The organism is Hydrogenophaga pseudoflava (assembly GCF_031020795.1).
In the GTDB taxonomy this organism is placed as follows: Bacteria; Pseudomonadota; Gammaproteobacteria; order Burkholderiales; family Burkholderiaceae_C; genus Hydrogenophaga; species Hydrogenophaga pseudoflava_A.
This window is the reverse complement of sequence record NZ_JAVHJP010000002.1, coordinates 221,183-332,338: the sequence shown is the minus strand read 5'-3', so window position 1 is coordinate 332,338 and position 111,156 is coordinate 221,183. Positions and strand designations below refer to the sequence as shown.

At 66.9% G+C, this 111,156-nt stretch carries 106 protein-coding genes, 1 other RNA gene, 2 pseudogenes and 1 riboswitch (2 of these 110 only partly in view); of the genes and pseudogenes, 43 read left to right on the top strand and 66 right to left on the bottom strand.

Annotated features, from left to right (window positions below; all coding sequences use genetic code 11):
- The 7 genes and pseudogenes from hemH to RCO38_RS07265 form a co-directional block, all read left to right on the top strand.
- Positions 1-694, top strand: the 3' portion of a protein-coding gene (gene hemH / locus RCO38_RS07295; protein WP_308327645.1) for a ferrochelatase. The gene continues 398 nt to the left of window position 1, outside the view; only the last 694 of its 1,092 coding nucleotides appear in the window; its start codon lies beyond the left edge, outside the window; it ends in the stop codon at positions 692-694.
- A 120-nt stretch (positions 695-814) separates the two neighbouring features.
- Positions 815-1,795, top strand: a complete 981-nt coding sequence (locus tag RCO38_RS07290; protein WP_308327644.1) for a LysR family transcriptional regulator — start codon at positions 815-817, stop codon at positions 1,793-1,795.
- Between the two features lie 74 nt (positions 1,796-1,869).
- A pseudogene (locus RCO38_RS24270) lies at positions 1,870-2,340 on the top strand (FAD-binding oxidoreductase); the annotation flags it as partial.
- 145 nt (positions 2,341-2,485) lie between these two features.
- A complete protein-coding gene (locus RCO38_RS07280) occupies positions 2,486-3,277 on the top strand; it encodes an FAD-binding oxidoreductase (protein WP_308327642.1) in 792 nt (263 codons plus the stop codon).
- A 50-nt stretch (positions 3,278-3,327) separates the two neighbouring features.
- Positions 3,328-4,314: a Bug family tripartite tricarboxylate transporter substrate binding protein gene (locus tag RCO38_RS07275; RefSeq protein ID WP_308327641.1), complete on the top strand. Its 987-nt coding sequence runs from the start codon at positions 3,328-3,330 to the stop codon at positions 4,312-4,314.
- Between the two features lie 45 nt (positions 4,315-4,359).
- Complete coding sequence (locus RCO38_RS07270) at positions 4,360-5,796, top strand: sulfatase-like hydrolase/transferase (RefSeq protein ID WP_308327640.1); 1,437 nt, start codon at positions 4,360-4,362, stop codon at positions 5,794-5,796.
- A 13-nt stretch (positions 5,797-5,809) separates the two neighbouring features.
- Positions 5,810-6,787, top strand: coding sequence for a formylglycine-generating enzyme family protein (locus RCO38_RS07265; RefSeq protein ID WP_374694523.1), 978 nt, complete (start codon positions 5,810-5,812; stop codon positions 6,785-6,787).
- Here the strand turns inward: RCO38_RS07265 and RCO38_RS24320 are convergent.
- The 11 genes and pseudogenes from RCO38_RS24320 to RCO38_RS07210 all read right to left on the bottom strand — a co-directional run.
- Positions 6,784-8,043, bottom strand: a pseudogene (locus RCO38_RS24320) (catalase); the annotation flags it as partial. The gene RCO38_RS07265 and the pseudogene RCO38_RS24320 sit on opposite strands and share 4 nt — an antisense overlap.
- 273 nt (positions 8,044-8,316) lie before the next feature.
- Positions 8,317-9,189, bottom strand: a complete 873-nt coding sequence (locus RCO38_RS07255) for an alpha/beta fold hydrolase (RefSeq protein WP_308327639.1) — start codon at positions 9,187-9,189, stop codon at positions 8,317-8,319.
- Positions 9,186-10,286, bottom strand: a complete 1,101-nt coding sequence (locus tag RCO38_RS07250; RefSeq protein WP_308327637.1) for a branched-chain amino acid ABC transporter permease — start codon at positions 10,284-10,286, stop codon at positions 9,186-9,188. Before RCO38_RS07250 ends, RCO38_RS07255 begins: the two co-directional genes overlap by 4 nt.
- Positions 10,287-10,296: 10 nt before the next feature.
- Entirely contained in the window at positions 10,297-11,283 is a 987-nt protein-coding gene (locus RCO38_RS07245) for a branched-chain amino acid ABC transporter permease (RefSeq protein WP_308327636.1), read from the bottom strand.
- Positions 11,280-12,017 carry an ABC transporter ATP-binding protein gene (locus RCO38_RS07240; protein ID WP_308327635.1) on the bottom strand — a complete coding sequence of 246 codons (738 nt, stop codon included), beginning with the start codon at positions 12,015-12,017 and terminating at the stop codon, positions 11,280-11,282. The genes RCO38_RS07245 and RCO38_RS07240 overlap by 4 nt, the downstream gene beginning before the upstream one ends.
- A complete protein-coding gene (locus RCO38_RS07235) occupies positions 12,014-12,775 on the bottom strand; it encodes an ABC transporter ATP-binding protein (protein WP_308327634.1) in 762 nt (253 codons plus the stop codon). Before RCO38_RS07235 ends, RCO38_RS07240 begins: the two co-directional genes overlap by 4 nt.
- Positions 12,776-12,827: 52 nt before the next feature.
- Positions 12,828-14,015, bottom strand: a complete 1,188-nt coding sequence (locus RCO38_RS07230; RefSeq protein WP_308327633.1) for a substrate-binding domain-containing protein — start codon at positions 14,013-14,015, stop codon at positions 12,828-12,830.
- 163 nt (positions 14,016-14,178) lie between these two features.
- On the bottom strand, positions 14,179-15,654 hold the full coding sequence (locus RCO38_RS07225; RefSeq protein ID WP_308327632.1) for a sigma-54 interaction domain-containing protein: 1,476 nt from the start codon (positions 15,652-15,654) through the stop codon (positions 14,179-14,181).
- Between the two features lie 110 nt (positions 15,655-15,764).
- Positions 15,765-17,255: a tripartite tricarboxylate transporter permease gene (locus RCO38_RS07220; RefSeq protein ID WP_308328065.1), complete on the bottom strand. Its 1,491-nt coding sequence runs from the start codon at positions 17,253-17,255 to the stop codon at positions 15,765-15,767.
- A gap of 18 nt (positions 17,256-17,273) precedes the next feature.
- The gene (locus RCO38_RS07215) at positions 17,274-17,810 is read right to left on the bottom strand and encodes a tripartite tricarboxylate transporter TctB family protein (protein WP_374694520.1); all 537 of its coding nucleotides are present in this window, start codon (positions 17,808-17,810) and stop codon (positions 17,274-17,276) included.
- Between the two features lie 78 nt (positions 17,811-17,888).
- Positions 17,889-18,854, bottom strand: coding sequence for a Bug family tripartite tricarboxylate transporter substrate binding protein (locus RCO38_RS07210; RefSeq protein WP_308327631.1), 966 nt, complete (start codon positions 18,852-18,854; stop codon positions 17,889-17,891).
- A 177-nt stretch (positions 18,855-19,031) separates the two neighbouring features.
- Between RCO38_RS07210 and RCO38_RS07205 the strand changes: the two genes are divergently transcribed.
- Genes RCO38_RS07205 through RCO38_RS07190 form a run of 4 tightly spaced genes read left to right on the top strand, consistent with a single transcriptional unit; the run spans position 19,032 to position 23,705 of the window.
- Entirely contained in the window at positions 19,032-21,098 is a 2,067-nt protein-coding gene (locus RCO38_RS07205; protein WP_308327630.1) for a DUF1631 family protein, read from the top strand.
- Between the two features lie 19 nt (positions 21,099-21,117).
- On the top strand, positions 21,118-21,807 hold the full coding sequence (locus tag RCO38_RS07200; protein ID WP_308327629.1) for a response regulator transcription factor: 690 nt from the start codon (positions 21,118-21,120) through the stop codon (positions 21,805-21,807).
- Positions 21,808-21,817: 10 nt separating this feature from the next.
- Entirely contained in the window at positions 21,818-23,257 is a 1,440-nt protein-coding gene (locus tag RCO38_RS07195) for a sensor histidine kinase (protein ID WP_308327628.1), read from the top strand.
- A complete protein-coding gene (locus RCO38_RS07190) occupies positions 23,247-23,705 on the top strand; it encodes an RNA-binding S4 domain-containing protein (protein WP_308327627.1) in 459 nt (152 codons plus the stop codon). The genes RCO38_RS07195 and RCO38_RS07190 overlap by 11 nt, the downstream gene beginning before the upstream one ends.
- 82 nt (positions 23,706-23,787) lie before the next feature.
- Here RCO38_RS07190 and RCO38_RS07185 read toward each other — a convergent pair whose 3' ends face one another.
- Together RCO38_RS07185 and RCO38_RS07180 are read right to left on the bottom strand one after the other, a co-directional pair.
- Complete coding sequence (locus RCO38_RS07185; RefSeq protein WP_308327626.1) at positions 23,788-24,111, bottom strand: DUF6172 family protein; 324 nt, start codon at positions 24,109-24,111, stop codon at positions 23,788-23,790.
- A 54-nt stretch (positions 24,112-24,165) separates the two neighbouring features.
- Positions 24,166-24,474: a hypothetical protein gene (locus tag RCO38_RS07180; protein WP_308327625.1), complete on the bottom strand. Its 309-nt coding sequence runs from the start codon at positions 24,472-24,474 to the stop codon at positions 24,166-24,168.
- A gap of 56 nt (positions 24,475-24,530) precedes the next feature.
- Between RCO38_RS07180 and RCO38_RS07175 the strand changes: the two genes are divergently transcribed.
- Positions 24,531-25,133, top strand: a complete 603-nt coding sequence (locus tag RCO38_RS07175; protein WP_308327624.1) for a 3'-5' exonuclease — start codon at positions 24,531-24,533, stop codon at positions 25,131-25,133.
- Here the strand turns inward: RCO38_RS07175 and RCO38_RS07170 are convergent.
- Together RCO38_RS07170 and RCO38_RS07165 are read right to left on the bottom strand one after the other, a co-directional pair.
- Positions 25,114-25,350: a DUF3820 family protein gene (locus RCO38_RS07170; protein WP_308327623.1), complete on the bottom strand. Its 237-nt coding sequence runs from the start codon at positions 25,348-25,350 to the stop codon at positions 25,114-25,116. The two genes, RCO38_RS07175 and RCO38_RS07170, sit on opposite strands and share 20 nt — an antisense overlap.
- Positions 25,347-26,171: an alpha/beta fold hydrolase gene (locus RCO38_RS07165; protein ID WP_308327622.1), complete on the bottom strand. Its 825-nt coding sequence runs from the start codon at positions 26,169-26,171 to the stop codon at positions 25,347-25,349. The genes RCO38_RS07170 and RCO38_RS07165 overlap by 4 nt, the downstream gene beginning before the upstream one ends.
- Positions 26,172-26,263: 92 nt before the next feature.
- Here RCO38_RS07165 and RCO38_RS07160 point away from each other — a divergent pair, with 92 nt between their 5' ends.
- Entirely contained in the window at positions 26,264-26,869 is a 606-nt protein-coding gene (locus RCO38_RS07160) for a lysophospholipid acyltransferase family protein (RefSeq protein WP_308327621.1), read from the top strand.
- Positions 26,870-26,932: 63 nt separating this feature from the next.
- Positions 26,933-27,307, top strand: a complete 375-nt coding sequence (locus tag RCO38_RS07155) for a hypothetical protein (protein WP_308327620.1) — start codon at positions 26,933-26,935, stop codon at positions 27,305-27,307.
- 29 nt (positions 27,308-27,336) lie between these two features.
- On the opposite strand, the gene RCO38_RS07150 is transcribed toward RCO38_RS07155, so the two are convergent.
- On the bottom strand, positions 27,337-28,527 hold the full coding sequence (locus RCO38_RS07150) for an aminotransferase-like domain-containing protein (RefSeq protein ID WP_308328063.1): 1,191 nt from the start codon (positions 28,525-28,527) through the stop codon (positions 27,337-27,339).
- A gap of 162 nt (positions 28,528-28,689) precedes the next feature.
- Between RCO38_RS07150 and RCO38_RS07145 the strand changes: the two genes are divergently transcribed.
- Positions 28,690-29,496 (top strand): HDOD domain-containing protein, encoded by an 807-nt coding sequence (locus tag RCO38_RS07145; RefSeq protein WP_308327619.1) that lies wholly within the window; start codon positions 28,690-28,692, stop codon positions 29,494-29,496.
- 22 nt (positions 29,497-29,518) lie between these two features.
- Positions 29,519-30,154, top strand: coding sequence for an endonuclease III (gene nth, locus RCO38_RS07140; protein ID WP_308327618.1), 636 nt, complete (start codon positions 29,519-29,521; stop codon positions 30,152-30,154).
- A gap of 25 nt (positions 30,155-30,179) precedes the next feature.
- Here nth and RCO38_RS07135 read toward each other — a convergent pair whose 3' ends face one another.
- Genes RCO38_RS07135 through RCO38_RS07060 form a run of 16 tightly spaced genes read right to left on the bottom strand, consistent with a single transcriptional unit; the run spans position 30,180 to position 46,275 of the window.
- The gene (locus tag RCO38_RS07135) at positions 30,180-31,442 is read right to left on the bottom strand and encodes a DUF445 domain-containing protein (RefSeq protein WP_308327617.1); all 1,263 of its coding nucleotides are present in this window, start codon (positions 31,440-31,442) and stop codon (positions 30,180-30,182) included.
- Positions 31,443-31,478: 36 nt separating this feature from the next.
- Positions 31,479-32,039 carry a histidine phosphatase family protein gene (locus RCO38_RS07130; protein ID WP_308327616.1) on the bottom strand — a complete coding sequence of 187 codons (561 nt, stop codon included), beginning with the start codon at positions 32,037-32,039 and terminating at the stop codon, positions 31,479-31,481.
- Entirely contained in the window at positions 32,036-32,851 is an 816-nt protein-coding gene (locus RCO38_RS07125) for an adenosylcobinamide-GDP ribazoletransferase (protein WP_308327615.1), read from the bottom strand. Before RCO38_RS07125 ends, RCO38_RS07130 begins: the two co-directional genes overlap by 4 nt.
- A 4-nt stretch (positions 32,852-32,855) precedes the next feature.
- Positions 32,856-33,914, bottom strand: a complete 1,059-nt coding sequence (gene cobT / locus RCO38_RS07120; protein ID WP_308327614.1) for a nicotinate-nucleotide--dimethylbenzimidazole phosphoribosyltransferase — start codon at positions 33,912-33,914, stop codon at positions 32,856-32,858.
- 3 nt (positions 33,915-33,917) lie between these two features.
- Entirely contained in the window at positions 33,918-35,384 is a 1,467-nt protein-coding gene (locus tag RCO38_RS07115) for a cobyric acid synthase (RefSeq protein WP_308327613.1), read from the bottom strand.
- Positions 35,381-36,373 (bottom strand): aminotransferase class I/II-fold pyridoxal phosphate-dependent enzyme, encoded by a 993-nt coding sequence (locus RCO38_RS07110; protein ID WP_308327612.1) that lies wholly within the window; start codon positions 36,371-36,373, stop codon positions 35,381-35,383. The genes RCO38_RS07115 and RCO38_RS07110 overlap by 4 nt, the downstream gene beginning before the upstream one ends.
- Positions 36,370-37,344 (bottom strand): adenosylcobinamide-phosphate synthase CbiB, encoded by a 975-nt coding sequence (cbiB, locus tag RCO38_RS07105; RefSeq protein ID WP_308327611.1) that lies wholly within the window; start codon positions 37,342-37,344, stop codon positions 36,370-36,372. The genes RCO38_RS07110 and cbiB overlap by 4 nt, the downstream gene beginning before the upstream one ends.
- 7 nt (positions 37,345-37,351) lie before the next feature.
- Positions 37,352-38,359: a biotin synthase BioB gene (gene bioB, locus RCO38_RS07100; RefSeq protein WP_308327610.1), complete on the bottom strand. Its 1,008-nt coding sequence runs from the start codon at positions 38,357-38,359 to the stop codon at positions 37,352-37,354.
- Positions 38,360-38,373: 14 nt separating this feature from the next.
- On the bottom strand, positions 38,374-38,943 hold the full coding sequence (cobO, locus tag RCO38_RS07095; RefSeq protein WP_308327609.1) for a cob(I)yrinic acid a,c-diamide adenosyltransferase: 570 nt from the start codon (positions 38,941-38,943) through the stop codon (positions 38,374-38,376).
- Complete coding sequence (locus RCO38_RS07090; RefSeq protein WP_308327608.1) at positions 38,933-39,727, bottom strand: ABC transporter ATP-binding protein; 795 nt, start codon at positions 39,725-39,727, stop codon at positions 38,933-38,935. The genes cobO and RCO38_RS07090 overlap by 11 nt, the downstream gene beginning before the upstream one ends.
- Complete coding sequence (locus tag RCO38_RS07085) at positions 39,724-40,803, bottom strand: FecCD family ABC transporter permease (RefSeq protein ID WP_308327607.1); 1,080 nt, start codon at positions 40,801-40,803, stop codon at positions 39,724-39,726. The genes RCO38_RS07090 and RCO38_RS07085 overlap by 4 nt, the downstream gene beginning before the upstream one ends.
- Positions 40,800-41,696, bottom strand: a complete 897-nt coding sequence (locus RCO38_RS07080) for an ABC transporter substrate-binding protein (RefSeq protein ID WP_308328062.1) — start codon at positions 41,694-41,696, stop codon at positions 40,800-40,802. The genes RCO38_RS07085 and RCO38_RS07080 overlap by 4 nt, the downstream gene beginning before the upstream one ends.
- Positions 41,697-41,701: 5 nt before the next feature.
- Positions 41,702-42,277: a bifunctional adenosylcobinamide kinase/adenosylcobinamide-phosphate guanylyltransferase gene (locus tag RCO38_RS07075; RefSeq protein WP_308327606.1), complete on the bottom strand. Its 576-nt coding sequence runs from the start codon at positions 42,275-42,277 to the stop codon at positions 41,702-41,704.
- Complete coding sequence (locus RCO38_RS07070) at positions 42,270-43,091, bottom strand: ABC transporter substrate-binding protein (protein WP_308327605.1); 822 nt, start codon at positions 43,089-43,091, stop codon at positions 42,270-42,272. The genes RCO38_RS07075 and RCO38_RS07070 overlap by 8 nt, the downstream gene beginning before the upstream one ends.
- A complete protein-coding gene (locus RCO38_RS07065; protein ID WP_308327604.1) occupies positions 43,088-44,440 on the bottom strand; it encodes a cobyrinate a,c-diamide synthase in 1,353 nt (450 codons plus the stop codon). The genes RCO38_RS07070 and RCO38_RS07065 overlap by 4 nt, the downstream gene beginning before the upstream one ends.
- Before the next feature lie 8 nt (positions 44,441-44,448).
- Positions 44,449-46,275, bottom strand: a complete 1,827-nt coding sequence (locus RCO38_RS07060; RefSeq protein WP_308327603.1) for a TonB-dependent receptor domain-containing protein — start codon at positions 46,273-46,275, stop codon at positions 44,449-44,451.
- Positions 46,276-46,355: 80 nt separating this feature from the next.
- Positions 46,356-46,608, bottom strand: a riboswitch (cobalamin riboswitch).
- 50 nt (positions 46,609-46,658) lie between these two features.
- On the opposite strand from RCO38_RS07060, the gene RCO38_RS07055 reads away from it, so the two are divergent.
- From RCO38_RS07055 to RCO38_RS07045, 4 genes are all read left to right on the top strand, one after another.
- Entirely contained in the window at positions 46,659-46,889 is a 231-nt protein-coding gene (locus RCO38_RS07055) for a DUF904 domain-containing protein (RefSeq protein ID WP_308327602.1), read from the top strand.
- Positions 46,886-47,263, top strand: coding sequence for a cell division protein ZapA (locus RCO38_RS07050; RefSeq protein ID WP_308327601.1), 378 nt, complete (start codon positions 46,886-46,888; stop codon positions 47,261-47,263). Before RCO38_RS07055 ends, RCO38_RS07050 begins: the two co-directional genes overlap by 4 nt.
- A 69-nt stretch (positions 47,264-47,332) precedes the next feature.
- A non-coding RNA gene (gene ssrS, locus RCO38_RS24315) (6S RNA) lies at positions 47,333-47,513 on the top strand.
- Between the two features lie 69 nt (positions 47,514-47,582).
- Positions 47,583-48,398, top strand: a complete 816-nt coding sequence (locus tag RCO38_RS07045) for a sulfite exporter TauE/SafE family protein (RefSeq protein ID WP_308327600.1) — start codon at positions 47,583-47,585, stop codon at positions 48,396-48,398.
- 6 nt (positions 48,399-48,404) lie between these two features.
- Here the strand turns inward: RCO38_RS07045 and rraA are convergent, their stop codons facing one another.
- On the bottom strand, positions 48,405-48,917 hold the full coding sequence (gene rraA, locus RCO38_RS07040; protein WP_308327599.1) for a ribonuclease E activity regulator RraA: 513 nt from the start codon (positions 48,915-48,917) through the stop codon (positions 48,405-48,407).
- 254 nt (positions 48,918-49,171) lie between these two features.
- On the opposite strand from rraA, the gene RCO38_RS07035 reads away from it, so the two are divergent.
- The 4 genes from RCO38_RS07035 to RCO38_RS07020 all read left to right on the top strand — a co-directional run bounded on the left by RCO38_RS07035 (position 49,172) and on the right by RCO38_RS07020 (position 54,683).
- Positions 49,172-49,627 (top strand): SWIB/MDM2 domain-containing protein, encoded by a 456-nt coding sequence (locus RCO38_RS07035; RefSeq protein ID WP_066260275.1) that lies wholly within the window; start codon positions 49,172-49,174, stop codon positions 49,625-49,627.
- A gap of 217 nt (positions 49,628-49,844) precedes the next feature.
- The gene (locus tag RCO38_RS07030; RefSeq protein ID WP_308327598.1) at positions 49,845-51,596 is read left to right on the top strand and encodes an adenylate/guanylate cyclase domain-containing protein; all 1,752 of its coding nucleotides are present in this window, start codon (positions 49,845-49,847) and stop codon (positions 51,594-51,596) included.
- A 22-nt stretch (positions 51,597-51,618) separates the two neighbouring features.
- A complete protein-coding gene (locus RCO38_RS07025; RefSeq protein WP_308327597.1) occupies positions 51,619-52,698 on the top strand; it encodes a phosphatase PAP2 family protein in 1,080 nt (359 codons plus the stop codon).
- Positions 52,695-54,683 carry a hypothetical protein gene (locus tag RCO38_RS07020; RefSeq protein ID WP_308327596.1) on the top strand — a complete coding sequence of 663 codons (1,989 nt, stop codon included), beginning with the start codon at positions 52,695-52,697 and terminating at the stop codon, positions 54,681-54,683. Before RCO38_RS07025 ends, RCO38_RS07020 begins: the two co-directional genes overlap by 4 nt.
- 9 nt (positions 54,684-54,692) lie before the next feature.
- Here the strand turns inward: RCO38_RS07020 and RCO38_RS07015 are convergent, their stop codons facing one another.
- The 4 genes from RCO38_RS07015 to RCO38_RS07000 form a co-directional block, all read right to left on the bottom strand.
- Positions 54,693-55,337: a Crp/Fnr family transcriptional regulator gene (locus tag RCO38_RS07015; RefSeq protein ID WP_308327595.1), complete on the bottom strand. Its 645-nt coding sequence runs from the start codon at positions 55,335-55,337 to the stop codon at positions 54,693-54,695.
- Between the two features lie 6 nt (positions 55,338-55,343).
- Complete coding sequence (locus tag RCO38_RS07010) at positions 55,344-56,057, bottom strand: helix-turn-helix transcriptional regulator (protein WP_308327594.1); 714 nt, start codon at positions 56,055-56,057, stop codon at positions 55,344-55,346.
- 131 nt (positions 56,058-56,188) lie between these two features.
- On the bottom strand, positions 56,189-57,883 hold the full coding sequence (locus RCO38_RS07005; protein ID WP_308327593.1) for a thiamine pyrophosphate-binding protein: 1,695 nt from the start codon (positions 57,881-57,883) through the stop codon (positions 56,189-56,191).
- Between the two features lie 19 nt (positions 57,884-57,902).
- The gene (locus tag RCO38_RS07000) at positions 57,903-59,126 is read right to left on the bottom strand and encodes an MFS transporter (RefSeq protein WP_308327592.1); all 1,224 of its coding nucleotides are present in this window, start codon (positions 59,124-59,126) and stop codon (positions 57,903-57,905) included.
- An 87-nt stretch (positions 59,127-59,213) separates the two neighbouring features.
- On the opposite strand from RCO38_RS07000, the gene RCO38_RS06995 reads away from it, so the two are divergent.
- Positions 59,214-60,062 (top strand): AraC family transcriptional regulator, encoded by an 849-nt coding sequence (locus tag RCO38_RS06995; RefSeq protein WP_308327591.1) that lies wholly within the window; start codon positions 59,214-59,216, stop codon positions 60,060-60,062.
- Here the strand turns inward: RCO38_RS06995 and arsC are convergent, their stop codons facing one another.
- Positions 60,063-60,419 carry an arsenate reductase (glutaredoxin) gene (gene arsC / locus RCO38_RS06990; RefSeq protein WP_308327590.1) on the bottom strand — a complete coding sequence of 119 codons (357 nt, stop codon included), beginning with the start codon at positions 60,417-60,419 and terminating at the stop codon, positions 60,063-60,065.
- Positions 60,420-60,554: 135 nt separating this feature from the next.
- Between arsC and RCO38_RS06985 the strand changes: the two genes are divergently transcribed.
- On the top strand, positions 60,555-60,791 hold the full coding sequence (locus RCO38_RS06985) for a hypothetical protein (protein ID WP_308327589.1): 237 nt from the start codon (positions 60,555-60,557) through the stop codon (positions 60,789-60,791).
- A gap of 10 nt (positions 60,792-60,801) precedes the next feature.
- Here RCO38_RS06985 and RCO38_RS06980 read toward each other — a convergent pair whose 3' ends face one another.
- The 11 genes from RCO38_RS06980 to RCO38_RS06930 form a co-directional block, all read right to left on the bottom strand.
- The gene (locus RCO38_RS06980; protein ID WP_308327588.1) at positions 60,802-62,220 is read right to left on the bottom strand and encodes an aldehyde dehydrogenase family protein; all 1,419 of its coding nucleotides are present in this window, start codon (positions 62,218-62,220) and stop codon (positions 60,802-60,804) included.
- A 107-nt stretch (positions 62,221-62,327) separates the two neighbouring features.
- Complete coding sequence (locus RCO38_RS06975; RefSeq protein ID WP_308327587.1) at positions 62,328-63,260, bottom strand: hypothetical protein; 933 nt, start codon at positions 63,258-63,260, stop codon at positions 62,328-62,330.
- Between the two features lie 262 nt (positions 63,261-63,522).
- Positions 63,523-66,132: an ATP-dependent chaperone ClpB gene (gene clpB, locus RCO38_RS06970; protein WP_308327586.1), complete on the bottom strand. Its 2,610-nt coding sequence runs from the start codon at positions 66,130-66,132 to the stop codon at positions 63,523-63,525.
- Positions 66,133-66,273: 141 nt separating this feature from the next.
- The gene (locus tag RCO38_RS06965) at positions 66,274-67,050 is read right to left on the bottom strand and encodes a GNAT family N-acetyltransferase (RefSeq protein ID WP_308327585.1); all 777 of its coding nucleotides are present in this window, start codon (positions 67,048-67,050) and stop codon (positions 66,274-66,276) included.
- Positions 67,043-67,516 (bottom strand): molybdopterin synthase catalytic subunit MoaE, encoded by a 474-nt coding sequence (gene moaE / locus RCO38_RS06960; protein WP_308327584.1) that lies wholly within the window; start codon positions 67,514-67,516, stop codon positions 67,043-67,045. The genes RCO38_RS06965 and moaE overlap by 8 nt, the downstream gene beginning before the upstream one ends.
- Positions 67,517-67,518: 2 nt before the next feature.
- Positions 67,519-67,770, bottom strand: a complete 252-nt coding sequence (moaD, locus tag RCO38_RS06955) for a molybdopterin converting factor subunit 1 (RefSeq protein ID WP_308327583.1) — start codon at positions 67,768-67,770, stop codon at positions 67,519-67,521.
- Positions 67,767-69,056, bottom strand: coding sequence for a molybdopterin molybdotransferase MoeA (locus RCO38_RS06950; RefSeq protein ID WP_308327582.1), 1,290 nt, complete (start codon positions 69,054-69,056; stop codon positions 67,767-67,769). The genes moaD and RCO38_RS06950 overlap by 4 nt, the downstream gene beginning before the upstream one ends.
- Before the next feature lie 45 nt (positions 69,057-69,101).
- Positions 69,102-69,635, bottom strand: a complete 534-nt coding sequence (mobB, locus tag RCO38_RS06945) for a molybdopterin-guanine dinucleotide biosynthesis protein B (protein ID WP_308327581.1) — start codon at positions 69,633-69,635, stop codon at positions 69,102-69,104.
- 21 nt (positions 69,636-69,656) lie between these two features.
- Positions 69,657-71,087 carry a threonine synthase gene (thrC, locus tag RCO38_RS06940; RefSeq protein ID WP_308327580.1) on the bottom strand — a complete coding sequence of 477 codons (1,431 nt, stop codon included), beginning with the start codon at positions 71,085-71,087 and terminating at the stop codon, positions 69,657-69,659.
- 1 nt (position 71,088) lies between these two features.
- Positions 71,089-72,411, bottom strand: coding sequence for a homoserine dehydrogenase (locus RCO38_RS06935; protein WP_308327579.1), 1,323 nt, complete (start codon positions 72,409-72,411; stop codon positions 71,089-71,091).
- A gap of 101 nt (positions 72,412-72,512) precedes the next feature.
- Positions 72,513-73,745 carry a pyridoxal phosphate-dependent aminotransferase gene (locus tag RCO38_RS06930; protein WP_308327578.1) on the bottom strand — a complete coding sequence of 411 codons (1,233 nt, stop codon included), beginning with the start codon at positions 73,743-73,745 and terminating at the stop codon, positions 72,513-72,515.
- 139 nt (positions 73,746-73,884) lie between these two features.
- Here RCO38_RS06930 and RCO38_RS06925 point away from each other — a divergent pair, with 139 nt between their 5' ends.
- The 3 genes from RCO38_RS06925 (at position 73,885) to RCO38_RS06915 (ending at position 76,777) form a co-directional block, all read left to right on the top strand.
- Positions 73,885-74,271 carry an Mth938-like domain-containing protein gene (locus tag RCO38_RS06925; RefSeq protein WP_308327577.1) on the top strand — a complete coding sequence of 129 codons (387 nt, stop codon included), beginning with the start codon at positions 73,885-73,887 and terminating at the stop codon, positions 74,269-74,271.
- 124 nt (positions 74,272-74,395) lie between these two features.
- Positions 74,396-74,872 (top strand): peroxiredoxin, encoded by a 477-nt coding sequence (locus tag RCO38_RS06920; RefSeq protein ID WP_066154557.1) that lies wholly within the window; start codon positions 74,396-74,398, stop codon positions 74,870-74,872.
- A 159-nt stretch (positions 74,873-75,031) separates the two neighbouring features.
- The gene (locus RCO38_RS06915; RefSeq protein WP_308327576.1) at positions 75,032-76,777 is read left to right on the top strand and encodes a PhoH family protein; all 1,746 of its coding nucleotides are present in this window, start codon (positions 75,032-75,034) and stop codon (positions 76,775-76,777) included.
- A gap of 12 nt (positions 76,778-76,789) precedes the next feature.
- Here RCO38_RS06915 and RCO38_RS06910 read toward each other — a convergent pair whose 3' ends face one another.
- From RCO38_RS06910 to RCO38_RS06865, 10 genes are all read right to left on the bottom strand, one after another.
- Positions 76,790-77,494, bottom strand: a complete 705-nt coding sequence (locus RCO38_RS06910; protein WP_308327575.1) for a hypothetical protein — start codon at positions 77,492-77,494, stop codon at positions 76,790-76,792.
- A 118-nt stretch (positions 77,495-77,612) separates the two neighbouring features.
- Positions 77,613-79,010, bottom strand: a complete 1,398-nt coding sequence (gene dnaB, locus RCO38_RS06905) for a replicative DNA helicase (protein ID WP_308328061.1) — start codon at positions 79,008-79,010, stop codon at positions 77,613-77,615.
- Between the two features lie 221 nt (positions 79,011-79,231).
- Positions 79,232-79,684, bottom strand: coding sequence for a 50S ribosomal protein L9 (gene rplI, locus RCO38_RS06900; RefSeq protein WP_066154565.1), 453 nt, complete (start codon positions 79,682-79,684; stop codon positions 79,232-79,234).
- 13 nt (positions 79,685-79,697) lie between these two features.
- Positions 79,698-79,979 (bottom strand): 30S ribosomal protein S18, encoded by a 282-nt coding sequence (gene rpsR / locus RCO38_RS06895; protein WP_066154570.1) that lies wholly within the window; start codon positions 79,977-79,979, stop codon positions 79,698-79,700.
- Between the two features lie 12 nt (positions 79,980-79,991).
- Positions 79,992-80,297, bottom strand: a complete 306-nt coding sequence (priB, locus tag RCO38_RS06890; RefSeq protein WP_308327574.1) for a primosomal replication protein N — start codon at positions 80,295-80,297, stop codon at positions 79,992-79,994.
- 10 nt (positions 80,298-80,307) lie between these two features.
- Entirely contained in the window at positions 80,308-80,697 is a 390-nt protein-coding gene (rpsF, locus tag RCO38_RS06885; RefSeq protein ID WP_066154575.1) for a 30S ribosomal protein S6, read from the bottom strand.
- A gap of 184 nt (positions 80,698-80,881) precedes the next feature.
- Positions 80,882-82,993 (bottom strand): sodium:solute symporter family protein, encoded by a 2,112-nt coding sequence (locus RCO38_RS06880; protein WP_308327573.1) that lies wholly within the window; start codon positions 82,991-82,993, stop codon positions 80,882-80,884.
- A gap of 4 nt (positions 82,994-82,997) precedes the next feature.
- Positions 82,998-83,258 (bottom strand): DUF4212 domain-containing protein, encoded by a 261-nt coding sequence (locus tag RCO38_RS06875; protein WP_308327572.1) that lies wholly within the window; start codon positions 83,256-83,258, stop codon positions 82,998-83,000.
- Positions 83,259-83,410: 152 nt separating this feature from the next.
- Positions 83,411-83,986: a tetratricopeptide repeat protein gene (locus tag RCO38_RS06870; RefSeq protein WP_308327571.1), complete on the bottom strand. Its 576-nt coding sequence runs from the start codon at positions 83,984-83,986 to the stop codon at positions 83,411-83,413.
- Positions 83,983-84,279 (bottom strand): hypothetical protein, encoded by a 297-nt coding sequence (locus tag RCO38_RS06865; protein ID WP_308327570.1) that lies wholly within the window; start codon positions 84,277-84,279, stop codon positions 83,983-83,985. The genes RCO38_RS06870 and RCO38_RS06865 overlap by 4 nt, the downstream gene beginning before the upstream one ends.
- Positions 84,280-84,427: 148 nt before the next feature.
- Between RCO38_RS06865 and RCO38_RS06860 the strand changes: the two genes are divergently transcribed.
- Entirely contained in the window at positions 84,428-86,311 is a 1,884-nt protein-coding gene (locus tag RCO38_RS06860) for a putative nucleotidyltransferase substrate binding domain-containing protein (RefSeq protein ID WP_308327569.1), read from the top strand.
- A gap of 26 nt (positions 86,312-86,337) precedes the next feature.
- On the opposite strand, the gene RCO38_RS06855 is transcribed toward RCO38_RS06860, so the two are convergent.
- From RCO38_RS06855 to ppsA, 5 genes are all read right to left on the bottom strand, one after another.
- A complete protein-coding gene (locus tag RCO38_RS06855) occupies positions 86,338-88,533 on the bottom strand; it encodes a 3'-5' exonuclease (RefSeq protein WP_308327568.1) in 2,196 nt (731 codons plus the stop codon).
- Complete coding sequence (locus RCO38_RS06850) at positions 88,530-88,904, bottom strand: response regulator transcription factor (protein WP_308327567.1); 375 nt, start codon at positions 88,902-88,904, stop codon at positions 88,530-88,532. The genes RCO38_RS06855 and RCO38_RS06850 overlap by 4 nt, the downstream gene beginning before the upstream one ends.
- Complete coding sequence (locus tag RCO38_RS06845; RefSeq protein ID WP_308327566.1) at positions 88,901-91,663, bottom strand: ATP-binding protein; 2,763 nt, start codon at positions 91,661-91,663, stop codon at positions 88,901-88,903. The genes RCO38_RS06850 and RCO38_RS06845 overlap by 4 nt, the downstream gene beginning before the upstream one ends.
- 3 nt (positions 91,664-91,666) lie before the next feature.
- A complete protein-coding gene (locus tag RCO38_RS06840) occupies positions 91,667-91,888 on the bottom strand; it encodes a hypothetical protein (RefSeq protein WP_308327565.1) in 222 nt (73 codons plus the stop codon).
- A gap of 143 nt (positions 91,889-92,031) precedes the next feature.
- Positions 92,032-94,431, bottom strand: coding sequence for a phosphoenolpyruvate synthase (gene ppsA, locus RCO38_RS06835; RefSeq protein ID WP_308327564.1), 2,400 nt, complete (start codon positions 94,429-94,431; stop codon positions 92,032-92,034).
- Between the two features lie 215 nt (positions 94,432-94,646).
- Here ppsA and ppsR point away from each other — a divergent pair, with 215 nt between their 5' ends.
- The 8 genes from ppsR to RCO38_RS06795 all read left to right on the top strand — a co-directional run bounded on the left by ppsR (position 94,647) and on the right by RCO38_RS06795 (position 102,681).
- The gene (gene ppsR / locus RCO38_RS06830; RefSeq protein WP_308327563.1) at positions 94,647-95,468 is read left to right on the top strand and encodes a posphoenolpyruvate synthetase regulatory kinase/phosphorylase PpsR; all 822 of its coding nucleotides are present in this window, start codon (positions 94,647-94,649) and stop codon (positions 95,466-95,468) included.
- 169 nt (positions 95,469-95,637) lie between these two features.
- The gene (locus tag RCO38_RS06825; RefSeq protein WP_308327562.1) at positions 95,638-97,398 is read left to right on the top strand and encodes an MFS transporter; all 1,761 of its coding nucleotides are present in this window, start codon (positions 95,638-95,640) and stop codon (positions 97,396-97,398) included.
- 105 nt (positions 97,399-97,503) lie between these two features.
- Complete coding sequence (locus RCO38_RS06820; protein WP_308327561.1) at positions 97,504-97,701, top strand: hypothetical protein; 198 nt, start codon at positions 97,504-97,506, stop codon at positions 97,699-97,701.
- Between the two features lie 37 nt (positions 97,702-97,738).
- Positions 97,739-98,215, top strand: coding sequence for a hypothetical protein (locus tag RCO38_RS06815; RefSeq protein ID WP_308327560.1), 477 nt, complete (start codon positions 97,739-97,741; stop codon positions 98,213-98,215).
- A 21-nt stretch (positions 98,216-98,236) separates the two neighbouring features.
- The gene (locus RCO38_RS06810; RefSeq protein ID WP_308327559.1) at positions 98,237-98,989 is read left to right on the top strand and encodes a metallophosphoesterase family protein; all 753 of its coding nucleotides are present in this window, start codon (positions 98,237-98,239) and stop codon (positions 98,987-98,989) included.
- Positions 98,990-98,998: 9 nt separating this feature from the next.
- Positions 98,999-100,444, top strand: coding sequence for a serine/threonine protein kinase (locus RCO38_RS06805; RefSeq protein ID WP_308327558.1), 1,446 nt, complete (start codon positions 98,999-99,001; stop codon positions 100,442-100,444).
- Between the two features lie 117 nt (positions 100,445-100,561).
- Entirely contained in the window at positions 100,562-100,870 is a 309-nt protein-coding gene (locus tag RCO38_RS06800; RefSeq protein WP_308327557.1) for a DUF485 domain-containing protein, read from the top strand.
- A complete protein-coding gene (locus RCO38_RS06795) occupies positions 100,867-102,681 on the top strand; it encodes a cation acetate symporter (protein WP_308327556.1) in 1,815 nt (604 codons plus the stop codon). Before RCO38_RS06800 ends, RCO38_RS06795 begins: the two co-directional genes overlap by 4 nt.
- A 79-nt stretch (positions 102,682-102,760) precedes the next feature.
- Here RCO38_RS06795 and ahpF read toward each other — a convergent pair whose 3' ends face one another.
- Together ahpF and ahpC are read right to left on the bottom strand one after the other, a co-directional pair.
- Entirely contained in the window at positions 102,761-104,350 is a 1,590-nt protein-coding gene (ahpF, locus tag RCO38_RS06790) for an alkyl hydroperoxide reductase subunit F (RefSeq protein ID WP_308327555.1), read from the bottom strand.
- 98 nt (positions 104,351-104,448) lie between these two features.
- Positions 104,449-105,024 carry an alkyl hydroperoxide reductase subunit C gene (gene ahpC / locus RCO38_RS06785; RefSeq protein ID WP_308327554.1) on the bottom strand — a complete coding sequence of 192 codons (576 nt, stop codon included), beginning with the start codon at positions 105,022-105,024 and terminating at the stop codon, positions 104,449-104,451.
- A gap of 320 nt (positions 105,025-105,344) precedes the next feature.
- Between ahpC and RCO38_RS06780 the strand changes: the two genes are divergently transcribed.
- The 5 genes from RCO38_RS06780 to RCO38_RS06760 all read left to right on the top strand — a co-directional run.
- Complete coding sequence (locus RCO38_RS06780; protein ID WP_308327553.1) at positions 105,345-107,681, top strand: TonB-dependent receptor; 2,337 nt, start codon at positions 105,345-105,347, stop codon at positions 107,679-107,681.
- A gap of 77 nt (positions 107,682-107,758) precedes the next feature.
- A complete protein-coding gene (locus RCO38_RS06775) occupies positions 107,759-108,448 on the top strand; it encodes a Fe2+-dependent dioxygenase (RefSeq protein ID WP_308327552.1) in 690 nt (229 codons plus the stop codon).
- The gene (locus RCO38_RS06770) at positions 108,445-109,521 is read left to right on the top strand and encodes an alpha-hydroxy acid oxidase (protein ID WP_308327551.1); all 1,077 of its coding nucleotides are present in this window, start codon (positions 108,445-108,447) and stop codon (positions 109,519-109,521) included. Before RCO38_RS06775 ends, RCO38_RS06770 begins: the two co-directional genes overlap by 4 nt.
- Positions 109,522-109,812: 291 nt before the next feature.
- A complete protein-coding gene (locus RCO38_RS06765) occupies positions 109,813-110,466 on the top strand; it encodes an energy transducer TonB (protein WP_308327550.1) in 654 nt (217 codons plus the stop codon).
- 35 nt (positions 110,467-110,501) lie between these two features.
- On the top strand, positions 110,502-111,156 hold the 5' portion of the coding sequence (locus tag RCO38_RS06760) for a MotA/TolQ/ExbB proton channel family protein (RefSeq protein ID WP_308327549.1). Its footprint extends 80 nt past the window's final position; the window shows 655 of its 735 coding nt (coding positions 1-655); the start codon lies at positions 110,502-110,504; the stop codon falls past the right edge of the window.

Sequence of the window (111,156 nt, the reverse complement as noted above, 5' to 3'; positions counted from 1 at the left end):
TGTGACCCGCGTGCTGGTGCTCTCGGCCTACCCGCAATACAGCGGCACCACCACCGCCAGCGTGATCGACGCCGTCTCCACCTGGAGCCAGAAGATCCGCCACATCCCCGAACTGCGCTTCGTCAACCGCTACCACGACGACCTCGGCTACATCGACGCGCTGCACCGCAAGGTCCGCGCGCACTGGATGCACCACGGCCAGGGCGACCACCTGGTGATGAGCTTCCACGGCGTGCCCGAACGCACCCTGCACCTGGGCGACCCCTACCACTGCGAATGCCTGAAGACCGCGCGCATGCTGGCCGAGAAGCTGGGCCTCGCCAAGGACGACTACACCGTCACCTTTCAGTCGCGCTTCGGCAAGGCCAAGTGGCTGGAGCCCTACACCGAGCCGACCCTTGTCGCCCTGGCGCAGAAGGGCCTTAAGAGCGTCGACGTGGTCTGCCCCGGCTTCACCAGCGACTGCCTGGAAACGCTGGAAGAAATCCGCATGGAAGCGCAGGAAGCCTTCAAACACGCGGGAGGCCAGCGCTTCGAATACATCGAGTGTCTGAACGACAGCCCGGACTGGATTCGCGCGCTGGCCGATCTGGCTGAGCGGCATCTGCAGGGCTGGCCGACGAAGCAAGCGGACGATCCGATGCAGTTGGCGGCGAGCCGGGAGCGGGCGTTGGCCAGGGGGGCGAAGGATTGACGAAACGTCAAACACTTCGTCTCTATAGGGTGCAACGCAGCAGGGCCGAGAACGTTGGGAGGCGCTGCCATACTGTCTCTCACTTACGGAAAACTGCCGAATCAGAACACCCGATGCCCCATGGCTGCCATTCCCGCATCACTTAGAAACCGGCTCAAACTGCGGCAATTGGCATTGCTGGCGGAACTGCAAGCGGCCGGCAGCCTGCACAAGGCGGCCGATCAGCTCGGAATGAGCCAGCCAGCAGCAACCCGGCTGATCCAGGAGCTGGAATCGCTGATGGATGCGGCTTTGTTTGAGCGCACGAGTCGGGGCATGGTGCCGACCGACATGGGCCGCCTTCTGATGCGCCACGCGTCCATGGTGCTGGTCGGTCTGGACCACGTCTACCAGGAAGCCTTGAACTTGCGCAGCGGCAACGCAGGCGTGCTGAGTGTGGGCATGTTTCCGGGCGCACCATCCCAACTCCTGACCGACGCCATCGTGCGCCTCAAGGCGGACAGCCCGCTCATGGAGGTCCGGCTGTTCGAAGGCACGAACGAGGTATTGCTGTCGGACCTTCGCGAAGGGCGACTTGACCTGGTGCTGGGCCGCGCGCCATCCATGGAAACCAAAGGGGCTTTTGCCTTTGAGCGTCTCTACACCGAGCGCTTTTCGGTCGTCTGCGGTGCCCACCATCGGGTGTCGGAGTCCATGATCAAGGACCTGGCCTCGCTTGTGGACCTGCCCTGGGTTCTCCCGTTCCCCAGCGCAACACTGCGGCGCAACCTGGAAGCGTTGTTCCTCAGCGAATGCGGGCGCTTGCCACACGACATCGTCGAAGCCGTGGCCCCGACGCTGGTCGTGCCGTTGATCACGGGCAGCCTTCGCCTCGCCGCGATGCCGCAATGGGTGGCGCGCGACCATGGGGTGGGTGCCCGATTGCGAGTCCTCATCAGCCAGCTCCCGCATGTCACAGGCCCGATCGGCGTGATCACACGCTCGGGCGAAGCGGTGTCGAGTCAGGCACGGAGGCTGGTGGAGGAGCTTCGTCAGGTCCGGGACACATTCACCGCCACGCAGGGCGATGCTGATACCGGATCGCCCGTATCGAAACTTTGATTACGCACATGCTCTGCGCTTGACTAAAGTCAATTGGGCGGAAGGACATTTCCTTCACCGACCGTGCAGGAACCATGACGGACATCGAAACGCAGATCGAGCAGTTGCTGGGCGAACACTCGCTGGTCACGGAGCCCGCCGCCAGGGAGCGGTATGAAACGGACTGGCTTCGGGCGAGTGCTGGTCGCGCACAGGCCATCGTACGGCCCAGAGACACGGCCGAGGTCGCGCAGTGCGTCGCCTGGTGTGCGGCCAACGGCGTTGGCGTTGTCCCTCAGGGCGGGCATACCGGTCTGGCCGGTGGCGCCACGCCCAGCCCGGGTGCCTCCCAGATCGTGCTGAGCCTGGAACGGCTCGTCAGGGTGCGCGAGGTCGACACCGTGTCCAACACGATCACGGTCGAGGCGGGTGCGATCCTCCAACAGGTGCAAGCCACCGCACAGGCCCACGACCGTCTGTTCCCGCTGAGCCTGGGTGCCGAAGGGTCCTGCCAGATTGGCGGCTGCATTTCGACCAATGCCGGTGGCACGGCGGTGCTTCGCTACGGCAACATGCGCGATCTGGTCCTGGGTGTTGAAGCCGTGCTTCCCGATGGCCGTGTATGGAGCGGGCTCAAATCGCTGCGCAAGGACAACGCGGGGTTCGACCTGAAGCAGCTGTTCATCGGCACGGAAGGCACACTGGGGTGTCGTGACTGCGGCCACGCTGCGGTTGTTTCCCAGACCGCAGCAACGGCTGGTAGCCCTTCTGAGCACGGCAGACGCCCGGTCGATGCTCCAGCTCTTCGTGAGGGTGCGCGACCGTTTCGACACCGAGCTGACCGCGTTCGAATTCATGTCTGCCGAGGCGGTGACGATGGCCTGTCAGCACCTCCAGAAGACACATCCGCTGCCCGATGCGACCGGGTGCTGCGTTCTGCTCGAACTGGCGTCCCTTCAACCCGGCGAGACCCTGAACGACGCCCTGCTGGACTGCCTGGAAAAAGCCTCCGAAGACGGACTGGTGGACGAAGCGGCCATGGCCACCAGCCAGCGTCAGGCCGATCTTTTCTGGTCGGTGCGGGAAAGTGTCCCCGTGGCCATGCTGCAAAACTTTCCTCGGTGCTCACCCCATGACATTTCGGTGCCGATTTCAAAGATTCCGGACTTCATCGACCAAATGCAGACCATGACGGCCTCCCGCTGGCCACAACTTGAATCCCTGGTGTTCGGTCATGTCGGCGACGGCAACCTGCACTGGAATTTTCTTGCGCAAGAGGCCCTGGCTCCATCGCAATTCGCAGAGCTCGCCAGTGAGGCCACTTTGTGTCTCTATGAACACACCGTCGCCTACGGTGGCTCCATCAGCGCGGAGCACGGCATCGGCCTGCACAAGAAAGCGCTTCTTGAGCGGTTTGCGCCCGAAGGACAGCTCCGGCTCATGCGCGCGCTCAAAGGAGCTCTTGACGGTTCAGGGGTGATGAATCCCGGAAAGATCTTCTAGTCAGTGTCCGAACCATGTCCCCGCCCATTGCCCCCCTGAAAGGACCCCCCATGTTTTCCTCTCGGCCCGTTTCTCGACGTGTTGTTGGCTCACTGCTCGGTTGCGCGGCACTGGTGCCCCTGCTTGCCCACGCCCAGACATCCGACAAGTTCCCGTCCAGTGCGGTGACCATCGTCGTGCCGTTCCCGGCCGGTGGTTCGACCGATTTCGTGGCACGCGCCGTGGCGCGGTCTCTGGCGGACAGCTGGAAGGTTCCGGTGGTGGTGGAAAACAAAGTAGGAGCCGGAGGCAACATCGGCACCGACTTTGTGGCGCGTGCACCGGCCAATGGTTTGACGATTCTGCTGGGGGCTGTGTCATCCGTGACCAATCCGGCGCTGTACAAGACACCGCCTCACATCCCTCGACAGCTGGTGCCGGTCGGAGTTGGCGTGAACGCCCAGTTGGTGACGATTGCGCGCAACGACCTGAATGCGAAGGACCTGCCCTCGCTGGTGGCATTGTCCAACACCCAGTCGGGCGGACTGAACGCTGCGTCGGCCGGCGCAGGCACCTTGTCCCATCTGGGTCTGGAGTTGCTGGAAGCCAGCCACAAGGCAAGGATCAATCACGTACCCTACAAAGGCTCAGCACCGGCACTCACCGATGTGGCTGGCGGTCAGGTGGACATCATGATCGACACGATCACTTCAGCGGCGCCCATGATCGCTTCGGGCAAGGTCAAGCCGATCGCAGTGCACTCCCTGCAGAGAAGCCCTTCGCTGCCCGGCGTGCCGAGTTACGAAGAACAGGGCTTTCAGGGCATGACTTTCGGTGCCTGGAACATGTTCATGGTGCCGGCGGATACCCCCGCAGACCGCGTGGCGGTGATCCACGATGCAATGTCGAAGGCGGTCCAGGAGCCTTCGTTGGTGAAGTCCTTTTCGGACCGCGGTCTTGAGGTGATCCAGCTGTCTCCGGCGGCCGGCCTGGAGTTCATCCGCCGCGATGCCCAGCGCTGGGAAAAGATCATCAAAGACAAGAACATTTCCCTGTGACGGCGCCCGCGCCGCCCTTGCCTCGCCCTTCTCAATATCCAGACCATGTCCTCTTCTCATTCCCCTCAGGGCACTGAAAACCCGAAGAAAAAGCGCCCCAACGTTCTGGTGATACTTGCCGACGACATGGGCTACGGCGACCTGTCTGCCTACGGCAGCCAGCTTGTGGAGACGGTACACATCGACAGCATCGGTAGAGACGGGGTACGTTTCACCGACGGCTACTCCAGCGCACCGCTGTGCAGCCCGTCCCGCGCAGGGCTGGTGACGGGGCGTTACCAGCAGCGTTTCGGGTTTGAGCAGCAGGTGTCATCCGGCGCCTGGCCGGAACGACGCGAGGTGCGTGAAGACGATGGCAGCCTCGCCCCCCTGCAGGGTGAGGCTGAGTTTCTGCGCCGAGGCATCCCCTTGTCGGAGAAAAACGTCGGCGAGCTTTTCCATTCGGCCGGCTACCGCACGGCCGTGATCGGCAAATGGCACCTGGGGCACGGGCCCGACTTCCTGCCGCACCGGCGAGGCTTTGATCATTCCGTGGTGTTCTACGGCAACACCAGCCTTCAGTCCACCAAGCCCGACGACCCGGACATGGTCAGCCTCAAGGTGGATTTCCACGACGAGACCGCCGACACAGCCTGGACGCGTGAGGGGCTCAACGAAATCCGGCACAACGGCGAGATCGTGAAAGTCGATCAGTACCTGATGTTCTACTTCAGGGATCAGGTGGTTGACTTCATCGGGCGCCAAAAAGACAGCGAACAACCCTTTTTCCTGTACTTCGCAATGAACTCGCCGGTGCCGCCCCTGCAGGTACCCAAAAGCTACTTTGAGGCGCTCCGCTCCAGCATCCCCAACATCGCTCAGCGCGGGTACAACGCCCTGCTGAAGGCGCAGGACGACGCGGTGGGCGCTGTGCTGAACGCGTTGAAGACCTGCGGTCTGGAGGAGGACACCCTCGTGGTGTTCGTGAGCGACAACGGAACAGCGCTGAGCCGGCCAGGCAGCAACGCGCCGTTCTCAGGGGGCAAGTACTCCACCATGGAAGGCGGCATCCGCATGCCCTACATGATGAAGTGGCCGGGACAGATCCCCGCGGGGATGCTGTTCTCAAAACCCGTGAGCACCCTCGACATCCTGCCCACGGCAGCGGCGGCCTGCGGAGTATCGACAGCCGCAGCAAAGCCTCTGGACGGCGTCAATCTGCTGCCCTATCTGAGGGGGGAAAGCGCGGGCGAGCCCCATGAGGCGCTTTACTGGAAGCTGGCCGCCTACTCGGCGGTTCGGGTGGGCAAATGGAAGCTCTATCTCGAGCCCAGAAACGGGGTGGCACGGCTCTTTGATCTGGAGGCCGACCCCGCCGAACGCCACGACCTGTCGGCGGCCGAACCGCAGATATTCGCCGAATTGAATGCACGCTATACAGCCTGGGAGAGCTCTCTGCCCCCCAGGGCCTGGACCAACATATCACCCACCTTCAAGAAATAGGCGACCGACAAGCATGCCCCAGACAGTAGACGCTTCGTCAAGCCCCGGCAACACGACCCAATTGGACGCGGCAACACCTCGCATGCGGCTTGTGCCAGGAGGCGTCTTCACCATGGGCAGCGACAACTTCTATCCTGAAGAACGACCGTCCCGTCGAGTGAGCGTCGATGCCTTCCTCATGGACGAAACCCCGGTGACCAATGCCGCGTTTGCCGCCTTCGTCGCGGCCACAGGTCATGTGACGGTGGCCGAGAAGCCCCTGCCACTGGAAGACTACCCCGGGCATCCGTCAGCGCTGGCAATCGCCGGATCGGCAGTGTTCGATACCGAAGAGGGCCACGGGAGTTTTTCCCAGACACCTTGGTGGCAGTTTCGTGCAGGGGCGTGCTGGCGCCATCCCCAGGGACCGGGAAGCGACCTCAGCGGTCTTGAACTCCACCCTGTGGTCCACGTCGCGTACACCGACGCCGCCGCGTACGCAGAATGGGTCGGCAAGTCACTGCCCACTGAGGCCGAATGGGAGTTTGCGGCTCGCAGCGGACTGGTGGGGAGCGACTATGCCTGGGGGGACGAGCTCGCGCCAGGCGGAGCCATGCTGGCCAACTACTGGCAGGGGGAGTTTCCCCACCACAACTCCTGCGTCGACGGCTGGTTTCGGACCTCTCCGGTCGGCAGCTTTCCCGCCAACGCCTATGGTCTCGTGGACCTGATTGGCAACGTGTGGGAGTGGACCGAGGATTGGTGGTCGATGCCTGTCGTGGCGCAGACGGGATCTCCGCACTGTTGTTCCAAACACAACCCCAGGGGTGGACGGGAGTTCGAGAGCCTGGATCCCATGCATGCGTCCCGCGTTCCACGCAAGGTGATCAAGGGAGGCTCCTACCTTTGCGCTGAAAATCATTGCCGCCGGTACAGGCCCGCGGCCCGACACGCACAGGCCATCGACTCGCCGACCGGCCATCTGGGTTTCCGCTGCGTGGTGCGTCTTTAGTTGAGAAGTGCATCAAAGACTGACTTGGCGCCCAGGGGTTCACGGTCCCACGCGCGCTGGCTCGCGGCGCGCACGTAGGCCTTGGGGTCGTCGGCACCGACCACGAATTTGTCGGGTTCGATGCCCGCGGCCTGGGCCACCAGCTGGCCACCCGGCGACAGCGCAATGGCCTTGAGGTGGTCAAAGGCGTGGCGCACGAAATCCACCGCGGCGGCCTCTTTGGCGAGCACCGCGCCGGCCTCTTCGGAGAGCAGCAGCACCACGGCGTCGAACAGCACCGAGGGCAGACCGGCCAGCTGCCCGTGGGCCGGCTGGTGGCGGCGGTTGGACAGGCGCGCGCCTCCGACGCCCACACAGCGGCCCTTGAGCGTGTCCAGCCATTTGCCGGTGGTCTACAGCGCGGGGGATGGCGGCAGGTCCTGCGCCTTCGCTGCCGCGGGTAGCGCATCGGGCAGGGGCGAGAAGTTCAGGCCGGCGGCGACCCGTTTGGCGAGATCTTCGTCGATGTGGCGCAGGTGACCGACGATGCGCTCGCGGATCAGCGGCACCTTCACCTTCGACAGCTCGAACACGACGGCGGCGATCAGGTGGGCCTGCTGCAGCGGGGTCTGGCTGCGGAAATCAGACGGGGCTGCGAGTAGTGGTCGCTAAAAGAGGCTGCCCGCTGGCGCCCCCGCGCCAGCACTTCACCCGGATGGGCGCTGGCCGACTCGAAGCCGGCGGCGGACGCACGCGGGGCGCAGCGGGGTCGGGCGTATTAGGTTCGTAGGCCACCTGGCCCTTGTGCTGGCGGGTCTGCGCGAAGCCGTCCCGCTGAAAGTTGGCCATCGGACAGCGCGGGCGGTTGATCGGCAACTGCTGGAAGTTGGGCCCGCCCAGCCGGTGCAGCTGTGTGTCGAGGTAAGAGAACAGACGCCCCTGCAGCAGGGGGTCGTTGCAGAAGTCCATGCCCGGCACGATGCGCATCGGGCTGAAGGCCGCCATCTCGTTTTCTTCGAAGAAGTTGTCCGGGTTGCGGTCCAGTGTCATGTGGCCGATGACCTGCAGCAGAAGGTGTCGTGGGCGCTGGCGGCCGTGGGCACGCCGCTGTCGGGCTCGGGTTTGACGGCGCGGACCAGGTCAGGGAACTTCATCGCGTCCTGGATAAAGAACACCGGCATGTTGTTGCCCACCAGATCCCAGTTGCCTTCCTCGGTGTAGAGTTGGTGGTCAGCACCGCGCCGCCCTTGGCCCCTCGCTGCTGCACCTCGCCGCCCTGCCCCCTGCTGCTCAAGGCCAGACTGTCCTCGCAGGAAGTCGCGTTCGTGGGCTTTTTTTTGGTCACCAAGATTCCTTCCTGGTTGGTGGTTTGAGGAAGGAAAAAAATAACGTTTAGTGATTCATTCGGTCCAGTCAATAAGCTTTTTGCAACCCCTAAGAATCCGTTCTGTGACTGACGGTGCGAGGTTCTGTGCTATCAATCGGATAACGTTCCTATCAATAACCAAACACCCCGACATGAGGTCGGGGTGCCGCTGGCGCGGGCGGTGTCAGACCGCGCTTTTGAGGAACTGGCTGACGATGTTCATCTGCTCCGGCACATTCAACGCCGGCGCGTGCCCACACCCGGCAATCGTCACCACCAGCGCCCGCGGTCCGCGGTCGCGCATCTGTTCTGCGGTGTCGGCCAGCAGCAGGTCGGACTCCGCGCCGCGCAGGCACAGCACCGGGATGTCGATGCGGTCGTATTCGGCCCAGCGGTCGTAGTCGCCCGGGTGTTCGGTGAACTGCATCACCATGGCCGGGTCGTAGTGCGGCGTGACGCGGCCATCGGGCAGGCGGCGCACCGAGCTTTCGGTCAGCAGCGTCCACTGCGCGTCGCTGAGCCAGCCGTAGGGCTTGTAGACGGTGCGGAAGTACTGCTCCAGCTCGCTCACCGTGGCAAAGCTGGCCGGGTTGCCGGCGTAGCTGCGGATGCGTTCGATGGCGGCGTCGGCGAGCTTGGGGCCGTTGTCGTTGAGCACCAGGCGCAGGATGCGGCCGCGCAGCAGGCCGTCGGCGGCCACCATGCCGATGGCGCCGCCCATGGAGGTGCCGACCCAGTGGAACTGGTCCAACGCGAGTTGGTCGACCAGCGAGCGCGCGAGCTTGGCGTAGAAGGCCAGGCAGTACTCGGCCTTGGGCTCGGGGCTCCATTGCGAGAGGCCGCGGCCGATGGTGTCGGGGCAGATCACGCGGTAGCCGAGCGCGCTCAGGTGCGCGGCCAGCGGGTCCATGTCGCGGCCGGTGCGGGCCAGGCCGTGCCAGGCGATGACGGTGCCGTGGTCGGTGGTGCCGGGCGTGCGCGCCCAGTCCATGAAGTGGATTTCGCGGCCCTCGCAGTTGAGGTAGCGCGACTGGGGCACAACAGCGTGGTCGTTCATTTCATGCCTTTCAGCCGTGCGAGCACGGCGCGTTCGCGCAGCTTGCCGACGATGCCGGTGGGGAAGTAATAGACCGAGAGCACGAACAACAGGCCCAGCCAGAGCAGCCAGCGGTCGGGCGTGAGCAGCGCGGGCAGCAGCGGGATGCCGGCCGTGGCCTCGCCAGCGACGCGCAGCAGGTCCTGCAGGTAGCTCTGCGCCAGCACGAAGAGCACGCTGCCGATGAGTGCGCCGTAGAGCGTGCCCATGCCGCCGATGACGACGATGAGCAGGATGTCCAGCATGATCTCGAAGGACAGCGAGGTGTCCGGCCCGTTGTAGCGCAGCCAGAGCGCGAGCAGGCAGCCGGCCAGCGTGGCGAACAGGGCCGAGAGCACGTTGGACAGCGTGCGGTAGACGACGGTGCGGTAGCCCAGCGCCTCGGCGCGGAAGTCGTTCTCGCGGATGGCCTGCAGCACGCGGCCGAAGGGCGAGTTCACGATGCGCAGCAGGGTGAGGAAGATGGCGCAGACGCTGGCGAAGATCAGGTAGTAGGTGAGCAGCTTGCCGTTGAGGTTGACCTCGCCCGAGGGCAGCGCCAGCGGTTCTTCGCTCAGCTCGAAGCCGGGCGAGAGCAGCTCGGGCACGCTGAAGGTCAGGCCGTCTTCGCCGCCGGTGAAGTCCGAGAGCTGCGAGGCCAGCGTGAGGAAGGCCGAGGCCACGGCCAGCGTGATCATGGCGAAGAAGATTGCCCTCACCCGTAGCGAGAACAGGCCGATCAGCAGCGACAGCAGCGTGGACACCCCCAGCGCGCACATCACACCCAGCACGATGGTGCCGAACGAGGCCTCTTCCACCGAGCTGAGCGCAATCGCCACGCCATAGGCACCGATGCCGAAGAACATGGTGTGCGCAAAGCTGACGATGCCGGTGTAGCCCAGCAGCAGGTCGAAGCTGGCCACCAGCGCGACGAAGATCAGGATCTTGGCCGCCACGTTGAGCGCCTTCACGCCCGGAAACAGGAAGGGCGCGAAGGCCAGGCCGAGGAAGAGAACGACCAGCAGAGCCGCCAGCCAGGGGCTGCGCGGCAGGTCTTTGGATAGGAGTCGTGCAAGCATGGGCGGCTCCTCAACGACTGGTGACGGGGTACACACCCTGCGGACGCCAGAGCAGGATGGCGACCATGAGCGCGATGTTGGAGAACAGCGCCACCTTGGGCACCAGGAAGCCGGTGTAGTTGGCCATCAGGCCCACCAGCAGCGCGCCGATGAGCGCGCCCAGCGTGGAGCCGAGACCGCCGATGATGATGACGATGAAGATCAGCACGTTGACCTGCGCGCCCATCTGCGGCACCACGTTCTGCTGATACAAGCCCCACATGACGCCGCCCAGCCCGGCCAGCGCGCTGCCGGCGACGAACACCCCGACGAACAGGCGCTTGATGCGGTAGCCCAGCGACTCGACCATCTCGCGGTCCTGCACGCCGGCGCGGATCAGCAGGCCGACCTTGGTGCGGTTGAGCGTCCAGACCATGGCGGCGAACACCGCAGCGCCCACCAGCACCGCGACGATGCGGTACTTCTCCACGGCGGCGTCGCCGATCAGCAGCGAGCCGCGCAGGCCCTCGGGCAGCGGCAGCGGAATCTGCTCCGGCCCCCAGATGACCTTGATCATTTCCTCGCCGATGATCATGCCGCCCATGGTGATCAGGATCTGCTTGAGGTGCATGCCGTAGACCGGGCGGATGATGAAGCGCTCGAACACCAGACCGAGCGCGCCGGCCACCGCCATCGCCACCAGCATGGCCGGCAGCAGCGCGAGCAGGTTGGTCCAGAGGCTGTCGGCGGTGGTGAAGGCGTTCATGCTGCCCAGCACCGTGGTGGCCACGAAGGCGCCGAGCGCGATGAACACGCCGTGGCCGAAGTTCAGCACGTCCATCAGGCCGAACACCAGCGTGAGGCCCGAGGCGATGATGAAGACGATCATGCCCATGGCCAGGCCGGCCACGGTCAGCGTCAGCCAGGTCGAGGGGCTGCCGACGGCCGGCAGCGCGGCCAGCGCCAGCAGCGGCACCAGCGCCATGGGCTTCCAGTCCATGTCTTTGAACAAACTCATTGGTGCGCTCCCAGGCTCAGGCCGAGCAGTTTCGATTGCAGGGATTCGTCGGCGGCCAGTTCGGCCATGGAGCCGCTGTGCACCACGCGGCCGTCGTCCATGACGGCCACGCTGTCGCCCAGCTGCCGGGCGAAGTTGAAGTTCTGCTCGACCAGCAGGATGGTGGTCTGTGCGGCCTTGAGTTCGCGGAAGGCCGCGATCATGTTCTGGATGATCGCGGGCGCCAGGCCCTTGCTGGGCTCGTCGATCAGCAGCAGCTGGCGCGGCTCGACGATGGCGCGCGAGACCGCCAGCATCTGCTTCTGCCCGCCGCTGAGCTTGCCGGCCGGGTGGTTCCAGAACTTCTTCATGGCCGGGAACAGGCCGAAGATCCATTCCAGCCGCGTGGTGTCGATGTCGTCCAGCGTGCGGGCGCCGCGCGCGGCCAGCAGCATGTTCTCGCGCACCGACAGGTCGGAGAAGATGCCCATGCTCTCGGGCACGTAGGCCACGCCGCTGGTGGCGATCTCGGGCGTCTGGCGGGCGGTGATGTCCTGCCCGGCCAGCGTGATGCGGCCCTGGCTGGCGTGCCACAGGCCCATGATGGTCCGCAGCGTGGTGGTCTTGCCGGCGCCGTTGCGGCCCAGCAGCATGGTGAGTTCGCCCTTGGGCACGACCAGGTCGACTCCGTGGAGGATGTGGTACGCCCCGATGTGCGTGTGCACGCCTTCGAGTTTCAGCAATGTCTCGCTCATGCCGTGGCCTCCTCTTCCGGGTTGATGCCGAGGTAGGCCTGCTGCACCACGGGCGAGGCGATCACGGTCGCGGGTTCGCCGTCGGCCACCAGTTCGCCGTTGTGCAGCACGATGATGCGGTCCGAGAGTTCGCGCACCACGTCCATCTTGTGCTCAACCAGCAGGATGGTCTTGGTCTTGTCGGCCTTGAGCTGGCGGATCAGGTTCAGGATCACCGGCACCTCGTCCACGCTCATGCCGGCGGTGGGTTCGTCGAACATGAAGACCTGCGGCTCCAGCGCCATCAGGATGCCGACTTCGAGCTTGCGCTGGTCACCGTGCGGCAGGCTGGCCGCGAGCTGGTCGCCCTTGTCGGCCAGGGCCACGGTCTCCAACACCTCGTCGGCCCGCACCACCAGATCGCGCCGGTCGCTCCAGATCTTCCAGAGATTCAGCCCTGCGCCTGCCCTCGCCTGCACCGCCAGCCGCACGTTCTCGCGCACGGTCAGGTTGGGGAACAGGTTGGTGAGCTGGAAGGCCCGCCCCAGCCCGGCCTGCGCCCGTGCGGGCGCGCCCTGCTGCGAGATGTCCACCCCGTTGAGCTTCACACGCCCGGCCGTGGCCTTGATCTGGCCCGAGATCAGGTTGAAGTAGGTGGTCTTGCCGGCGCCGTTGGGGCCGACGATGGCGGTCAGCGTGCCCGGCGCGAACGCGCAGGACACAGCATTCACCGCCACGTGCCCGCCGAAGCGGACCGTGAGGTCAGTGGTTTCAAGCATGGGGGCTCCTGGCGCCGCGAGCGCGGCGCAGGGGTCAGACGGACAGGCGCTTTCAGCGCTTGTTGCGAATCGGGACCTGCATGTCCGCGGGCTTGATCTCGCGCACCAGCTCAGGCACGCCCCACGGGAAGGCCGGATCCACCTTGATCTTGAAGTGGTACATGCTCTGCATGGCCTGGTGGTCTTCCTTGCGGAAAGTCATGGTGCCCTTGGGCGTCTCGAAGCTCATGCCTTCCATGGTCTTAATCAGCGTGGCGGCCTTGGCGTCGCCGTTGCTCTTCTTGAGCGCCGTCACAACGGCCATGGCCGAGCTGAAACCACCGGCGGTGAAGAAGTCCGGCGGCGCCTTGAACTGGGTGTAGTGCTGGGCCACCATGGCCTCGTTCACCGGGTTCTTCGGGATGCCGAAGTAGTAGTAGGTGGCGCCTTCCATGCCGGGGAAGTTCTTGTACGAGGCCATGGCCGGCAGGATGTTGCCGCCGGTGGCGATCTCGATGCCGTAGCGCTTGAGGTCGAGGTCGGCGATCTTGAACGGGTTGCCCGCGCCGGCCCAGATGATGAAGATGACCTTGCGGCCAGGCGCGTCCTTGAGCTTGTCGATCAGGCGCTGTGCACCGGCGGTGAAGTCGGTGGTGCTGGTCGGCAGGTATTCCTCGTGGACGATCTTGGCGGTCTTGACCGCGTCCTTGAAGGCCTTCACGCCGTCGCGGCCGAAGGCGTAGTCCTGCGCCAGAGTGGCGATGGTGGTGCCGGCCTTGTCCAGCGCCACGGCGTTGGAGATGGCGTCCTGCGAGGAATTGCGGCCGGTGCGGAAGATGTACTTGTTCCACTTGTCGCCGGTGATGGAGTCGGCCACCGCGGGCTCGACCAGCAGGATCTTCTGGTATTCCTCGGCCACCGGCAGCATGGCCAGCGCCACGCCCGAGCTGGTCGGGCCGATCGCCAGGTCGGCCTTGTCGTCGGCGTAGGCCGCGGCCAGCAAGCTCTTGCCCAGGTCGGGCTTGCCCTGGTCGTCCTTCTCGATCACCACGATCTTCTTGCCCGCCACCGTCATGGTGCCGCCCGTGGCGTAGTTCAGGCCCATCATCAGACCGGTCTGGGTCTGCTTGCCATAGGCCTCCAGCGGGCCGGTCTTGCTGTAGACGTGGGCGATGCGGATTTCGCCGCCCGACTGGGCAAAGGCAGCGGCGGCGCCGCAGGCAAGGGCCATCACCGCAACGCGGCGCGTGGTCTGGAACATGTCTTGTCTCCTGGTTGTGGGATCACCGGGCCGGTGAACGCCAGCGCATTCTGCAGGGACCGTGCCAGGAGAAAAATGCCTTTCGAATCAACGCCCTGCAGCCCGTCAGCCACCCGATTGTCTGAAATTCAGACAGTGGTGAGGGCTCTCATATGTCTGAATTTCATACACTTGTCTGGTTTTCAGACAAGTGCAAGCGGTCGTAGAGGCTGGCGCGCGAGATGCCCAGCAGTTTCGCCGCGGCCACCCGGTTGCCGCCGGTGCGCGCCAGAGCGGCGGCGATGGCGCGTTGCTCCAGCTCGGCGATCTGCTCGGGCAGGGGCCGCAGGTCGTCGTTGGCGGACGCTGTCGGCGCGGGAGCGGTCGGCCGCGCGACCGCAGGTTCGATGCGGTCGAGCCCCGCATCCCGCAGCACCTGCTCCACCTGCGCGGCGCCGATCTGCGGCGAGTCGCTGCGCAGCGCCAGTTGCTCCAGCACGTTGCGCAGCTCGCGGATGTTGCCGCGCCAGGGCTGCGCGGCCAGAAGGTCCAGCGCGGGTGGCAACAGCTCCAGATGCACATTGGCGCCACGGGCGGCGATGTCCTCACACAGCGTCTCGACCAGCAACGGAATGTCGCCCTGTCGCTCGCGCAGCGGCGGCACGCGGATGGGCAGCACATTGAGCCGGTAGAACAGGTCTTCGCGGAACTGGCCCGCGCGCACCAGCTGCGCCAGGTCGCGCGAGGTGGCGGCCACCACGCGCACGTCGCAGCGGATCAGCCGGTTGGAACCCAATGGCTCGATCTCGCCGTCCTGCAGCGCGCGCAGCAGCTTGACCTGCACGGCCATGGGCATGTCGCCCAGCTCGTCGAGGAACAGCGTGCCGCCGTCGGCCAGCTTGAACTTGCCCTCGCGCCCCTTCTTGTCGGCGCCGGTGTAGGCGCCTGGCGCGACGCCGAAGAACTCGGCCTCCAGCAGCGCCTCGGGCACGGCCGCCATGTTCACACCGACGAAGGGCCGACCGGCGCGGGGCGACGCAGCGTGGATGGCGTGGGCCAGCAGCTCCTTGCCGGTGCCGGTCTCGCCCAGCAGCAGCACCGGGCTGGCCGACTGCGCCGCACGCCGCGCCTGGCGCTTGACCTCCTGCGCGGCGGCGCTGCTGCCGACGAAGCTGGCAAAGGTGTACTTGGCGCGGCGCTGGCTGGCGAGTTCGCGCCGCGCGTCGTTCAGGTCCTGCTCCAGCCGCGCGAACTTGGCGATGAAGGGCTGCAGCGTGGTCTCGGGGTGGTCGAACAGCACGATGCCCAGCACCCCGATGACCTCGCCTGTGTCGTCGCGCAGCGGGATGCGGCTGACCACGAAGGTGCCGGCCTTGTTGGTCAGCAGGTCGATCAGGATCGGCTTGCCGGTCTCCAGCACCTGGTGCATCTGCGTGTTCTGTACCACGTTGGAGACCGGGTGGCCGACGAAGTCTTCCTCGCGCTCGTAGCCCAGCGCAGGCAGGAAGCGGCGGTACTGGTCGTTGATCCACACCACCCGCCCCTTGCGGTCCACCAGCAGCATGCCCTCGCTGGCGTTGGCGAACAGGTCGAACATCGAGCGCGCGGCCAGCTCCAGGATGCTCTGGGCGTCGCGCGGGAGGCGGGTGTCGGGGGTCATCAAGGAATGGTACCCCCCGCGGGCGAGAGAAGCGATCCGCCGCCGGGCCGCCCCAAGGCGGATCAGCCCCCTCGGGGGGCAGCGACCCGCGCAGCGGCGGAGCGTGGGGGCTATGCCTTGCGGTGCCAGGCCAGCAGGCGCGGCGTCACCAGCACCAGCAGCACGATCACCAGCAGCGCGGCCGACATCGGGCGCTCGAAGAACACGGTGAAGCTGCCCTCGCCGATGGACATGGCGTTGCGGAACTGGGCTTCTGCGAGAGGCCCGAGGATCAGACCCACGATGATGGGCGCGGTGGGGAAGTCGAAGCGGCGCATCGCCACCCCCACCAGCGCCAGGCCGAACATCAGGAACAGGTCGAACGAGCTCTGGCGCATGCCGTACACGCCCACGGTCGCGAAGATCAGGATGCCGGCGTACAGCGGCGCCTTGGGAATCTTCAGCAGCTTGACCCACAGGCCCACCATCGGCAGGTTGAGCACCAGCAGCATCACGTTGCCGATGTAGAGCGAGGCGATCAGCGCCCAGACCAGGTCGGACGAGGTCTGGAACAGCTGCGGGCCGGCATTGATGCCGTAGTTCTGCAGCGCGGACAGCAGGATGGCGGCGGTCACCGAGGTGGGGATGCCCAGCGTCAGCAGCGGCACCAGGGTCGCGGTCACCGCCGAGTTGTTGGCGGCTTCGGGGCCGGCCACGCCTTCGATGGCACCGGTGGTGCCGAACTCCTGCTTGTGCTCGGGGTCAGCCAGCTTGCGCTCGGTCGCGTAGCTCAGGAAGGTGGGGATCTCGGAGCCGCCCGCCGGAATCGTTCCGAACGGGAAGCCGATGAAGGTGCCCCGCAGCCAGGCCGGCCATGAGCGGCGCCACTCGGTCTTGGTCATGTGGGCCTTGTTCATCTTGTTCATGCTCGATGCGCTCTTGCCCTCGTAGAGGGCGTTGTAGAGCGCCTCGGTCACGGCGAACAGGCCGACCGCCACCAGCACCACCTCCAGGCCGTCCATCAGCTCGATGACGCCTGCGGTGTAGCGCACCTGCCCGGTGATCTGGTCCATGCCGACCAGGCCCATGGCCAGACCGACGAACAGCGACGTGAGGCCGCGCAGCGTGCTTTGGCCGAGCACGGCCGACACCGTGGTGAAGGCCAGCAGCATCAAGCAGAAGTATTCCGGCGGCCCCAGCTTGACGGCGAAGTCGGCCAGGATGGGCGCGAACAGCGTGACCAGCACGGTGGCGATGGTGCCGGCGACAAAGGAACCGATGGCCGAGGTCGCCAGCGCGGCGCCCGCGCGGCCGTTCTTGGCCATCTTGAAGCCTTCGAGCGCGGTCACCATGGTGCCGGTCTCGCCCGGTGTGTTGAGCAGAATCGAGGTGGTCGAGCCGCCGTACATGGCGCCGTAGTAGATGCCGGCGAAGAAGATCATCGAGGCGGTCGGTTCGACCTGCCCGGTGATCGGCAGCAGCATGGCCACGGTCACCGCCGGGCCGAGGCCGGGCAGCACGCCGATGGCGGTGCCCAGCGCGCAGCCGGCCAGCGCCCACAGCAGGTTCAGGGGGGTGGCTGCGGTGGCAAAGCCGCCCAGCAGCTGGTTCCAGGTGTCCATCATGGTTGTGCTCCCTGATCAGATCCAGCCGGTGCCGGTCAGCCCCGGCAGGTTGACAGCGAGGAATTTGGTGAACAGCCAGTAGGTCGGCGCGGCGATCACCACACCCGTGACCAGGTCGCGCAGCGCCTGCATGGCGTTGCCGCCGGACTTGCCTTCGCTGATGCGCAGACCACGCACCGCGAGCGTGTAGCACAGCGCGCAGCTGAGGATGAAGCCGAGAGTGGTGATGAGCGCCGCGTTGCCCAGGATGCCGGCCGACACCCAGGCCAGCGCGTGCCAGTCGCCCCGGGCCGCACCCGAGGGCTCTTCCATGTTGCGGTAGCCGCCGGAGCGCACTTCAAGAATCAGCATCACGCCGCACAGGCCCAGCGCCCCCGCCACCAGCCAGGGCAGGAAGTCGGGGCCCACGCCTGCGTATCCGGCGTCGGACGGGATGTGGGCCGCGCCGTAGGCGAGCAAGGCGGCCACCACCACGGCGGCGATGCCCATGGCCAGCTGGCCCGGGCGGTGATCGGGACGCGCTTCCTGCGCGGAAGGGGTGTCGGCTTGCATGGGCTTCTCCACTCAGAAAACAGCGCAGCCGCGACGCGAACGCCGCGGCCGCTGTGACGGACGGACCGGAGGCGGGCCTTACACCATGCCGGCGCGGACCATGGTGGCGCGCAGCGTGGAGAAGTCCTTGTCGACGAAGGCGTCGAATTCCTTGCCGGTCAGCAGGGCCGGGGTCCAGTTGTTCTTGACCAGGGCTTCCTGCCAGGCCTTGCTCTTGGTGGCCTTGACGATCATCTCGGTCAGCGCGGCGCGCTGCTCGGGGGTGATGCCGGCGGCGCCGTAGACGCCGCGCCAGTTGCCGATCTCGACGTCGATGCCCTGCTCCTTGAGCGTGGGGATCTTGTCCAGGCCCTTGACGCGCTGGCCGGCGGTGATGGCGATCGCCTTCATCTTGCCGCTCTCGATGTACTGCTGGAACTCGCTGTAGCCCGAGCCACCGACGGTCACGTTGCCACCCAGGATGGCGGCGACGGCCTCACCGCCCCCACGGAAGGGCACGTAGTTGATCTTGGCGGCGGGCACGCCCACGGCCTGGGCGATCTGCGAAGCGGCGATGTGTTCGGTGGAGCCGCGCGAACCGCCGCCCCACTTGACGCTGCCCGGGTCCTTCTTGAGCGCCTCGACCACATCCTTCATGGTGTTGAAGGGCGAGCTGGCGGGCAGCACGAACACGTTGTATTCGGTGGTCAGGCGGGCGATCGGCGTGACCTGGGTGATCGAGACCGGCGGCTTGCCGGTGATGATGCCGCCCAGCATCACGGCGCCCATCACCATCAGGGCGTTCGGGTCGCCCTTGGCGGCGTTGTAGAACTGGGCCAGGCCGATGGCACCGGCGGCACCGCCCTTGTTCTCGTACGTCACGGAGGACGCGACACCCGAATCGCGCAAGGCCTCGCCCAGGGCACGGCCCGTGCCGTCCCAGCCACCACCGGGGTTGGCGGGAATCATCATCTTGACGTTGGCACCCTGGGCCCAGGCGGCATTGGGCAGGGCACCGGCGGCGGCCAGGGCGGCCAGGGACTTGAGGAAGGTATCGCGACGCATGTTTGTCTCCGTGGGAGGTTGATCGACGGACCTGATGTTCCTGTCGGCCGCTGTCAATCGGCTGTCGCCACCGTCAGGAAAAACCCTAGTGACAGGCGGGACCGGTTGTCGCAGGGAGGACCATAATCGCACCAGCCTCCCAACCACGCTGGGCCTTTGACCACGCGCCCGTCGCTCATGAATGCACACGCCGATTCCATGTTCGATGCCTGCCTCAAGGAGGCGCTGGTGCTGTCGGCCGACTGGGTGCCGCGCTGGCTGGCAGCACTGGGCAACGCCCTGCAGCAGAAGGAGGCCTCGGCCGTCGGTGCCACCGAACAGCGCAGCGCCGGACAGGCCCGCGCCACTCTGGCGGCCTACCAGCAGCGCGTGACCGAGCACTTTCTGACCGCGCTGTCGCAGTCCATGGGCAGTGCAGCCGCCGGGCAGGGCGACCCGGACCCCGTCACCGGCAAGGCCCCGGCCCGCCGCCTGGACACACTCAGCCTGGACGACCTGGAGCTGATGGACCACCAGCAGGTGCAGCACACCGTCGAGTTGGCGCGCATCCAGCAGGTGGTGAAGATGGCGGTGGAAGAAGAGCTGGTGCTGCTCGATGCGCGCCTGAGCAGCGCCCGCGGGCTCACCGTGGTGAGCAGCAAGGCCAACCCGCTGCACCCCGAGGCCATCATCGGCGCGCTAATCCGCGCATTGTCCAAACTGCACATCGAGGACGACGTGCGGGTGCAGTGGCTGCACATCGGCGCCCTGCCCCTCGGCCAGGAGCTGCGGCGGTTCTACCGCCAGCTGGTCGATCTGCTGGATCGCTGGGGCGTGCAGCCCGCGGGGTACAAGGTGGTGCAGACGCCGGTGGGCAAGCCCGCGGACCGCGGCGCCTCCCGCTCCAGCGAAGACGGCCTGCCCATGGCGGCCATGACCTCCAAAAACGAACTGCTCACGCTGGACCACCTGCACCAGCTGCTGGTGGGCAACGTCGCCCGCGGCTCAAACGACGCCACGGACCCGTCGCGGGCGCTGGAAGCCAACGCCATGGTGCGCACGCTGGCGGTGGAAGTGGTGACGCTGATGCTGCGCGGCATCGCCGAAGACGTCCGCCTGCTGGGGCCGGTGCGGGAGTTGCTGTTGCGGCTCAAGCCCGTGCTGCTGGCGCTGGCGCGCAACGACCCGCGTTTTTTCGCCGACCGCAGCAACCCGGCGCGGCGCCTGCTCGATGTGCTGACCGAGCGCGCCCTGGCCTTCAAGAGCGAGCAGGACGCCGGCTTCCAGGCCTATGTGCAGCAGCTGCGCACGATCGAACAGGACCTGCAGGTGCCGGCCAGCCAGCTGTCGCAGCGCATCGGTGAACTGCTGGCACGCCTGGGGCGCACCGACCCGGTGACCCAGGCGCCCGCGCGCGGTCTGGCCATGCAGACCCTGGTGAAGGTGGAGCAGCGCAACCTGCTGGCCGAACGCGTGGCCTCGGAGATCCAGGCCCGCAACGACTTCGCCCGCGCACCCGGTGTGGTGCGTCGCTTTCTCACCGGAGCCTGGGCCCAGGTGGTGGCGCAGGCGCGCATCCGGGCGCAGGCCGGCGACGGCCTCACACCCGGCGACGCGCCAGCGCTGCGCTACATGGACGTGCTGCCGGACCTGCTGTGGTCGAGCCAGCACGAACTGGCCAGCCTCAACCGGCCCCGGCTGGTCAAGATCATCCCCGGCCTGCTGCGCACCCTGCGCGAGGGGCTCGATTCCATCGACTACCCGCGCGCCCAGGCCGACTCGTTTTTTCAGGCCCTGATGGAGTTGCAGGAACCCGCCTACAAGCCCAGACGCGACGAGGACGAAGCGGGCATTGACCTGCCAGACACCTGGGTGCATCCGGTGGAGGCTCGCGACTCGGGGTTCATGGACGACCTGCGGATCGAAAGCCAGCCCGGATTCCAGGACACCGAACCGATGGACCCCGACTGGCTGCGCCAGCGCCAGACCGAGACCACATCGAATTCGCGCCCGCTGGCGGTGGGTACCTGGGTCGACCTGCGCGATGGCGACGAAGACCTGCGCTGCCAGCTCACCTGGGCCAGCCCGCACGGCACCATGTTCCTGTTCAACGCCGCCAACGGGCGCAGCGTCTCGCTGACCCTGCGCGGGCTGGAGCGCCTGCGCGAGATGGGGCGGCTGAAGGTGGTGGCCGACCATGGCCTGGTGGACGACGCCCTCAACGCGGTGACGCGCCAGGCCTTCCTCAATTCCGGGCGCCTCTGAGCCGCCGCCCTGCCCCGCGATGAAACTGCTTCTGGTCGAAGACAACCCCACCATGCAGGCCACCCTGCAGCGCACGCTGGAACGACGCGGCATGCAGGTGCTCACCTGCGGCGACGGAGACAAGGCGCTGGCACTGTGGCGATCCAGCCTGCCCGACGTGGTGCTGCTGGACCTGAGCCTGCCCGGGCGCGACGGCCTGCAGGTGCTGGGCGACGCGCGCGCCGAAGGCCTGAAGACGCCGGTGATCATCCTCACCGCGCGCGGCACCGTGGGCGACCGCATCATCGGGCTGAACACCGGCGCCGACGACTACCTGCCCAAGCCCTTTGATCTGGACGAACTGGAGGCCCGGGTGCGCGCCCTGGTGCGCCGTTCGGCCGAGGCCGCCGACAGCCCCGGTACCCTGCCTGCGCGCAGCGCCGGCTGGTGCGGCATGCAGATCGACCGCGACAGCGGCGCCGTCTACCATGGCGGCGAGCCGATGGAGCTGGCGCCGCGCGAACTGGCGCTGCTGCGCGCGGTGCTGTCACAGCCTGGCCAGGCCATCACCAAGGAACGCCTGTTCGAGCTGGTGTTCCCCGGCGAGGCCCATGTGCAGCCCGAAGCCATCGAGGTGGTGGCCTACCGGCTGCGCAAGAAGATCGGCCACACCGGTGCCCAGCTGGTGACGCTGCGCGGGCTGGGCTACCTGTTGAAGGCGGCGGCTTGAGGAACGTCCCTTGAGCGCTCCGCTCTCGCTGCGCCGCACGCTGCTGCTGGGCATCCTGCTGCCGCTGTTCGGCTTCGTGGTCATCAACACGGTGGTGCTTTACCGGCAGGCGCTGGCGGGCGCCGACACCGCCTACGACCGCACCCTGCTGGCCACAGCCAAGTCGCTGGGCGAGCAGCTGGAGGTGGTGCGCATCGGTGGCCAGCCCAGCGTGCGCTCGTCGCTGCTCTACTCCGCGCTGGAGGCCTTCGAGGCCGACAACCGCAGCCGCCTTTTCTACCGGGTCAGCGGCTTTCGCGACGAGATGGTCTCTGGCTTCGAAGACCTGCCCCCGCCCAAAACCCGCCTGCCCGACCAGAAGATCTACGCGGCCCTGGTGCACTTCTACGACGACGCCTACCGCGGCGCGCCGGTCCGCATGGCGGTGCTGTTGCAGCCAGTGGCGGGCGAGGCCGGTCAGGGCATGGCCACCATCCAGGTGGCCGAGACGCTGGAACTGCGCCAGACCCTCGCGCGGCAGATCCTGATCGACACCCTGTGGCGCCAGGCGGCTCTGGTGGTGGTGATCGTGCTGGTGGTGGTGGTCGTGGTGCAGCGCGCCACGCGCCCGGTGCGCTCCATCAGCCACGCGCTGGCCCATCGCAGCGACAACGACCTGTCCCCCCTGCCCACCAACAGCGCCCCGCGCGAACTGCTGCCCCTGCTGGAGGCGACCAACCAGCACATGCTGCGGCTGGCGCATCTGCTGGACCACCAGAAGCGCTTCGTGCGCGACACCTCGCACCAGCTGCGCACCCCGCTGGCCGTGCTCAAGACCCAGGTGCAGTCGGCCCGGCGCGGCGATGTGCCGCCGCTGCAGGCGCTGGACGAGATCGGGCACACCGTCGACCGCGCCACCGAGCTGGCCAACCAGATGCTGGCCCTGGCCAAGGTCGAGCAGCTGCGCCAGGAGCGCGACGCTCCGGTGGTCGACTGGGGCGAGGTGGTGCGTGCCGTGGCGCTGGACCTGGCCCCGCTGATCGCCGACCGCGGCCTCGACTTTTCGCTGGACGTGGTCCGCGCCCCGGTGCGCTCGCACGAATGGGCGCTGCGCGAACTCGGGCGCAACCTGCTGCACAACGCCATCAAGCACTGCCCGGCCGAATCGCGCCTGGCGGTGAGCATGGTGTGCGACGAGCGCACCGCGGCGCTGTCCATCAGCGACAGCGGCCCGGGCATCTCCGACCACCTTCGAGAGCGCCTGTTCCAGCCCTTCGCCACCGACCACGGCGCCCGCCCCTCGGGTGCCGGCTCCGGCCTGGGGCTGGCCATCTGCCAAGGCATCGTGCAGTCGCTGGGCGGCAGCATCGAGCTGGAGAACCGCATGGTGCGCGGGCGCGTCGGCGGGCTGGACGCCACGGTGCGGTTGCCGCTGGCGCATCAGGAAACGGAGGCACCCCATGGCCAGTGATGCACAGGAAGGCGGCCGGGTCCGGCTGGACAAGTGGCTCTGGGCCGCCCGGTTCTACAAGACCCGCTCGCTCAGCGCCGAAGAGATCGACAAAGGCCGCGTCCGCGTCAACGGCGCGCCCGTGAAGCCGGCGCGCGAGGTGCGCATCGGCGACGTGGTCGAGCTGCGCACCGGCAGCGTGCAGCGAACCCTGGTGGTGAGGGCGCTCAGCGGTGTGCGCGGCCCGGCCACGGCGGCGGCCCTGCTGTACGAAGAAACCGCCGAGTCGGTGGCGCAGCGCCAGGCCGCGGCCGAGCGGCGGCGCCTGGCCCCCGAGCCGGCCGAGAGCATCGTCCAGGGCCGGCCGAGCAAACGCGACCGCCGCGAACTCGACGCCTGGCAGAAACCGCCCGCCGAGTGGAACGACCGCTGGAGCGCATCGATCAACGACGAGGACGACAAGGAATAGAGCCCCCACGCTCCGCCGCTGCGCGGGTCGCTGCCCCCCCGGGGGGCGCATTTCACCTTGGGGCGGCCCGGCGGCGAAACTCTTACTCTGCGTCGCTGGCGGCTTCGGGCTCGGCGCCTGCAGGCCGCGGCTTGCGCACCCCCGGTTTGGCCAGCAGCTCGACGTAACACTGCGTGGCACCGTCTTTGGCCAGCGCGTCCAGCAGGTTCATCAGCTCGCCCGGGTGCACGGTCTGCGCGCTGTCCTTGTCGGCGCCGAAGCGGCAATCGAAGTCCCAGAACTGGGCGCCCTCGGGCAGTTCGCGGCGGCGTTCGCGCTTCTGGTATTTGCGGATGTCGTGCTTGACGGCGTCGAGCACGCGGTCGGGGTGCTTGCCCTCGGGGCGCAGCGGGTAGGTTTTTCTCATGGCGTGTCCTTGGTAGGGTGCGTTCGCCCCGGCAGGACGTCAAACGGACCCGGATTATGCGGGCAGCACAATGTCGTAACCGCCTTCGTCCAGGTGGCGGTGCGGGCCGAACACAGCGGCCAGCGCCGCGGCTTCGGCCATCTGCCAGTGTTCCAGCACGGTGCGCTCCTCGACCGTCAGCGATTCGGGGTCGGGCGTCTCGCCGTGCTGCGCCACGATGCCCAGATAGGCACGGTAGACCGGCGCCACCAGCGTGGGGTCTCCCAACGCCCCCTCCAGCGTTTCACGGAACAGGCGCTCGGCGGCCTGGCGCTGGCCGGACGGGGTGTCGTCGGGCACGTAGAGCTTGAGGGTGTAGGTCATGGCGGGGCGACAGGCACAATGCCCGATTATCCTGCGCCGCCCACGGCACGCCGACCATGAACACCACCCGCCACACGCCCGGCAAGGACGAGATCGCCCTGCTGCCTGAGTTCCCCCGACTGGGCCTGGACCGCATTGCACTTGTCAACACGGCAGCGGCCGCGCGTGAGGCCGTGGCAGCGCTGCGCGACCACCCGCACTGGGGCTTCGACACCGAGAGCAAGCCCACCTTCGTGCAGGGCGAGGTGTCCGACGGGCCGCACATCCTGCAGCTGGCGACGCTGGAGCGGGCCTGGGTGTTCCAGCTGCACGACAGCGCCAGCCGCGACCTTGCGGCGCAGGTGATGGCCGAGGGCGGGCACAGCAAGGCCGGCTTCGGCCTGGGCGACGACACCAAGCGCATCCGCGCCAAGCTGGGTGTCGAGCCGCGGGGCGTGATCGAGCTCAACCACCTGTTCCGCGAGCGCGGCTACCGCAAGGACATGGGTGTCAAGGGCGCAGTGGCGGTGCTGTTCGGGCAGCGCTTCATCAAGTCCAAGAAGGCCGCCACCTCCAACTGGGCCCACCCGCGCCTGACCGAGGGCCAGCTCGTCTACGCGGCCAACGACGCCTGGGCCGCGGCCGTGGTGCACGAGGCGCTCAGGACCCGCGTACCGTAGTTCGCCGGGCGCTGCGCAGCGGCGTGAGCAGCTCGCCCAGGCCGTTGTGGTCGATCTCGTGCATCAGGGCGATCAACCGTCCGAGATCCCCTCTCGGAAAGCCCTCGCGCGCGAACCAGTTGAGGTAATGCCCCGGCAGGTCCGCGATCACCCGGCCCTTGTACTTGCCGTAGGGCATCTCCACCGTCAGCAGGCGCTCCAGCTCCTCGGCCTTCATGCGGCAGCGTGCGCCCGGTCCAGCCAGTCGCGCACCGTGCGGTTGAAGGGCTCGGGCTTCTGCTTCATCAGCCAGTGGCCGGCGTCCAGGCCATGGGCTTCGGAACCCGGTGTGGTGGCGAGCTGCGCCAGCCAGCGCGCAGAATGGAACATGAAGGGCTTGCGTTTGCCGAAGAAGAACAGCGTCGGCAGCTTCGGGCCGAACACCTTGTCGACCCGCGCCACACCGCGCAGGCCGCCCAGCGTGCCGAACCACTGCATCGCGTAGGGGTAGTTCATCTGCCAGGCGATCTGGGCCGCGGGCGTGCGGCAGCCGATGGTGCGTGCCATCCAGCGCGTCATGCGGTTGGCCAGCCCCGGCAGCACCGGCCCGAGCTTCCAGGCCACCGCCAGCCACAGCTGGTAGCCGGCGATCATGAGTTTTTCCTTCATCTTCAGCGACTGGAGGTAGGCGCCAGTGTTGGTGTCGCCGATGTCGGCCGCCACCACACGGGCCACCCGGTCCGGGTGGCGGGCGGCGTACTCGTAGCCGAAGAAGCAGCCCCAGTCGTGCAGCATCAGCGTCACTTTCTGGCCAAGGCTGACCGCGTCGACCACGGCGCCCACCAGGGCGCACATGTCGTTCACCGACACCGGACGGGGCGGCCGGCGCAGGTCGTAACCCGGCAGGGCGAACCGCACGCAGCGGTAGCCGTCCCGCAACGCCGCCACCGACTCGTCCCACAGCGCGGGCGAGTCGGGCCAGCCGTGCAGCATGACGACGGTCGGGCCCTCGCCGTCGACCAGGACCTCGATGTCCTGCACGGTCAGCGTCTGCGTCATGTCGCGGTCTCCTCGGGTGATTCGAGCGGGCGATGGTAGCGTGACCCCCGTCAAATCCGGTCGCGCCGGCGTCACCGACAATAGCGCCCGCCATGCACCGCACCATCTTCACCACCCCGGTGGTCGCTCCCCTGCTGCGAGCCTTGTCCACCGGCTTTCTGCGGCTCGCCGGCTGGACCGTCGAAGGCCAGCTGCCCGCCAGCGCAACAAAAAGTGTCTTCATCGCCGCCCCGCACACCAGCAACTGGGACCTGCCTTACACGCTGATGGTCGCGTTCGCGCTGCGGCTCAACCCCTACTGGATGGGCAAGGCCAGCATCTTCCGTTTCCCCTTCGGCGGGCTGATGCGCTGGCTCGGCGGCATTGCGGTGGACCGGTCGAAGTCCAACAACCTGGTCGCCGCCTCGGCCCAGGCGATCCAGGCCGCCGACGGTCCGCTTCAGCTGATCGTGCCGCCCGAAGGCACTCGCAGCAAGACCCGCTACTGGAAGACCGGCTTCTACTACATCGCCACCACCGCGCAGGTGCCGATCATCCTGGCCTACATGGACTACGCCACCAAACGCAGTGGTCTGGGGCCGGTGTTCGAGCCCACCGGCAACATCGACGCCGACATGGCGCGCATCAAGGCCTTCTATCAGCCGTTCCGGGGAAAGAACGCCACCCAGTTCACTGCGACCGGGCCGGCCGAACTGTAACAAGAGCACAAAACGTTTCGAGACAACACACCCGACATCCCCAAAATTAGGTAATCTGGCGGGGTGAGCCGCCAGCACTCCGTCTTCCAGGGGCCGTTGTCCACCCTTTCAACCCTCTCCAGCACCTTGCGAGAAGGTCTGGGGTCGTTGCTGGGCGTCGAGAAGGTCCGCCACACCGATGCCGACGTGGCGCGCATTCGCCTGGCCATGCTGCGCCTGCATGGCGAAGACGGGCGCCTGAACAACCCGCGGCTGCACCACCGCATCTACCACACCCGGGATGCCGAAGGGCTGTGGTACGCACGGGCCGAACTCTACGCGGACCTGTGCCAGCGTCACAACGAACCTCACGCGATTCGCGCGCTCGAATCTCTGCGCCCCCTGTTCAGGGGCACCCTGCCCGACAGCCTGCTCCGGTCCCGGATGCCCGGGGCCTGAGCCAGTCGGCGCATCCGGCGGCGCGCGGTTCAGAGTGCGGCACCCAGCCGCCCCACGCCTTCCTCGATCTTGTCCAGGCCCACGGTCGCAAACGACAGACGCAGGGTCGAATGATCGGGGTTGCTGGCGTAGAACGGTGCCCCCGGTACAAAAGCCACGCCTTTTTCGATGGCACGTCTGGCCAGCTCACCGCCATCGGCCACCTTGCCACCTGCGCCCGTGAGGCGCGCCCAGACGAACAGGCCGCCCTGCGGCTGCACGAACTCGATGGCCTCTCCCAATTCACGGCGCAGGGCATGGCCCATGGTGGCGGCGCGCTCGGCGTAAACCGCACGCACCTTGGCGAGGGTGGCCGGCATGCGGCCGGCCTTGAGGTACTGGGCCGCGGTGGCCTGGGCGAAGGTGCTGGTGTGGGCGTCGCTGAACTGCTTGCACATGGTGGCCTTGGCCAGCAACTCGGCCGGGCCGACCATCCAGCCCACGCGCAGGCCGGGGCTCAGCACCTTGGACAGCGAGCCGCAGTGCACCAGGCGCTCGCGGCTGCCGGGCACCTGGCCGCTGAGCGCCAGCAGGCTGGGCGGCGGGGCGTCGCCGAAGTACAGGTCGCCGTACGGATCGTCCTCCACCACCAGCACGTTGTGCTGCACGGCAAGTTCAAGCACTTTCCTGCGGCGCTCCAGGCTGAGCATGGCGCCGCTGGGGTTGCCGAAGGTGGGAATGAGGTAGATGAACTTGGGCTTGTGTTCTACGATGAGCTTTTCGAGCCGGTCGGTGTCCACGCCCTGCCCGTCCACCGGTGCCGTCACCAGCTGCGCACCATAGAGGCGGAAGCACTGGATGGTGGCCAGGAAGGTCGGGCCTTCGACGATCACCTTGTCGCCGGGACTCACCAGCGTCTTGCCCACCAGGTCCAGCGCCTGCTGGCTGCCGGTGGTGACGATCAGGTTGTCGGCCGCAACACCCTGGTTGCCCTTGGCGGTCATGAAGGCGGCCAGCTGTTCGCGCAGCGGGTTGTAGCCCTCGGTGGCGCCGTACTGCAGCGCGCCACCGGCTTCTTCGGTCAGTGCGGCGTTGACGGCTTCGCGGATGCCGTCGACGTCGAACATGGCACTGTCGGGAAAGCCCCCGGCAAAGCTGATGATGCCGGGCTTGCCCAGCAGCTTGAAGAGTTCACGGATGGCGGAAGTTTCGACATTGTTCAGTCGGTCGGCGAACGGGATGGCAAAGCTCATGCGGATGTCTCGTCAGAGGAATGGAAAGGTGGCGAGATGGTAGCGCCCGGTCCGGAACTGGGACGAAAAGACACCGGATATCGGACTTTGCCGCACTGTCCTTTCCGGAAAAATAAGCGCCATGAACCCGTCTGCCGACCGGAGCGCCCCATGACGGTGGCCGAATTCTTCAAGGACCTGACCCTGCCGGTCATGCCCGAGGTGGCGCACGACCTGATCCGTTCGCTCAACCAGGAGGACGTGCCGCTGTCGCATCTGTGCGAAGCGATCGCCCGCGACCCCGCGCTGGCCGTGCATCTGCTGCGTCTGGCCAACAGCGCCCACTACGGCGCCCACGAGAAGGTCGGCAGCATCGAGGCCGCCATCGCCCGCGTCGGCACGGCCCAGGTGCGTGCGCTGGCGCTGGCCTCCATGTTCAACGACGCCTTCCCGGTCACGCCAGGGCTGGACCGCCAGACCTTCTGGCGCGAGAACCAGGAGCGTGGCGGCATGGCGCAATGGCTGGCGAGCGGCCTAGGCTCCGACAGCCAGCAGGCCTGGCTCACCGGCTTCATGGTGCGCTTGGGCGAACTGCTGATGGGCATGAAGGCGCCCCACTGCGTGGCTGAGTTCGAACGCCAGCCGAGTCCGCCCGGTGCGCGCTGGGAGCGCGAAGTCTCTCTCATGGGGTTCACCGAAGGCCAGGTCAGTGCCGAGCTGGCCCGTGCCTGGGACTTCCCCGACGAGATGATCCGCGCGCTGGACGCGGCTGCCGACCCGCTGGCGGCCCAGCCGTTCTCGCGCCTGGGTGCGGTGCTGCACGTGGCCGAACTGCTCGCGGCCGTCCCCACCCCCTCGTTCGACACGGTGGACGAGCTGCCCGCAGACGTGCTGGCCGCGCTGGACGTGGACCCCGACTGGATGCGCCAGCACCTGCCGCAGGCGCAGCGCTACGTTGAAGCCTCGCGCCTTCACTGACCCCGGCACTACACTGCGCGGCATGAAACCCGCGCAGATCGAGACCTTCTTCGCCACCCTGCAGGCGGCCAACCCGCAGCCTGTCACCGAGCTGGAGTACACCAGCGTGTTCGAACTGCTTGCCGCCGTGCTGCTCTCTGCGCAGGCCACGGACGTGGGCGTCAACAAGGCCACGCGCAGGCTCTTCCCGGTCGCCCACACGCCGCAGCAGATCCTGGACCTGGGCCTAGAAGGCCTGGAGTCGTACATCAAGACCATCGGCCTGTACCGCAGCAAGGCCCGGCACCTGATGGAGACCTGCCGCATTCTGGTGGAGCGCCACGGCGGCCTGGTGCCGCGCACGCGCGAGGCGCTGGAAGCCTTGCCGGGCGTGGGCCGGAAAACCGCCAACGTGGTGCTCAACGTGGCCTTCGGTGAGCCGACCATGGCGGTGGACACGCACATCTTCCGCGTGGGCAACCGCACCGGCCTGGCGCCGGGCAAGACCCCACTGGCGGTCGAACAGCAACTGCTCAAACGCATCCCCTCGAAGTACCTGGTGGATGCCCACCACTGGCTGATCCTGCACGGCCGCTACGTGTGCCAGGCGCGCAAGCCGCTGTGCCACCAGTGCGCCGTGGCGGCCTGCTGCGATTTCTGGCCCAAGACCACGGGCTGAGGCGCGCCTGTCCCGGTTCCGGCGCTCACAGCAGCGCCTGTGTGAGCGCGTGCAGCAGCAGTCCCACCAGCGCGCCCACCAGGGTGCCGTTGATGCGGATGAACTGCAGGTCGCGCCCGATGTGTTCTTCCAGCACGCGGCTCATGTCCTGCGCGTCCCAGACCTGCACGCGCTGCGCCACGAAGCCGACGATGGCTTCGCGGCTGCCCTCCAGCACCCGCAGCAGCACCTGCTGCGCCTGCGCATTGAGCCAGTCGCGCAAGGCATCGTCGGCCAGCAGTTGCCGGCCTGCGGCCTGCGCCACCCGCGCGCAGCGGCCGCCCAGATCGGACTCGGGTCGGGCCGCTTCTTCGCACAGGCGGTTCACCACCTCGTGCCACCAGGCCTCGATCGGCTGATTCCACTGCGGCTGGTCCAGCCAGGCATCACGCCAGACCGCCGCCCGCCGCTGCCAGTCGGCGTCGGTCTGAAGGCGCTCTATGGCGTCGGCCATCCAGTCGTCGAAGCGGCGGCGCAACTCGTGCTCGGGGTCGGCCGCCACATCGGAGAGCGTGTGCGTGAGCGCAGCCACCAGCTTGCGCGTGGCCAGGCGGGCGGCCATCTGGTCCAGTCCGACGTATTTGAGTTCCTTGAGCTCCCGCGCGATGCGGTCGGTGAGCTGCTCCTGCATCTGCGGCTGCTCCGCCCATCGCGCCATCTGCTGCAGCAGGCCGTCCAGCCACTGCTGGTGATGCCCGCCACGGGTGAGCGCCGCCAGCGCCTGACCGCCCAGTGTGGCGAGATCGACCTGCCTCAACAGGCGCTGCGCCAGGCCGACGATCCATTGCCGGACATCGCCCTGGTCCAGCGCACCGAGCACCGCGGGAATGGCCTGCTGCATCCAGCGTCCCACCCGCTGGGCCGATTCGGCCTGTTCCAGCCACTGCCCCAGCTCTCGCGCCAGATCCCAGCGCGCCAGCATGGGCTGCACGTGCTCGGCGGTGAGGAAGTGCGTGCCGAGAAACCGCGCCAGCTGTGCGCCCAGACGGTCCTTGTTGGACACGATGATCGCCGTGTGCGGAATGGACAGGCCCAGCGGATGGCGAAACAGGGCGACGACCGCAAACCAGTCGGCCAGCGCCCCCACCATCGCCGCTTCGGCCGCGGCCGCGACATAGCCCCATGCGACATGGCGCGGCTCCATCAGCGTGGCGCCCACGTACACCCCGGCCGCCAGCAGCAGCAGACCCAGCGCCAGTGCCTTCATGCGGTCAACCGGGCTGAACGACGCGAAACGAGAACCATCCATAGGCCCGAGTGTGCCCTCTCGCAGCCGACCTGCGCCTCAGACGTCGAGCACCATCCATTCGCCCGGCTGGGGTGCTTCACGCGGCCATTGAGCGGCCGACACGAGGGGTTGGTGCCCATGCTGCGCCACACAGATCACCGACCGGATCACGCCCGCGTGGGTGATCCACAGCGCCTCGCCGCCCTGCCCCACGGCCGCCCGGGTCTCGTCCAGCGCGTCGGCCACCCGTGTCATCAGCTCGTGTACGCACTCGGCGCCGCCGAAGCGGTGCTGCGCGAAGTCGGCCATCCAGTCGTCGAACGCCGTGCGCGGAACGGCGTCCCAGGCCGTCTGCTCCCAGGTGCCAAAGTCCATCTCGCGGATGCGCGGATCGGTCTGTGCCGCGCCGAGGTCGGGGCGGTGCGCCCGCAGGGCCTGGTGCAGTTGCTGGGCGCGGCGCAGGTCCGACACCCGCACCGGCAGGCCGGCCGGCAGCAGCGGCGCGATGGCTTGCGCCGCCTCGGCGGTCAGGACTTCGTCGGCCGGCACGTCGCTGGCGCCGTAGCACAGGCCGGGCGGCAGCACCACACGCGCATGGCGCAGCAGCCAGAGTTTCATGGTGCGGCCAGGGGCAGGGACAGGGCCAGCGCGAACAGGAAGGCAATTTCGCTCACCTGCTGCGTGGCGCCCAGGCCGTCACCGGTGAAGCCCTGCAGCCGCCGGCGCAGCAGGCGCCACATCCACAGCAGTGCCAGCAGCGCGCCCAAGACCGCCTGCGCCCAGCGCACCGAGGGCAGCAGCACCACCGCCGTGGCGATGGCCAACGCCCACCAGACCACACCCACCACCAGTGCACCGCGCCCGATGCTTTCGGCCAGTGGCTTGGACTTGGACTGCGGCGCGTCACCGACGTGGGTCAGCGTGTGGATGATGAACAGCGGCATCAGACGCGAGGTCACATGGCCCGCGAACAACGCCACCGCCGCCACCAGCGCCCCGCCCGCTTGCGCGATCAGCGCCAGCACCGCCACCTTCGAGCACAGTGCCAGCACCAGCGCGATGGCTCCGAAACTGCCGATGCGCGAGTCCTTCATGATCTCCAGCGCGCGCTCCCGGTTCGCGGAACCGCCCAGCCCGTCGGCCAGATCGGCCAGACCGTCCTCATGAAACGCACCGGTCAGCAGCACGCTGAACACGGTGCTCAGCAGCGCCGCCACCCAGGGCGCGGCGGGCTGCGCCGGCAACCACCACCACACCGCGGCGAACACCGCCGCCGTCGGCAGGCCCACCACCCAACCCACGCCGGGGAAGTGCGCCGCGCTGGCGCGCAGCATGGCCGGGGAAAAACCCACCCATTCCGCAAGCCGCCCGGTGACCGGGATGCGGGTGAAGAACTGGACGGCAATGAGAAAGTGACGGACGAAGGCCATGCCCTCAGCGTACTGCGGTTTCGGCGCTGTCCTGCCGCGACACACCGGCCGACTCGAAGCTGGCCATCTCGCGCAGGATGGCGCAGGCGCTCATCAGCAGCGGCCAGGCCAGCGCGGCACCCGAACCTTCGCCCAGGCGCAGGCCCAGATCCAGCAGCGGTTCGGCCTTGAGGTGCGCAAGCATCAGCGCATGGCCGCGCTCGCCCGACTGGTGCGCGAACACGCAACGCTGCAGCACGGCCGGCTGCAGCGCGCTGGCCACCAGCACGGCCGAGCTGGCGATGAAGCCGTCGACCACGATCACGCGCCGCTCGGCCGCGGCCTGCAGCACCGCGCCGACCATGGTGGCGATCTCGAACCCTCCGAAGGCAGCGAGCGCATCCAGCGGGGCTTTCGCGTCCGGATGGCGCGCCAACACCTGGCGCAGGATGGCGATCTTGCGCTGCACCGCCGGCGCGTCCAGCCCGGTGCCGGCACCCGTGCAGTCCACGATGTCCAGCCCGGCCAGGCGGCTCATCAGCAGCGAGGCGGCCGAGGTGTTGCCGATGCCCATCTCGCCGAGCAGCAGCGCGTTGCCCGGCAGGCTCTTCACCAGCGCGGCGCCACTGGCGATGGCCACATCGCACTGGGCGGGGCTCATCGCCGGACCTTCCAGCGCGTCGGCCGTGCCGGGCGCGACCTTGTTGATGACCAGACCGGGTCGCGGCGCGAAGTCGTGCCGCACGCCGCAGTCCACCACCGTGAGGCCGATGCCGTTCTGCCGGGCCAGCACGCTGACGGCCGCACCGCCGGCCAGGAAGTTCTCGACCATCTGCCAGGTCACGTCGCTCGGGTAGGCCGAGACGCCGCGAGCGGCCAGGCCGTGGTCACCCGCGAACACCACCAGCTGCGGGTCCTTCAGCTCGGGCGCCTCGCTGCCCAGGATGAGGCCGATGCGCTGCGCCAGGCGCTCGATCTGCCCCAGCGAGCCCAGGGGCTTGGTCTTGTTGTCCAGCAGGTGCTGCAGACGCGCGGCCAGCGCGGCCTGGGTGATGTCGTCAATGGCGGGAAGGGTGATGGGCATGGTTCAGTCCTTGTGGATGAGGGCGTCGAGCACACCGGGCCCGACATGTTGTTCCAGAAAATCGGCCAGTCCGTCGAACACGGTCTCCAGCGTGGGCACGGTGGCCCCGAACAGCGCACGCAGCACCGCCGGGTCTTCGAACAGGCCGTGCAGGTAGCAACCCAGCACGTTGCCCGCCGCGTTCTGCCAGGCCAGGCCCGGCATCACTTCGCGCGCGATGTCGCCCTTGGCCGCCATGGCCGGGTGTTGCGCCGTCTGGCCGTGGTGGATCTCATAGCCCGTGGCGGTGACGCCCGAGAGCGCCTGCCACGCGCCACCGAGTTCGCCGAAGGTCGCAGCGGTGCGGCACACCGTCTTGTCGGCGTCGAAGGCCGTCACCAGCGGCAACAGCCCCAGGCCCGGAGCGTTGCCGTCGATGCCATGGGTGTCGATCAAGGCCTCGCCCAGCACCTGCAGGCCACCGCAGAGGCCCAGCACCGCCCCACCCTGCGCAGCGTGCGCAGCCACGGCCTGGTCCAGCCCCTGCTGGCGCAGCCAGGCCAGATCGGCTGCGGTGGCCTTGGAGCCGGGCAGCACGATCCAGTCGGCACCGGCGCAGTCCGCCGGTGTGCGTGCCCAGACCAGGCGCACACCCGGCACGTTCCTGAGCGGCTGGAACTCGTCGAGGTTGCTGATGCGCGGCCAGGCGATGACGGCGATGGTCGTCTTCACCGCCCCGGCCGCCCGCGTTCTGTCATCGAAAACACCGTCTTCTTCGGGTAGGCCGTGCTGCCACCACATGGGCAGCGTGGCGACCACGGGCACACCGGTCAGTTCCTGCAGCATCTGTGGCGCGGGTGCCAGCAGGCTCGCATCGCCACGGAACTTGTTGAGCACGAAACCCTTGATCAGTGCCCGCTCGTCCTCGGGCAACAGGGCCCAGGTACCGTAGAGGTGGGCGAAGGCCCCGCCGCGGTCGATGTCGGTCACCAGCAGGCAGCGCGCCTGCGCATGCCTGGCGACGCGCATGTTCACGATGTCGCTGGCATGCAGGTTGATCTCGGCCGGGGAGCCCGCGCCCTCGATCACCACCACATCGTTCTCTTCGCGCAGCGCATCGAGCGCGGCCGTGATGTGCGGCCACACCTTGTCGCTGCGGCCGCGCCAGGGCATGTCGCTGAGTTCGCGACTCACCTCGCCCAGGAGCACCACCTGGCTGCGCGTGTCGGCCTCGGGCTTGAGCAGCAGCGGATTCATGCGCACGTCGGGCTCGGCCTTGGCGGCGAGGGACTGGAAATACTGGGCCGAACCGATCTCGCCTTGCCTGCCCGCTGCCCCGGCCACCACACGCGCGTTGTTGCTCATGTTCTGCGCTTTGAACGGCGCGACCTTGAGTCCCTGACGGGCGTAATGCCGACACAGCGCCGTGGTGAGCCAGCTCTTGCCGGCACCGCTGGTCGTGCCCAGCACCATCACACAGACCGCCGTCATCGCGAAGTCTCCTGTTGCAGCTCGCCAAGCACCACGTCCAGCGCGGCCAGTGCCTCGGGCCGCTGCGCGCTCAGTCGCCACCAGCCTGGCAGACCAAACGAGGTGGCATCGCGCAGCTTGATGCCGCGCGACCGCAAGGCCTCAGCGTCGAGCGGTTGCGGCGGCAGTGCGCACAGGTAGGCCGTGTCGCTCGGCGCACAGTCCCACCCGTGGCGCTCCAGTGCCGCGCGCAAGGCCTGCGCCCAGGCGGCCAGCGTGGTGCGGCTGGCGGTCACCCAGGCCTGCACCTCGTGGTGGGTCCAGGCCATCAGCATCGCCTCGCCGTGCGCGCCGATGGGCCAGGACGCGGACAGCGCCTCGAGTTCGGCCAGGTCGGCACGCGCACCCAGCGGCGCGATGGCATAGGCCGCCCGCACCCCCGTCAGGCCCAGCGCCTTGTTGGGCGACCAGAGCTGCCAGACGCGGTCGAGCTGCGCGGCGTCGAGCGAACCGGCGCCCTGCAGCCGCAGCGGCGCGTAGGCGCGGTCGAGCACCACGGTGCGCGGCGTGTCGTTCAGCAAGGCCCGCACCGCGTCGGGCGACTCGCCCTGCCCCTGCGGGCTGCCGGGGTCGCAGAGCCAGGCCAGCTGGGCCCGCGCGGGCGCATCGGCGCGGGCCAGCCCCCAGGCGGTCGCGGCATGGGCGTAGTCACCGTAGGCGTGGGGCGGCGTCCAGAAACACCGATCCCCCGCACGCCAGCGCCAGGCCGTCAGGCGCTGGATGCATTCGCTCGCACTCGCCGCCAGCAGCACGCGCGAGGGTGCCACACCGTGCAATTCGGCCAGCGCGCTGCGCAGGCGCGTGTACACGGGGTCGGGGTAGCGGGTGGCGTCGGCCTGCAGCACGGCCTGCAACGCCATCGGGCAGGGTCCGCAGGCGTTGGCGTTGCTGGAAAAGTCCCAGCGCGCCACGCCACGGGCGTCCGGCCCACCGTGGATGCGCGCCGTCACGGCTGCCTCCCTAGCGACAGCAGCAGCACGGCGCCCGCGAGCAGCGCCAGCACGGCCACCACCTGACCGCAGCGCCGCAGCGCGAGTGCCGTGTCGGACGCCCGCGGCGCCCTGCCATCGCGGTTGAGTTCGTAGACACCCGCCTTGCCCAGGCGAATGCCCAGGCCCACCGCCAATGCCCCCATGGGCCAGCCGCCGTTGGGCGAGGGCGTGAGGCCGGCGTTGGCCACCACGGCCGACCAGCGGCGGCCCATGGTCGGCAGGGCGATCAGCAGCGCCGTGAGGCGCGCGGGCAGCCAGGACAGCGCGTCGTCCGCGCGCGCGGCCCACTTGCCAGCCCAGGTCCAGTCGCGGCCACCGCGCTCGCCCCGGTAGCCCCACATGGCGTCGGCGGTGTTGGCAAAGCGGTAGAGCGCCGCGCCGGGCAGGCCGGCGACGGCGAACCAGAACAGCGGCGCCACCACCGAGTCGTTGAGGTTTTCGGCCAGCGTGGACACCGCGGCCTCGCGCACCTGTGTTTCGCTCAGCCCCGTCACATCGCGGCTCACCAGCCAGCCCACGCGCTGCCGGCCCGCGGTCAGCGATTCGGCCAGTGCGGCTTCGACCGCCGCCACCTCGTCGCGCAGCATGCGCCAGGACAGCATCGGCTTGAGCAGCAGTCCGAACAGCCCGGCCTGCGCCAGCGGGTGCAGGCCTTGCACCGCCCACACCGCCGCGACCGCCAAGGCCGACACCAGCACGGCACCGACACACCAGCCCAGCGCGCCGCGCCAGAACTCCGCCATCGGCCGCCCCGCCGCACCAGCCGGGCGCGACACGCGCCGCCCCGCGGCGCCGAGATAACGCCCCATCGCCACCACCGGATGCAGCCGCGCGGGCGGCTCGCCGAACGCCAGGTCCAGCCCCAGCCCGAACAGCACCGCGCCCGCCAGCACGGCAGCCTCAGGCACGGTCATGCCGATGAGGGTCATCTGCGGGTCAGGCGTGCGCCCGTGTGGTGTGCATGCCCATCTTCTTCAGCAGCGCCTGATCGGCCTCCACATCCGCATTGCCCGTCACCAGCAGCTTGTCGCCGTAGAAGATGGAATTGGCGCCGGCCAGGAAGCACAGCACCTGGGTCGATTCGGCCATCTGCCGGCGCCCGGCCGACAGCCGCACCTTGGCCTTGGGCATGGTGATGCGCGCCACCGCCACGGTGCGCACGAACTCCAGCGGATCGAGGTCGGGCTCGTCGGCCAGCGGCGTGCCCGGCACCTTGACCAGGTGGTTGATCGGCACCGATTCGGGGTACGGCTCCAGGTTCGCCAGTTGCGCGATCAGGCCCGCGCGGCCGGCGCGCGACTCACCCATGCCGACGATGCCACCGCTGCAGACGTGGATGCCGGCCTCGCGCACATGGCCCAGGGTGTCCAGGCGGTCCTGGTAGTCGCGGGTGGTGATGATGTCGCCGTACAGCTCGGGCGCGGTGTCGAGGTTGTGGTTGTAGTAGTCCAGACCCGCGCCTTTGAGGCGCTGCGCCTGTTCGCCCGTCAGCATGCCCAGGGTGCAGCAGGCTTCCAGGCCCTCGTCCTTGACCACGCGCACCAGTTCCTCGACCTTCTCAAGGTCACGGTCGTTGGGCGCGCGCCAGGCCGCGCCCATGCAGAAGCGCGAGGCTCCGGCCGCCTTGGCGCCCAGCACGGCTTCGCGCACGTCCTCGGCCGTCATCATCTTGGTGGCGGCCACGCCCGATTCGTGGTGCACCGACTGCGGGCAGTAGCCGCAGTCCTCGGGACAGCCACCGGTCTTGATCGACAGCAGCGTCGCCAGCTCCATGTGGGTCGGGTCGTGGTGCTCGCGGTGCACGGTCTGGGCGCGGTGCATCAGTTCGGGCAGCGGCAGGTCCAGCAGGGCCTGCACGTCGGCCACGGACCAGCGTTCGTTCTTCGTTGCAGCGGGCTTGGCCGGGCGGTGCAAGGTCACGGGGGATTCAACAACAGTGTTCATGGTGGGTCTCCGGTTCAGTCTTCGATGCCACGCTGGGCGGGGATGCCCGATTGGAATGCATGTTTGACCAGCGTCATTTCGGTCACGGTGTCGGCCAGCTCGATGATCTCTGGCGGGCAACGGCGGCCGGTCAGGCAGACATGCACATGGCTCGGCCGTTCGCGCAGCGTCTGCAGCACGCCGTCCAGCGGCAGCCAGCCGTAGATCAGCGGGTAGGTGATCTCGTCGAGCACCACGAGGAAGTGCTCGCCGCCCAAGACGGTGGCGCGGGCTTTCTCCCAGCCGTCGCGCGCCAGCTGGGCCGAATGCTCCAGGTCTTGGCTCTTCCAGCTGAAGCCATCGCCCAGCCCCTCGATCGGGATGCCGATCTGCTCGAACATGCGGTGCTCGCCAAAACGCGCCGAGGGCACCTTCATGAACTGGTAGATCTTGACGGCCTTGCCGCGTCCGTGGGCGCGCAGCGCCAGGCCGAAGGCGGCCGTGCTCTTGCCCTTGCCGTCGCCGGTGTGGACGATCACGATGCCGCGGCGCTCGCCCTCGGCCTTGTCGTAGGGTTTTTCGGTCGGCGGGGTTTCAATCTGCATGGTGTGACGTCTTCAAAGGGTTGATCCGCGGCAGAGCCACCCACTGCCCCTGCAGCGCGTGCACCTCGATGCGGTGGTCGAACACGGCCTCCAGCGCCCGGTGGGTGGCGGTGTCGGCGCAGGCGCCCTGGTGCATGACGCGGCCCTGGGCCATCACCACCAGCTCGTCGGCGTGCAGCGCCATGCCGACCTCGTGCAGCACGCTGACCACCGTCCTGCCTTCGCGCACCAGGGCCTGCACCAGATCGAGCCAGTCGGCCTGGTGCGGCGGGTCGAGGTTGGCCAGCGGCTCGTCCATCAGCAGCACCTGGGCTTCGACCGCCAGGGCGCGGGCCAACAGCACGCGCTGGCGCTCGCCGCCCGAGAGCTGGCCCAGCGCGCGGGCGCGCCAGTCCCAGGCCTGGGTGGCGCGCAGCGCGTGCTCCACCGCGGCGCGGTCTTCGGCGCTGGGCGGGCTGAGCCAGGCCTGGTGCGGCAGGCGACCGAGCATGGCCACGTCCCACACCGTCAGGTCGTCGGCGCTGGATTCGTTCTGCCCCAGCCAAGAGAGCTGTTGGGCGCGCTGTCGGTGCGGCCAGTCGGCCAGCGGCCGGCCCAGCAGCGACACCGCACCGGTGTGCGGCAGCAAGCCGGCCAGACAACGCAGCAGCGTGGACTTGCCCGCGCCATTGGGGCCGACGATGCTGGTCCAGCGTCCCCGCGGCAGGTTCAGCGCGATGCGGTGCAGGATGGGTTCGTCACCCAGACGGGCGCTCAACTCGCAGGTTTCGATTGCGGCGCTCACAACCCGCCTCCGCGAGACACCCTCGCATTGCGCTGCATCAGCCACAGCAGGTAGCCGCCGCCCAGCACCGCCGTCAGCACGCCCACCGGAAGCTCCTGCGGCGCGATCAGCCAGCGCGCCAGCGTGTCGGCCGCCATCAGCAGCGCGCCGCCCATGCCACTGGCCAGCAGCATCAGGCGGGCGCTGGTGGTCTTGACCAGCGACCGCACCAGGTGCGGCGCGGCCAGGCCCACAAAGGCGATCAGCCCGGTCTGCGCCACGGCGGTGCCGGTGGCCAGCGCCAGCACACCCACCAGCGCGGCGCGCATGGGACCCAGCGGCAAGCCCAGGCTGCGCGCGGTGGCGTCGCCCAGGCTCAGGCCGTCGAGCACCCGCGCCAGCAGCCAGGCCGCCAGCGTGCACAGCGCCCAGACGGACACCATCAGCACACACGCGGTCCATCCGACAAAGCTGGTCGAGCCGAGCATGAAGGCCTGCATGGCCTGCAGCGACTCGGGCGAGAACAGCAGCACCAGGTGCGTCATGGCGCCCAGCACCACGCCCACCACCACGCCGGCCAAGAGCAGGCGCAGGGTGTGCTGCACGCCGCGCGAGAGCACCAGGGTGATCAGCACCGCCAGCACCGCGCCGCAGAAGGCCGCACCGGTCAGGCCCAGGCGCACCAGCGCGCTGCTGGAGAACACGCTGACCGCCACGCCGCTGTTCATCATGCTGCCGCCCAGCATGCCCGCACCACCGCCCATGGCGGCCAGCGCCAGGGCCACGCCCAGCGACGCGCCCGAGGCGCTGCCGAGCAGGAAGGGGTCGGCCAGCGGGTTGCGGAACAGGCCCTGCGCCACCGCACCGGCGAGCCCCAGCAGCGCACCCGCGCCCCAGGCGCCCAGCGTGCGTGGCAGGCGGATCTCCCACACGATCTGCTGCGCCATGGCTGCGGCGGCCGGATCGGCCTGCGGGTCCAGCAGCGGGCCGACCAGATTCTCGAAACCGGCGCTGCCCACGCAGACGCCGAGCGCGGCCAGCGCCAGCGCCACCAGCAACAGGGCGGCCACCAGCCACGACGCACGGCGGCTGTTCACCTGGCCGGCCCTTTCGATGCCTTGCCGCCGGGCGCCCGCTCGCCGAGGCAGCGCGCCATCAGTCGCGCCCCCTCGGCCATGCGCGGCCCCGGGCGCACCAGGGTGTCGGACTCATCGGTCGTGAACACGCACAGGTGCTGCCCACGCATCGCACGCATGCTCATCCAGCCCGGGCGCTGGGCCATGCCGTCCACGCTGCGCTGGCCGATCATGATCAGGTCCGGGTCGGCGCGAACGATGTATTCGGGATTGAGTTTGGGAAACGGCCCGAGCGACGCCGGCACGATGTTCTTCGCGCCCAGCCGGGTCAGCGTTTCGCCGATGAACGAGCCCTCCCCCGCCGCATACGGCCCGGGGTTGACCTCGAAGTACACCCGCGTGCCGCGCACACCGGCCGGCAGCGACTGCGCGGCGGCCATCACCGCGGCGTCGATCGCGCGCCAGATGCGCTGTGCGTCCGGCACGTCCAGCAACTGGCCGATCTTGAGCATCACCCGTTGCACGTCGGCGTGCGTCTTGGGTTCCAGCGCCACCACCTTCAGGCCCAGCGCGCGCAGGCGCTCCCCCGCACGGGACGAGGTGGCCATCAGCACCACGTCGGGCCGCAGCGCCACGATCTGCTCGATGTTCGGGTCCAGCCCACCTCCCACCTGGGGCAGCTTCGTCAGGCTGGCCGGGTAGGTGGAATAGCGGTCCACCCCCACCAGCCGCGCACACTGGCCGAGCTCGCACACGGTCTCGGAGAGCGACGGCAGCAGGCTCACGATGCGCTGCGGCGCGCGCTCGAAGTTCACCACCACGCCGTTGTCGTCGGTGACCTGCAGGGCCGCCTGGGCAGCACCGCAGACCAGAGCCATCAACGCCCACACCAGCGCGAACCGTCCCTTGCGCATCGGGTTCATGTCCTGTCCTTCAAAGTCAGCGGCAGCCCCGCCGCCATCAGGGTCACGCGGTTGCAGGCCGCGGCCACCTGTTGGTTCAAGCGGCCCAGCGCGTCCACGAAAGCCCGCACCTCGCGCCCCATGGGAATCACGCCCAGGCCGATCTCGTTGCCCACCAGCACCAGCGGCCCGGGCGCATCGGCGATGGCCGCGCACAGTTCGTCGCCCGCTGCGATCACGGCGGTCTCGTCGCGCACCGTTGCCGGGTCGGCCGGCATCATCAGGTTCGTCAGCCACAGGGTCAGGCAGTCGACCACGATTAGGGTGTGCGCTGCGCTGTGCTGCCGCACCGCGCCAGCCAGCGCCAGCGGCTCTTCCACCGTCACCATGCCGGGCACGCGCACGGCGCGGTCGGCCTGGTGGCGGGCGATGCGTTCGTGCATCTCGGCGTCCCAGGCCTGTCCGGTCGCGACCAGCACGGCGCCGTGCGCCGGCGACGCCTCCAGCCATTGCCGTGCGAGCAGCTCGGCGCGGCGCGACTTGCCGCTGCGCTGGCCGCCCAGGACGAACTCGGTACGCACAATCTCAGCCATGGGCCTGCATCCATTCGCGCACGATGCGGTGCATCTGCTCCACGCCGTCGGTCAGGGCCGCCGGGCCGGGCTGCAGGATGTCGGCCGACTTGATCTCGAACAGCTGGCCATTGCGCACGGCGGGCACGTCCTGCCAGCCGGCGCGCGCGGCCACCTTCTCGGCTCGGAACTTCTTGCCGCACCAGGAGCCGATCACGATGTCCGGCGCGCGGCGCACGATCTCTTGTCCATCCGCGATGATGCGGTGCTTGCCCAGCGACTGCAGCGCCAGTTCGGGGAAGATGTCGTCGCCCCCGGCAATGCCCAGCAGCTCCGACACCCAGCGGATGCCGCTGATGTGCGGCTCGTCCCATTCTTCAAAGAACACCTTGGGCCGGCGTTTGCCCGCGGCGACCAGAGCGGCCACCTCGGCCCGAATCGCGTCCAGCCGCTGGCGCATGGCCGCGATGCGCGCCAGCCCCTCACCGGCGCATCCCACCATGGCGGCGACCTGGAACAGCATGGAGAAGACCTCCTCCACGCTGCGCTGGTTGAACACCGTGACCTGCACGCCCCCGCGGATCAGCGCGGCGGCGATGTCGGCCTGCAGGTCGGAGAAGCCGAACACGCAGTCGGGTTGCAGGTCCAGGATCTTATCGATCTTGGCGTTGAGGAACGCACTGACCTTGGGTTTCTCGTCGCGCGCCCGACGCGGCCGCACGGTGTAGCCGCTGATGCCGACGATGCGCGCCTCCTGCCCCAGCAGATAGAGCCACTCGGTGGTCTCTTCGGTCAGGCAGACGATGCGCTGCGGCCCGGGCAGAACGGTGCTCATGCGGCCTCCGGCAGAAAGAGTTGCGCGGTCGCTTCCGGGCTGGAAGCGAACCAAGCGTGGAAGTAGCTGGCACGCACCGGGCCCTGGCCGTAGACCGCCTCGGGCCGGCCGAACCGGCTGCCCGGCACTGTCCGGGCCACGGGAGCCAGCGGCGAGGTGGTGAGCGAGTAATGAAAGGTGTGCCCTCGCAGCTCTCCCTGCGCCGTGTCCCAGCGCTGCGGGCCGAGGGCCACCAGGCGCGGCTGCATCGCCACCTCGCCGGGCAGCAGGCCCCACATCGGCACCCGCGCACCATCGGCCAGCGTGAGGCCGTCGAACAGCGGCATCATGCCGCCGCACTCGGCCCAGACGGGCTTGCCCGCCGCGATGTGCGCCGAAAGGCTGGCGCGGCAGCGTGTGCCGTTCACGAGTGCGTCGGCGTGCAGCTCGGGGTAGCCGCCCGGCAACCAGACCGCGTCGCATTCGGGCACCGGCTCGTCGGCCACCGGCGAGAAAAACACCAGCCGCGCGCCCAGCGCGCGCAGCGTGTCCAGGTTGGCCGGGTAGGTGAAACAGAACGCCGCGTCGCGCGCCACCGCCACGGTGCGCCCACTCAGCAGTGACGCCACCGGACGCTCGGCCTGCGCCTCGAACGGCACAGCCCAGCGCTGCCAGCCCGCGGCATCCAGCCGCCCCAGCGGCGTGGCCGCCATGGCATCGGCCAGCGCGTCCAGCCGCGCCAGGGCATCGGGCAGTTCGGAAGCCACCGTCAGGCCCAGGTGGCGCTCGGGCAGCGCAAAACCGGCGTCGCGCCGCAGGCCGCCCAGCCAGCCCGCATCGATGCCGGCCGGCTCGCTGCCGAGATCGTCTCCGCGCACCGAGGCCTGGAGCATCTTTTCATGGCCTTCGCTGGCCACGCGGTTGGCCAGCACGCCGGCCCAGGGCAGGCCCGGCCGGTAGTGGCGCAGCCCGTGCACCAGCGCACCGAAGGTACCGGCCATGGAGCCGGCGTCGATCACCGCCAGAACGGGAATCCCGAGCTTCACCGCCAGGTCGGCCGCGCTCGGCTCGCCATCGAACAGCCCCATCACACCTTCGATGAGGATCAGGTCGCTGTTCGCCGCGGCCTCGTGCAGCCGGGCACGGAGGTCGGTCTCGCCGTTGAGCCAGAGGTCCAGGTTGTGCACTGGGTGACCGCTGGCGAGCTGGTGCCAGTGCGGGTCCAGAAAATCGGGGCCGCACTTGAACACCCGCACACGCCGGCCAGCCCGTGCATGCAGCCGCGCCAGCGCGGCCGTGACCGTGGTCTTGCCCTGGCCAGAGGCCGGGGCCGCGATCAGCAGGGCGGGACAGGTGGCGGTGCGGCCCATGTCGAACCTCAGCGGGGCGACCAGCTCAGGCCCAGGTAGAAGCCGCGGCCAGCCGTGGCGTAGCCCAGCACCGACTCGTAATCCTTGTCGGTGGCGTTGTCCACGCGCGCAAGCAGCCGCCAGTCGCGGGCGATGTCGGTGCTGGCCGTGAGATGCAACAGGGTGTGGGCGGGCAGCGGTTTCGTGTTGGCTTCGTCGTCGTAGCGCTTGCCCAGGTGCTGCACTTCGGCGCCCAGGCGCCAGGCGCCCACGGGCGTGTCCGCGGTCAGCGTGGCCTGGGTTTTGGCACGGCGCGCCAGCAGTTGGCCGGTCTCGGCGTTCTTCGGACGCATCAGGTCCAGCGAAGCGCCCAGCGCCACCTCACCGAGCGTCGTCCCTCCGGCCAGCGTCACACCGGTGTAAGTGGCTCGGCCGGTGTTGCCGTAGCAGCCGGCGAAATCGCCCACCCCGTTGACGCAGCTGCCAGGGCCGGCCAGATAGTCGATCAGGTCCTTGACGCGGTTGCGGTAGACCACCACGGAAGCGCGATTGGCCGCCTCCTGCCAGCGCACACCCGCTTCCATGTTGCGCGCGGTTTCCGCCTTGAGGTCGGGCGTGCCGTAGATGCTGAAGCGCTGGAACAGCGTGGGGGCGCGGAAGGCCGTGCCCACCGAGCCCGTGAGCTGGAGCGTCCTGGACAGCGCATAGCCGTAGGCAAGCGAGCCGGTGGTGTGCGCGCCGAACTCGCTGTCGTCGTCGCGTCGGGCATTGAGCTGCAGCGTGTGGTCGCCGGCACGCAGACCATAGCCCAGTGCCAGGGCGTCCTGGTGCCGGTCTGTCTTTTCGGGCGTGGTGCTGGCGTTCTCCAGCCGGTCCTCACGGCGCTCCAGGTCCACCGTGAGCCGACCCGGCCCCACGCGCAACTCGTTGCGCAGCAGCCAGCTGTCCACCGAGGTGTCCGTCAGGTAGACGGAGGGCGTGGTTTCGTACCGATCGGCTCCGCGGCTGACGCCCACGCGGGTGCTCCAGGCTTCACTCCAGCGGCTGTTCCAGTTCAGTCCCACGGTCTGCAGGTGGTGCTTGGACTGGTCGTCCTGCCCCGGCATGTAGCCGTCGTAGCCCGCCTTCTGGCGGCTGTCGAGCAGCGTGGCCTCCAGCTTCTGCCCCTCGGAGAGTTTCCATCCGAAACGGCCCGAGAACGACTCGTTGCGGTAGCCGTCTCGATCCGGGTTGCCAGAGGGTTTGGCGTTGAAGCCGTCGCTGCGCTCGGTGCCCAGACCGAAGGCGTAGTCGACCACCCCGTCGCCGCCGCGCAGGGCAGCCCCCGCTTCGTAGGTGCTGTTCGACCCCACGCCCAGGCGCAGCGACGGGAAGAAGCCTTTCTCACCCTGGCGCGTGAAGATCTGGACCACGCCGGCCATCGCGTCCGAGCCGTACACCGCCGCCGCCGGCCCGCGCAGCACTTCGATGCGCTCCACCTGGGACAAGGGAATTGCGTTCCAGGTGGCGCCGCCGGTGGACTGGGAATCGATGCGCACGCCATCGATGAACACCGCGGTGAAGCGGCCTTCCGCGCCCCGCAGGTAGACGTTGGTGGTAGACGCGGGCCCGCCATTGCGGTTGACGGTCACGCCCGGCAGGCGCTCCAGCACGTCGGAGACCGAGGCAGCGCCCAGACGGTCGATGGCGTTGCGGTCGACCAGGGTCACATCCGCCACCACATCGGTGACGGGCAGCTCGGACCGTGTCGCCGACACGACCACGATAGGCAGGGTGGACTGGGCAAGGGCGGGAAACGCGATGGCGCAAGCCAGTGGCAGCGCGGCCAGGCGCACCGGAGCAGAACGGAAAGACATGAATGAGAGACAAACGATGGTTGCCCTCGCCGTCTTCCCCGACGGCGCATGGGCGTCACGGTGAAGGCCCAGGATCAGGACGCATCACCACCGCGTTGGCCGGTATCCGGGCTGGCAGAGCAACCTCCACCGCCTTCCCGGAGCGCCGGTCGAAATCGGCAGTCCAGTGGCTGTGGGGTGGAGGCGGGGACTGGGCGAAGAACCCGTATCCCGTCTGCTTACCGTTGCGGGGGCAGCGCAGGTTAGGTCGGTCGCTGTGGACTTTCCCTCCTGCTTCCCGTTGAACTGCGGCATGTGAACCACACCGCGAGCACCAACGCAATCCATTGTAAGCCCGCGCTCCTTGCGGCAACCCTACAATGAGTTACTCACCAGTTGTCACCATGGCCGATCCCAAGCACATTGACCTGATCGCCGAGCGCGTCGAACGCCTGCTCCTTCGCCATGAAGAACTGCAGCGCACCAACGCCCTGCTGATGGAGCAGGTGGCCTCGCTCAAGGCCGAACGTGACTCCATCAAGTCCCGCCTGAACGCGGCGCGTTCCCGCATTGACGCGCTGCTGGACCGGCTGCCCGTCGGGACCGAGTCGCCCGCGAACAAGGACTCCGAATGAACAAGCCGGCCGCCAAGCAGATCGAGGTACAGATCATGGGCCAGAGCTACCTGCTGGCCTGTCCGGCAGGTGGCGAGCAGTCTCTGCTGGACGCCGTGGAACGTGTCGACACCGCCATGTGCCGCATCAGAGACGCTGGCAAGGTCAAGGCGCGTGACCGCATCGCCGTGCTCGCGTCGCTCAATCTGGCGTTCGAACTGTCCCAGAAGGAGGCCCAGGGTTTCGTGTCCTCGTCGTTCCTGCCTCCCGATCCGCCGCCTCTGCCGGAACCGGCTCATGCGGGAGAACCGCCCGATGCAGCGGCGCTGGCGCGCGCCGAGGAACTGGTGCGGCGCCTGGACCAGGCGCTGGGCAGCGACGGCCAATTGATCTGAGTCAGCTGTCCGCGCTCAACTTTTCCGACGGACGAGGACAACGCTGCCGCCTGCAGCCTCTACAATTTGGCCTGTCTGCAGTGCATGCCGGGCTTTATATTTCCTTGAACCAATGCTCCATGAGCCCGGGCTTGGTACATAACGTGGCTGGTGTGAGCGTCTCGCGTCAGATGAACCCGAAGCCCCGTTGCCCTCGCCCACCTGAACCCCCGGTTCAGGATGACGGTCCGGTGGCACTTGCAGACACCTAATTCCTTTCTTGCGGCCCCACGGATGTCTTCCTGGGGCCGCACGCTTTTCTGCCTCCCTGATTCCCTCCATGAGCCTTGAACCCCTGCTGATCGTCGAGCTGGCCCTCCTTGGGGTGTTCACCGGTTTCCTGGCGGGCCTGCTGGGCATCGGCGGCGGGATGCTCATGGTGCCGTTCATCAGCGCCATCCTCGCCCACCGGGGCGTTGCGCCTGGCCTGGCCGTGAAGATGGCCATTGCCACGTCCATGGCCACCATCATCTTCACCTCCATCTCCAGTGTTCGCGCCCACCACAAGCGCGGCGCTGTGCGCTGGGACATCGTGCGGAGGCTGGCCCCCGGCATCGTCATCGGCGCAGCGGTCGCGAGTCTCGGCGTCTTTGCGGCCCTCAAGGGCGGGGCACTGGCCCTGCTGTTCGCGCTGTTCGTGGGTTTCTCCGCGACCCAGATGCTGCTGGACAAGAAGCCCCAGGCCGCTCGCACCCTGCCCGGCACGGTCGGGCAGCTGGGTGCCGGTGGCGTGATCGGGTTCCTGTCCGGACTGGTCGGCGCCGGCGGTGGCTTTGTCAGTGTCCCGTTCATGACCTGGTGCAACGTGGCGATCCACAACGCCGTGGCCACCAGCGCAGCGCTCGGCTTTCCCATTGCGCTGGCGAACGCCCTCGGGTATGTCGTCTCGGGCCAAGGTGTGGCCGACCTGCCGGCAGGTTCGCTGGGCTATGTGTACCTGCCCGCGCTGACGGTGATCGCCATGACCAGCGTGCTGATGGCGCCGCTGGGCGTGAAGGCCGCACACGCGCTGCCTGTGAAGTCGCTCAAGCGGGCCTTCGCGCTGATCCTCTACCTGCTCTCGGCGTACATGCTCTACAAGGGCCTGACCGCCTGAGGTCCGTCAGGCGCTCCGGTGCAATGGCCGGTCGGCGATCACAGTGCCATCCTCGTCCGCATACAGCCATTCGCCTGGGCGCACGGTGACGCCCTGAATCTTCACCGGCACGTCCCGCAGCCCCTGGTTGCGCCGCTCGGTCGGCAGCGGCATCGAGGCCAGCGCACGAATGCCGGTCTCGCACACCGCCAGCTCGGCCACGTCGCGCACGCAGCCATCCACCAGCACGCCGGCCCAACCGTTGCGCGCCGCGGCCGCGCCCAGATTGCCGCCCAACAATGCACGCCGCAGCGATGCCCCGCCGTCGACCACCAGCACACGGCCCTCCCCGGCGCCTTCGACCAGAACCTTGACCTGGCTGTTGTCGTCCAGGCACTGCACAGTGACGACCGGCCCCGCGAAACGGCGACGGGCACCGAAGTCACGGAACACCGGGGGCAGCACCCTGAACGCGCCGCTGGCGTCGCCCTTGTGTTCGTCGCACAGATCGCAGGTCGAAAAATCGATGTAAGAAGTCATGGTGGGCCACTCTGATAACGGGTTTTTTGGAGCAGAAATTGGAGCACGCTCTTTGCTGCGGGTCGGGGTGCGGTGCGCAATACCGGGCGCAGTGTTGTTTTCGGGGCCAAAAAACCCCGTTTTCCCTCTGACAACGCGCAAAAAAACAGCGACTCCACCTTGGAAGGACCATGCATCTCCATTAGCATGCGAGACACCAGTGAGAGAGCGCGTTCTCCTCTGGCGTCAAACCACTTCTAGAAGGAATCCTCAACATGGCAACTGCAAAGAAAGCTCCTGCGAAGAAGGCCGCCCCGGCCAAGAAGGCCGCCGCTCCGGCAAAGAAGGCGGCACCCGCCAAGAAGGCCGCCGCTCCGGCCAAGAAGGCTGCACCGGCCAAGAAGGCCGCTGCTCCGGCGAAGAAAGCTGCACCCGCCAAGAAGGCCGCCGCTCCTGCCAAGAAGGCTGCACCCGCCAAGAAGCGCACCCCCAACGCCGCCTTCATGAAGGCCATGACCCCCAGCGCCGCTCTGGCCGCCATCGTTGGCAACAGCCCGCTGCCCCGCACGGAAGTGACCAAGAAGGTCTGGGAATACATCAAGAAGAACAAGCTGCAGGACGCTGTCAACAAGCGCATGATCAACGCCGACGCCAAGCTGAAGGAAATCTTCAAGAAGGCCCAGGCCTCGATGTTCGAGATGACCAAGATGATCAACGAACACCTGAAGTGATCAGAACGCGAAGGGGCAGCAATGCTCCTACCTCCGAAGAGCCGGCATTGCCGGCTCTTTTTTTTTTAGCGCTTGCCATACGCACCCGGAACTTTCAGATGTGAGAAACTGAAACAGCACTTCCCACTTTTGAGGTATGACAAGCCTGCCGCCCCCCAGCACCATGGGCTCTCCCGGCGAACCGGCTCCATCCCCTGAGGTGCCGCCTCTGCCGCTCATGCAGAACAAGGTGGTGCTGGTGATGGACCTGGTGGAATCCGTGAGGCTGATGGCAAACAACGAAGCGTCCGTGGTTCACCACTGGCACGGCTTCCTCCAGCACGCCCGCGAAGACGTCCTGCCCAGACACGGTGGCCGCCTGGTCAAGAGCCTGGGCGATGGCATCCTGGTGGAGTTCGACGAACCATCCCAGGCCGTCAAGGCCACCCTGCGGCTGCACCGCTATTTCGACGACGCTAACCGCCGGCGCGACGACGACAACAAGTTCTGGCTGCGCGCGGGGCTGAACGCCACCCACCTGTACATCGATGACCACGACGTGTTTGGGCACGGTGTCAATCTGGCGGCCCGTGTGGCGGGGCTCGCAGGCCCTGGCGAAACGGTCATCACGGCCAACGTGCACGAAGCCTTGGTGGACGGTGTCGACGGCGACATGGAGGACATGGGCGAGTGCTACCTCAAGCACTGGCCCGAGCCCGTGCGGACTTGGACGCTCACCCCCCCCTCGGCAACAGGCGTCATCCTCAAACCACCCACACCAGCCGCCACACCGGACGACTTCCGCGCCACCATTGCGGTGTTGCCTTTCGTCTCGCGCAGCCATGCGCCCGAGCACTTCGTGATCGGCGACCTGCTGGCAGAAGGCGTCATCGTCCAGCTTTCCCGCAGCCAGCACTTGCGCGTCATCTCGAGGCTCTCAACCGCCGTGCTCAGAGGCCGGGACGACGCCAACCAGACCGCAAGCCAGCAGCTGGACGCCCACTTCGTGCTGTCGGGCAGCTACGTGTCCCTGGGCGAGCGCGTGATGGTGACCGCGCAGCTGACCGACACCCGGCACAACGAGGTGATCTGGGCCGACCGGCTGACTGGTGACGTGATGGACGTGGTGCAGCAGGAAAGTGAGCTGATCAACGCGCTGGCATCGACCTGTGCCGACCAGCTGCTGCACTCGGAAGTGCAACGCACCCTCACGCAAGCTCTGCCCCGGCTGGACAGCAGCGCCCTGATGCTGGGCGCCATCAACCTGATGCACCGCTCCACCCGCCGCGATCTCGAGCGCAGCCAGCAACTGCTGGAGGCCCTGGTGGACCGCCACAAGCGCTCGGTCGCACCCTGGGCGTGGCTGGCCAAGTGGCACATCATGCAAGTGGTGCAGGGCATGGCTGCGGACCCCCATGCGTCATTCCAGCGCGCGATCGATATCGCAGACCGGGCGCTGGACATGACGCCGGACAGCGGCCTTGCGCTTGCCGTCAAAGGGCACGCCATGTGCCATCTGGGCAAGGACGTCGATGGATCGAACCATCTGCTGCTCGAGGCCATCCACGCGAATCCCAACGACCCGATGGCCTGGCTCTACCGGAGCGTCTGGTCCACCATGTGGGGCACGCCCAAGGAGTCCGTCACACAGGCGGAAAACGCGCTGCGACTGTCGCCACTGGATCCGCAGAAGTACTACTTCGAAATGATGCTGGCCAGTTGCCACCTATCCACGAGCGACCTGGACCAGGCCATCCAGTACAGCCGGTCTTCGCTCAACAAGAACCGGTATCACCTGCCCAATCTGAGGATCTTGCTGACTGCCCAGTTCGAATCTGGACAGACTTCGGAAGCGAAAGAAACGTTTGCGTTGCTTCGGTCGCAGCAACCCGACCTGACGTTGTCGCAGTACCTATCTTCCGGGAGCCTCAGTCCGCTGCGGCAGCGCACCGCACGGGTGCTCGAGTCGCTGGGCCTTCCCAGAACCTGAATCCAACCAACGAGGAGAAGCCATGAGTGCAGGAGTCAGCGCAGGTGTGAGTGCGGGTGTCAGTGCAGGAGTCAGCGCTGGCGTGAGCGCGGGTGTCAGTGCCGGCGTCTCTGGTGCCAGCATGGTCTCCTCCGATGCCCTGATCATCAGCCGAGCTGCGATTGCAGGCCCATTCGATGGCGCGGTGCTCCACCCCACCACACCCGGGTTCAATCAGGACCAGAACCTGCGCCTCTGGGCCGACGGCCCGCGGATGACCACCTGCTTCGAGGAACTGGTCGAAGGTCTTTCCGTCAGCGCGTCGGCGAGTACCAGACAGGCCGATGTGAAGTTCGCCAACCTCGGTGCAGCCACCATCAAGAACCGGACGCTGGTTCAGCTGTTGGGGCCTTCCAAGAACCTGCTCAAGCTGCAGCTGGATCTGGTCGCGGCCTACGCGGATCTGCGCGGGGACCGGGCCGCCGAGGTGCTGGACCAGCTCACGGCGCCGATCGGCTACTGGTCTGCCGTGCTGGGCCTCACTGCCCATCGCCACAAGAAAACACTGCAGCTGATCGAGATCGCGCTGGGTCTGTCCGTGCATGTCGAGATGCGCCTCAAACATATTTTTGCCATCCTGCGCCCAGTGGAGTTGTCGCCACAGATCCAGCCCATGATTCCCACCCCGGGACACGGCAGCTGGCCCAGCGGCCACGCGACCGAAGCGTTTACCGTCGCAACGCTGCTGGAGGCGTTCATGGACCAGGCGCGGCCCGGCAAGAACGATGGACAGCACAGCCGCACGCAGCTGCAGCGCCTGGCGGCGCGCATCGCGGTCAACCGCACAGTGGCCGGGGTGCACTACCCGGTGGACAGTGCGGTCGGCCGTCTCCTGGGGACCAGCCTCGGGGAGTTCTTTGTGACCCGTGCCACCGGCGGGAGCGTTCGCTTGCGGGGCTTCGACAGCGACCAGTTCGTCGAAGCGGATGGCGCGCCCAAGGACTTCAAGCTCAGCGACCCCATGGATGCGGGCGCCTACAGCGTGAGCGGACCGCAGATTCCGCTGCCCCAGGCCGACACCCTGGGCTGGCTGTGGCAGGAGGCCCTGAAGGAGTGGTCATGAGCGCGGCCCAGCCCTGGCAGCCGCTGCCCAAAGGTGAGGTCACCGGCACCGACTGGTCCCAACCCGGCAGCATCGAGGGCGCCGACCCCTACCTCGCGTGGGCCGAAGCCGACCGCTTTGAAGGCTACCGGCTGGGCGAAGGCCCGGCCGCTCGGCCGAGCTGGCTGCCGATCATCATTGAACTCCACCCCGGCTTCGGCATTCAAGACCTGCTACAGGCGTCAGACGTGAAGTGGCTGCAGGTTCCCAAGGCCTACCTGCTGCTGCCCGGGCTGCGCTTCTGCACTGCGCGCGCACGAAAGGGCTTTTTTAAGGCGATGCGCAAGCGCTCGGACCTGGCCGGCATCGTCCGGCGTTATGAGCTGGGCCTGCCCGTGGAGGAGCACACCGGCCGCCTGACCGACCCGGCACTGCCCGGCGACTCGGTCCCGCCGTGTCCGGAGCCCGTGGGCGGCAAGGTGATCGGCATCATCGATGGCGGCCTGGCGATGGCCAACGCGGCCTTCCTGAAACCCGACGGACAACCGAGGGTGCGCCACTTCTGGCGCCAGGATGAGTTCGACGGTCCGCACGGACCGGGCCTGGGTCGCCGCCTGCGCAGCCGCCTCGACCCTCGACGCGCCGGACCGACACCGCCCGTCATGGGCTATGGACATGAGCTCACGGCGGCCGACATCCGCGCCGCCATGGACCGGTTCACGCTGAATGGCTCGGTGGACGAGGACGATCTGTACGACTACCTGCAGTGCTGGGACCTGAAGCACCCGGTCAACCACGGGACGGTGGTGGCGAGCCTGGCCGCCGGCCCCTGGCGGGCCACCGCCCGCATGAGCAGTGCGGCCCACACGCCGGACATGACACCGGCCCACGACGAGGCCAGCCGCGCGCCCCTGATCGCGGTGCAGCTGGACTGGTCCAACGTCATCGACACCTCGGGTGGGGCGATGAACGTCAGCGTGCTGGACGCGCTCATGTTCATCCTGAACCGGGTGACCACCGATGCGCAGCTCGTGGTGAACATCAGCTGGGGTACGCTGGCCGGCCCACACGACGGCACCTCGGTGCTGGAAGCGGCCATGGACCATCTGATCGCGCTGTGCACGCCCGAGCGGCTGCAGGTCTTCATTCCCGCGGGCAACGGCTACCAGGACCGCACCCACGTGAACCAGACCCTGCTGCCGGGCGGTGAACCGGCCGAGCTGCACTGGCACATCCAGCCCGACGACCGCACCCAGAGTTTTCTCGAGTTGTGGCTGGGCGACCCCGACCTGCCCGAAGAAGCGCTGCAGGACATCGGCATCGAGGTCACTTTGCCCGGCGGGCAGGTGCTGGAGCCCATGACCGTCGGCAACGCAGGTTGCTGGCCCTCGACCACCGCACCCCAGCTGGCGCTGGTGTTCCCGAGAAAGACCGCATTGGGTCGGCACGGCACCTGCGCCCTGCTCGCCCTGTGCCCCACCGCCTCCCACCACCCCGAAGACCGGCTGGCGCCGGCGGGCGTGTGGCAGGTAAAGGTGCACAACGGCGGGCTCAACCCCGTGGTGCTGGACGCCTACGTGGAACGCGACGACGTGGCGCAGGGCACCTACACCGGCGCCCGCCAGTCTGCGATGCTGGACCGCTTCTACGACACCAGCGGCAACATCGACAGCTTCGTCGACCACCCCGACGACCCGACCCCGATACGGCGCAGCGGGGTGTTCAACAGCATCGGGACGGGGCAGCGATCGGTCTCGGTCGGCGGCGTCCGCTTCGCCTCGAGCGCCTTCGACCCGGCCGCCCGCTACAGCCCCAGGCTGCCGGACCCGGACGCCGCTCGCCTGCCGCAACGCCACGGGGTGAAGAAGGTGCCGGATGAACTGGCTGTGAGCGACGAGAGCACAGCGCTGTGGGGGGTGCTGGGAGCGGGCAGCCGCAGCGGCTCATCGGTTCGCATGTATGGCACCAGCTGCGCGGCCCCTCAGATCGCCCGAAAACGCCTCTGATGCTGGTTGTTACCAGCGCGCCGGCAAGGCCTTGAGCAGCCAGATCCAGCGCTCGCGCACGGCAATGTAGCCGCCGGTTTCGAGGTCCTTGAGCAGGCGGGACACCATCTCGCGTGAACACGCCAGGTGCTGCGCCAGTTCCTGGTGGGTCAGGCGCTCCGCCAGCCTGCGCTCTCCAGAGGCTTCGGGCTCCCGGGCCAACTGGTTGAGCAGGCGCACCAAGCGCCCATAGACATCGATAAGGGCCACGTTGCCGGCGCTCTGCGTCGCCAGCCGCGCCCGGCGGATCAGCCGGGCCATGAGTTCGAGCGCGAACTCGGGGTGCTGGGCAATGTAGTTCAGCAGCACGGCACGGGAGATCACGGAACAGGTCGTGGCGTCGACCGCTTCCACGTTGGCCGAGCGCGGGCCGCCGTCGAGCGACATTTCGCCCACATACTCCAGCGGGCCGTAGAAGCCCAGGGTCAGTTCCTTGCCGTTGCCATCGCCGAGAAAGGCCCGCAGACGGCCTTGCAGCACGATGTAGATCGTGTCGCCCGACTCACCTTCCTGGATCAGCAGCGCGCCATTGCGGTAGCGTCGCTGCACGCCCAGTGCCGCCAGCGCCTGGATATGCGAAGAAGGCTCTGTGCTGGCAGGAAGGAAGGCGGACATCCGGGCTCATGGTTGGGCGAACTCCATGGCATTGTGCGGCATCGCGGAGATCACCCGCAAGGCGGGCACCACGGGCGGCAGGCTGTGCACCTTCTGCATCAGGGCGCGGATGCTGCCGCAGCCGGTTTTTTCGCGCAACGCCTTGATCTGGCTGCGCACGGTGGACTCGGCCACCTTGTGGTCGGCGGCGATCTCGGGAATCGAGGCGCCGCGGCACAGGGCCAGCAGCACCGCCTCTTCGCTGGGGCTCAGGTTCTGCGAGCGGGCGAACATGCGCAGCGCCAGGTTGTCGCAGGCGTTCTTGCGGGACAGCAGCACCAGCACGGTGGGTGCGTCGAACTCCAGCGGGTGGTTCAGCGGCACAAAGGCCAGCGCCAGCTCGTGCTCGCCCTGCTTAAGCTGCAGCAGGCGGCGCTGGCCGCGCAGTGCGTGCTCCAGGGCGCCCTGGATCTGGGTGGTGAGTTCGGTGTTGCGGCCCAGCAGGGAGCGCGCATGGCTGACGATCATCCGGCCGGTCGACAGCTCATGCCGGGCCAGGTGGTTGGCGTGTCGGATGTGACCCTGGGCATCGATCACTAGCAGACCGTAGTCGACCTCGTCCAGCACCCGCAGCAGCAGGTCCTGACCCAGGCTGTCCGGCACCGGCTGCGTGCGATCGGCGTGGAAGTACAGGTCGTTGGTGGTGCGGTCGATCAGGCGGCGTTGGGCGGTGGTTTCCATGGCGCTTTCCTCGTGTGTTGCGGATGGGGAAAGCTTAGAAACCGGCCCCCGTCCTGAGGCGTGTGCCATTGCCCACCGGCCTGTGACCTATTCACAAGCCCCGTTGCTTCAGAGCAACAAAATCACCCCGCTCAGCGGGCTTTATTCCGGATCGCCGAAAGGGTGCCGCGGGTGGTGATGACCTCCGGATCGAGCATCACTTCGATCAGCGAGCCGCCCTCGGCAGCCAGCGCCCGCTGCAGCGCCGCCTCGAACTCGCCGGTGTGGGTGATGCGCTCGGCCGCGTAGCCATAGGCCTGCGCGAGCGCGCAGAAGTCGGGGTTCCTCAGGTCCGAACCACTCACCCGCGCCGGGTACTCGCGCTCCTGGTGCATGCGGATGGTGCCGTAGGTGCCGTTGTTGAGCAGCAAGATGATGGACTTCGCGCCGTGCTGCACCGCTGTGGCCAGTTCCTGCCCGTTCATGAGGAAGTCGCCATCGCCCGCGATGGTGAAGGCGGTGCGGCCCGTGAGGATGGCCGCGCCGATGCCCGCGGGCACGCCGTAGCCCATGGCGCCGTTGGTCGGGGCCAGCTGCGTCTTGTGCCCTTTGACCAGGCCGTGGTAGCGGTAGAAGCGGTGCAGCCAGGTGGCGAAGTTGCCGGCGCCGTTGGTGAGCACCGCATCGGCCGGCAGGTGCTTCTGCAGTGTGTGAACGATGGCCGGCATGTCGATGCTGCCGGGCAGCACGATGCCGCCGTTCTTCACCTCCACATTGGCCTCGTAGTCGGCGTGGCAGGTGGCTGTCCACTCGGACCAGGGCAGTGTGGGTGGCGCGGTCAGCACTTCCAGCGAACGCGCCGCCGCGTTCATGGTGGCCTGGATCGCCAGCGTGGGCTGGTAGACCCGGCCCAGCTCTTCGCCACTGGCATGGATGTGCACCAGCTTCTGCGCCGGCACCGGCGCCTCCAGCAGTGTGTAGCCACCCGTGGTGGCCTCACCCAGGCGCGGACCGATGGCCAGGATCAGGTCGCTCTCGCGGATGCGTCGGGCCAGCGCCGGGTTGATGCCCAGGCCGACATCGCCCGCGTACTGCGGGTGGTGGTTGTCGAAGCAGTCCTGGAAGCGGAAGGCATTGGCCACCGGCAGCTGCCAGTTCTCGGCAAAACGCTGCAGCGCGGCGGCGGATTGCGGCGTCCAGCCCCCACCGCCGGCGATCACCAGCGGCCGCTCGGCCGCCAGCAGCAGCGTGCGCAGCTCGCGCAACGCACCCGGGTCGGCCCAGGCCTGCACCGGCTCCACACGCGGCAGCGGCTCGGCGTCCACCGTCTGCGTCAGCATGTCCTCCGGCAGCACCAGGACCACGGGTCCGGGCCGGCCGTTCATCGCGGTGGAGAAGGCGCGCGCCACGTACTCCGGGATACGGCGTGGGTCGTCGATGCGTTCCACACGCTTGGCCATGCCTTTCGTGCTCGGGCCGAAGAAGGCGTTGTAGTCGACCTCCTGGAAGGCCTCACGGTCGCGTGCGTCGCTGGCCACGTCGCCGACGAACAGCACCATTGGCGTCGAGTCCTGGTAGGCGGTGTGCAGCCCGATCGAGGCATTGGTGGCTCCCGGGCCGCGGGTCACGAAGCAGATGCCGGGGCGCCCGGTCAGCTTGCCCTGGGCCTCGGCCATGAAGGCCGCTCCACCCTCCTGGCGGTTGGTCACGAAGCGGATGCGGTCGGCGCGGTCGTGGAAGCCATCGAGCACGGCAAGATAACTTTCGCCCGGCACGCCGAAGGCCTGGGTCACGCCCTGGGCGATGAGGCAGTCGACGAGCAGGTGTCCGGCAAGTTGTGTAGTCATGCCGGAATTGTGCACAGACTCAGCGGGTGGTCCGGCGCCCCACGCCAATGGCGGCGTAGACGGACACCAGCAGCACCAGCGCCGCACCGGCCAGCGTGAGCGCGTACCAGCCCCGGTCCATGAACACGCCAAAAATCATCGGCGACACCGCAAAGCCGACGTCCAGCCCGGAGTACACCGTGCCGTACACGCGGCCGGTCGCACCCTTGGGCGTGGCCTTCTTGATCATCATGTCGCGGCTGGGGCCGCCCACGCCCACCGCGAAGCCGGTGGCCGCCAGGACCACCATGGTGCCGGTTCCGTTGAGCCAACCCGTGGCACAGACCAGCAGCAGCACCGCGCCAGCGGTCATCGCCCAGGCCACGACGCGGTCGCTGTGTTTGGAGGTGGCGGCCACGAAACCACCGACGAACATGCCCAGCGCGCCGCACAGCATGTAGGCACTGACGGTGAGCGTGGCGGCCTCCACACTGACCCCGTGCAACTGCTTGAGGATGGACGGCGCGAAGCTCTGCACCACCGCCAGCGTCATGGTGGACAGCAGGAAGAAGGCGAAGCACCACCAGACCACCGGCAGCTTCATGAACGCCAAGTCCGACCCCTTGGGCGCGTCGGCGTGGCGCACATGCACCTCCGTGCGCAGCTTCGCGCGCTGCCAGAACAGCAGCGCCAGCACCACCACGTACAGCAGCGCGGCGCAGCGGTAGGCGGTGCGCCAGTCGGCGAGCGCCGTGATGCCGACCAGGAAGGCCGGCGCCAGCGCCCAGCCCAGGTTGCCGGTCAGGCCGTGGGCGCTGAAGGCGTAGCCCAGCCGCGGCGCCGAGACACGCTGGTTCAGGATGGTGAAGTCGGCCGGGTGAAACGGCGCGTTGCCCAGGCCCGCCAGCACCGCCACGACCACCAGGCCCGCGTAGCCTGTGGCCATGGACGCGGCCAGCGACGCCAGCAGAAAGCAACTGATGGCCGCGAACAGCACCGGGCGCGCGCCGATGCGGTCGACCACGAAACCGGACATCGCCTGGCCGGACCCCGAGATGACGAAGAAGATGCTCATCAGCAGGCCCACGTCGGAGTAGCTCAGGCCGAAGTCGCGCATGAAGATGGGGAACAGCGGCGCCAGCAGCAGGTGCGAGAAGTGGGAGGTGCCATGCGCCAGGCCGACCAGGCCGATGACGGAGGCGTCCTGTTTCAGGGGCACGGGGTTGGCCTGCGGGGGTACGGCGTCGAGGGTGGCGGTGTTCATGCGGGGCATGGTACGGGCGGATGAGGCGGCCGATAGGCGATAGGAAGACAACTATCATCGAATTTCAGCCAAGTCCCGGAGCCTCCCATGAACAGACGCGAGCGCCGCGCCGTGCCCGTCGGCGACACCGATCCCTTCCGACCTTCGCCCGAGCGGCCGGTGCGCTGCCGGGCCCGGGCCATGGGCCACGACACCCAGTTCGAGCCGCACCACCACCCCTGGGGTCAGCTGGCCTACTGCGCCAGCGGCCTGCTGCAGGTCACGGTGGCCGACGCCGCGCCGGACCGGGCTTCGGGGCTGGAGACCACGACCATCGTGCCGCCGTCGCGCGCCGTGTGGATCCCTCCTGGCGCCCGCCACGCGGTCAGCATGCTGGAGACGTCGCAGCTTTACACGCTCTACATCGACCCCACGGTGGTGACGCCGGACTGGCGCCGCTCGCGGGTGCTGGTGGTTTCCCCACTGCTGCGCGAGCTGGTGCTGGGGATGGAGCTGCCGCACCACGCCGGTGACGAACTGCGCCAGCGCGCGCTGTCCACCCTGGTTCTGGCCGAGCTGGCGCACGCGCCCACCCAGCCATTGGGCGTGCCCATGCCCGATCCACAGCGTGGCGACCGGCGCCTGCGGGCCCTGTGTGAAGCGGTGCTCAATGCGCCTGCGCAGCACGCCACGCTGGCCGGCTGGGCGGCCCACAGCGGCGCCAGCGAGCGCACCTTGGCGCGGCTGTTCCGGGAAGAGCTGGGCACGGGCTTTCAGCGCTGGCGCCAGCAGGTGGTGCTGGCGCACGCGCTGCCGATGCTGGCCCGGGGCGTGCCGGTGAGCCAGGTGGCGGCCGCCAGCGGCTATGCCAGCGACAGCGCTTTCAGCGCGATGTTCCGCGCCGCCCTGGGCCAGCCGCCTTCGCGCTTCGGTCCGCCGGTCGCTGGGCCGGCCTGATCAGAGCACGTCCCGCAGACGCTCCTTGGGGCGGCAGAGTACGGTGCCGCGGGGCGTGACCACGATCGGCCGCTCCACCAGCACCGGGTATTGCACCATCAGGTCCAGCCACTCGGCGTCGCTGCGGTCCGGCTTTGCCTCGGCCAGCCCGGCGTAGAGATCACCCTTGCGGCGCAGCAGTTCGCCAGCGCTCATGCCCATGGCCTGAAGCAGTCCGGCCAGCTGCTCCTGGGTGTACGGCTGCTTGAGATAGTCGATCACCTCCGGCTCGGCCCCGGTCTCGCGAATCGCGGCCAGCACGTTGCGCGAGGTGCTGCACTGGGGGTTGTGGAAGATGGTGATGGAAGAAGGCTTCATCGCGGTGCTCCGTGTGTCTCGCGGGCGAGCATAACGCCCGCTGGCGGTGCGGCCCTGGGCGTCACAGCCTTGTCACACCGGGCCCGTATCTTGCTCGACTCGCACACACACAAGACGCGCCTGCAGGGGAACACAATGAACGCACCACAACGCATTGCCAAGACACCAAAGGCCTGGGACGCTCTGTCACGCCCCGACCTGATCGGCCGCCGCGCCCACAGCCTGCTGCTCATGGCCAACGGACGCCGCAGCGAGCGCGAGCTGTCGGCGCTGTTGGGCGGGGACGTGAGCGATCTTGCGCAGGGTTTGCAGCAGCAGGGATATCTTCAGCCAGTGCCACTGATGCTCTACGGCGACAGCGACAACGCCTGAGCGGCGAGGCTCAGAGCCAGCGCCTGAGCAGTCCCATCACCCGGTCGAAGGTGGCGCCGTACGGCGGGTAGAACAAGCTGGCCGCCGCCCAGCGCGACTGCACCAGCACCGGCTTCTGCTGCGTGAAGCGCAGGAAGCCGGTTTCGCCGTGGTAGGCGCCCCAGCCGCTCTCCCCTACCCCGCCGAACGGCAGGTTTTCGTGAGCGATGTGCAGCAGTGTGTCGTTGACCGTGACGCCACCACTCACCGTGCCGCGCAGCACCTTCTCGCGCGACGAGCGATCCCGACCGAACCAGTAGAGCGCCAGCGGCCGGGGCCCGGCGTTCACAGTGGCAATGGCCTCGTCCAGCGTGCCGTAACCGATCACCGGCAGCACCGGGCCGAAGATTTCCTCGCGCATCAGGCGCGCTGAGGGTGGCGGCTGGAACACCAGCACCGGCGTCATCTGTCGCACATGCCCCGATCCGCTGCGGGGCGCCAGTTCCACCACGCGCGCCCCCTGGCCCCGGGCTTCTTCCACCAGCGCCTGCAACCGCGCATGGTGGCGATCGCTGACGATGCTGGCGAAATCCGGGTGCGCGGCGCCGCCCGGGAACAGCCGGGCCACAGCGGCGGCGAAGGCGCGCTCGAACTCGGCCTCGCGCCCCTGGGGCAGCAACACGTAGTCGGGTGCGATGCAGGTCTGGCCGGCGTTGAGCAGCTTGCCGTGGGCGATCTTGATGGCCACCGCATCCAGATCGGCCGAACCGTCGATGATGCAGGGTGACTTGCCCCCCAGCTCCAGCGTGGTCGGCGTCAGGTTGGCCGCGGCCGCCGCCGCCACCTTGCGGCCGACGGCGGTGGAGCCGGTGAAGAACAGGTGGTCGAACGGCAGGCTGGCGAACTCGTGCGCCAGATCCGGCCCTCCCAGTGCCACGCACACCTCGTCGGCCGCGAATGCCTGTTGCAGCAGGGTGGCCAGAAGGGCCGAACTGTGCGGCGTGAGCTCGCTGGGCTTAAGCATGACGCGGTTGCCCGCTGCCAGCGCAGTGGCGGTCGGGCCCAAGGTCAGCTGCAGCGGGTAGTTCCAGGGGCCAATGACGCCGACCACCCCCAGCGGCTGGCGCTGGATATGGCCCGTGGCGGGCTGCAGATAGACCGGCGTGCGCACCCGGCGCGTCTTCATCCAGACACCCGTGTGGCGCTCCAGGTCGCCCAACAGCGCACGCAGCACGAAGAAGTCGGCCACCTCGGTCAGCCGGGTCGAGCGCACGCCGAAATCGGCCTGCACCGCCTCGGCCAGGGCCGCACCGTGGGTGTCGATCAGGGCCCGGATGCGGCGCAGGCGATCCAGACGCAGCGCCAGCGGCACGTCGATCTGCGCGCGGCTGGCGTGGAACTGCGCATCGAACAGCGCGCGCAAAGGGAGGTCGGGGGGCGTCAGGGTCATCTTGACATGGTAGCCCGATGCGCCAGCGCTTGTAGTGGCAACTCCCCAGGGAACCCTGGCAAAGAAAAACCAGGCCCGCCGGCACCGCTGCAGGCCGCGGTAACCGGTCAGACCGGGATGTTCACCACGGCATGGGCGACCAACCACACGCCGTCTGCATCCCCCGAATCTGCCAGTGGCAGGGTGACCGAGTGCGTGCTCGTCCAGGGGTCGAAACTGAACGTGTTGCCATACGTGCCTGGCGCTGTGGTGGTCGGGCGCCGGTCGCCCGCGTACACGTGGGCCTCGGACATGAGTGCACCGCCGGTGAGCGCATAGGTCAACGTCGCCTGGCTACCGTTCCAGTCCACGGTCAGGGTACCGACCCTGGTTCCCTTGGCAATGTCGTTCTGGCCAGCACCGGCCCAGATGTCGTAGCTGGACGTTCCCGGTGTCTTCAGTTCGATCGCCCACCCCCAGTTCTTCCCGATCTTCAGATCGACGAAGGTGTTGCTGCCCTTGGCATAGGCCGTTTCCTCGCGGTAGTCCTGCGGGGGCGGCTCGACGGTGTCGCAGCACAGGTTGTAGGTGCCGTAGTACCACAAGGCATCGCCGGGACCTGCTGTCGGACCACCGAAGGCAGTGTCCGTCGAGCCGTCGGTGTTGCGGATATCGGCATGCGTCACGACATAGAGACTGACAGGTTCACACGTGGTGATGCCCAGCGAACCGAGCGGAATGGTGAAGGTGTGGGTGGTCAGCCCAGTCGCATCGGCCTGGTGCGGCAGCTGTCCAACCAGGGGGAACGACGTGCCGCCACCGCTGAGGGTGCTGAAGTCCTTTCCCGCCCACATGTGCAGGCTACCGAACGTGGCCCCCAGCTTGAACAGCGTGTAGGCGACGACCAGATCGGTCGCGGTGTTGGACACCGTCACCGTACCGACTTTTTCGGACTGGGTGTCCACCAGATCCCAGACCGTGGCCACGCACGAAGTGCTGTCTAGGCGTGCCACGGGAGCGGCCCCCTCTCCACCACCACACCCCACCAGGGTCAGGGTCATGGCACCCATGCCTGCGCCTACCATCCTGAGGAAGTGGCGTCGCGGTGCCGCCAGGGAGGCATTCTTGTGTTTGATCGAATACATGTGATAGGCCCTTTCAGTGCTGTCGCTCTCAGAACTGCGCCCGCAGCCCCGGAAGGGAAAGTTAACACCAAACAGCAACAAAATGTGTATCGACCGGCACATGCCGACAGGGCGAGCCCCATCCAAAAAAAAAACGCCACTCCAGAAACGGGATGGCGTTTATGAATGCAGAGGGGACTCAGTCCAGTGGCATCGCGTCCGCAAACTCGAACACCCCCGGGTTGCGCACCGGGTCCACCCCCACCGGAATGACCGACTTGGGCGGGTACCGGCCCTCCAGCAGCAGCCTGGAGAGCGGGTTCTCGATGCGCTGCTGGATGGCTCGCTTGAGCGGGCGGGCACCGAACACCGGATCGAAACCGACCTTGGCCAGCTCGCCCAGCGCCGCCGGCGACACCTCCAGCCGCAGGTCCATCTTCTGCAGGCGGGCCTGCAGCGCCTTGAGCTGGATGCCCGCAATGGCTTCGATGTGCTTGGCGTCGAGCCCGTGGAACACCACCGTCTCGTCGATGCGGTTGAGGAACTCGGGTCGGAAGTGGTTCTTGAGTTCGCCCCAGACCGCATCCTTGATGTCTTCGTAACTGTCGCCCACCATGGCCTGGATCAGGTGCGAGCCAATGTTGCTGGTCATCACGATCACCGTGTTCTTGAAGTCCACGGTGCGGCCCTGGCCGTCGGTCAGGCGCCCGTCGTCCAGCACCTGCAGCAGCACGTTGAACACGTCCGGGTGGGCCTTTTCCACCTCGTCGAGCAGCAGCACGCTGTAAGGCTTGCGGCGCACGGCCTCGGTCAGGTAGCCACCCTCTTCGTAGCCCACATAGCCCGGCGGCGCGCCGATCAGGCGGGCCACCGAGTGCTTTTCCATGAACTCGCTCATGTCGACGCGCACCAGGTGCTCCTCGCTGTCGAACAGGAAGCCGGCCAGCGCCTTGCACAGCTCGGTCTTGCCCACGCCGGTAGGACCCAGGAACAGGAAGGAACCGGTTGGCCGGTTCGGGTCGGACAGGCCCGAGCGCGAGCGGCGGATGGCGTTGGCCACGGCCGAGATCGCCTCGTCCTGGCCCACCACGCGCTCATGCAGCTTGGTCTCCATCTGCAGCAGCTTGTCGCGCTCGCCCTGCATCATCTTGGACACGGGAATCCCGGTGGCGCGGCTGACCACCTCGGCGATCTCTTCGGCACCGACCTGGGTGCGCAGCAGCTGGCGGGCAGCGCCTTCGCCGCCCTTGCCGGCTTCCTTGGCCTGGGCTTCATTGAGCTGCTTTTCCAGCTCGGGGAGCTTGCCGTACTGCAGCTCAGCCACCTTGTTGAAGTCACCCTTGCGCTTGAGCTCCTCGATCTGCAGCTTCACGCGCTCAATCTCCTCACGCACATGGGCGCTGCCCTGAGCCTGGGCCTTTTCGGACTTCCAGATCTCTTCCAGGTCGGCCGCTTCCTTCTGCAGGCGCCCGATCTCTTCCTCGATCAGTTCCAGGCGCTTCTGGGAGGCCTCGTCGGTCTCTTTCTTCATCGCCTCGCGCTCGATCTTGAGCTGGATCAGCCGGCGGTCGAGCTTGTCCATCACCTCGGGCTTGGAGTCGATCTCGATCTTGATCTTCGCCGCCGCCTCGTCGATCAGGTCGATGGCCTTGTCGGGCAGGAAGCGGTCGGTGATGTAGCGGTGGCTCAGCTCGGCCGCGGCCACGATGGCCGGGTCGGTGATGTCCACGCCATGGTGGACCTCGTACTTTTCCTGCAGACCGCGCAGGATCGCGATGGTCTGCTCCACCGTCGGCTCGTCCACCAGCACCTTCTGGAAACGGCGCTCCAGCGCGGCGTCCTTCTCGATGTACTTGCGGTATTCGTCCAGCGTGGTCGCGCCGATGCAGTGCAGCTCGCCGCGAGCCAGGGCGGGTTTGAGCATGTTGCCGGCGTCGATGGCTCCCTCGGCCTTGCCGGCGCCCACCATGGTGTGGATTTCGTCGATGAACAGGATGATGCGGCCCTCGTCCTGCGCCACTTCCTTCAGCACAGACTTCAGGCGTTCTTCGAACTCGCCACGGTACTTGGCGCCGGCCAGCAGCCCCGCCATGTCCAGCACCAGTACGCGCTTTTCGCGCAAGGTCTCGGGCACCTCACCGTTGACGATGCGCTGCGCGAGGCCCTCGACGATGGCCGTCTTGCCCACGCCGGGCTCGCCGATCAGCACCGGGTTGTTCTTGCTGCGGCGCTGCAGCACCTGGATGGCGCGGCGGATCTCGTCGTCGCGGCCGATCACCGGGTCCAGCTTGCCCTGGCGGGCGCGCTCGGTCAGGTCCAGGGTGTACTTCTTGAGCGCCTCGCGCTGGCTCTCGCCCTCGGGCGAATCCATCTTCTGGCCACCGCGCACGGCTTCGATGGCGGCTTCCAGGCTCTTGCGCGAGAGGCCGTTTTCGTTGGCGATGCGGCCGATCTCGCCTTTCTGGTCGGCCACGGCCAGCAGGAACAGCTCGCTGGCAATGAAGGCGTCGCCGCGCTTGATGGCCTCCTTCTCGGTGGCCTGCAGCAGCTTGATCAGGTCCGGGCCGGGCTGCACCTGCTCCTGGCCCTGCACCTCGGGCAGGCGGTTGACCGTCTCTTCCACGGCCTTGGTCAGGCCGGGGACGTTGACGCCCGCGCGCTGCAGCAGCGACTTGGGCCCGTCGGCCTGGCGCAGCATGGCCAGCAGCAGGTGGGCCGGTTCGATGTAGGCGTGGTCCTTGCCCAGGGCCAAGCTCTGGGCTTCGCCCAGGGCTTCCTGGAACTTGGTGGTGAGTTTGTCGAGACGCATGTGGTGATGCTCCGAAATGCTTGAACTGACGGGCATGTGGCGCTGACCGCCCTCATTTCAAGACCTTGCACCGGCCGGGGTCAAGCGGCGTTGACACCGATCAAATCTGCAGCAACCCGCGCCAGCGGCGGAACGTGGGGCCTATCCCACTCTCCAGTATGCGTAGGACCAGGCGGAGGTCATGCCGGCTCGGCTGTACAGCGCCAAGGCGGGCGCATTGGCCCCATCCACCTGCAGGAAGGCCCGGTCCATGCCGCGCCGCTGCGCCTCCTGCGCCATGGCGCGGATCAGCCGCCCGGCCAAGCCCCTGCCGCGCTGGCGGGCGGCGGTGCGCAGCCCATGCATGCTCAGCCAGCCCTGCGCATAACAGGCGGCGCCGCAGGCCAGGGTCTCCCCATCCTCTCGAAGGCTGGCAAACAGCGTGCCTTCGGCGCGTGAGAGCGCCTTGGAGCGGCTTGCGCCGTCCACCGGGTCCAGTCCCTCACCCAGAAACATGGCCATCCACGCGCCATCGGGGCGGGCGTCCAGCGACACCCCCTCGGTGTGCGAAGCAAGGGTCAGCAGGCCATCCAGCGAACCGACCTGGGTCAGGGTGGGTTGCTCGCGCCGGAAGCCCCGGGCCGCGAGCGCGGGCCACCAGGCGTCAAAAGCGGGCAGATCCGGCAACCGGAACACCGGGCGCAACCCGGCCTCGTGGTAGCGCTGGGCGATGGCGTCGATGAGCGCAGGATCGTGGACGTCATGGTGCAGTGGCACGGCGCTGTGGGCCCGGCCCACCGTGCCGGTGTCCAGGGGGAGCAGCCAGCCCTCAAGGGCCACCACCCGCTCCGGCGCGACCGCGGTGAGCGTCGCGCGCTCGATGGCCTCGACGTCGGCAGCGGTCAACGAAGCGGCCATCGACATCGCAAAGTCAGGCATTGCTTGAGGCGATGCCCCATTTGGCCAGCGCCGCGTCGTCGCTGACCCGCGCATCCACCCAGCGTGCGCCCTCGGGCGTCTGCTCCTTTTTCCAGAACGGCGCCTGGGTCTTGAGGTAGTCCATCAGGAACTCGCAGGCCTGGAAACTCTCGCCGCGATGGGCCGAGGTCACGGCCACCAGCACGATCTGGTCCAGCGGTTGCAGCAGGCCGACGCGGTGGATGACCCGGGCGCCCAGGATGTCGAAGCGCTTGAAGGCCTCGTCGATCATCTTTTCAATGGCCTTCTCGGTCATGCCCGGGTAGTGCTCCAGCTCCATCGTGGACACCGACTGGCCGTCGTTGCGGTCGCGCACGGTGCCGACGAAGGTGCAGACCGCGCCCACGCCCTTGTGGCCAGCGCGCAGCCGGGCCACCTCGGTGGACAGGTCGAAGTCTTCGGTCTGGATGCTGACGCGGGTGTTCATGCTCACCCTCCGGTGACGGGCGGAAAAAAGGCGACTTCGGCACCGTCGGTCAATGCAGCGGACTCGTCGGCCATGGTCTGGTTGACCGACACACGCATCGCACGGCCGCGCGCCAGCGCATCGGCATGCGCACCACCGCGTGCGATCAGTTCGTCGCGCAGCTCAGAGAGCGTGGTCGCAGCGGTCTCGACGGATTCGCTGCCGGAGCCGATGGCTTCGCGGATGGAAGCGAAATAGCGCAGCTGGATCTTCATGCGAGCAGGTCCGAGAGGGCAATGTAGTTCACGAGGTCGCCGCGGGCGATGGTGCTGCCGGCGGGGTTGTCCACCAGACCGTCGCCCCACACGGTGGAGGTCAGCACGCCCGAGCTCTGGTTGGGGAACAGGTCCAGACCGCCCTCCGCGTTGCGGCACACGCGCAGGAACTCGCGGCGCCTGTCGGTGCGCGGCAGGTCGAAGTCGGCGCGCAGCTTCATGGTCACGAACGCCGGCTGGTAGACCGGTTCGGCCGCACCTTGCAGCTTGAGCAGAAAGGGCCGCACCAGAAGCAGGAACGTCACATAACTCGACACCGGGTTGCCCGGCAGGCCGATGAAATGGCAATGGCCCCGAGCGTCTGCGCCCGCCCCTGCGTCGCGGCGCACCGTGCCATAGGCAAACGGCTTGCCGGGCTTCATGGCGATCTGCCAAAGGTCCAGGCTGCCCAGCTGCTGCACGGCGGGTTTGATGTGGTCCTCTTCACCCACCGACACGCCGCCGCTGGTGAGGATCAGGTCGTGGTGGTCGGCGGCGGTCTTGAGCGCGGCCAGGGTCGCTTCGCGCCGGTCGGGCACGATGCCCAGGTCGCTGACCTCACAGCCCAGGCGCTCCAGCAGCACCCGCAGGAAGAAGCGGTTGCTGTTGTAGATGGCGCCGGGCTTCATCTGCTCGGGCGGCACCTCGCCGGGCATGACCAGTTCATCCCCGGTCGAGAACAGCGCCACGCGCGGCTTGGCCGCCACACGCAGCTGCGCCGCGCCGATGCCCGCGGCCAGCCCCAGGCTGGCGGCTGAGAGGCGCGTGCCCCGTGCCAGCACCACGGCGCCGCGGGTCACGTCTTCGCCCGCACGGCGGATCCACTGGCCCGGCTCGGGCATGGTGTCGATGTGCACGGCGTGGAAGTCGCCGCCGACCTCGCGGGTGTCCTCCTGCATAACGATGGCGTCCGCGCCCGGAGGCACGGGGGCACCGGTGAAGATGCGGGCACAGGTGCCGGATTGCAGCGGCTGTGCAGCGTGACCGGCGGGAATGCGCTGACTCACCGGCAGCACCACGCCTTTTTCGGTGACATCGGCCAACCGGACCGCGTAGCCGTCCATGGACGAGTTGTCCTGCGGCGGTACATGCAGCGCCGACACAAGGTCTTCGGCGAGCACGCGCCGATCGGCCAGCACGGTGGCCACGGTTTCGGTGGCTGCGAGCGGAGTCGCGCGCGAGAGCAGATCGGCCAGCGCGGCGTCCAGCGCCATCAGCGGTTTGCGAGCGGGTTGGTGAGCGTTCATGGTTTTGGAGGCAGCGCCCCGGCCGGCAGGTCCGACGTTGTGGGATCAAACGTAGGCTTCGGGGTCGTAGTCGAAACGCCCCCCATTGTCGACCAGCCAGGCCGCCAACGCATCGGGATCGTCCAGATCCAGGCGCGGGCGCAGGGTGTCCTCGGGCAGGGCGTCGGCCAGTGGCAGCGCGATGGCCGTCACGAAGGGGTCGTCCGGGTAGCGCACAGGCTGGCCGGTGGCGGCGCGCCAGACCTCGATCTTGAGCAGGTTGCTGTCGCGCCAGCCTTCGACCAGCACCCAGTCCACGCCCGGGTGCAGGGCCGGAAGCAGTTCGTGCACCGACCGCTCCTGCGGCCGCTCGAAGCTGCGCTGCAACACCAGCCGTTCGGGCGACGCGGCCAGCACCTCGTAGGCGCCGGCCTCGCGGTGGCGCCAGGTGTCCTTGCCTGGCCGGTCGGTTTCCAGCCCGCAGTGCGCGTGCTTCATGACCGACACACGCAATCCCCGCGCCTTGAGCACCGGGATCAGGCGTTCGATCAGCGTGGTCTTGCCCGAACCGGACGATCCTGCGAAGCCGACGACCTTCATGGGTCCTGCTGGGCCGGCTGGTCAGACCGGGCAGTGGTCCGTGATGTAGCGCTTGACCGCCACCGCGTCCGCGCCCATCACCTGCACCCGCTTGGGCAAGGCCTCGATGCCGTCGAACTTGGCCGGGCGCGCCGGGTCACGCCCCAGGGCTTCGCGGATGGTCTCGGCGAACTTGATCGGCAGCGCGGTTTCCAGCACCACCACGTGCTCGCCGGCCTGGCGCAGCTCACGCGCCACCTTCACGCCGTCGGCGGTGTGGGTGTCGATCATCACGCCGTGCTGCTCGAAGGTGGACTTGATGGTCGCCAGGCGGTTCGCATGCGTGCTCTTGCCGCTGGCGAAACCGTATTGCGTAGCGGATTGTGCGAACAGCGGGTCGGCCCCCAGATCGAAGCGGCCGTGCAGGCGCAGTTCGTCGTCGAACAGATGCTTCGTGCGCATGGCGTCCCGTCCCAGCAGGTCGAACACGAAGCGCTCGAAGTTGCTCGCCTTTGAGATGTCCATCGACGGGCTGGAAGTCTCGTAGGTGTCGGCGCTGCCGCGCACGCGGTAGGTACCGGTGCGGAAGAACTCGTCGAGCACGTCGTTCTCGTTGGTCGCCACGATCAGACGGCGGATCGGCAGGCCCATCTGGCGCGCCACATGGCCGGCGCAAACGTTGCCGAAATTGCCCGAGGGCACGGCAAAGCTCACCTTTTCGTCGTTGGACTTGGTTGCGTAGAAATAGCCCGCAAAGTAATAGACCACCTGGGCCAACAGGCGCGCCCAGTTGATCGAGTTGACGGTGCCGATCTTGTACTTGCGCTTGAAGTCCAGGTCGTTGGACACGGCCTTGACGATGTCCTGGCAGTCGTCGAACACGCCTTCGATGGCGATGTTGTGGATGTTCGGATCCATCAGGCTGAACATCTGTGCCTGCTGGAACGGGCTCATGCGGCCGTGCGGGCTGAGCATGAACACGCGCACACCCTGCTTGCCGCGCATGGCGTACTCGGCCGCGCTGCCGGTGTCACCCGATGTCGCGCCCAGGATGTTGAGCTGCTCACCACGGCGCGCCAGTTCGTACTCGAACAGGTTGCCCAGCAGCTGCATGGCCATGTCCTTGAAGGCCAACGTCGGACCGTTGGACAGGGCTTCGAGCTGCAGGCCATCTTCCAACTTCGTCAGCGGCACGATTTCCTTCGTGCCGAACACCTCGGCCGTGTAGGTCCTGGCGCACAGGGCCTTCAGGTCGGCGGCCGGGATGTCGTCGATGTAGAGCGACAGCACCTCGAACGCCAGCGCGGCGTAGCCCTGCTCCGCCAGCACGGCGCGCCAGCGCGTCAGCGTGGCCGCATCGACCTGCGGATAGGCCTCGGGCAGGTACAGGCCGCCGTCCGGCGCGAGGCCCTCGAGCAGGATTTCGCAGAAGCGCTTGCGGTCCAGGTGGCCGCGGGTCGACAGGTACAGCATCTCAGTTCAGCTCTTCCTTGCGGATGCGGGTGATGGGCGCGAGAACGGACGGCAGACCCTGCATCTGCGCGATCACGTCGTTCATCGTGCCTTCGCGCGTGTCGTGCGTCAGGATGATCAGGTCGGTTGAGGTGGCGCCCTCGCCGCCCACTTCGTCGGCCTCGCGCTGCAGCACCGCGTCGATGCTCACGCCCGCGCCGGCCAGCAGGCCGGTCACCTGGGCCAGCACGCCGGCCTCGTCGGCCACGCGCAGTCGAAGGTAATAGCTCGTCACCACCTCGCTCATTGGCAGCACAGCAACATCGCTCATGGCGTCGGGCTGAAAGGCCAGGTGCGGCACGCGGTTGAGCGGGTCGGCGGTGTGCAGGCGGGTGATGTCCACCAGGTCGGCGATCACGGCCGAGGCGGTCGGCTCGCTGCCGGCGCCCTTGCCGTAGTACAGCGTGGTGCCCACGGCGTCGCCGTGCACCACCACCGCGTTCATCGCGCCCTCCACATTGGCAATCAGGCGCTTGGCCGGCACCAGGCTGGGGTGCACGCGCAGCTCCACGCCGTGTGCCGTGCGCTTGGTGATGCCCAGCAGCTTGATGCGGTAGCCCAGCTGCTCGGCGTAGCGGATGTCGGCAGCGCCCAGCTTGGTGATGCCTTCCACATAGGCCTTGTCGAACTGCACCGGAATGCCGAAGGCGATCGCGCTCATCAGCGTCGCCTTGTGCGCCGCGTCCACGCCCTCGATGTCGAAGGTCGGGTCGGCCTCGGCGTAACCCAGGCGCTGCGCTTCTTTCAGCACCACGTCGAAGTCCAGACCCTTGTCGCGCATCTCGGACAGGATGAAGTTCGTCGTGCCGTTGATGATGCCGGCGATCCACTGGATGCGGTTGGCGGTCAGGCCTTCGCGCAGCGCCTTGATGATGGGAATGCCACCGGCCACGGCGGCTTCAAACGCCACCATCACGCCCTTGGCCGACGCGGCGGCGAAGATCTCGGTGCCGTGCACGGCCAGCAGCGCCTTGTTCGCGGTGACCACATGCTTGCCAGCCGCAATCGCTTCGAGCACCAGGGCCTTGGCGATGCCGTACCCGCCGATCAGTTCGATGACGATGTCGATCTCGGGATTGGCGATCACCTGGCGGGCGTCGTTCACCACCTTCACATCGGGCCCGACGATGGACTGGGCACGCGCCACGTCCAGGTCGGCCACCATGGTGATTTCAATGCCGCGGCCGGCGCGGCGCTGGATCTCTTCCTGGTTGCGCTGGAGCACGTTGAACGTGCCGCTGCCCACGGTGCCGATGCCCAGCAGGCCTACTTGGATGGGTTTCATGCTTGACTCATTTCCAACAAAAACTCGGGCGCTGTCCGCCCTGTCCGATATTGACAGCCGGCTGCTCGGGCATTGATGACATCGCCCGGCGCCATTAATGCTCAGCCGCCTGTGCCATGGCGATGGCGCCACTGCTCCAGGAACCTGGCCAGGCGGTTGATGGCCTCGCGCAGATCATCTTCGTGAGGCAGGAACACGATGCGGAAATGCTGGTTGTCCGGGTAGTTGAAACCCGAACCCTGCACCAGCATCACGCGGGTCGCCCGCAGCACCTCCATGAAAAACTGGCGGTCGTCCTCGATCGGATAGACCTTGGGATCCAGCCGAGGGAACATGTACAGCGCCGCTTGCGGCTTGACACAGCTCACACCCGGGATCGCCGTGATGAGCTCATAAGCGAGGTCACGCTGGCGGCGCAGGCGCCCGCCTTCCTTGACCAGGTCGTTGATGCTCTGATAACCACCCAGCGCGGTCTGGATCGCCCACTGGCCCGGCACGTTGGAGCCGAGCTTCAGGTTGGCCAGCATGTTCAGACCTTCGATGAAGTCCTTCGCTATCTCCTTGGGCCCTGACAGCACCATCCAGCCAGCACGGTAGCCGCAGGAGCGATAGGCCTTGGACAGCGAGTTGAAGGTCAGAGTCAGCACATCGGTCGACAGGCTGGCCATCGCCGTGTGCTTCACGCCCTCGTACAGCACTTTGTCGTAAACCTCGTCGGCCAGCAGCACCAGGCCGAACTCGCGCGCCAGCGCCACGATGCCTTTGAGCAACTCGTCGCTGTAGAGCACGCCGGTCGGGTTGTTCGGGTTGATGACCACGATGCCCTTGGTGCGCGGCGTGATCTTCGCCCGCATGTCGGCCAGGTCCGGCTGCCAGCCGTTGTCCTCGTCGCAGCGGTAATGCACCGGAGTTCCACCCGAGAGGCTGGTCGCCGCGGTCCATAGAGGGTAGTCTGGGGAAGGCACCAGCAGTTCGTCTCCGTTGTCGAGCAGTGCATTGGCCGCCATCACGATCAGCTCGCTGGCGCCGTTACCCAGGTAGATGTCCTCCAGCGTCACGCCCTCCACACCCTGCTGCTGGGTGTAGTGCATCACCGCCTTGCGCGCCGCAAAAATGCCCTTGCTGTCCGAATAACCCGCCGAGTTCGGCAGATTGCGGATCATGTCCTGCTGGATCTCTTCGGGGGCGTCAAAACCGAACGGCGCGAGATTGCCGATGTTCAACTTGATGATCTTCTGGCCCTCGTCCTCCATCTGCTTGGCCGCGTCAACGATCGGGCCCCGAACGTCGTAGAGCACATTGGCCAGCTTGGCGGATTTCTGGATCGGTTTCAAAGTCCCTCCGGACGGGTGAGGCAAAGGGTGGCGGTGGCGCCCCAGGCGCGCGCTAAGATCGCAGGCCCTGCGGGGAAAACCCATAATTTGACCACAGTTCTACTGCGCCCCAACCGCGCGCCCGGGCGCTCCCTTACCGATGAAACTTCATGCCGACAAGCCTGACCAGCTGTCCGTAACCGCTCACGGCAAGGGGTGGGTAGCGGTCAACGGCGAGCGCTACAGCACCAGTGTGGTGCTGCTGGCCTCAGGCACTGTGCGCCCCTGGGGCGTCGAACGCCTTGAAGAACTGACCTCTGTCCATTTTTCGGACCTCATCGGGGACGACGGTCCTCCCCCTGAACTGGTGCTGCTGGGGTCCGGCAACAAGCTTCGTTTTGTGGCCCCCGCCTTGCTGCGCCCCCTCATCGAACGACGCATTGGCGTCGAGACCATGGACACCCCTGCCGCGTGCCGCACCTTCAACATCCTCGCGGGTGAAGGCCGGCGTGTGGTAGCGGCCCTGCTGATCGAAGCCGACGCCTGATTTCCCCGTTCGGGGTAAAATAGCCGATTGTTTTCCCTCAGCCGACCGAGAGCGGCTGTCGCCCAGGGAGGGCGGCGGGAAGACCAACGCATCTCCACCAACCTACGTCAGGGGTCCACGCAGCATGGCAGTCGTTGTCAACAAACCCATTCCCGAATTTGAAGCCATGGCCACCGGCGGCATCAAGGTCAGCAACCAGTCGCATGTGGGCCAGACGGTGGTTCTTTATTTTTACCCCAAGGACAACACACCCGGGTGCACCACCGAGGCCATGCAGTTCCGCGACAAGTACAAGGATTTCGTCAAGGCAGGCGCACAGGTGTTCGGCGTCTCCCGCGACAACATGAAGTCGCACGACGATTTCAAGGCCAAGCTGGAACTGCCGTTCGAGCTGATCGCCGACACGGAAGAGAAGATGTGCCATATGTTCGGTGTGGTCAAGAACAAGATCATGTATGGCAAAAAGGTCAAGGGCATTGAGCGCAGCACCTTCCTCATCGGTGCCGATGGCGTTCTGAAGCAGGAGTGGCGCGGCCTGAAGGTTCCCGGCCACGTGGAAGAAGTGCTGAAGGCAGTCAAGACCCTGAAAAAGGCCGCCTGAGCCCCTTTCGGGAGTGACATTTCAGTCGTGCATAATGGGTTCATGACCCAGGTCAGACCGATTGAACACACGTCTTTCCCATTGCCTTGCCTCAAGCAAAGCCGCCCGGTTTTCCTGGCGGCTTTTTCGTTTTCCGGACCGCGCTGAAACTCCGCCCACATGCCACTGCCTCCTGCCCCCTCCAAACGTGCCGCCCTGCTCGCTCCCGAGGCCTACAACCTGAAGTCGAGCGACGACAGCTTTGATGACGAGTTCCCGGCGTCTGCCCCTGCACCCTCCCTGCACAGGGAGCCCCGCCAGATAAAGCAGCCCGCGCCCGCGACGCCCACCGTGGGTGCCAGGAAAAAGGCAAAGGCAGTGAGCACCAGTCCCACTGTGGCCCCGCGTTCGGTGGTGCCCGAGGCGCTGGCGTCGGCTCCGCCTGCGACGGACACGGAAAAACCGCCTGTCACGACATCCACTGCACCGGTGGAGCCCGTTCGGCGCCGGTCGGCCAGGACCGCAGCTTCCAGCGGTCCTGCCAGACTGTTTGTACTGGACACCAACGTGCTGCTGCACGACCCGATGAGTCTGTTCCGTTTCGAGGAACACGACATCTTTCTGCCGATGATCGTGCTGGAGGAGTTGGACGGGCACAAGAAAGGCATGACCGAGGTGGCCCGCAACGGCCGCCAGACCAGCCGCACACTGGACGCGCTCGCCGCCCAGGCGGGCGGCGACATGACCAAGGGTCTGAAGCTGTCAGCCACAGGCAACACCTCCGCCCGGGGACTGCTGTTCTTCCAGACCGAGCCGCTGGACGCCCAGCTGCCGACCAGCCTCCCTCAAGGCAAGGCCGACAACCAGATCCTGGGGGTTGTGCAGGCGCTGCGCGACAAGCACCCGCAGCGAGAAGTCATCCTGGTGTCCAAGGACATCAACATGCGCGTCAAAGCCCGCGCCCTTGGACTGGCCGCAGACGACTATCAGAACGACAAAACGCTGGACGACGGCGAGTTGCTGTACTCAGGCGCCTTGGCGCTGCCGCAGGACTTCTGGACCCGCCAGAGCAAGACGATCGAGAGCTGGCAGAGCGGCAGCCACACTTTCTACCGCGTCAGCGGGCCGGCGGTCACGCAGTTCCACATCAACCAGTTCGTTTACTTCGAGGCGCCGGGCGAGCCGTCACTCTACGCGCGGGTCACCGAGATCCGCGACAAGACCGCTGTTCTCAAGACCCTCAAGGACTACACGCACCTCAAAAACGCCATTTGGGGCGTGACCAGCCGCAACCGCGAACAGAACTTCGCGCTCAACCTGCTGATGGATCCGGAGATCGACTTCGTCACCCTGGCGGGCACCGCCGGTACCGGCAAGACGCTGATGGCGCTGGCGTCCGGCCTCACACAGGTGCTGGACGACCGCCGATACACCGAGATCATCATGACCCGCGCTACGGTGAGTGTGGGCGAGGACATCGGCTTCCTCCCCGGCACCGAAGAAGAGAAGATGGGCCCATGGATGGGCGCGCTCGACGACAACCTGGAGTTTCTGGCCAAGGGCGATGCCGGCGGCGCAGGGGAATGGGGGCGTGCCGCCACCAACGAGCTGATCCGCAGCCGCATCAAGGTCAAGAGCATGAACTTCATGCGGGGCCGCACGTTCATGAACAAGTACGTCATCATCGACGAGGCGCAGAACCTCACGCCCAAGCAGATGAAGACCCTGATCACCCGCGCCGGCCCGGGCACCAAGATCATCTGCATGGGCAACCTCGCACAGATCGACACGCCCTACCTCACCGAAGGCTCCTCGGGTCTGACGTATGCCGTGGACCGCTTCAAGGGCTGGCCACACGGCGGCCACATCACGCTGGCGCGCGGCGAACGTTCACGGCTGGCTGACTTCGCCAGCGAAGTGCTTTGACGGAAACCTCTTTTAGCGACCCGGAACGCGACAGCAAACGTTGCCACCGAAGACGGTTTGATTGCCTCCGGTGGTGTTTTGCCAAGCACAGAACGTCGTGTTTGCAGGATTGTTGGCGTTGAATCCGCTGCCTTGGCTGAAAACACCTGCGACTGCGGTCCAACAGTACGGAGTGACCGCGTTGTATCCGGCGGGGCAGCTAGGGTTGTTGTAGAAATTGGTGGTGTTAGCGCCAATCGTGAAATTTGAGACCGTCGTATTTGTGCAATCGAGGACGCTAGCCGCCTGCCGGGCAAAGTAACCAACGATATCCACTACGTAATGGGTGGACACATTCGAATAGATGTCCAATTCATTCACTGACGCCTGTTTGGACGCCACCATCACGTCGTTAGTAATTCCTCCACTTGCCGTGAAATTGATGGTATTGCCATCCTGCCAAGCCCCACCATTCGGAAAGATTTTGAAGAATCCGCCGAAGCCTGTCGGCAAAACGGTGAGGCTGACAGCAAATGCCGTGGCGTAGTCTGGTATGCCGCAACCGGTCGAATTTCCAGACCCCCCTTGTGGTGCATAGCTGGCGTTACCCGTCACATCAAGCTGGCGTGTCGCACCGGCGGGAATCGGCGAACTGATCTGCCTCGAATCGGCAACGCGACAGCGAGCAGACAGAGGCACATACTCGCTGCCTTGCGCCATGGCGGGCGACGCAGCCATCCATCCGAAAACTGCAACGGCAACACCTAGAAAAAAAGACCAAATCACAATCCCTCCAGAAGATCAATAGAATCTTGACGCCCAAAATCTGTGCTCTTACAGAGGAGCTTCGTTCCGCTCAATAGTCGTCCCCACCCATGCCGCCGCCTGCCAGGGTTTCGAAACGCGTGAGCATGTTCAGGAAGGCGAGCTTTACGGTGCCGGTGGGGCCGTTGCGCTGCTTGCCGATGATGATCTCGGCCACACCCGGCTCCTTGCAGGTCTCGCGGTTGTAGTACTCGTCGCGGTAGATGAACATGATGATGTCGGCGTCCTGTTCGATGGCGCCGGATTCGCGCAGGTCGGACATCATGGGGCGCTTGTCGGTGCGCTGTTCGACCGAGCGGTTCAACTGCGACAGCGCGATCACCGGGCACTGCAATTCCTTGGCCAACATTTTCAGGCCCCGCGAGATCTCGCCTAGCTCGGTGGCCCGGTTGTCACCCCCCGATGAGTTGGACCCGCTCATCAGCTGCAGGTAGTCGACCACGATCAGGCCCAGCTTGCCACACTGGCGCGCCAGACGCCGAGCGTTCGCGCGCAGTTCGCTGGGCGTGAGGCCCGGGGTCTCGTCGATGTGCAGCGAGATGGTGCGCAGCTTCTCGATGGCTTCCGTCAGGCGCGGCCATTCGTCGTCGGTCAGCTTGCCGGTGCGCAGATGGCCTTGGTTGATGCGACCTATCGAACCGACGATACGCACCGCCAGCTGGGCCGCGCCCATTTCCATGGAGAACACCGCCACCGGCAGACCCTCGTTGAGCGCCACGTGCTCGGCGATGTTGATCGCAAACGCGGTCTTGCCCATCGAGGGGCGTGCCGCCAGCACCACCAGGTCGCCGGCCTGCAGGCCGGAGGTCATGCGGTCCAGGTCAATGAAGCCGGTCGGGACACCCGTGATGTCGTTCGGGTTGTCGGCCATTTCCTGCACCCGGTCGAGCAGGTCCACCACCAGGGTGTCCATGCTCTGGAACCCCTCCTTCATTCGCGAACCTTCCTCGCCGATCTTGAAGATCTTCTGCTCGGCCTCGTCGAGGATCTTGGCGACCGGCCTGCCCTGCGGGTTGAAGGCATTGGTGGCGATCTCGTCGCTGGCGGCCACCAGCTTGCGCAGGATGGCGCGTTCGCGCACGATTTCCGCATAGCGGCGGATGTTGGCAGCGCTGGGCACGTACTGGGCCAGCGAGTTGAGGTAGGCCAGGCCTCCTGCCTCGTCCGCCTTGCCAAGGTTCTGCAGGTGTTCAAACACCGTGACCACATCGGCCGGCTTACTGGCGTTGACCAGCGCCGCAATGGCCGAATAGGTCAGCCGGTGCTCGTAGCGGTAGAAATCGGAGTCGTTGATGAGGTCCGCGACCCGGTCCCAGGCACCGTTGTCCAGCAGAAGACCACCCAGCACGCTGGATTCAGCCTCGATGGAGTGCGGCGGCACACGCAACTGCGCGATCTGCTGGTCGGCTGCGAAACCCACCTCATCCATTCCCTCGTCGAAAGCGGAAAACGGAGTGGAAAAGACGTCTGCCATGGCGTTCCTGTGAATCCGGAAATGTTACGCCGCCGCCCGGCGCCTGTCATGGGACAAGCCTGTGGACAACGCGTGCAAAGTCTGGGGATGGCGCGGGACAAGTTGCGCAAGAAAAAAGAAAGGCCGCAACCCGAGGGCTGCGGCCTTTGAGGGACGGCCACCGGCCGTCCGGAAGATCAGGCGGTTTCGCCCAGCACCGTGACGGCCACGTCGACCGTGACGTCGGTATGCAGGTTCACGCTGACGGTGTACTCGCCGACGGTCTTGAGGGGACCGTTGGGCATGCGCACCTGGGACTTCGCCACGGCAAAGCCTTGCTTGTTCAGCTCTTCGGACACGTCGTGGTTGGTGACGGAACCGAACAGGCGACCGTCCACACCGGCCTTCTGGCTCAGCTTCAGGTTCACGCCGGCGATCTTCTCGCCCAAGGCTTGTGCTTCGGCCAGCTTGGCAGCTGCGGCCTTCTCCAGATCGGCACGGCGGGCTTCGAACTCGGCCACGGCGGCTTGCGTGGCGCGGCGGGCACGGCCAGCGGGGATCAGGAAGTTGCGGGCGTAGCCGTCCTTGACCTTGACCACATCGCCCAGGGCGCCGAGGTTGACAACTTTGTCGAGCAGAATGATTTGCATGTGAGTCTCCCTATCAGACGCGATGCTGGTCGCTGTACGGCAGCATGGCCAGGAAGCGGGCGCGCTTGATGGCGGTGGTCACCTGGCGCTGATAGATCGCGCGGGTGCCGGTCAGGCGTGCGGGGATGATCTTGCCGTTCTCGGAGATGAAGTCGCGCAGGACGTCCACGTCCTTGTAATCGACTTCTTCGACGCCGGCCACGGTGAAGCGGCAGAAGCGCTTGCGCTTGAACAGCAGCGATTGGGTGTTGCGCTTGGGGCGCTTGTCTTTGTTGAAACGTTTCGGTGCAGCCATGATGGGCCTTTCCTATGTCTTGCTGAAATCTTGGATGTGGAACACAACGCCTTTGCCGTTGCGTGCGTTGGCCATGAAGCCCTGGAACCTGCCGACCATCTCGAGGCTCTGCCTTGAAAGGGTGTCTGCCAATGTCCCGAAGGCCACGGCACGGATCTGCAGTTTCACGGTTCGCGGGATGTCCAGTTCGGTGACCGTCGATTCATGCTCCAGCACGAGGTTGACGGCGGGAATGCCGGCCGGTGTGTAGCGCAGGCTCTGGACCTGCACCACCGTGGCCGACAGTTCAAACCGGTTGAGGCCCGCTGGCGACGACACGCTCCGGAAATCAGGCCTCGGCGCGCTGCTCGCGGCCTTCGCGCTGCTCGGGCGCGGCCAGCTTGCGGGCTTCCTCGCGCTCGACCGCCTTCATCATGCTGGAAGGACCGGTTTCGGCCTTCTTCTTCTGCACGGTCAGATGGCGCAGCACGGCGTCGTTGAACTTGAACGCGTGTTCCAGTTCGCTCATCACGGCCTGGTCGGCCTCGATGTTGACGCACAGGTAGTGGGCCTTGGACAGCTTGTTGATCTGGTAGGCCAGCTGGCGGCGGCCCCAGTCTTCAACACGGTGGATCTTGCCACCACCGGTGGTGATCATGCCCTTGTAGCGCTCCAGCATGGCCGGAACTTGTTCGCTTTGATCCGGGTGGATCAGCAAAACGATTTCGTAATGACGCATGGACTCTCCTTGTGGATGAGCCGTGCTTTCGCAAGAAAGCCCGGTTTTTGAGAAACAGCCGCCCCCGGCGTCAACACGGGGTGCGGCAAGGCGAAGCCCATGATTCTAACAAAAATGGCGGGCCGCAACTACGGCCCGCCATTTGGGTGGATTCACCGCCGACAACGGCGGCGGCCCAGCAAGGTCAGCTCATCTTCAGGTTGGGGTAGCGCACATGCTCCACCAGCTCCTGGATCTTGCGGCTGGGGGCAGGCGTGATCAGGCTGACGACAATGATCACCAGGAAGCCCGCCGGCACACCGAAGACCCCGGCAGAGATCGGCAGGATGCCGTACCAGAGCTCCACCGGAGAGGTCACGCCAAACACGCCCCGCAGCCAGGGCTGGGTGGTCACCATGTAATAGAAGGTGATGCCCAGGCCAGCGATCATGCCCAGGGACGCTGCAATGCCGGTGGCGCGCTTCCAGAAGATGCCCAGCACCAGCGCCGGGAAGAAGGCCGCCGCCGCGAACGAGAAGGCCGCCGACACCAGGAACAGAATGTCCGCCGGTTTCTGCGCAGCGACATAGGCAGCCATCAAGGCGACGATCAGCAGCAGCATCTTGGAGATGGTCACCCGGCGGGCCGTCGAGGCGTTGGGGTCGATCATCTTGTAGTACAGGTCGTGCGACAGCGCGTTGGCGATGGTCAGCAGCAGACCGTCGGCCGTGGACAGTGCCGCCGCCAGGCCTCCCGCGGCCACCAGACCCGAGATCACGTACGGCAGGCCACCGATTTCGGCCGTGGCCAGCACGATGATGTCACCACCGATGCTCATCTCGTTGAGCTGCAGGATGTTGTCCTTGTTGACATCGGTCACCGACAGCAAGGTCGGGTCCACCTTGTTCCAGGCCGCCACCCACTGGGGCAGCTGGTCGAACGGCGTGCCGATCAACACATGGAACACCTCGTACTTCACCAGCACAGCCAGCGCGGGGGCCGTGAAGTACAGCAGGAAGATGAAGAACAGCGACCAGGTCACCGACTGTCGGGCCTCCTTCACACTCGGCACCGTGTAGTAGCGCATGAGGATGTGAGGCAGGGCGGCGGTGCCGATCATCAGGCAGAAGATCAGGGCCAGGAAGTTGCGTCGCGACTCGTTGTACGTCTTCTGCGCCTTCTCATCGCCGTTCGGATCGCCCGTGAACTGCGCCGCATGTGCGGGCATGCCGTTCAGCGGCTTGGCCTTGTTTTCAGCGGCGGTCTTGGCCGTCGTCCAGGCCTTCTTGGCTGCGGCCTCGTCCTTGGGCACCGCGGCCACAGCCTTCTCGGCCGCCGCGATGTCGGCCGCGGGCGCATTGGCGGCGCGGAGTTCGGCCAGCTTCGCTTCGGCAGCGGCCTTGTCGGCTGCCAGGGCGTTGGCCGGGTCCTTGAGCTTGGCATCCAGATCGGCGGCGCGCTTCTTGTAGATTTCGCGCACTTCCAGTTCCTTGGGGTCGTTGGCCAGCAGCTTCTCCTTGGCCGTGACCTTCTCCAGCTGGAAGCCGTAGACCGCCTGCGGCACCGGCACGCTGGTCTGCTTCACCGACAGCCACACCACCGGGATCATGTAGGCCACGATCAGGATGATGTACTGGGCGACCTGGGTCCAGGTCACCGCCCGCATACCGCCGAGGAAAGAGCACACCAGAATGCCGCCGAGGCCCAGGAAAATGCCCAGCTCGAAGGCCACACCGGTCAGACGCGAAGTGATCAGACCCACGCCATAGATCTGGGCGACCACGTAGGTGAACGAGCACAGGATGGCCGCAACAATGCCAATGAAACGCGGCAGGTTGCCGCCGTAGCGCTCACCGAGAAAGTCAGGGATGGTGAACTGGCCGAACTTGCGCAGGTAGGGTGCCAGGAACAGCGCCACCAGGCAGTAGCCGCCGGTCCAGCCCATGATGAAGGCCAGGCCGCCATAGCCGGTCAGGTAAAGCGTGCCGGCCATGCCGATGAAGGACGCCGCCGACATCCAGTCGGCACCGGTCGCCATGCCGTTGTAGACCGCCGGAACCCGGCGCCCCGCCACGTAGTACTCCGCGGCGTCGGTGGTGCGGCTCATGATGCCGATGCCGGCATACAGGCCCACGGTGGCCAGCAGGAAAATGAAGCCGATCCATTCGCGCGAGAGCCCTATCTGTTCAAGGATGCCCAACGTCACCACAAAGATGAAGAAGCCCCCGGTGTACCAGGTGTAGACCTTGTTGAGTTGCTGCTTGAAGGCCTTGTTGGAGCCTCCGCCAGTACCCGCTGTTTCAAACATGCCTGCCATGGTGTCACTCCTCGGTTTCTTCGACGCCGTGTTCGACGTCCAGACGGTTCATGTACCAGGCGTAGTAGCCAATGATCAGGCAGTACACCACCAGCGCACCTTGGGCCCCCATCCAGAAACTGAACGGCCAACCAAAGAAGTTGAAGCTCAGGTCCCGGGCAAAGTAGCCCACCACAAAGGTCACCACGAACCAGATTGCAAGCAATATGGCGGTGATGTTCAGGTTTTTCCGCCAGTATCGGCGGTGGTTCTCAGTCAATTCCATGGCATCGACCTCTTTTCAAGAACACCCTTTCGGGCAGATCACGGGCGCCACCCGTCTCCTTCCGGTGGCTTGCAACCGACCCGTGCATGAGCATGCATGCGTCACAGCGCCAGCGCCAGACGGATTCCTGCCGGCGCATCGCCGGCCGGAATTCAGGTCGGGGCCACGCCCAGACCCGTCTCGCGTTCGAGCTGTGCCGCCACTTTCGGCTCGAACTTTCGGAGATGGCGAATGATCTTCGCCGCCTCTTCGGGCTCGTGCCGGTCGACATGAACCCGGGCCAGCTGGTACCAGCCGTACGGGCTCATGGGTTGCAACTCGGTGTTCTTGCGCAGAGCCACCACGGCGTCGTCGAAGCGACGCAGGCGGATCAGGCACAGCGCCAGGCCGTACCAGGCGCGATCCAGTTTCGGCTCGATGTCGGTGGCGCGTCGGAAGGCTTGCTCGGCCTGCTCCAGGCGCCCCGCCTCTTCCCGCAGAAATCCCAGGTTGAACCAGGCCGAGGCCTGTTGCGGCTGCACCTGGACCAGCCGTTCGATCGATTCGATGGCGCCCTGCTTGTCGCCCATCTCGGCCTGCAGATGGGCACGGGTCGCGAGCGCATAGGCGTCGTCCGGGCGCGTCGCCAGCTGATGCCCGGTGCGGGCCAGGGCCTGCTTTTTTTGGCCCGCCAGCAGGAGCAACCTGACCTGCCAGCGCAGGTACCAGTCATCGAGCCATCTCTTCATTGACACAGCTGGACCCCGATCTTCACGCAGTGGGAGATCTTGGCCACCGTCGCACCGGCCCAGACCAACCCCAACAGCAGAAACGCCACCAGCGGGTGGTGGCGTTCCAGCACGAAACGCGGCGTGATGAAGCGCGCGAGCAGCACAAAGGGGCGCCCGATCTGCTCCAGCACCTGGTAGAACAAGTTGGTGGACTTGCGTTGTCCCGCGAGCAGCCCCAGCACCCACTGCCCGAACAGCGCCATGAGGGCGATTTCGGCTATCAGCTTGATGGCGAGAATGAACGTCAGCATGTAAGCGTCGTGTAACGGTGAGACCATTCTGATTTGGTAACTTACCAACTCCTTACAAACTTGTCGAACAACGGTACCCCTACGGTCAAACACCGAGAGGGTTTACCCTGAGCCTCAAGGGCGCAGGTGTAGGATCAATTCACTTCCCATGACCTGCTCGCTGCCCATGGACAACGCCTCTGTGTCTCCCCTCCTGCTGGCCCGCGCACTGGACAATCACCGGGCTCTGGGCATGCTGGCGCCCGCGACACGGTCTTCCCTCGCGAAAGCACTGGTGCTGCTGCCGGCCTCGGCCGGCGAACGGCTGAGCGGCGGCGAGCGATTCCGGGACCACCTGTACTGGCTGCTCGAAGGCCGGGCGGAGTTGCTCGATGGGGATGGGGATGGGGTGCTGGAACTGCAAGCCGGCGACCTGTTCGGCCTGGGCCTGGGCGATTCGCTGGGCATCTGCGGCGCCAGGGCCCTCACGGAGGTCACCTACACCCGGCTGGACGCCCTCACGGTGCAGGCCCTGTTCCGCGAGACTCCGGGCCTGACCTACTTCCTGGGCGCTGTTCCCGATGCCAGCGGTGCGGTGCCGGCCGTCAGGGTCGACGGCGGCGGACCCAGCGACCCCGCGCTCAATCTCATGAGCACCCCGGTGCGCGCCCTGATCAAGCGCGAGCCGGTGACACTGTCGCCGCAGACCAGCATCCGCGATGCGGCCCGGGTGATGAGCGACCAACGCGTCTCATCGGCGCTGATCGTCGAGCAGGACCTGCTGTTCGGCCTGATCACCGACCGCGACCTGCGCAACCGCGTGATTGCCGCAGGGCTGGACCCCTCGCGCCCCATCGCCGACATCGCCACCCTGGCGCCGATGAGCATCGACGTGCACAGCCCGGCCTTCGACGCCCTGCTCCTGATGGCACGCCACAACATCCACCATGTGCCGGTGCTCGACGGCCTGCGCATCGCCGGCATGATCACCGCCACCGACCTGACCGAGCAGCACAGCACCTCGGCGGTCTACCTGGCCGGCGACATCTACAAGCAGACCACGCTCGAAGGCCTGCAGGCCGTGGCCGGCAAGGTCCGGCGGCTGCAGCAGAGCCTGGCCGCCGCCGAGGCCTCGGCGCACAGCACCGGCCACATCGTCACCGCCATCACCGACGCCATCACCAGCCGGCTGCTGCAGCTGGGGGAAGCCCGGCTCGGCCCGGCCCCGGTCGACTATGTGTGGGTGGCGGCGGGTTCACAGGCCCGCAGCGAGCAGACTGCGAAATCCGACCAGGACAACTGCATGGTGCTCGACGACGCCTACGACGAGGCACGGCACGGGGCCTACTTCAAGGCGCTGTCGACCTTCGTCTGCAACGGGCTCGACGCCTGTGGCTACGTGCACTGCCCGGGCGAGATGATGGCGATGACCGACGAGTGGCGGCAGCCACGGCGCAGGTGGATGGGGTACTTCGCGCGCTGGACCGGCCAGCCCGACCCCAAGTCGCTCGTGCTGACCTGCGTGTTCTTCGACCTGCGTGCCATTCACGGCAATATTCCAATGCTCGACCGGCTGCGCCAGGACGTCCTCCATCGGACCAAGGGCAACAGCATCTTTCTGGCGTACATGGTGGGCAACGCCCTGCAGCACCAGCCGCCGCTGGGCATGTTCAAGGGGCTGTCCACCATCCGCAGCGGCGAGCACAAGGGCACGATCGATCTCAAGCACAGCGGCATCGTGCCCATCGTCGACCTGGCCCGCATCTATGCCCTCGCGGGAGGCGACAGCGCGGTCAACACGCACGACCGGCTGCTCAGCGCCGCCGCCGGGGGAGCCATCAGCGAACAGAGCGCCCGCGACCTGCGCGATGCGCTGGAGTTCCTGGCCTTCCTGCGCATCCAGCACCAGTCGCGCCAGATCGCGGCGGGCCGGAACCCCGACAACTTCCTCGACCCCGACGAGATCTCCAACTTCGAACGCACCCAGCTCAAGGACGCGTTTGCGGTGGTGGCCTCGCTGCAGGGCGTGCTGGCCCAGAGATACCGGATGTGACCCCCACGCGGCCTTCGCCGCAGGATTCAGTACCTGATCCGGGCGTAATAGGTCTTCTGCGCGGCCTCTCGCGCCTGGCCCAGGGTGTGGATGCCTTTTTCAGCCAGCAGCGGAATCAGTTTGAGGAACACCTCGGCCGTCACCATGGCATCGCCCATCGCGGTGTGACGGCCGATCACGGCGACGTTGAAACGCTCCGCGATCGCTTCCAGCCGATGCGAGTCCTGGTTCGGATGAACCACCGCCGACAGCAGCAGTGTGTCCAGCACCGGCTGGTCGAACACCACACCGGTCCGCCCCTCCTTGAGCTGCAGGAAGCGCATGTCGAAGGCCGCGTTGTGCGCCACCAGCACCGTGTCCTGTGCGAAGGCGTGAAAGGCCGGCAGCACCTGGTCGATGGTCGGCTGGCCCACCACCATCTCGGGTTGAATGCCATGGATCGGGATCGTGGCCGGCGGAATCGGGCGCTTCGGGTCCACCAGTTGCTCGAAGCACTCCTGGTGCAGCAGCTTGTTGTTGACCAGGCGCGCGGCACCGATCTGGATGATCTCGTCGCCCTGCGAAGGGTTCAGACCCGTGGTCTCGGTGTCGAACACCGTGTAGGTCAGTTCGTTCAGCAAACGATCGTCCATCGAGCGCGTCTGTTCGGTGGCCTTGAACAGGTCGAAGTCGTAGTACTCGGGACGGCTTTCGCTGCGCACGAAAGTGGCGGCATCGACCTGCTCCTGCGGACTGGCCAGCGGCAGCAGGAACCGGAAGAACGCCTGGTGACGAATGCGCTCGCGCTCGAACCAGAAGGCGCCGTTGTGCCGCTCGACCACGTCACGCACCGTCAGGCGCTGGGTCTCGCCCCCGATCTTCATCGGGTCCATCTCCCAGCTCATCACGGTTTCGGTGCTCATGGCCTGCCCGCTCCAGATCAGGTCCAGCCAGGCCTTGCCGCCGCTGCCCGTCGCGGGCTGCAGGCGCAGCTGTACGAAGCGCACATCGAACTCGTCGGACAGGCGCCCCGCCAGGTACACCAGCGCCTGCATCAGCGAAAAGCTTTCGATCCGAAGCCACAGCGCGCCATCCACCTCGGCAACCGATGCCGGGAGCGAGGTCGTCCCTTCGACGCGCCGCAGCGCAGCGGTCACGAAGTCGGCACCCAGCATGTCCTCCAGCGGCCAGCGGGTCCGGAGGCTGTCGGCCGAGCCAGCCTCCAGATCGCCAATGCGCCGACTCAGGGCACCGGTCTCGTCCCGGATCACGCCCAGGAATCGCTCGCGCATGGCCGGGTCGAGGTCCGGGTAGTCCAGCATGTCCAGCGCCGCCTGCATATTGGCCAGTGCCGCCCGGCTGCGCTCGGTCAGTGTGTGCAGCACCTGGTCCTTGGCCGATTCGGCCTCGAACTCGCGCGTGATGTTGTCCAGCATGAGCACGAAGCCGGTCAGCGCCGTGCCGGCCTCGTCGCTGGCATCGCCTGACGGCGCGCGCACCGGCGCCATCTGCACCCGCAGCAGCTGCCCAGCCGGCGTGGTGGTGACGAACTGGGCGGAAGGCTGCGCAGCGCCGCGCGCCATGCGCTGCTGGATGTTTTCCAGCGCGTGCGCCACCAGCTTGCGGTCGAACACCCCGTAGACCGACCGCCCCAGACCGATCAGCTCGGCCCCGCCGGCCACAGCCGGCGCCTGCGACAGCGCGCGGAACTGCATGCGCGCCCGGTTGTTGTAGAGCAGGATGCGCCCGTCCAGGTTGCAAACCACCACGCTCTGGGTCAGCTCCGACATCAGCGCGGCCAGCCGGCTCCTTTCCTGCTCGATGCCGCGCGCCGCCTCGTGCACCTTGTGGTCCATCTCACGGCGCAGGTCTTCGCGCTGGGCCACCAGCTGGTTGAACAGCCCCACCAGCACCTTGGTCTCGGCGTTGCCCTTGGGCGTGAGCTCGCGCGCCACGTCGGTCTTGAGCAGCACCTGGGCCTCTTCGGCCAGTTGCACCGACGGCGTGACCCACAGGTCGAACCAGCGCTTGAGGCCCCAGCCGATCACCGCCATGCCCGCGGTCCAGGTCAGCACGATCAGCACCAGCCGGTCGCCCACCGTCTGCAGAACCGCTGAACGTTCCTGCGCGTCCATGGCCGAGCCGATGAGGCCAAAGGTCGCCCCCAGCCACAGCAGGGAGGCCACTGCGGCGGCGACCAGCAGCCACCACAGGCGCGGGTCGGTCTTTTTCTGAAGACTCATGGACCGCCCCCCAACAGCTCCCGCACTTTCTGCACCAGCTCCTTGGTCGAGAACGGCTTGGTCATGTAGGCGTTGGCGCCCAGCGCCAGGCCCTTGGCCACGTCGGTGTCGCGCCCTTTGGCCGTGAGCATGACGATCAGCGTGTCTCTCACCGCTTCGTGGGCGCGCACCTCGCAGCAGACGTCGAAGCCGGTCTTGATCGGCATCATCACGTCCAGCAGCACCAGCGCGGGCCGTTCGCGCAGGATGGTGTCCATGGCCTCCTGGCCGTCGCGCGCCAACACCACCTCGTAGCCCTCGCGCTTCATCAGGAACTCCAGCGAAATCAGGATGTTGGGCTCGTCGTCGGCGATCAGGATCTTGGTGCTCATGTTGCTTGTCTCCTCTGGGGGTCGATCGGTTGATGTGCGGCGCTCACGGGCAGCGAGAACCCGAAGCAGGCACCCTGCCCTGGCTCGGACCGCAGCCACATGCGTCCGCCGAAGTGTTCGACGATCTGGCGGCTGATGGGCAACCCCAGCCCCGTGCCGCCGGGCCGGTAGTGCGCGTCACCGGCCACCTGCCGGAACTTCTCGAACACCATCGCCTGCTGGTCCGGTGGAATGCCGGGACCGTTGTCCTCCACCTCGATGCGCACGGCGTCGCCCACGCGGTCCAGCCGCAAGCTCACGCGCCCGTTCTCGTGCGGCGCGTACTTCAGCGCGTTCGACAGCAGGTTCAGCACCACCTGGGTCAGGCGGTCGTCGTCGGCCGCCACCAGGGGCACGTCACTGGCCAGCTCCCGCACCAGGGCCACGTCGCGCTCGCGGTACATCTCGGCCATGCTTTCGGCCGCTTGCTCTGCAATCTCGCGCAGATCCACATCGGCCACCGTCCATTCCGCGTGCCCGGCTTCGATCTTGGCCATGTCCAGCACCTGGTTGACCAGGCGGCTCAGGCGTTCGGCCTCGGTCACGATGATGCCCAGAAACTGCTGCCGCTGCGCCAGCGCCATGGAATCATCGTCCCGCATCAGTTCCGACAGGGCCCTGATCGAGGTCAAGGGCGTGCGCAACTCGTGCGTCACCGAGGACATGAAGTCGTCCTTGAGCCGGTCCAGGCTCTGCAGCTTCTCATTGGCCTCCCGCAACTCGGCGGTGGCGCGCTCCAGCGACTGTGACTTGTCCTCCAGCGCCTTCGAATATGCGCGCAGCTGGGACGCCTCGTCCAGGATGCGCATCACGTCGTCGAGGTCAAGCTGCTCTTCCTCGGCCACCGAAGCGACCATCACCCGGGCCGAGGCGCTGCCGATGGCGCCGGCCAGCTGCGTCTCCACGAACTGCACCAGGCGCGCATCGGCGGGGATGTCGGCCACGTGCGCCACCCCCCGGCCGCGCGCGTGGGCCTGCAGCAGCTGGCCGGCCCGTGCGGCACCAAGGAAGCGGGTCATCAGAGCCTGCAGGTCGGGCACCTGCGCCCGCCCCTGCCAGAACACCGGGCGCGCGCCCTCGGTGCGGTGAAACACGTCGACGAACAGCAGCGCCTGGCTGATCTCCGCCGCCGAAGGCGCCCGCCAGAGCGAGACCCCGACATAGGCGCCGACGTTGACCAGCAGGCTCCAGAACAGCGCATGGGTCAGGTTGTCCAACCCGCTCAGACCCAGGAACGCCTCGGGCCTGAGCCACGACCATCCGAACAGGCCGTGGACCAGAAAGCCATCGTGCAACCAGCCGGACTTGGCGAGCGATGGCAGCATCAGCGTAAAGGCCCAGAACCCGAAGCCGAGCACCAGCCCGGCCAGCGCCCCACGCTGCGTGCCGCCCTTCCAGTACATGCCGCCCAGCATGGCCGGCGCGAACTGCGCCACCGCAGCAAAGCTGATCAGACCGATGCTCACCAGGGCGTAGGCCTCGCCCGCCAAGTGGAAGTACAGGTACCCGAGCAACAGGATCAGCAGGATGGCCAGGCGCCGGATCAGCAGCAGCAGGCCGGTCAGGTCGCTGGCCGAGCGCATGCCGGCGCGGCGGCTGCGCAGCAGCAGCGGCATCACCAGGTCGTTGCAGAGCATGGTCGACACCGCGATCGCTTCCACGATTACCATGCCTGTGGCGGCCGACAGTCCGCCCACGAAGGCCAGCAGCGCCAGACCGTGCATGCCCTCGGACAGCGGCAGCGAGAGCACGAAGGTCTCCGGGTCCATGCGCCCGGGGCCGAAGTGCATCAGCCCACCGATGGCGATCGGCAACACGAACAGGTTGATCAGCAACAGGTAGAGCGGAAACACCCAGACCGCGCGGCGCAGGTGCTGCTCCTGAACGTTCTCCACCACCATCACCTGGAACTGGCGCGGCAGGAACAGCACCGACAGCATGGCCAGCAGGGTCTGCCCGGTCCATTGGGCGTAGGCGAAGGGCTGGCCCTGGTCGAACTGCAGCAGGCGGTGGACAGCATCCTGCCCAGCGGCCTTCTCGAACAGATCCCCCAGCCCGCCGTAAAGGCCGTAGGAGACAAACACGCCCACCGACAGAAAGGCCACCAGCTTGACCACCGACTCGAAAGCGATGGCCGCCACCATGCCTTCGTGGCGTTCGGTGCTGTCCAGATGCCGGGCACCGAAGACCATGGTGAAGCCGGCCAGCGCCAGCGCCACGTACAGCGTGCTGTCGCGCCACCACTGTGGCGGCGGCGCGGCCACCGCGCCCAGCGGCGAGGTCAGCACCGCGTAACCGCTGGCAATCGCCTTGAGCTGCAGGGCGATGTAAGGGACGATGCCCACCAGCGTGATCAGCGTCACCAGACCTCCCAGCAGCGGGCTCTTGCCGTAGCGACTGGCGATGAAGTCGGCGATCGAGGTGATGCGGTAGGTGCGGGCGATGCGGATCATCTTGCGCACCACCATCCAGGCCAGAACCATGGCCAGCATCGGCCCCAGGTAGATCGGCAGGAACCAGATCCCTGAGCTGGCGGCGCGACCGACGCTGCCGAAATAGGTCCAGGCGGTGCAGTACACCGCCATCGACAGCGCGTAGACCCAGGCATTGCCGATGACCGAGCGCCCGGCCTGCGCGCGCCGGTCGCCCCAGTAGGCCACTGCGAACAGCAGCAACAGGTAGGCAAAGGAGACGCCGATGACCAGCGGGGCGGACAACATGGCTCAGTGGCGCCCGCCCTCTGGTGCGCCTTCGGGCGAACGCTCGACGATCCAGGCGAGTGCAGCGATCAACAGGCCCCAGATCAGGAACAGCGCCGCCGGAAACAGGGGCAGGCCCAGCACCCGGACGTCGTGGTCCCACAGCGCGAGCAGCGGAAAGTTGAACAGTGCAAGCCCGGCCACGAACAGGGCCACCAGGCGTTGGGCGTCCAGTCCTTGAAACATGCGCGTCTCCTCGGTCGGCGGCGGCCTCGTGGGGCCGCCTTTGGATCCGATTGTGCGCCAGGCACTGACCCCGGCCTTACGCAGGAGCGCAAAGAAAAAAGGCCGGGCAGAGCCCGGCCGTTCCGACGTTCAGATGTCCCCGGTCACTTGGCCGAAGACGCCAGCAGTTGCCAGGTGTCGACCACCGAGTCGGGGTTCAGAGAGATCGAGCTGATGCCCTCGTCTCGCAGCCACTGCGCGAAGTCCGGGTGGTCGCTGGGGCCCTGGCCGCAGATGCCCACGTACTTGCCTTCGGCCTTGCAGGCCCCGATTGCCAGCTTGAGCAAGGCCTTGACGGCCGGGTCACGCTCGTCGAAGTCGTGCGCCAGCAGCTCCAGACCGGAGTCGCGGTCCAGGCCCAGGGTCAGCTGGGTCAGGTCGTTGGAGCCGATGGAGAAGCCGTCGAAGTACTGCAGGAAGTCCTTGGCCAGCACCGCGTTGCTCGGGATCTCGCACATCATGATCAGCTTGAGCTCGTGCTCGCCGCGCTTGAGGCCCTTGGCCGCCAGCAGTTCGGTGACCTTGCGGGCCTGCTCCAGTGTGCGCACGAAGGGCACCATCACCTGCACGTTGGTCAGGCCCATGTCCTCGCGCACGCGCTTGAGGGCTTCGCACTCCATGGCGAAGGCTTCGGCGAAGTCCTCGCTGATGTAGCGCGCCGCGCCGCGGAAGCCCAGCATGGGGTTTTCTTCGTCCGGCTCGTAGCGGCTGCCGCCGACCAGCTTGCGGTACTCGTTGGACTTGAAGTCCGACAGGCGCACGATGACCGGCTTGGGCCAGAACGCTGCAGCAATCGTCGCCACACCTTCGGCCACCTTGTCGACGTAGAAGGCGCGCGGGGAGGCGTGGCCGCGGGCCACCGACTCCACCGCCTTCTTCAGATCGGCATCGACGGCCGGGTAGTCCAGGATGGCCTTCGGGTGCACACCGATGTTGTTGTTGATGATGAACTCCAGCCGCGCCAGGCCGACACCGCCGTTGGGCACTTGGGCGAAGTCGAAGGCCAGCTGCGGGTTGCCCACGTTCATCATGATCTTGACATCGACCTCGGGCATGGTGCCGCGCTGCACCTCGGTGACCTCGGTCTCCAGCAGGCCGTCGTAGATGTGGCCGGTGTCGCCCTCGGCGCAGCTCACCGTCACCAGCGTGCCGTCCTTGAGGTGGTCGGTGGCGTTGCCGCAGCCGACCACGGCCGGAATGCCCAGCTCGCGCGCGATGATGGCGGCGTGGCAGGTGCGGCCGCCGCGGTTGGTGACAATGGCGCTGGCGCGCTTCATCACCGGTTCCCAGTTCGGGTCGGTCATGTCGGTCACGAGCACGTCGCCGGGCTGCACCTTGTCCATCTCGCTGATGTTGTGCACCAGACGCACCGGGCCGGTGCCGACCTTCTGGCCGATGGCACGGCCACTGGCCAGCACGGCGCCCTTGCCCTTGAGCTTGTAGCGCACCTCGGTCTTGCCGGCCGCCTGGCTCTTCACCGTCTCGGGGCGGGCCTGCAGGATGTAGAGCTGACCATCGGTGCCGTCCTTGCCCCACTCGATGTCCATCGGGCGGCCATAGTGCTGCTCGATCACGAGTGCGTAGCGGGCCAGTTGCTCGACCTCGGCGTTGGTCAGGCTGTATCGGTTGCGCAGCTCGACCGGCACGTCCACGGTCTTGACCAGCTTCTTCGTCGCGGCCTTCTCCTCGGGTGTGGAGAACACCATCTCGATCAGCTTGCTGCCCAGGTTGCGGCGGATCACCGCCTGCTTGCCGGCCTTGAGCATGGGCTTGTGCACGTAGAACTCGTCGGGGTTGACGGCGCCCTGCACCACCGTCTCGCCCAGACCGTAGCTGGAGGTGATGAAGACCACGTCCTCGAAGCCGGATTCGGTGTCGATGGTGAACATGACGCCGGCGGCGCCGAGGTCGGAGCGCACCATGCGCTGCACGCCGGCCGACAGCGCGACGTCGGCATGGGCGAAGCCCTTGTGCACGCGGTAGCTGATGGCGCGGTCGTTGTAGAGGGAGGCGAACACCTCCTTCATCTTGTGCAGCACGTCCTCGATGCCGTGCACGTTCAGGAAGGTCTCCTGCTGACCGGCGAACGAGGCGTCGGGCAGGTCTTCGGCCGTGGCGGAGGAACGCACCGCAAACGAGGCGTCGGGATTGCCTTCACTCAGGCGGGCGAACTCTTCGCGGATGGCCTTTTCCAGATCGGCCGGGAACGGCTGGTTCTCGACCATGGCGCGGATTTCTGCACCGGCCTCGGCCAGGGCGCGCACGTCCTCGGTGTCCAGCGCATCCAGGCGCGCGTTGATGCGGTCGGTCAGGCCATCGGCCTTGAGAAACTCGCGGAAAGCGTGGGCGGTCGTGGCAAAGCCCGTGGGCACCTTCACCCCCTGGGGCAGTTGCGAAATCATCTCGCCGAGGCTGGCGTTTTTGCCGCCAACGATCTCGACATCGTTCATTCGCAGTTTTTCGAAAGGCACGACCAGGGCGGTCGGCTCGAACAGGTTGGACATGGAAGACTCCTAAGGTTGAAAAACCGGGGGGCTCCATGCGCCAGCGGGTGACCTGTGGTTCTGTTATGGGTCGTGCACCGGGCAGGGGGCAAGCATTCTGGGCGCCCGTGATTGTAGGATGGTGCCGCCAGCCTCGGGCCACCCGGCGCCCTGCGCCCCCGTGAAATCGGCGCGGGGTGGTCCTGAAATTTCTTGAAACGCAACCCACGCCCGCCATGCCCAACCGCACTGTCTTTTTCATCTCCGATGGCACCGGCATCACCGCCGAGACCTTCGGCAACGCCATCCTGGCCCAGTTCGAGACCACTGTCCGCCGGGTGCGCCTTCCGTTTCTGGACAGCGTGGACAAGGCCCACCAGGCGGTCCGCCAGATCAACCACACCGCCGAAGTCGAGGGCCGGCGTCCCCTGGTGTTCGCCACCGTGGTCAACATGGAGGTGCTGGCGGTGGTCAAGGAACACTGCACCGGCATGATGCTGGACATGTTCGGCACCTTCGTCGAGCCATTGGAGGCCGAACTGGGCATCAAGTCCAACCACCGGGTCGGCCGCTTCTCGGACGCCTCCAAAAGCAAGGAGTACAACGACCGCATCGAAGCGATCAACTTCGCACTGATGCACGACGACGGCCAGAGCCACAAGGATCTGGAGGGTTCGGACGTGATCCTGGTGGGTGTCAGCCGCAGCGGCAAGACGCCGACCTCGCTCTACCTGGCCATGCAGCACGGCCTCAAGGCATCGAACTACCCGCTGATCCCCGAGGACTTCGAGCGCCGCAAGCTGCCCCCGGCGCTGATGCCTCATCGAAAGAAGATCTTCGGACTGACCATCGCCCCTGAACGGCTTTCGGAAATCCGCAACGAGCGGCGCCCCAATTCGCGCTACGCGAGCCTCGAAAACTGCCGGGCCGAGGTCAACGAGGCCGAAGCCATGATGCGCCGCGAAGGCATTCGCTGGCTCTCGACCACGACCAAGTCGATCGAAGAAATCGCCACCACCATCCTGCAAGAAATCCGGCCCGAGCGGCTGGCCTACTGACACCCCCGGGAAAACACCTAACGCGTTCGGGTAGGGACTAACCCTAGAAATCCCAACCCTGCCGGGCGTTTGTGTCATTTCGTCAGAACGCCGTCAGGCGACCTCCAAAAAATCGATTTCAGGCGACCTCGATAAGGACGCCGCATCGTTATTAACTGGAGACCAATTCATGGCGACAACAGCAGCCCGGCCTATGACGGCCGAGGAACGCAAGGTGATCTTTGCGTCGTCCCTCGGCACCGTGTTCGAGTGGTACGACTTCTATCTGTACGGCTCCCTCGCGGCCATCATCGCGAAGCAGTTTTTCAGCGGCCTTGACCAAGGCTCGGCCTTCATCTTCGCGCTGCTGGCGTTCGCCGCCGGCTTCATCGTCCGCCCCTTCGGCGCCATCGTGTTCGGCCGGCTGGGCGACATGATCGGCCGCAAGTACACCTTCCTGGTCACCATCCTGATCATGGGCGGCGCAACCTTCATCGTCGGTGTGCTGCCCAACTACGCCTCCATCGGCGTGGCCGCCCCGGTCATCCTGATCATCCTGCGCATGCTGCAGGGCCTGGCACTGGGCGGCGAGTATGGTGGCGCAGCCACCTACGTGGCCGAACACGCCCCGCAAGGCAAGCGCGGCGCCTACACCGCCTGGATCCAGACCACCGCCACGCTGGGTCTGTTCCTGTCGCTGATGGTGATCCTGAGCACCCGCACGATCGTGGGTGAAGAGGCCTTCGCCGACTGGGGCTGGCGCGTGCCGTTCCTGGTTTCCATCCTGCTGCTGGCCATCTCGGTGTGGATCCGTCTGTCCATGAACGAGTCGCCCGCCTTCCAGAAGATGAAGGCCGAGGGCAAGACCTCCAAGGCCCCCCTGTCCGAGTCCTTCGGCCAGTGGAAGAACCTGAAGATCGTGATCCTGGCCCTGGTCGGCCTGGTGATGGGTCAGGCCGTGGTCTGGTACACCGGCCAGTTCTATGCCCTGTTCTTCCTGACCCAAGCCCTGAAGGTGGACGGCGCGACCGCCAACATCCTGGTCGCCGCGTCGCTGGTGATCGGTACCCCGTTCTTCGTGGTGTTCGGCGCCCTGTCCGACAGGATCGGTCGCAAGCCCATCATCATGGCCGGCTGCCTGCTGGGCGCCCTGACCTACTTCCCGGTCTTCACCGCCCTGACCAAGGCCGCCAACCCCGACCTGCACGCCGCCCAGCAAGCCAGCAAGGTGGTCGTGACCGCCGACCCGGCCGAGTGCTCGTTCCAGTTCAACCCGACCGGCACCAAGAAGTTCACCAGCACCTGCGACATCGCCAAGCAGAAGCTGGCTGGCGCATCCGTGAGCTACGACAACGAGGTCGCTCCGGCCGGCACGCCTGCCACCATCAAGGTCGGCGACAAGGTCATCAACGTCGCCGTGACGCCTGAGCAGATCGCCGCCGCCAAGGCCGCTGCCGAGAAGAAGGTGGCCGACATGACCGCCGCCGGCAACGCCGACGCCAAGGCCCTCAAGGCTGCCCAGGACGCTGTGGCCGCGCTGTCGGACGAGAAGAAAGCCAAGGACGCCACGCTGACCGCCGAACTGGGCGCCGCCCTGAAGGCCGCCGGCTACCCGACCAAGGCCGACCCCGCCAAGGTCGACAAGCTCACCATCATCGTCATCCTGACCTACCTGGTGATTCTGGTGACCATGGTCTACGGCCCGATCGCCGCCATGCTGGTGGAACTGTTCCCGACCCGCATCCGCTACACCTCCATGTCGCTGCCTTATCACATCGGCAACGGCTGGTTCGGCGGCCTGCTGCCCACCACGGCGTTCGCCATCGTGGCGCAGACCGGCAACATGTACAACGGCCTCTGGTATCCGATCATCATCGCCGCAGCGACCTTCGTCATCGGCATGCTGTTCGTCAAGGAAACCAAGGACGTGGACATCTACGCCAACGACTGACACGCTCCGGGCTTCGGGTGGTCACGCGCCACCCGGGCCTGCGAGGAGTTTCCCCCACCGGCCCATGCTCTGCATGGGCTTCTTTTTCCAGCAAGGACCCTTTTCATGATCAAGATCCTCCTCGGTTTCATCGTCTTCGCAGCACTCGCCCTGTTCATGCTCATGAAGAGCGGTGGCGACATCGACATGGGCGGTGAGAAGCACGGCGCGGAGGCGACCCACTCCGAGCCCGCCAAACCGGCCGAGGCCCCTGCACCGGCCGCCGCGCCAGCCGCAGCCCCTGCCGAGCCGGCCAAGCAGTAAGCACCGCACCAGAGGCGCTCCCGGGCGACCAATAAAAGTGCCATACCTCAAAACCGAGGCGGGACAACTGGCGTTCAAGCAGCGCTCGGTGCAGATGTCCGCGCGCCAGCGGGCCGCCTTCATCCTGTTCGACGGCCAACGGACGCTGGCTGAAGTGCTCGCCTCCACCAGTGGCCTGGGCGTGACCCAGACCGACATTCACGACCTGCTGGACAAGCAGCTTCTGCAGGCGACCGGCCCGGCCCAGTCGGCTGTCCCCGCCGCGGCTCCTGCTGCGGCGCCAGCAGCCGAAACGGCCGACACCCGCACACCGGCCGAGCGCTACCGGGCCGCCTACACCACTGCCACGCGACTGACCGCGGGTCTCGGCCTGCGAGGCTTCAAGCTCAATCTCTCGGTAGAGGCGGCACAAGGGTTCGACGAACTGCTCGCGCTGCTGCCTGCCATCCGGAAGGCCGCGGGGCTGGAGGCCGGCCGAGAGCTGGCACGGGCGCTGGGGGTGCCGGAGTCCTGAGCCACAGCGTACCCCCTGGACATGCGACTCGCCCTGCTCTCCGATCTGCACGCCAACCTCCAGGCCTTGGAGGCCTGCCTCGCCCACGCGCGCCTCGCCGCCTGCGACCGGTTCGCCTTGCTGGGAGACTTGGTCGGCTATGGCGGCGATCCGGCGGCGGTGATGGACAAGGTGATGGAGCTGGCGCAACAGGGCGCGGTGGTCCTCAAGGGCAATCACGATGCGCTGGCGGTCAGCCCGCCGGCACAGACCGCGCAGATGGCTGATGAGGGCGCACGCTGGACCCATGAGCAGCTCAGCTCCGAGCAGCGCGACTTCTTGGCCACCTCACCGCTGACCGCCACCCTCGGCCCCTGCTTTCTTGTGCATGCCAGTGCCGACGAGCCTGAGAAATGGCGCTATGTCAGCGACGAACGCAGCGCGTCCGCCAGCCTTGAAGCAGCGCTCACCCATCCCGGCATTCGCTACGTGTTCGGTGGCCATGTGCACCACCAGACGCTCTACTACAAAGGCAGTGGCCGGGGACTCATGGCGTTCCAGCCCACACCGGGCGTGGCCATTCCGACACCAGGGCACCGCCAATGGATCGCAACCATCGGTTCGGTCGGTCAACCGCGCGACGGCCAGCCGACCGCCATGTACGCAGTGTTCGACCTTCAACGGTCGTGGCTGACATTCCATCGAGTGCCTTATGACCACATGGCCGCGGCGGCGTCCGTCAGGCGCGCCGGCCTGCCGCAGTTTTTCGCCAAACGGCTTGAAGAGGGAAGGTAGGCAGGTCCGATGAAACTGCTCGAACCGGGCACCCCGCTGGACGGGTTCGTGGTGGATGAGTGCATTCATTCGGGCGGCATGGCGCACATCTATGCGGTGCACTACGCCAATGGCACCAGCGACCCCGGCTTTCGCATGGTGATGAAGATCCCGCGCATGACCGCCGGGGATGGCGCAGAGAACATTGTCAGCTTCGAGGTGGAACACCAGTTGCTGCAAGTGCTCAGCGGCCCGCACGTGCCCCGGTTCGTGGCGGCGGGCGACCTGAACCACATTCCTTATCTCGTGATGGAGTACGTGGAGGGGCGCACCCTGGACCACTGGCTTGCTCGTCCCGGTGAGCCGCACACACCGCTTTCTCCCGAAGAGATCGCCCGGCTGGGCGCGGCGCTGGCACATGCGGTGCACAGCCTGCACAGGCAGAACGTGTGTCACCACGACCTCAAGCCGGCCAATGTGCTGATACGCCCCGACGGTACTGCGGTGCTGCTGGACTTCGGCCTCTCCTGCCATGCCCACTTCCCCGACCTGCTGGCCGAAGAACTGCGCAAGGCGGTGGGCTCGCCCGCATGGATTGCACCGGAGCAGATCGTGGGCGTGCGCGGGGACTCCCGCAGCGACATCTTCGCCATCGGCGTGATCCTCTACGAGTTGGCCACCGGCGAGCTGCCCTTTGGCGCCCCCCAGGGCAACGCCGGCCTGCGTCAGCGCCTGTGGATGGACCCCAGGCCCCCGCGCGCGTTGCGGGCCGATCTGCCGCCCTGGCTGCAGGAAATCATCCTGCGCTGCCTGGAGCCAGAGGCGGCGCAGCGGCAACCGTCCGCCGCACACCTGGCGTTCGATCTCACGCACCCGGCCGACGTCACGGTCACAGAGCGCGGCAAGCGCACCACCGGCACCGGGTTCAAGGAGCATTTCAAGCGCTGGGTCCGGGCCGCCGGCAAACACTATCAGCCCAGCCCCAAACCTGCGCAGAACATCGAGGAGGTGCCGATCGTGATGGTCGCGGTGCCGCACCACGACGTCACCGACGCCACGCTGTACTCACTGCGGCAGGCCGTGGGGCGTTCGCTTGGCATCCGCCCCGGCGCCCGTCTGGCCTGCGTGACGGTGATCTCGCCCGGCGCCACCAGCAGCACCGACAGCCAGCGCAGCGAAACGGCGGTGCACCGCCGCTACCTCACGATGCTTCGACAGTGGGCACAACCGCTGGATCTGAGCGGCCATCAGACCTCGTACCACGTGCTCGAGTCCAGCGACGTGGCACAGGCGCTGGTGCATTACGCGAAAGGCAACCAGGTGAGCATGATCGTCCTGGGCGCGGCCACGCACGGACTGCAGATGCAGCGCTTTGTGGCCACGGTGCCGATCAAGGTGGCCATGGATGCGCCCTGCACGGTCATCTTGGTGAAACAGCAACTGCCTTTCGACCAGCTTGCAAGCACCCATTCCTGAGCCTTTTGCTCTGGTAAATAGAGCACGACTGCGTCAGCGGACCGTCATTTTGAGGTAAGTCGAGGGTAAGTCCCTCCGCCTATCCTGACCCTCTCTTCAATAAGCAGAGGGGTATCAATGGACGACAAGCTGACTCAGCGGATCATCAGCAATCCGCGCTACCAGGAACTCAAAGCCAAGCGTTCGCGCTTCGGCTGGATACTGACCCTGGCCATGATGGTCGTGTACTACGGCTTCATCCTGCTCGTGGCCTTCAACAAGGAATTCCTGTCCCAGCGACTGGGCGATGGCGTGATGACCATGGGCATTCCGGTGGGCTTCGGCGTGATCGTGTTCACCATCGTGATCACCGCCATCTACGTGCGTCGTGCGAACAGCGAGTACGACGAACTGTCCAACGCCATCATCACCGAGGTGCACCAATGACCCCCCGCTCCCTGCTGCGCCCGGCCCTGACGCTGGCCGCGCTGTTCGGTTTTTCTGCCGCCGCGCTGGCCGCCGGTGCCGACCTCGGCCAGGCCGAGAAACAGGCCACCAACTGGACCGCGATCATCATGTTCGCGCTGTTCGTGGTGGCCACGCTCTTCATCACCAAGTGGGCCGCCGCCAAGACCAAGAGCGCTGCCGACTTCTACACCGCCGGTGGCGGCATCACCGGCTTCCAGAACGGTCTGGCCATCGCAGGCGACTACATGTCGGCCGCGTCGTTCCTCGGCATTTCCGCCGCCGTGATGACTTCGGGCTTTGACGGCCTGATCTACTCCATCGGCTTCCTGGTGGGCTGGCCGGTCATCACCTTCCTGATGGCCGAGCGCCTGCGCAACCTGGGCAAGTTCACCTTCGCCGACGTGGCCGCCTTCCGCTTCGAGCAGAAGCCCATCCGCATCTTCGCGGCCTCGGGCACGCTGGTCGTGGTGGCCTTCTACCTGATCGCCCAGATGGTGGGCGCGGGCCAGCTGATCAAGCTGCTGTTCGGCCTGGAGTACTACATCGCCGTGATCATCGTCGGCGCGCTGATGATGGTCTACGTGCTGTTCGGCGGCATGACGGCCACCACCTGGGTACAGATCATCAAGGCCTGTCTGCTGCTGGGCGGCGCGTCCTTCATGGCCTTCATGGTGCTGTGGCACTTCGGCTTCAGCCCCGAGGCGATGTTCGCCAAGGCGGTCGAGATCAAGGCACAGCTGGGTGGCGCCGCCAAGGACACCGCCATCGCCGCAGCCAATGCGGCCAGCGCTGCAGCCGCAGACCCCGAGGCAGCAGCCAAAGCCGCCAAGGACCTGGCCACCGCGACCGCCATGCCCGACGCCGCCAAGGCGGGCCAGTCGATCATGGGCCCCGGCAACTTCGTGAAGGACCCGATCTCCGCCATCAGCTTCGGCATGGCCCTGATGTTCGGCACCGCGGGCCTCCCGCACATCCTCATGCGCTTCTTCACCGTTCCCAGCGCCAAGGAAGCGCGCAAGAGCGTGATGTGGGCCACCGGCTGGATCGGCTACTTCTACCTGCTGACCTTCATCATCGGCTTCGGAGCCATCACCTTCGTGCTGACCAACCCCAGCTTCCTGGATGCCAAGGGCGGCCTGGTCGGTGGCAACAACATGGCGGCGGTGCATCTGGCCAATGCCGTGGGTGGCAATGTGTTCCTGGGCTTCATCTCGGCCGTGGCCTTCGCGACCATCCTGGCTGTGGTGGCCGGCCTGACGCTCTCCGGCGCCTCGGCGGTGTCGCACGACATCTACGGCACCGTGATCAAGAAGGGCAAGGCCGACAGCGCCGACGAACTGCGCGTTTCCAAGATCACCACCATCTGCCTGGGCATCATCGCCGTGGTGCTGGGCATCGCCTTCGAGAAGCAGAACATCGCCTTCATGGTGTCGCTGGCCTTCGCGATCGCCGCCTCGGCCAACTTCCCTGTGCTCTTCATGAGCGTGCTGTGGAAGGACTGCACCACCAAAGGGGCGGTGATCGGTGGGTTCCTGGGCCTGATCTCCTCGGTCGTTCTGACCGTGGTGTCACCCTCGGTGTGGGAAGCCACGCTGGGCAACCCCAAGGGCTCGGCGCTGTTCCCCTACACCTCGCCCGCCCTGTTCTCGATGACCATCGGTTTCGTCGGCATCTGGCTGTTCTCCATCCTGGACAACAGCGCGCGTGCCAAGCAAGACCGTGCGGGCTTCCTGGCCCAGCAGGTCCGGTCTGAAACCGGCATCGGTGCCGCAGGCGCGTCGGGTCACTGATCGGTTCCGCTTCCCCATGAAAAAGGCCACCGGTTGCCCGGTGGCCTTTTTCTTTCCCGACGACGCCTTGTTGTCTGGTTCAGGCCGCCACGGCCGCTGGGGCTGGTGCCGCCACCGGCTGACGGATCAGGTGATCGAACGCGCTGAGCGCAGCCTTGGCGCCCTCTCCCGCAGCGATCACGATCTGCTTGTACGGAACGGTCGTGCAGTCGCCGGCGGCGAACACGCCTTCCACGTTGGTGTGGCCCTTGGCATCGACCACGATTTCACCGAAGCGGCTGAGCTCGACCGTGCCCTTGAGGAACTCGGTGTTGGGCACCAGACCAATTTGCACGAACACGCCTTCGAGCGAGACATGGTGTTCCTGCCCGCTCACGCGGTCCTTGTATTTCAGGCCGTTGACCTTGCTGCCGTCGCCGGTGATCTCGGTGGTCTGCGCGTTCACGTGAATGGTCACGTTCGGCAGGCTCTTGAGCTTGCTCACCAGCACCGCGTCGGCCTTGAGCTGGTCTGCGAACTCGACCAGGGTCACGTGCTCGACGATGCCGGCCAGGTCGATGGCCGCTTCCACACCCGAGTTGCCGCCGCCGATGACCGCCGTGCGCTTGCCCTTGAACAGCGGGCCGTCGCAGTGCGGACAGTAGGCCACGCCCTTGTTCTTGTATTCCTGCTCGCCCGGAACATTGACGTTGCGCCAGCGCGCACCGGTGGAGAGGATCACGCTGCGCGCCTTGAGCATGCCACCGTTGGTCATCTGCACCTGCACCAGGCCACCCGGCTCATTCGAGGGAATCAGCTTCTCGGCGCGTTGCAGGTTCATGACGTCCACCTCGTAGTGGCGCACCTGCGCTTCGAGCGCAGCGGCGAACCTGGGACCGTCGGTCTCGAGCACCGAGATGTAGTTCTCGATCGCCATGGTGTCGTTGACCTGACCACCCATGCGCTCGGCGGCGATGCCCACGCGGATGCCCTTGCGGGCGGCGTATACCGCGGCCGCGGCGCCGGCCGGGCCACCGCCGACGATCAGCACGTCGTAGGCGTCCTTGGCGTTGAGCTTGGCGGCCTCGCGCTCACCCGACTTGGTGTCGAGCTTGGCCACGATCTCTTCCACGCTCATGCGGCCGGAGGCAAAGACCTGGCCGTTCATGAACACCATGGGCACGGCCATGATCTCGCGCTCGGTCACCTCCTGCTGGAAGGCGCCGCCTTCGATCACCACGGTCCGGATCTTCGGGTTGACGATGGCCATGAGCGAGAGCGCCTGCACCACGTCCGGGCAGTTGTGGCAGGTCAGGGACATGTAGACCTCGAAGCTGTAGTCTCCGTCCAGCGCCTTGATCGAGTCGATCACGTCCTGCTCGACCTTGGGCGGATGACCACCAGTCCACAGCAGCGCCAGCACCAGCGAGGTGAACTCGTGGCCCAGTGGCAGGCCGGCGAAGCGCACGCCGGAGGTTTCACCGGCGCGGGCGATCACGAACGAGGGCTTGCGGGCGTCGTTGCCCGAGGCGTCCAGCGTGACCTTGTCCGACAGGCTGGCGATGGTCTCCAGCAACGAACGCATTTCGGCGCCGGTGCTGCTCTCGTCCAGAGACGCGATCAGCGTGATCGGCTGGCGCAGCATGCCGAGGTACTGCTGCAACTGGGCTTTGAGGATGTCGTCGAGCATGGGGGACTCCGTGAAATGGGGACGCGGGGGCGAAGCGTTGGGGGAAGGGCGCTCGGCGAATGACCGCCGAACGCCCGACGCTCAAGACTCAGCGGGGATCAGATCTTCCCGACGAGGTCGAGGCTGGGAGCGAGGGTCTTGGCACCTTCGTTCCACTTGGCGGGGCACACCTGGCCGGGGTTGGCGGCGGTGTACTGGGCGGCCTTGAGCTTGCGCACGGTTTCCTTCACATCGCGGGCGATTTCGTTGGAATGCACTTCCATCGTCTTGATCACGCCTTCGGGGCTGATCACGAAAGTGCCGCGCAGGGCCAGACCTTCTTCTTCGATGTGCACGCCGAAGGCGCGGGTCAGCTGGTGCGTCGGGTCACCGACCAGGGGGAACTTGGCCTTGCCCACGGCTGGGCTGGTCTCGTGCCACACCTTGTGCGAGAAGTGGGTGTCGGTGGTGACGATGTAGACCTCGGCGCCAGCCTTCTGGAACTCGGCGTAGTTGTCCGCCGCGTCTTCGATCTCGGTCGGGCAGTTGAAGGTGAAAGCGGCCGGCATGAAGATCAGCACGGACCACTTGCCTTGCAGGCTCTTCTCGGTCACTTCGATGAACTCGCCTTTGCCATTGCGGTTGACGAAAGCCGTGGTCTTGAACGGCTGCACGGACGTGTTGATCAGGGACATGGTGTTTTCCTTTGAAGCGTTGAAGGGAATCGGTAACGGGAAGCGATGGATATCGCGACGGAGTGAATCATAGTCGACATCTATCAGATTTCCGCATTGATAGTTTACATCGGACCGATAGTTTGTGCTGCTGTGCAGCATCCGACCATCTGCCCGGCAGGCTTATTTGATGTGAGTCCTCCGCTACAAATACTGCAAACGCGATGCCTGGATTGATCACTTTATTGAGAATCGTTTCTATTTGCAATATCATCGAGGCCCCAGCCAGCCACAGCGCCCTGCGTTGAAGCCAGCCGACAACTTGTTCGACCCGAGCTTCCATGTCCCAACGCCGCAAGAATCTGCGCGCCCCCGCCGGCCGCCCCCTCCCTGCCTCCTCCCACCTGCCTGCCGCCTCCGCTGTGGTGCTGCCTCTGGGCGCCATGCTGCTGGCCGGCTCCTTTGGCGCCCTCGCCCAGACGGCGCCAGCCAGTGACGACAAGCAGCTGCCGACGGTGGTGGTGCGCGAGAAGGCCCTGGCCCCCGAAGGCAAGGACGCCCTGCAGGCCACCGAAACCTCCATAGGCAAGGGCAAGCAACAGCTGCGCGACATTCCGCAGTCGGTCACCGTCGTGACCGAACGCCTGATCGACGACCGCAACCTCGACACCGTCAAGGAAGCGCTCAAGAACACCGCGGGCATCACCTTTCTGGCCGCCGAGGGCGGAGAGGAAGACATCCGCCTGCGCGGCTTTGCGCTGCAGGCCACCGGAGACCTGTTCATCGACGGCATGCGCGACCCCGCCATCTACGACCGCGACACCTTTGCCATGGACCGCATGGAAGTGCTGCGCGGCTCCGCCTCGATGCTGTTCGGCCGGGGCTCCACCGGCGGTGCCGTCAACCAGGTGTCCAAGACGCCGCGGCTGATCGACGAGCACCAGGTCGACCTGACTCTGGGCAACCACAAGTACGTGCGGGCCACCGGCGACTTCAACATCAAGACCGGCGACAGCTCGGCCCTGCGTCTGAACGCCATGGCCACCAAGGCCGACAACAACGGCAGCGGCGCCAGCCTGGACAAGCGCGGCATGGCGGTGGCCTACCGCACCGGCATCGGCGAGCAAGACGAGTTCCTTGCCAGCCTCTACCACCTGGACAACAACAACGGCGTCAACTACGGCATGCCGTTCATTGCGCCGGGCCAAGGCTCGAACGACCGCGTGCTGCTGCCGGTCGATCCCGACACCAACTACGGTCTGGCCAGCGACTACAACGACTCCAGCGCCACCATCGCCGGACTGGCACACACCCACCGCTTCAGCCGCGACAGCGAGCTCAAGACCCAGGTGCGCGTGGGCAAGTTCGACCGCGACCTGCGATCGGGCGCGATCCGCCTGTGCACGCAGGGTGTGAACCAGCAGACCGGCGCGATCACCAACCCGAACTGCCCGACCTCGGTCAGCCTGGACAACTTCGGCCCCGGCACCGTGCTCACCCGCGGCACCCACCTGAAGATCCAGAAGCTCGACTCGGTGCAGGCCCAGTCAGACTTCAGCACCAAGTTCGACGCGCTGGGTGTCAAGCACGAGCTGATCGCGGGCGTCGACGTCTCCCGCGAGGAGCGCACGGTGTACGCCGCACGCTCGGCCGCACAGGGTGGCGTCACCATCACCAAGCCCACCACCACCATCGGCACCCCGGAAGACGGCGCCTCGGTCAACGAAGCCAGCCGCGTGCTGCGCGTCAACAACGCCTACGTCGCAACCGGCGTAGGCGCCTACGTGCAGGACGTGGTCCAGGTGGCCCCCGCATGGAAGGTCGTCGGTGGCGTGCGCTACGACAACCTCAACGCCGACTACGACATCAACACCATTCCCGATGCCGCCCCCGGCCCGGTCACCGCCACCAAGTACCGCATGCACGTCTCCGAGTTCAGCCCGCGCGTCGGCGCACTGTTCCAGCCGACGCCGCTGCACTCGTTCCATGTGTCCGCCGGCTCCTCGTTCAACACATCGGGTGACGCCTATTCGCTGAGCGCCTCCAACGCCGACACCGATCCGGAAAAGAGCGTCAACCTCGAACTCGGCGCCAAGCTCGACTCGGCGGACAAGCGCTTTACGACCCGCCTGGCCATCTTCCGTTCGACCAAGACCAACGAGCGCAACACCGATCCGGACCTGCCGGTCACTGTGCTCAGCGGCAAGCGCCACGTCGCCGGTTTCGAGGCCGACATCACCGGCCGCCTGACCCCGCAGTGGGAGGTCTACGGCTCCTACATGTGGCTGCCAGTGGCGCGCGTGGACAAGGCCGCGCCCTGCCCGGCCACCGGCCAGTGCACGCAAGGCGCCATCGGCGAGCGCCCGGGCGACCGCCCGGCCCTCACGCCGGAGCACAGCGGTACGGTGTGGAGCACCTACCAGGTCACCCCCCGCCTGCGCATGGGCGCCGGCCTGAACTTCCGCAGCGCACAGAGCCCGACCCGCGTTGCCTTCAAGGTGCCGTCCTACACCACCGTCGACCTGATGGCCGAGTACACGTTCGACTTCGAGCGCCTGTCCATCAAGGCCTACCTGGCCAACGCCACCGACAAGCTCTACGCGGACCAGCTCTACCCGGCGCACTACATCCCCGGTGCCGGCCGGAGTCTGCAGGTGACCGCCAGCCTGAAGTTCTGATTTCAAACCCAGGCCCTCACAGCCGCCCCGCGCAAGCCGGGCGGCTTTTCCGCTGAAAGACCACGACAGATCCCACGATGCTGCTGACCCTGCCCGACATCCTGTCGCTCGACGACATCCGCACCGCCCGCGCCCTGTTGCGCAGCGCCCCGTGGGCCGATGGCCGCGACAGCGCCGGTCCGCAGGCGCTCACCGTCAAGAACAACCAGCAGTTGCCCCACGACTGCGAGGCCGCGACCCGCATCCGGCAAATGGTGCTGGACGGCCTGAACCGCTCTGCCCTGTTTTTCAGTGCAGCACTGCCGCTGCGCATCTTCACACCCCGCATCAACCGCTACGGCGGCGAGCACAACACCTACGGCAACCACATCGACAACGCCGTGCGCCTCAAGGCCACTGCGTCCGGCACCGAGCACGTGCGCACCGACGTCTCCTGCACCGTCTTCCTGAACGACCCCGGCGAGTACGACGGCGGCGAGCTCACGGTCAGCGACACCTACGGCACGCGCGGTGTCAAGCTGCCGGCCGGCCACGCCGTGCTCTACCCCGGCACCAGCCTGCACCAGGTCACACCGGTCTCGCGGGGCGAGCGCCTGGCCTGTTTTCTGTGGGTGCAGAGCATGGTGCGCAGCGACGAACAGCGCCGCCTGCTCTACGAACTCGACATGAACCTGCTCGCACTGCGCCAGCGCCACGGCGAGACCGCCGAAACGACCGGCCTCACGGGGACGTACCACAACCTGCTGCGCATGTGGGCCGAAACATGACAGAACCGGTCACGCTCGCAGACCACGAACGCCTGGCACAGGCACGCATAGACCCCGGCGCCTGGGCCTATCTGTTCGGGGGCGCCGCCGACGAAATCACCCTGCGCGACAACAGTGCCGCCTGGCAGCGCCTGCAGCTGCGGCCCCGGGTGCTGCGCCCGCTGGCCGGCGGTCACACGCGCCGCACGCTGCTGGGTCGCGAACTGGCGCACCCGCTGCTGGTGGCGCCTATGGCCTACCAGCGGCTGGCGCATCCGCAGGGCGAGCGGGCGAGCGCGCTCGCCGCGGCCGTGCTGGGGCTGGGCTATGTGCTGAGCACCCAGGCCTCGGTGCCTCTGGAAGAGGTCGCCCACCTCGCGCACCGGGAAGCCGCGCGCGGCCCGCTGTGGTTCCAGCTCTATCTGCAGCCCGACCGTGCGCTCACGCGCTCGCTCGTGGATCGTGCCGAGGCCGCTGGCTACGAGGCTCTGGTGCTCACGGTGGACGCCCCCGTTCAGGGCAGCCGCGACCAGGAGCGCCGCACCGGGTTCCAGTTGCCGCCCGGCGTGGCGGCGGTCCATCTGCCCGGCGGCATCGCCCCGGCGGCCGGCGGTGCTGGCTTGTGCGCCGGCCTGGCGGAATACTCCCCGACCTGGGAGGACCTGGCCTGGCTGCGCTCGGTCACACGACTGCCCATCCTGCTCAAAGGCATCACCCACCCGGACGACGCCCGTCTGGCGGTCGACCACGGCGCAGCCGGCGTGATCGTCTCCAACCACGGCGGCCGCACGCTCGATACCCTGCCCGCCACCGCCGCGCTGCTGCCGGGCATCGTGGCGGCGGTGGAAGGCCGTGCACCGGTGCTGGTCGACGGCGGCGTGCGCCGAGGGACCGATGTGTTCAAAGCCCTCGCGCTGGGGGCCAGCGCGGTGCTGCTCGGGCGCCCCGTGCTGCACGGGCTGGCCAATGCCGGCGCGGCCGGCGCGGCCCAGGTGCTGCGGCTGGTCTGCGACGAGCTGGAGATGGCCATGGTGCTGTGTGGCTGTCGCACGCTGGACGACATCACGACCGAACACGTGCAGCGAGTAGGCTGAAGCAAAAAAATTTGCGGCACCAATCAAATACGAACCATTCTCATTTATACTCAAACCATTGTTTTCGGCCCGACTTCACCCACCGAGAGCGCACCATGACCGGAACCCTGAGCACCCTCTTTGTCAGTCTCGCTTTCCTTCTGGGCGCCCTGTGGTGGGTGTTCCGCCCTTGACAGGCCCTGGCTCCGTTCCGACGACACCTACACTATGAGTTCCGCCGTTCTTGGCCTCTCCCACCCTGCCGAACCTGCCGCCGGCAGCGCACGCGAGGCTCGATCCAACCCCGCTCCCATGGACCGCCGTCTGTTCATCGTGGCCGCTGTCGTCGGTTTTCACGTGTTGGGCCTGTGGGCCTTGCAGACCGGCCTGCTGCGCAGGGCCGTGGAGCTGGTGGTGCCCGTGGCCGTGATGGCCGAACTGATTGAGCCACCGCAGCCTCAGGTGACGCCGGAACCCACACCTCCCAAACCGCAGCCGGCCCCGAAACCGGTGACACCGGTGCAGCGCGTGGTGAAACAGGCGCCAATGCCACTGGCCATTTCCGACCCGACCCCGGCACCCGAGGCCCCCACCGGAGTGGTCAGCGCGCCGCCGGCCCCTCAGCCCGCGGTCACCGAGCCGGTGGCGGCTGCCCCGGTGGCGCCACCGGCTCCGCCCAAGGTGGAACTGCCTTCCAGCGATGCCAACTACCTGAACAACCCGCAGCCGCCCTACCCTCCACTGTCCAAGCGGCTACGGGAGCAAGGCCGCGTCATGGTCCGCGTGCACATCAGCGCCGATGGCATCGCCACCCGCGCCGAGGTGCAGAAATCCAGCGGATTCCTTCGCCTCGACGAAACCGCGGTTCAGACCGTGCTGCGCTGGCGCTATGTGCCGGGCAAGCGAGCTGGCGTTCCCGAAGCCATGTGGTACCTGGTCCCGATCGATTTCCGTCTCGAAGACTGACCGTCGTTAACTCTCTGCTTTCTCAGTATCTTTTCATGGACACTCCTCTCGCAAGTTCGGGCCTGGCCCACGTCTGGTCGCAAGGCGACGCCGTCACCCGCACCGTGGCCCTGGTGCTGCTGGTCATGTCGCTGGCCACCTGGATCATCATCCTCTGGAAAGTGCTGGACCAACGCGCCCAGCGCCAGCAGGCCAAGGCCAGCGAAGGCTTCTGGCACAGCGCCGATTTCGCCGAGGGGCTGGACAAGCTCGGTGCCACCGACAACAACCCCTTCCGTGCCTTGGCGGTCGAAGGCCGCGAAGCACAACGCCACATCCTGCACAAGGACGGCCGGCAGGCTCCGCAGCTGCACGACAGCCTGGACGTGAGCGACTGGATCGAGCGCTGCCTGCGCCGCACGCTGGACGACCATGTGGCCAAGGCCCAGAGCGGCCTGACGGTGCTGGCCTCCATCGCCTCCACCGCCCCCTTTGTAGGCCTGTTCGGCACCGTCTGGGGCATCTATCACGCCCTGCTGGGCATCGGCGCCGCAGGTCAGGTCAGCATCGACCAGGTGGCCGGTCCGATCGGCGAGGCGCTGATCATGACCGCGCTGGGTCTGCTGGTCGCGATCCCAGCGGTGCTGGGCTACAACGCCCTGGTGCGGGGCAACAAGGCCATCCTGCACAAGCTCAACCGCTTTGCCCACG

Excerpts from the sequence above, each read along its gene's own strand:
- RCO38_RS07290 (WP_308327644.1), top strand. The coding sequence starts at position 815 with ATGGCTGCCATTCCCGCATCACTTAGAAACCGGCTCAAACTGCGGCAA.
- RCO38_RS07275 (WP_308327641.1), top strand. The coding sequence starts at position 3,328 with ATGTTTTCCTCTCGGCCCGTTTCTCGACGTGTTGTTGGCTCACTGCTC.
- RCO38_RS07270 (WP_308327640.1), top strand. The coding sequence starts at position 4,360 with ATGTCCTCTTCTCATTCCCCTCAGGGCACTGAAAACCCGAAGAAAAAG.
- RCO38_RS07265 (WP_374694523.1), top strand. The coding sequence starts at position 5,810 with ATGCCCCAGACAGTAGACGCTTCGTCAAGCCCCGGCAACACGACCCAA.
- RCO38_RS07255 (WP_308327639.1), bottom strand. The coding sequence starts at position 9,189 with ATGAACGACCACGCTGTTGTGCCCCAGTCGCGCTACCTCAACTGCGAG.
- RCO38_RS07250 (WP_308327637.1), bottom strand. The coding sequence starts at position 10,286 with ATGCTTGCACGACTCCTATCCAAAGACCTGCCGCGCAGCCCCTGGCTG.
- RCO38_RS07245 (WP_308327636.1), bottom strand. The coding sequence starts at position 11,283 with ATGAGTTTGTTCAAAGACATGGACTGGAAGCCCATGGCGCTGGTGCCG.
- RCO38_RS07240 (WP_308327635.1), bottom strand. The coding sequence starts at position 12,017 with ATGAGCGAGACATTGCTGAAACTCGAAGGCGTGCACACGCACATCGGG.
- RCO38_RS07235 (WP_308327634.1), bottom strand. The coding sequence starts at position 12,775 with ATGCTTGAAACCACTGACCTCACGGTCCGCTTCGGCGGGCACGTGGCG.
- RCO38_RS07230 (WP_308327633.1), bottom strand. The coding sequence starts at position 14,015 with ATGTTCCAGACCACGCGCCGCGTTGCGGTGATGGCCCTTGCCTGCGGC.
- RCO38_RS07225 (WP_308327632.1), bottom strand. The coding sequence starts at position 15,654 with ATGACCCCCGACACCCGCCTCCCGCGCGACGCCCAGAGCATCCTGGAG.
- RCO38_RS07220 (WP_308328065.1), bottom strand. The coding sequence starts at position 17,255 with ATGGACACCTGGAACCAGCTGCTGGGCGGCTTTGCCACCGCAGCCACC.
- RCO38_RS07215 (WP_374694520.1), bottom strand. The coding sequence starts at position 17,810 with ATGCAAGCCGACACCCCTTCCGCGCAGGAAGCGCGTCCCGATCACCGC.
- RCO38_RS07210 (WP_308327631.1), bottom strand. The coding sequence starts at position 18,854 with ATGCGTCGCGATACCTTCCTCAAGTCCCTGGCCGCCCTGGCCGCCGCC.
- RCO38_RS07205 (WP_308327630.1), top strand. The coding sequence starts at position 19,032 with ATGAATGCACACGCCGATTCCATGTTCGATGCCTGCCTCAAGGAGGCG.
- RCO38_RS07200 (WP_308327629.1), top strand. The coding sequence starts at position 21,118 with ATGAAACTGCTTCTGGTCGAAGACAACCCCACCATGCAGGCCACCCTG.
- RCO38_RS07190 (WP_308327627.1), top strand. The coding sequence starts at position 23,247 with ATGGCCAGTGATGCACAGGAAGGCGGCCGGGTCCGGCTGGACAAGTGG.
- RCO38_RS07185 (WP_308327626.1), bottom strand. The coding sequence starts at position 24,111 with ATGAGAAAAACCTACCCGCTGCGCCCCGAGGGCAAGCACCCCGACCGC.
- RCO38_RS07180 (WP_308327625.1), bottom strand. The coding sequence starts at position 24,474 with ATGACCTACACCCTCAAGCTCTACGTGCCCGACGACACCCCGTCCGGC.
- RCO38_RS07175 (WP_308327624.1), top strand. The coding sequence starts at position 24,531 with ATGAACACCACCCGCCACACGCCCGGCAAGGACGAGATCGCCCTGCTG.
- RCO38_RS07170 (WP_308327623.1), bottom strand. The coding sequence starts at position 25,350 with ATGAAGGCCGAGGAGCTGGAGCGCCTGCTGACGGTGGAGATGCCCTAC.
- RCO38_RS07165 (WP_308327622.1), bottom strand. The coding sequence starts at position 26,171 with ATGACGCAGACGCTGACCGTGCAGGACATCGAGGTCCTGGTCGACGGC.
- RCO38_RS07160 (WP_308327621.1), top strand. The coding sequence starts at position 26,264 with ATGCACCGCACCATCTTCACCACCCCGGTGGTCGCTCCCCTGCTGCGA.
- RCO38_RS07145 (WP_308327619.1), top strand. The coding sequence starts at position 28,690 with ATGACGGTGGCCGAATTCTTCAAGGACCTGACCCTGCCGGTCATGCCC.
- nth (WP_308327618.1), top strand. The coding sequence starts at position 29,519 with ATGAAACCCGCGCAGATCGAGACCTTCTTCGCCACCCTGCAGGCGGCC.
- RCO38_RS07135 (WP_308327617.1), bottom strand. The coding sequence starts at position 31,442 with ATGGATGGTTCTCGTTTCGCGTCGTTCAGCCCGGTTGACCGCATGAAG.
- RCO38_RS07130 (WP_308327616.1), bottom strand. The coding sequence starts at position 32,039 with ATGAAACTCTGGCTGCTGCGCCATGCGCGTGTGGTGCTGCCGCCCGGC.
- RCO38_RS07125 (WP_308327615.1), bottom strand. The coding sequence starts at position 32,851 with ATGGCCTTCGTCCGTCACTTTCTCATTGCCGTCCAGTTCTTCACCCGC.
- cobT (WP_308327614.1), bottom strand. The coding sequence starts at position 33,914 with ATGCCCATCACCCTTCCCGCCATTGACGACATCACCCAGGCCGCGCTG.
- RCO38_RS07115 (WP_308327613.1), bottom strand. The coding sequence starts at position 35,384 with ATGACGGCGGTCTGTGTGATGGTGCTGGGCACGACCAGCGGTGCCGGC.
- cbiB (WP_308327611.1), bottom strand. The coding sequence starts at position 37,344 with ATGACCCTCATCGGCATGACCGTGCCTGAGGCTGCCGTGCTGGCGGGC.
- bioB (WP_308327610.1), bottom strand. The coding sequence starts at position 38,359 with ATGAACACTGTTGTTGAATCCCCCGTGACCTTGCACCGCCCGGCCAAG.
- cobO (WP_308327609.1), bottom strand. The coding sequence starts at position 38,943 with ATGCAGATTGAAACCCCGCCGACCGAAAAACCCTACGACAAGGCCGAG.
- RCO38_RS07080 (WP_308328062.1), bottom strand. The coding sequence starts at position 41,696 with ATGCGCAAGGGACGGTTCGCGCTGGTGTGGGCGTTGATGGCTCTGGTC.
- RCO38_RS07075 (WP_308327606.1), bottom strand. The coding sequence starts at position 42,277 with ATGGCTGAGATTGTGCGTACCGAGTTCGTCCTGGGCGGCCAGCGCAGC.
- RCO38_RS07070 (WP_308327605.1), bottom strand. The coding sequence starts at position 43,091 with ATGAGCACCGTTCTGCCCGGGCCGCAGCGCATCGTCTGCCTGACCGAA.
- RCO38_RS07065 (WP_308327604.1), bottom strand. The coding sequence starts at position 44,440 with ATGGGCCGCACCGCCACCTGTCCCGCCCTGCTGATCGCGGCCCCGGCC.
- RCO38_RS07060 (WP_308327603.1), bottom strand. The coding sequence starts at position 46,275 with ATGTCTTTCCGTTCTGCTCCGGTGCGCCTGGCCGCGCTGCCACTGGCT.
- RCO38_RS07055 (WP_308327602.1), top strand. The coding sequence starts at position 46,659 with ATGGCCGATCCCAAGCACATTGACCTGATCGCCGAGCGCGTCGAACGC.
- RCO38_RS07050 (WP_308327601.1), top strand. The coding sequence starts at position 46,886 with ATGAACAAGCCGGCCGCCAAGCAGATCGAGGTACAGATCATGGGCCAG.
- RCO38_RS07045 (WP_308327600.1), top strand. The coding sequence starts at position 47,583 with ATGAGCCTTGAACCCCTGCTGATCGTCGAGCTGGCCCTCCTTGGGGTG.
- rraA (WP_308327599.1), bottom strand. The coding sequence starts at position 48,917 with ATGACTTCTTACATCGATTTTTCGACCTGCGATCTGTGCGACGAACAC.
- RCO38_RS07035 (WP_066260275.1), top strand. The coding sequence starts at position 49,172 with ATGGCAACTGCAAAGAAAGCTCCTGCGAAGAAGGCCGCCCCGGCCAAG.
- RCO38_RS07030 (WP_308327598.1), top strand. The coding sequence starts at position 49,845 with ATGCAGAACAAGGTGGTGCTGGTGATGGACCTGGTGGAATCCGTGAGG.
- RCO38_RS07025 (WP_308327597.1), top strand. The coding sequence starts at position 51,619 with ATGAGTGCAGGAGTCAGCGCAGGTGTGAGTGCGGGTGTCAGTGCAGGA.
- RCO38_RS07020 (WP_308327596.1), top strand. The coding sequence starts at position 52,695 with ATGAGCGCGGCCCAGCCCTGGCAGCCGCTGCCCAAAGGTGAGGTCACC.
- RCO38_RS07015 (WP_308327595.1), bottom strand. The coding sequence starts at position 55,337 with ATGTCCGCCTTCCTTCCTGCCAGCACAGAGCCTTCTTCGCATATCCAG.
- RCO38_RS07010 (WP_308327594.1), bottom strand. The coding sequence starts at position 56,057 with ATGGAAACCACCGCCCAACGCCGCCTGATCGACCGCACCACCAACGAC.
- RCO38_RS07005 (WP_308327593.1), bottom strand. The coding sequence starts at position 57,883 with ATGACTACACAACTTGCCGGACACCTGCTCGTCGACTGCCTCATCGCC.
- RCO38_RS07000 (WP_308327592.1), bottom strand. The coding sequence starts at position 59,126 with ATGAACACCGCCACCCTCGACGCCGTACCCCCGCAGGCCAACCCCGTG.
- RCO38_RS06995 (WP_308327591.1), top strand. The coding sequence starts at position 59,214 with ATGAACAGACGCGAGCGCCGCGCCGTGCCCGTCGGCGACACCGATCCC.
- arsC (WP_308327590.1), bottom strand. The coding sequence starts at position 60,419 with ATGAAGCCTTCTTCCATCACCATCTTCCACAACCCCCAGTGCAGCACC.
- RCO38_RS06985 (WP_308327589.1), top strand. The coding sequence starts at position 60,555 with ATGAACGCACCACAACGCATTGCCAAGACACCAAAGGCCTGGGACGCT.
- RCO38_RS06980 (WP_308327588.1), bottom strand. The coding sequence starts at position 62,220 with ATGACCCTGACGCCCCCCGACCTCCCTTTGCGCGCGCTGTTCGATGCG.
- RCO38_RS06975 (WP_308327587.1), bottom strand. The coding sequence starts at position 63,260 with ATGACCCTGACCCTGGTGGGGTGTGGTGGTGGAGAGGGGGCCGCTCCC.
- clpB (WP_308327586.1), bottom strand. The coding sequence starts at position 66,132 with ATGCGTCTCGACAAACTCACCACCAAGTTCCAGGAAGCCCTGGGCGAA.
- RCO38_RS06965 (WP_308327585.1), bottom strand. The coding sequence starts at position 67,050 with ATGCCTGACTTTGCGATGTCGATGGCCGCTTCGTTGACCGCTGCCGAC.
- moaE (WP_308327584.1), bottom strand. The coding sequence starts at position 67,516 with ATGAACACCCGCGTCAGCATCCAGACCGAAGACTTCGACCTGTCCACC.
- moaD (WP_308327583.1), bottom strand. The coding sequence starts at position 67,770 with ATGAAGATCCAGCTGCGCTATTTCGCTTCCATCCGCGAAGCCATCGGC.
- RCO38_RS06950 (WP_308327582.1), bottom strand. The coding sequence starts at position 69,056 with ATGAACGCTCACCAACCCGCTCGCAAACCGCTGATGGCGCTGGACGCC.
- mobB (WP_308327581.1), bottom strand. The coding sequence starts at position 69,635 with ATGAAGGTCGTCGGCTTCGCAGGATCGTCCGGTTCGGGCAAGACCACG.
- thrC (WP_308327580.1), bottom strand. The coding sequence starts at position 71,087 with ATGCTGTACCTGTCGACCCGCGGCCACCTGGACCGCAAGCGCTTCTGC.
- RCO38_RS06935 (WP_308327579.1), bottom strand. The coding sequence starts at position 72,411 with ATGAAACCCATCCAAGTAGGCCTGCTGGGCATCGGCACCGTGGGCAGC.
- RCO38_RS06925 (WP_308327577.1), top strand. The coding sequence starts at position 73,885 with ATGAAACTTCATGCCGACAAGCCTGACCAGCTGTCCGTAACCGCTCAC.
- RCO38_RS06920 (WP_066154557.1), top strand. The coding sequence starts at position 74,396 with ATGGCAGTCGTTGTCAACAAACCCATTCCCGAATTTGAAGCCATGGCC.
- RCO38_RS06915 (WP_308327576.1), top strand. The coding sequence starts at position 75,032 with ATGCCACTGCCTCCTGCCCCCTCCAAACGTGCCGCCCTGCTCGCTCCC.
- RCO38_RS06910 (WP_308327575.1), bottom strand. The coding sequence starts at position 77,494 with ATGGCTGCGTCGCCCGCCATGGCGCAAGGCAGCGAGTATGTGCCTCTG.
- dnaB (WP_308328061.1), bottom strand. The coding sequence starts at position 79,010 with ATGGATGAGGTGGGTTTCGCAGCCGACCAGCAGATCGCGCAGTTGCGT.
- rplI (WP_066154565.1), bottom strand. The coding sequence starts at position 79,684 with ATGCAAATCATTCTGCTCGACAAAGTTGTCAACCTCGGCGCCCTGGGC.
- rpsR (WP_066154570.1), bottom strand. The coding sequence starts at position 79,979 with ATGGCTGCACCGAAACGTTTCAACAAAGACAAGCGCCCCAAGCGCAAC.
- rpsF (WP_066154575.1), bottom strand. The coding sequence starts at position 80,697 with ATGCGTCATTACGAAATCGTTTTGCTGATCCACCCGGATCAAAGCGAA.
- RCO38_RS06880 (WP_308327573.1), bottom strand. The coding sequence starts at position 82,993 with ATGGCAGGCATGTTTGAAACAGCGGGTACTGGCGGAGGCTCCAACAAG.
- RCO38_RS06875 (WP_308327572.1), bottom strand. The coding sequence starts at position 83,258 with ATGGAATTGACTGAGAACCACCGCCGATACTGGCGGAAAAACCTGAAC.
- RCO38_RS06870 (WP_308327571.1), bottom strand. The coding sequence starts at position 83,986 with ATGAAGAGATGGCTCGATGACTGGTACCTGCGCTGGCAGGTCAGGTTG.
- RCO38_RS06865 (WP_308327570.1), bottom strand. The coding sequence starts at position 84,279 with ATGCTGACGTTCATTCTCGCCATCAAGCTGATAGCCGAAATCGCCCTC.
- RCO38_RS06860 (WP_308327569.1), top strand. The coding sequence starts at position 84,428 with ATGACCTGCTCGCTGCCCATGGACAACGCCTCTGTGTCTCCCCTCCTG.
- RCO38_RS06855 (WP_308327568.1), bottom strand. The coding sequence starts at position 88,533 with ATGAGTCTTCAGAAAAAGACCGACCCGCGCCTGTGGTGGCTGCTGGTC.
- RCO38_RS06850 (WP_308327567.1), bottom strand. The coding sequence starts at position 88,904 with ATGAGCACCAAGATCCTGATCGCCGACGACGAGCCCAACATCCTGATT.
- RCO38_RS06845 (WP_308327566.1), bottom strand. The coding sequence starts at position 91,663 with ATGTTGTCCGCCCCGCTGGTCATCGGCGTCTCCTTTGCCTACCTGTTG.
- RCO38_RS06840 (WP_308327565.1), bottom strand. The coding sequence starts at position 91,888 with ATGTTTCAAGGACTGGACGCCCAACGCCTGGTGGCCCTGTTCGTGGCC.
- ppsA (WP_308327564.1), bottom strand. The coding sequence starts at position 94,431 with ATGTCCAACCTGTTCGAGCCGACCGCCCTGGTCGTGCCTTTCGAAAAA.
- ppsR (WP_308327563.1), top strand. The coding sequence starts at position 94,647 with ATGCCCAACCGCACTGTCTTTTTCATCTCCGATGGCACCGGCATCACC.
- RCO38_RS06825 (WP_308327562.1), top strand. The coding sequence starts at position 95,638 with ATGGCGACAACAGCAGCCCGGCCTATGACGGCCGAGGAACGCAAGGTG.
- RCO38_RS06820 (WP_308327561.1), top strand. The coding sequence starts at position 97,504 with ATGATCAAGATCCTCCTCGGTTTCATCGTCTTCGCAGCACTCGCCCTG.
- RCO38_RS06810 (WP_308327559.1), top strand. The coding sequence starts at position 98,237 with ATGCGACTCGCCCTGCTCTCCGATCTGCACGCCAACCTCCAGGCCTTG.
- RCO38_RS06805 (WP_308327558.1), top strand. The coding sequence starts at position 98,999 with ATGAAACTGCTCGAACCGGGCACCCCGCTGGACGGGTTCGTGGTGGAT.
- RCO38_RS06800 (WP_308327557.1), top strand. The coding sequence starts at position 100,562 with ATGGACGACAAGCTGACTCAGCGGATCATCAGCAATCCGCGCTACCAG.
- RCO38_RS06795 (WP_308327556.1), top strand. The coding sequence starts at position 100,867 with ATGACCCCCCGCTCCCTGCTGCGCCCGGCCCTGACGCTGGCCGCGCTG.
- ahpF (WP_308327555.1), bottom strand. The coding sequence starts at position 104,350 with ATGCTCGACGACATCCTCAAAGCCCAGTTGCAGCAGTACCTCGGCATG.
- ahpC (WP_308327554.1), bottom strand. The coding sequence starts at position 105,024 with ATGTCCCTGATCAACACGTCCGTGCAGCCGTTCAAGACCACGGCTTTC.
- RCO38_RS06780 (WP_308327553.1), top strand. The coding sequence starts at position 105,345 with ATGTCCCAACGCCGCAAGAATCTGCGCGCCCCCGCCGGCCGCCCCCTC.
- RCO38_RS06775 (WP_308327552.1), top strand. The coding sequence starts at position 107,759 with ATGCTGCTGACCCTGCCCGACATCCTGTCGCTCGACGACATCCGCACC.
- RCO38_RS06770 (WP_308327551.1), top strand. The coding sequence starts at position 108,445 with ATGACAGAACCGGTCACGCTCGCAGACCACGAACGCCTGGCACAGGCA.
- RCO38_RS06765 (WP_308327550.1), top strand. The coding sequence starts at position 109,813 with ATGGACCGCCGTCTGTTCATCGTGGCCGCTGTCGTCGGTTTTCACGTG.